We start from the raw sequence: 115,343 nt of genomic DNA on the forward strand, positions 1-115,343 counted from the left end.
AGTGTTTGACCTGTTACTGGTAAAATATTTACAGCTACAGCCATATTTATCATTGCTTGAAAAACTATTGGAACACCTACTCCTATTACCATTAGTGTTGCAAAAATTGTTGTTGCCTTCTTTGCTGTTATCAAAATTCTAAACAACAATAAAAAGTATATAAACACTACAATTACAGCACCAACCAAACCATACTCTTCTACAATTATAGCATAAATAAAATCTGATGATGACTGTGGTAAGAAATTCTTCTGAACGCTTTTTCCTGGACCTCTTCCAACCACACCTCCTGTGGCTATGGCAATTTTCGCCTTTTCAACCTGATAATCTTCTTTTCCATCAGATTTTGAAAAATTTTCTATCCTGCTTTGCCAAGTATTAACACGATTTGGCATTGCATCTGGAAATGCCTTTGCTACTAGTATAAAAAACAACAAAGCAAAAAGCCCCATACTTAGTATGTAGCCTATAAATTTTAATGGATACCCTCCAATATAACTTAACAACAAAATCATTGTAAAAACTATTGCTGTTGTTGAAAAGTTTGCTGGTAACACAAGCACTAAAACTACACCTACAGGCAACCATAGCTTTATTAAACTTTCTTTAAATACTATTACTTTTTCTTTATTTTTAGCCAAATACCTTGCCACATATACCATTAAAACTAAACCTGCCAAGGTAGATGTTTGAAAACCAATACCTACAAACGGAATTCGAATCCATCTACTTGCATTAGCGCCTCCAATAATTGTTCCCTGAGCCAAGGTTACTATCAGAAGTAACACCACTACAGGAAGCATTAGAATAGAACCTCCACTAAAATATCTATACGGTACTTTATGGACGCCATAAATTATTGCAAAACCTGTAATTAATAAAACGATATGCTTTACTAAGTGCCCTAAAGTAGAACCATTACCTACTACGTATACTAAGTTAGTACTTGCACTATAAATTGGCATAAATGAGAATATAGCCAACATAGCAACAATTGCCCATATAGCTCTATCCCCTTTAATATGTTGAAAGATGGTTTTCATCAATCAGTTTTAGTTTTATAAATTTTTAACCGCTTCTCTAAATTTATTCCCTCGATCCTCGTAACTATCAAACAAATCAAAACTTGCACATGCTGGCGACAACAAAACTGCATCACCCTTTTTTGCTATTTTATGAGACACCTTAACAGCCTCTTCAGCTCCTGCTGTTTCAACCATTACCTCTACAACATTTTGAAATGTTTCTATAATCTTTTGATTATCCAACCCTAAACATACGATTGCTTTTACCTTTTCTCTAACCAAAGGCATTAAATCTGTGTAATCATTTCCTTTATCTACCCCCCCTACAATCCACACTGTTGGAGCCTCCATACATTCTAATGCATAATAAACAGCATTTACGTTTGTAGCTTTACTATCGTTTATATACTGAACTCCATTAATTTTTTGCACATTTTCTAAACGATGCTCTACTCCTTCAAAATCAGATAAACTCTCTGCTATTGTATTTTTTCTAACTTGTAATAATCGAGCTGCCATTGATGCTGCCATTGCATTCTTAGTATTATGTTTTCCTTTTAATGCTAATTCAGAAACATTCATTAGTACTTCTTCTGTATTTAATTTCATTATTATCTTATCTTGTCTTAAAAAGGCTCCAAACTCTAATTCTTTTTCAATTGAAAAAGGAACTAATTTTGCCTTTACTTTATTATTTTTCAACCAATTTTGTATCGCTTTGTCATCTGCGTCATAAATCAAAAAATCTTTTTCTGTTTGATTTTTTGTAATGCGAAACTTTGACGCTATGTACTTTTCAAAATCATAATCATACCTATCTAAATGATCTGGTGATATGTTTGTTATAATTGCTATATGTGAATTAAACTCTTCAATCCCATCCAACTGAAAACTACTCAATTCTAACACATACTCTTTGTAATCTTGCTCAGCTATTTGCTTTGCAAAACTATCACCTATATTTCCACCTATACCAACATCTAGTCCTCCTTGTTTTAACAAGTGATGCGCTAACAACGTTGTAGTTGTTTTACCATTTGATCCTGTTATTCCTACTATAGTTGCATTTGTATATTTAGACGCAAACTCTATTTCAGAAATAACCTTTACACCTGCTACCATCAATTTTTGCACTAAGGCAACTTTTTCTGGTATACCAGGGCTTTTCATTACCAAATTAGCATTCAATATTTTACTTTTCGTATGCTGATTTTCCTCAAAATCTATAGCATTATGTAAAAGAACCTTTTTATACCTTTCTGCTATGCTTCCTTTATCTGAAACAAAAACATCAAAGCCTTTTTGCTTTCCTAAAATAGCTGTTCCTACACCGCTTTCTCCTCCTCCTAAAACAACCAACCTTTCCATTACTATCTCAGTTTTAGAGTTACTATCGTAAACACTGCTAATAAAATTCCTACAATCCAAAAACGTGTAACAATTTTACTTTCATGATAATTTGACTTCTGATAATGGTGATGTAAAGGCGACATTTTAAAAACACGCCTTCCTTCTCCAAACTTCTTTTTTGTATACTTAAACCAAGAAACCTGAATCATTACCGATAAATTTTCAACCACAAAAACTCCTGCTAATATTGGCAACAATAATTCTTTTCGAATTGCAATTGCTATTACCGCTATAATCCCTCCAATGGTTAAACTTCCTGTATCTCCCATAAATACCTGAGCTGGATACGTGTTATACCATAAAAATCCTATTAAAGCCCCTGCAAAAGCAAGTATAAACACTGCCATTTCTCCAGATTTAGGGATATACATTACATCTAAATAATCTGCAAAAATTATATTACCAGATACCCATGCAAAAATTGCCAAAGTAACCACCATAATTGCAGATGTTCCAGCTGCTAAACCATCAATCCCATCTGTTAAATTAGCGCCATTTGAAATTCCTGTTACGATAAAAACAACAACAAATATGAATACAATCCACCCATACTTCCTATAATCATCTCCTAGAAAACTTAGTGCTTTTGCATAATCTAACTCATTGTCTTTTAAAAATGGCACCGTAGTTTTAGTTGATTTATGCGCCTCTCCAAAAACCTTCTTCTTACCATCAACCTGAACTATTTGCTCTGAAGCCGGTAACTGCTCTTTTATTGTTACATCTTGGTGAAAATAAAGCATTGAACCTACAATAAGCCCAAGCCCAACTTGACCTAGCACTTTAAACTTACCTTTCAATCCAGCCTTATCTTTTTTAAACACCTTTATATAATCATCTGCAAAACCTATTAACCCCATCCAAACCGTTGTGATTAATAAAATGATGATATAAATATTTTCTAACCTTGCCAATAACAAGACCGGTATTAATGTTGCAAAAATGATAATAACACCTCCCATTGTTGGTGTACCTGCTTTTTGTACCTGCCCCTCTAAACCTAAATCTCTAACCGTTTCACCTACCTGTTGTCTTCTTAAATAATTAATGATTTTTTTTCCAAAAATCGTAGAAATTAATAATGACAAAATAAACGCTGTTGCTGAACGGAACGTAATGAATTGAAATACACTCGCCCCCGTTAGGTTAAATTCGCTTTCTAAATATTGAAATATATAATACAGCATTTATTTTAGTTTTTTAGTTGATTAAAACAATTAGTCACTTCTTCTAAATCATCAAAATGGTGTTTAACTCCATTTATTTCTTGATAATTTTCATGCCCTTTTCCTGCAATCAATATTATATCTCCAGCTTCTGCTAACTTACATGCTGTTTTTATAGCTTGTCTTCTATCTAAAATTGATAATGTTTTTTTATAGTTTTCTGCCGACACTCCCTCTTCCATTTCATCAATAATTACCTGCGCATCTTCTGTCCTAGGATTATCTGATGTAAAAATTGCTTGATCGCTTAATTGTGATGCTATAAGTGCCATTTTCGGACGCTTGGTTTTATCTCTATCTCCTCCGCAACCTACTACTGTGAATACTTTTTCGTTTCCTGTTCGAATATCATTTATCGTTTGCAATACATTTTTCAAAGCATCTGGTGTATGCGCATAATCAACTATAGCTGTTACTTTATCTTCAGATACCGTATACTCAAAACGCCCTCTTACACTCTCCAACTCACTCACTATTCTTAAAGTTTCAAACTTTTCAAAACCTAATAAATCTGCCACACCAAAAATCGCCGCTAGATTATAAGCATTAAATTCCCCTATCAATCTTGTCCAGATTTCAATTCCATTTATAGACAATAATGTTCCAGAAAAACGTTTTTCTAAAACTTTTACTTTATAATCTCCTAATGTTTTTAAAGCATATGATTTCTTATTTGCTTTTGTATTCTGAAGCATTATTTGACCGTTTTTATCATCAATATTCACCAAAGCGAATGCTGATTTTGGCAATGAGTCAAAAAACGACTTTTTCACATCTCTATATTCTGCAAAAGTCTCATGATAATCTAAATGGTCGTGAGATAGATTTGTAAAAACACCTCCTACAAAACTCAATCCTTCAGTTCTCTTTTGATGCACTCCATGCGAGCTAACCTCCATAAAACAGTACTCAACCCCTTCTTCAACCATTAATGACAGGTATTTGTTAATCATTAATGAATTTGGAGTTGTATGTGTTGCCTCGTACTCAACTTCATCAACCATTACTTTCACAGTTGAAAGCAAACCTACTTTATAACCCGCTTTTTTAAACAGCTTATACAATAATGTAGCAATGGTTGTTTTACCGTTAGTACCTGTAACTCCCACCAACTTCAAATCACCACTCGGATTACCATAAAAATTAGCTGACATTACTGCCAAAGCAACGCTAGAATCTACCACTTCTATATAGGTAACATCTTCCATCATATTAGCTGGAAGCTTTTCACAAATAATCGTATTTGCCCCCAACCCTAATGCCTTATCTATAAACTGATGCCCATCTACCATCACTCCTTTTTGAGCAACAAAAACATCATTTTTTTCAATTTGCCTACTATCAAATTGAATATCCTTCACCATCACATCTGTATTTCCATGCACTGCATTTACAGATACTTTATATAATATGTCTTTTAATCTCTTCAACTACGATAGTTTTAAATAAACTGTTCTTCCTTTTGACACTTTTATTCCTTTTTGTATCGACTGCTCTTTTACTTTACCCATTCCAGAAAACTTAACTTTAAGCCCCATATTTTCAAGTAACGCTATAGCATCCATACCACTCATACCCACAACCTTAGGCATGATTGTTTTATATTTTCTTAATTTCTGATAATACACCTGATATTCCTTATCAAGATTCAAGTTTGACATTTGATCAGACACTCTTTGATTATTAACAGGTGTTGTTGTATATATTTTTTGAGCAATCTCCTTAAAAACTGGAGCAGCCACTGTAGCTCCATAATACCCTTTTTCCTTTTTTGGACTATGCACAACCACTATACATGAATACTTAGGATTCTTTGCTGGAAAAAAACCTGCAAAAGACGCTACATATTTCTTATTCGAATAATGTCCATATACCGTTTTACCGTTTTTATCTTTATGCTTAGGAATCCATTTTTTTGCAGTCCCTGTTTTTCCTGCCATTGAAAAATTAGAAGAATACACATTTTTTGCAGTCCCTTTTTTCACCACATTCTCCATCACTTTTCTAACCTTATTCAAAGTTGTTTGCGACGCTATCCTCTCCTTTACAACCTCAGTTTCAAATCTTTCTTCCACCTTTCCTCCAACTCTTAATTCTTTTACAAAAAACGGTTTCACCATTTTACCATCATTTGCTACCGCATTATAAAAAGCTAGTGTTTGCAAAGGTGTTAAAGACACTCCATAACCCCAAGCCATCCACTCTAATGATATTGGACTCCATCTTTTTTCTGACGGATTTGGAATATACGGTTTTCCTTCTCCTAAAATTTTAACTCCCGTCATTTGATCTAATCCAAACGACTTAATTTTCTTGATAAATTTCTTAGGATTTCTATCATAATGCTTTTGAATTGTTTTTACAATCCCAACATTTGATGACACTTCAAATACACGCGCTAAAGAAACCCTTCCAAAACCTCCTCTTTTACTATCCTCTACCTTTCTATTATTTATAAAAATCTTTCCTTTTTCACAATCCACAACATTAGATGTATCCGCTAACTTATCTTCAAGAACCGCCATTAAACTCGCTAACTTGAATGTTGAACCTGGCTCATGACTCTCCCACACAGCATAGTTTCTTTTTTCGTAATATCTACCTTTCGATGTTCTTCCTAAGTTAGAAATTGCTTTTATCTCACCTGTTTCAACCTCCATAACCACAGCACATCCATGATCTGCCTCAAAATACTCTAACTGCTTAAGCAATGCATGATGTGTTATATCTTGAATATTTACATCTATTGTGGTAATTACATCACTTCCATCTACTGGCTCTTTTTCATTTACATCATTTACCGGCTTCCATTGCCCTTTTGCAATTTTCTTTTTTAAACGCCAACCATTCTCACCCTGCATATAATCTGCAAAAGCCCCTTCAATACCAGCACCTCCTCTATGGTTATCGTAACCTATTGTTCTTTCTGCAATCTTACCTATAGGATGTACACGAACCGTTTTTTGCTCAGCTATAAAACCACCTCTATAAACCCCCAGCTTAAAAATTGGGAAGCTTTTCATTTTCGTATAATCATTATACCCAACATCTCTTGCAATTAACAAATAGCGATTTTTTCTATTCTTAGCTTCTCGTAGCTTTTCCTGATAATAATCCGCCGATTTACCCAACAATCCTGACAACGATTCTGCAAGAGCTCGAATATTTTTCTCAAACACCTCTGAATCTACCGTAACCACATCCATTCGAATAGTATATCTCGACATTGAAGTTGCCAAAAGATTTCCATCCGCTGCATACACATTACCCCTGTTTGCAAAAATCGTATCGTTTTTTACTGTCTTTTCTAGCGCTAACTTCTTATACTTAGCACCATCAACATATTGAAGATTAAAGATTCTAAACAGGATAACAATAAAAAAAAGCGTCATTAAAATCGCAACCACATAGAGCTTATTTAATATACCTTTCTTTACTACCATTTTTATCCTATTCTACTTTAGTTGTTACTTTTATTTTTTGAGGAGGTGTCTTCGCTGGAGACAACCCATTTACTTTTACTTTATCACGAATACTACTCTCTAACTTCATCCGCATCAACCTTGTATTCGTATCTATATCTTCCGCTCGCAACTCTCTTTTTTGCTTATTCAATTCTGCTATTCGAACCACCTTAGCATCTATACTATGCGAACTAGATATCATTATTAACAATAGAATCACTACAAATATTAATATTCGCCAATTATCAAAGGAACTCTCATCCGTCAAGAACCGTCCTTTCAGCACACCATAAATACCTTCCTTAACTTTCGACATTATTTTAATGTTGCAATCCTTAACTTAGCACTTCTTGCTCTATTATTCTCTTTTATCTCTTCTTGAGTAGGCACTATCATTTTACCTACTTTTTTCAGCGGCACATTAATATTCCCATAAAAATCCTTCTCTGGTTCTCCACTAAACAACCCCGTCCTTATAAAACGCTTCACCAACCTATCTTCTAAAGAATGATATGAAATAACACTCAATCTACCCTCTTCATTTAGCAAACCTGGAATCTGCTCCAAAAACTCCTTCAACACATCCAACTCCTGATTCACTTCAATCCTAACCGCTTGAAATATCTGAGCCAAAATCTTATGCTCTTTTGCTTTTGGTAAAAAAGCTCGCAACACCTCTCTCAACTGAAAACTAGTCTCTATCCTCTCTTCTTCTCTAGCCTCTACAATTGTTTTAGCCAACACTCTAGCATTCCTCAACTCTCCATACAAGAAAAGCACATCCGCTAATTTATCTTCCTCGTATTTATTAATGATTTTTTTCGCAGACAATTCAGACTTCTGATCCATCCTCATATCCAAATCTGCATCAAATCGTGTAGAAAATCCTCTTTCTGCTTCATCAAACTGATGAGACGAAACACCTAAATCTGCCAAAACACCATCTACTTTTCTCACACCGTAAAAACGCAAAAACCTAGAAATAAAACGAAAATTCTCTCCAATTAAAACAAAACGCTCATCATCTATTTTATTTCGTTGCGCATCCGGATCTTGATCAAATGCAAACAACCTCCCGTTCTCACCTAACCTACTCAATATCTCCCTAGAGTGACCCCCACCTCCAAACGTCACATCAACATACACTCCATCTTCTTTTACATCAAGCGCATCAACACTTTCTTTCAACAAAACCGGATTATGATAATTCATCTACATCTATATTTCCCATCACCTCTTCTGCTAAATCAGCAAAATCAACAACAGCTTCATCAATAACTTTTTCGTACTTACCTTTATCCCAAATCTCAATAATATTAACCGCAGATGAAAGCACCACCTGCTTCTCTATTCCCGCAAATTGACATAAATCTTTTGGAATTAAAACTCTACCAGAAGCATCCATTTCTACAACCTTCACACCAGCAGTAAACCTTCTAATAAAATCATTATTCTTCTTTACAAAACGATTTAATTTATTAATCTTTTGCATCACCATGTTCCATTCTTGCATTGGATACAACTCCAAACAAGACTGAAAAACAGACCTCTTAACCACAAAACCCTCTTGTAACACAGAAGATAACTGCTTTTTAAAAGCTGACGAAACCATCAACCTTCCCTTAACATCTACCTTACACTCATATGTCCCAATTAGATTTATCACGCCCAGAAACCATAGTTTGCACCAAAAATAAAAAATAATTACCACTTTTTACCACTTTTTACCACTTTGTTGATAAGTTTTACCCTTTTTGTTAAAAAACTGATTATTAGAGCATTTAGTTTTATAATTGATACTGAAATAATAAAAATGAGAATATCCCAAAAAAGAACTACATTTGCGGTTGAGTCAAATCTTAGATACAATGACTGAATTTTTAAAGAAAGAAGGTAAATTTACATACGCGGAAGCGGGAGAAGGAAACCCTATCATTATACTACACGGTTTAATGGGAGCGTTGAGTAATTTTGACTCAACGTTTAACTACCTTTCTCAAAAAGGATATAAAATATTCATCCCTGAATTACCTTTATACACTTTACCTCTACTCAAAACCAATGTAAAAAATCTTGCTAAATTTTTACATGATTTTATAGAATACAAAAATCTTAAAGATGTAACACTTTTAGGAAATTCTTTAGGTGGACATATTGCTTTATACTACACAAAACACTATAGTTCTGATATTAAGTCATTAGTTCTAACTGGTAGTTCTGGTTTATATGAAAACTCTATGGGAAGTAACTATCCTAGAAGAGGCGACAAGGAATTTGTTCGCAGAAAAATAGAAGAAGTTTTTTACGATCCAGCTATAGCTACTGATGATTTATTTGATCAAGTTTATGAAGTAATCAACGACCGAAATACTCTTGTTAGAACATTAGCTATTGCTAAAAGTGCTGTAAGACACAATATGGCTAAAGACTTACCTAACATGGAACAGCCTACTTGTTTAATTTGGGGTAAACAGGACTCTGTTACTCCTCCTGAAGTTGCTGAAGATTTCCACAGACTTTTACCAAATTCAGATTTATTTTGGATTGATAAATGTGGGCACGCTGCTATGATGGAGACTCCTGATGAATTTAATAAAATATTAGAAGCTTGGCTTTCTAATCAAAATATATAATAGCTTTTAATAAGCTAAATCTATATTTATGAAAATAAAATCTGCTGAATTTGTAATGAGTAACAGTAATGTTACTAAGGCTCCGAAAGACAGAATACCGGAATATGCTTTTATCGGTAGGTCTAACGTTGGTAAATCTTCGTTAATCAATATGTTAATGGAGCGAAAAGATTTAGCAAAAACCTCTGGAAAACCAGGAAAAACACAACTTATAAATCATTTTAAAATTAATAATGAATGGTTTTTAGTGGATTTACCTGGTTATGGATATGCTCAAGTTTCTAAAAAGAAAAGGACTATTTTTCAATATTTTATTGAAAATTACTTCAAAGAAAGAGAGCAATTAGTTTGCACTTTTGTTTTAGTTGACAGTCGACACGATCCTCAAAAAATAGATTTAGAGTTCATGGAATTTTTAGGAAAAAACCGTATTCCTTTCTGTATTGTTTTCACCAAAGCAGATAAATTAGGAAGCTCTAAATTAAACAAACAGATAACTGCCTACAAAAAGAAATTACTTCAATTTTGGGAAGAACTCCCTATGTCTTTTGTTACTTCCTCTTCAACTGGATTTGGTAGAGATGAATTCCTTAATTTTATTGACGGAGTTAATCAGGATGTAGCCGAAAACTTTAAATAAACCATTTTTATTTATTGCTTATAATTTCAGAAAATGTATTCTACCAAAAATAATCTGCAAGTTTTACATGAAGATAATCACATTATTATAGTAAACAAACGTGCTGGAGATATTGTTCAAGGAGATAAAACTGGAGACAAACCCTTATCGGATGTTGTTAAAGAATACATTAAAATAAAATACAATAAACCTGGAGCTGTTTTTTTAGGTACTGTTCATAGACTCGACAGACCTACTTCTGGTATTGTTATATATGCTAGAACATCAAAAGCATTAGAACGTTTAAACAAAATGCTTAGGGAGAAAACAATACAGAAAACGTATTGGGCTGTTGTTAAAAATCAACCTAAAAAAACAACAGACACTCTAGTTAATTTCTTAAAGAAAAACCCTAAAAACAACAAATCTACCGCTTACTCTAAAGAAATCGACGGAAGTAAAAAAGCCATTTTACATTATCAAGTTTTAAAAAAACTAGATAATTATTCTTTACTAGAAATTGATTTGGAAACTGGTCGTCACCATCAAATTCGAGTACAATTATCTAACATTGGCTCTACTATAAAAGGAGATTTAAAATACGGAGCTAAAAGAAGCAATAAAGACGGAAGCATTCATCTTCACGCAAGAAAAATTAAATTTACTCACCCTGTAAGCAAAGAATTAATTAAAGTAATTGCCCCAACTCCCTCAAATCCTATTTGGGATGCTTGTTTGTAATTTGTATCTTTAGGGAAATTTCAACCATGAAAGCCCTTAAGTTTTTATCAATTTTAATACTCCCTATCACCGTATACGTTTCTTTTACAAATAACGGTTGGTTAACCATATTACCTTTGATTACCTTTTTTGGTTTTGTACCATTATTAGAACTTCTATTTAAACCAGACAAAGAAAACTTCGAAAAAGAGCAAGAAAAAATTGAGAAAGAAAATAGATTATATACCTACATTTTATATTTAACCATCCCTATACAATTAATCTTTTTAGTTTGGTTTTTTTATATAATTCAAGAACCAGAATTAACGACATTAGAATACATTGGCAAAATTTCTGCCATGGGTCTTATGTGTGGAGTTATTGGCTTAAATGTTGGACATGAATTAGGTCACAGAAATAATAGATTTGATGAATTTTTAGGTGAGATTTTGTTATTAACTTCATTAAATACTCACTTTTTACCTTATCATAATGCAGGGCATCATTTAAATGTTGCCACTCCTAAAGATGCTGCTACCGCAAGAAAAAATGAAATTTTATATTCTTTTTGGATTCGCTCACATTTCCAAAGTTATTATCAAGCCTGGGAAGCAGAAAACAAACGAATGAAAAACTTAAATAGAAATTGGTTTCATCATCAAAACAGAATGCTTGTTTATACATTTTGTAACATCATTTTAATCTTTAGCATTTTCTTTTTTTTCAATCTTAATGTTCTTTTAAGTTTTTTAGCTGCTGCTGTTTTTGGTATTTTATTACTAGAAACTGTCAACTATATTGAACATTACGGATTATTGAGAAAGAAAAATGAAAAGGGTAGATATGAACGTGTAAAAAGAACACACTCATGGAATTCTGACCATGTAATTGGAAAGATTATGTTATTTAATTTATCTCGTCATTCAGACCATCATTATAACGGAAGTAAACATTATCAAATATTAAAATCATTACCTGAAAGTCCTCAAATGCCGACAGGATACCCTGGCATGATGCTAGTAGCACTCTTTCCTCCTTTATGGTTTAAATTAATGAACAAAAAACTACAAGAAATTTAACTTTATGAATATTAAAGACCTCGTTCAGTCACAAAAAAAATATTTTTCTCAACAACACACTAAGGATATCTCTTTTAGAAAAGATGCTTTAAAAAGGCTTCAAAAAGAAATTATTAAAAGAGAAGACGACATTATAAAAGCTCTTCATGATGATTTTAAAAAATCTGAATACGAAGCAGTAATGACCGAAACTTCCATAGTGTTGGCTGAATTAAAAATGGCTATTAAAAATATTCATTCTTGGAGCAAACCTAAAAGAGTTTTACCTTCTTTATTGAATTTTCCATCATCAGCAAAAATTTACAAAGAACCTTATGGAATTGTTTTAATTATTGCTCCTTGGAACTACCCATATCAACTAGCTTTTGCTCCTTTATTGGGTGCTATCGCAGCTGGAAACACCGTAGTTTTAAAACCTTCAGAACTCACTCCTCATGTAAGTAAAATTACCAAAGAAATAGTAGAAGCTGTTTTTGACAAAAATCATGTAGCTGTAATTGAAGGTGGTGTGGATGTTGCTCAAGAATTGTTAGCGCAACGATGGGACTATATTTTCTTTACAGGAAGTGTACCTGTGGGAAGAATAGTAGCAAAAGCTGCTGCTGAGCACATTACTCCTGTTACTTTAGAACTTGGAGGAAAAAGTCCATGTATTGTTGACGAAACTGCTAATATAAAGCTAGCTGCTAAACGATTGGTTTGGGGTAAATTTTTAAATGGCGGACAAACTTGCATTGCCCCAGATTATTTACTAATTCACAAAGCGGTTAAAGATAAATTCACTACTCACTTTAAAGAGGAGTTAATAAAAGCTTATGGCGAAAATCCTCAGAAGTCTGAGGACTACCCAAGAATTGTAAACACCAGAAACTTTGACCGTTTAGCTCTAATGCTTGATAATGAAAATTTTATTATTGGTGGACAAACCAATAGAGAAGATAGATATATTGCTCCAACCATTATTGATGAACCGAGCTTAGACAGTGAGGTGATGAAAGGTGAAATTTTCGGACCTATTTTTCCATTAATCTCTTATGAAAACGAAGAAGATATAGCCAAAATTTTAGCTAATTACGACAAACCTTTAGCCTTATACGTGTTTACAACTCGTACTCGTTTTGCAAAAAAAATAATAGCAACTTATTCTTTTGGAGGTGGTACTATAAACGATACGACTATTCATTTTGCAAATCATAGGTTACCTTTTGGTGGTGTAGGTGAAAGTGGAATTGGAGGATATCATGGAAAACAAACTTTTGACACTTTTTCTCACAACAAAGGAGTTGTTACAAGAGGAAACTGGTTAGACATACCTACTAGATATGCACCTTACAAAGGAAAGTTAAAACAGCTAAAATCACTAATGAAGTTTGGGTAGAATTCAATTCAGATTTAAGTATTTAGTTTTATTTGGATTTTTTCTTATTCTTCAATGCGATAAAAAAGAAATCACCGAACAAAAAGATTGGAATAAAATATCCAACTCTAAGAAATGGAGTAACTATATTTTATTTATCCAAGATTACCCCCAATCTAAAAAAGCTGAGGAAGCTATAAATAAATCTATCTCATTATTTGATGCTGGAGGCTGCTATAGATTCAATTTAAGTTTTGATTCATATTCAAAGAATCATTTATTCAGCCAAGACTCCATTATAAACTATGATTCTATAAAAAATATAGCTTTAAACTACCTTGTTAATGGTATCTCAAAAGAAAATAAAAACTTATTAGAAATTAAAATCCCTAACACAAATCAACATTACTTAATTTCAAAAGGAATGTTTGAATTAAAATTACCCAAGAGCATTTCCAATCCTTATTTTCAAAAAACCATAATCGAACTAACCAAAGCAATTAAAGAATACAAAGAATATTTAGCCAAAGAATGGTTTAATAAGCCATATAAACACTTAACTAAAAAAGAAAAAAAATTATTAAATGAAAATGATTTCCCTAGATTAATATTTTGGAAACACTCAAAACTACCCCCTATTCAACCTGCTAAAAAAGACTCAACATCATATGAACCTTAAAAATGAAAAAACAGTATCTGAAGCTATTAGCTATAGACGCTCTGTAAGAGTATATGACCCTGAAAAAACTATCGACAGTGCTATCGTAAAAAAATGCTTACAACAAGCTAGCTTAGCACCAACAAGTAGCAACATGCAATTGTGGGAATTTTATCATATTACCTCTAAAGAAACAATTGCTAAAATTGCTCCTTTATGTTTTAATCAAAATGCTGCAAAAACTGCACAGCAATTAGTTGTTTTTGTAGTTCGCAAGGATTTATGGCGAAAACGAGCCAAAGCAAACTTATCTTTTATGGATAAAACTTTTGGTAAAAACAATCCAAAATCTGAACAAAGCAGTAGAGAAAAAGTAGCTCGTAACTATTATGGTAAAATTATACCTTTTGCTTACGCTGACTTTATGGGGATTTTAGGTTTCTTTAAATATTTAATGATTTTAATTACTGGATTGTTCCGACCAATATATCGAGAAGTCCGCAATAGCGACATGCGCATTGTTGCTCATAAAACTTGTGGGTTAGCAGCTCAAACCTTTATGCTTTCTATGGCAGCTGAAAATTACGATACCTGCCCTATGGAAGGCTCAGACACTTGGAGAGTTAAAAAATTATTAAACATACCAAGTAGTGCAGAAATCAATATGATTGTTTCATGCGGTATTCGAAAACCTGAAGGTGTTTATGGCGAACGTTTTAGAATTCCTTTTAACGAAATTTATAAAGAAATATAACATGAAAAAGCTATTATTTTTTCTTGTACTTATTATATCAACTACAATAAGTTGTAAACAAAAGAAAACTTCTAAAAAAACTACTGAATTTTCCATTACCAATAATGGTATCAACAACATTAACTTACAAGAATGTATTACGATAGACAATCTACAAACTACCTTTCCTTCTTACACTATTATTTCTAAAGTTGGTCAACAAGACGGACCTGATTATCGTTATTTTGAAGTCTCAAAAGATAATACTATTCTTAATTTCATTATGAATGAGCAAAAAACTTGTATTATTAATGAAATTAATGCTCAAACGAATTTAGAAGACATGTATGGAGTAAAAGTTGGAATGACTTATGAAGAAGTAAAGAAATTACGACCTAACATTTCTCATAAAACAGATTTTCATTTTCATACCATTTTATCTGAACCTAACTCAAATTTACAATACGAAATATCTGGAACTTACAATGGTCCAGACAAACAAGATTTTATTTATGAAGAGGTAAAAAAATGGAAAGTAGTACAATTTATAATTAGAGAACATTAACTTGTTGGGGAGCGAAAAACCTACCAATTAAACTTAATAAAACCACTCATACCCCTATGTATATTCTTCCTATAATTCTTCTCTTAGCTTTAGTTTACACTACTTACAACAAAACAAACCATATAAAACTTCGAAATAATTCAAAAAAAATAAAAGCAACTATATTTGAATATAGAAAAGAAAAAAGGCCTTTTAGAAATGATTTCACCTTATTAAATTACCCATACGTAAAAATTGATTTAGATAACAACGAATACATAATACAGAAATTAAGCTATGCCGACAATCACTCATCTCCCTTTATGATAGGAGAACAAGTTTATGTCTTTTGGCATGAAGATAAATTATTATACTGGAATGCTTATGATAGAGGAATCTATAAATACCTCCCTAAAGAATTACTTTCTTGGAATGAAGACTAATTTATTTTCACTTTTTTCAATCTCTTTTTGATTTATTTTCATTTTCACAAACTCTCCATCTACATACTTTTGAGCCTGATCTTTATAATATGGACTAAATACATTTCCTGATTGACCTGTTGGCACTATAGCTATACTATTTTCAACATCAGAAAAATCAATTACTCTACGAGTTGATGGTCCTGCTGTAATTTTATAATACCCTGTACTATCCAATTTAAAAATCTGATTATTAATCACCTCATTACCCCCAATAGTTTCAAACGGACCTACATTAAAAAATTTACGCAAAGCTCCTCCAGCTTTTCCTATTGCATGCTCATACTCTACACTAATTACTCTTTTCCACATCCAGTTATCTACATTCTCTCCCAATTGATTTTGTAAAAACTCAACTGCATCTACAAAAGCCTTTGTAATGATTTCTTCTCGAGTTTCAACTTTATCTTTGGTTAATATATTATCCCACCATACAGACTCTTTTCTTTTAGATTGCTGAGCCAATACCTGATCTTGTAATTGAGTATCTATAAATAACTGAAAACTTCCTCCCAATTCATCCTTATAAGTTTCTTTTAAAAACGCATACAAGAATCTATTGTAAATTGTAGCCCCAACACTTTCTTTAGGGTAATCACCTTTCCACTTTTTTAAAACTGAATAAGCTTTTTTTGCTGATGGAGATAATGATTCTTTATCTACTCCTTCTAATAAACTTTTAGAGATATCAGCTACAGCTGGTGAAGTTACATCATAAATCATTTCAGCAACATCCTGTTTTGTAAAATCGTTTTTAGCCTCTAACAATCCTACTATCCTTTTAGCTCTATCTTCTGGCTGATAATATCCTGGGTACAATTTACCTCTTACTGAATCTGGTTGATTATTTGCCGAATACACATAATTCCAAGTTGGATTCACTGCTTGTGGATTCTCTTTAAAATCTAAATATTCTTGAATTTCATCTTTACCAGAAGCTCCATTTAGATACATTCTTGACGATAGACTATCTCTTAACTGATATAATTTTGCAGAAGCAAACCAACCCACGTTTCCTTTTGCATCTCCATACATTACATTTAGTCCTGGTGCGTGAATATAAGATGCTCCTTTCTTAAAACCTTCTATTGATTTTGCATGAGACATTAAATAAGATGCCTCCAACACTTGATTAGGCAATTGAGTATAAATCCAATTCATCGCCACTGGTTTATCATCTTTAACATGTTCTATTAAGCCATTCATAACAGGACCATGTTTACTTACTTTTACCTGATAAGTTGTATCTGTTCCTCCTTTTACCTTAATTGTTTTATCTACTAATTTATATTTTTGATATCCTTCAGATGTTTTATATTCATTAGCATTTTCTGGATTATTTTCTTCAACATAAAAATTCAAATCGTCATTTGCTAACATGGTTAATCCGTAAGCATATTCTTTATTATGACCTAACAAAGGAAATGGCATTAAAGCCAAATTAAATCCATAAATTTCATAGTCAGGAGTTTTTAAATGACTCTGATACCACACTGATGGCTGTGAAAATGCAATATGAGGGTCGTTTGCAAAAATTACTTTTCCATTCTTTGTTTTCTGTGGAGCTATTACCCATGAATTACTTCCTATAAAAGGAGAAACAGGTAGTTTTTCCATAATTTCCTGAACAGCAACTGATAACTCTGCTCGAATCTTTTCTTTATTATTTGATTTATTAATTGTTAAATTCTCTTGATATGAATTCATCAACTCATTAATATAAGCCTCTCCCAGCTTTTCTTTTACTTCGGTTAACAGAGGATCAGTTTTATGTGCAATTGCAAAACTAAAAGCCATATAACCAAACACATTATACACATCCTTTATGGTATATTTTTCTTTATCTACTCCAACTAAATAATATTCTAAGGGAGTAGTTCCTTCTTCTATAAATTGATTAACTCCTTTTAAATAAGCTTCAGTCATTTTATAAGCTTCAGAGTTCTTATCTAAATTTTGAATTGTTTTATTCGCAGCCTCTTCAATTCCTAAACCTGAAAAAAACTTATCTACTCTTACTAAATCTTTACCAAAAAGCTCTGCTAATCTTCCTGCTGCAATTCTTCTTATCAATTCCATTTGCCATAATCTATCTTGTGCATGCACATAGCCAAGAGCTGTATAAGCATCTTTTTGATGTTCTGCATTAATATGTGGAACACCAACTTCGTCGTAATACACAGTAACATTATTTGAAATATCAGCTAATTCGAGCTCTCCACTATACTTTGGATGTAATGTTTTGGTAAATAACCACACTCCTACGATTAATAAAACAACTAGAATAACTACAATTTTTAGACCTCTTTTTAATAACTTCATTTAAGACTGATTTTCTTCAAAGATAACAGAAATTTAATTCGTATTTTTGATGTTCTAAAAATTCATTTTTCAGATGAAAAAAATACAAATGGTTGACTTACAAAGTCAATATCAAAACATAAAAGATGTTGTAGATGCATCTATTCAAGAAGTTTTAAATTCATCAGCATATATTAACGGTCCTTACGTTAAAGAATTTCAAGCTGATTTAGAAAAATATCTAGGAGTAAAACATGTAATTCCATGTGCAAATGGTACTGATGCTTTGCAAATTGCCATGATGGGATTAGGTTTAGAGCAAGGAGATGAAGTTATTACAGCTGATTTTACCTTTGCTGCTACTGTAGAAGTTATTGGTTTATTAAAGTTAACTCCAGTTTTAGTTGATGTAGAACCAGATACTTTCAACATGGATATCGAAGCTTTAAAAAAAGCTATCACTCCTAAAACTAAAGCAATTGTACCTGTACATTTATTTGGTCAATGTGCTAACATGGAAGCTGTTTTAGCTGTTGCTAAAGAACACAACCTATTTGTTATTGAAGATAACGCACAAGCTATTGGTGCTGATTACACTTTCTCTGACGGAACCAAGAAAAAAGCAGGAACTATGGGGAATGTAGGAACTACTTCTTTCTTCCCTTCTAAAAATTTAGGTTGCTACGGTGACGGAGGAGCAATTTTTACTAATGATGATGAATTAGCACACACCTTAAGAGGAATGGTAAATCATGGAATGTACAAACGTTATTACCATGATGTAATAGGAGTAAATTCTCGTTTAGATTCTGTACAAGCCGCTGTTTTAAAAGCAAAATTACCTTTACTAGATTCTTATTGCGACGCTCGTAGAAAAGCTGCAATGTATTATACTGAAGCATTTGCTACTAATGCCAATATTATTACTCCTGCAATTAGTGTTTTCTCAACTCATGTTTTTCATCAATATACTTTAAGAATTACAAACGGGAAACGAGATGAATTACATCAACATTTGTTAGAGAATAATATTCCAAATGCGATTTATTACCCAGTTCCGTTACATGCTCAAAAAGCATATCAGGACGATCGTTATAATGAAGATGATTTTACAATTACAAATCAATTAATAGACGAGGTAATTTCCCTACCAATGCACACTGAATTAAGTGAGGAACAATTGTCATTTATTACTAAAACTGTAAATGAATTTGTGGGGTAACACATGCTCGCTATGAATCAGAAAATAAAAACACTTAAAATAATACATTTAGTCTTAGTAGCTGGAGTAACGTTTGCGTATTTTTTAATTGGAGATTTTAAAAACATCTTAAATCTTGAAATAGATGACTCCTCTTTAATTTATTCATTTATTCCAGCACTAGCTTATGTTTCAAGTAATTTTATTTTTAGAAATATTCTCAATAAAATAAAAGAAGACACTTCTGATGATGAAAAATTTGCAATCTTTCAAAGTGCTTCCGTAGTTAAATGGATTATACTAGAAGCTGCGTGTTTTCTAATTTTATTTTTAAAACCAGATTTTCTTTTATTTGGAGTAATTCTTTTATTTTATTTATTACTTCTAGCCCCCAAGGAAGATAAAATATTCAATCTTTTAAAGATTAAAAATCCCAATTTTGAAAAATAGCTCATTATGAAAAAAATATTAGTTACAGGAGGCTTAGGTTTTATAGGTTCACATACTGTAGTTGAATTACAAAATGAAGGTTTTGATGTAGTAATTATTGACGATTTATCCAACTCTAAAATTGAAGTTTTAGATAATATTACTTCTATTACAGGTACAAAACCAGATTTTCATCAATTAGATTTACGAATAAAAGCAGATGTAAAAAAGTTTTTTGACCATAATACCATTGATGGTGTTATTCATTTTGCTGCTTTTAAAGCTGTTGGTGAAAGTGTAAATAAACCATTAGATTATTATGAAAATAATATTGGGAGCTTAGTTTATTTATTGCAAGAAATGCGTGATCGAAATATTGATAATTTTATTTTTAGTTCCTCATGTATGGCTTATGGTACTCCTGAAAAACTTCCTATTACAGAGAGTACTCCTTCTAACAAAGCTGCTTCTACTTATGCTAATACTAAGCAAATTGGAGAAGAAATTTTAGAAGAAAGTTGTAATGCCTATGGTATGAATGCTATTACACTTAGATATTTTAACCCTATAGGTGCACATGCAAGTGCTAAAATTGGCGAACTTCCTAATGGTGTACCTCAAAACTTAATACCTTTTATAACACAAACTGTTGCTGGTATTCGTGAACAGTTATCTGTTTTTGGAAACGATTATCCTACTGAGGACGGAACTGCTATTAGAGATTATATTCATGTTGTAGATTTAGCTAAAGCCCATATTATTGCTTTGCAACGTTTATTAAATAAGAAGAATAAGAAAAACTTTGAACTATTTAATATAGGAACTGGTACGGGAAGCTCTGTTATGCAAATAATTAATGCTTTTGAAAAGGCCACCAACAAAAAATTAAACTACAAAATAGTAGATAGAAGACCTGGTGATATCAAAGCTATTTATGCTGATACTACATTTGCTAACGAAGAATTAAACTGGAAAACAGAAAAAACACTTGAAGAAGCTTTACTTTCCGCTTGGAAGTGGCAAGAAAATCAATAAATTTTATTTAGAAAATGAAGCATCAACTTAAAAAATATATGAATAGGTATGCTTCATTTTCTGATAAAGAAGTAGATCTTTTTTTTACTTATTTGGAAGTCAATACTTATAGTAAAAAAGATGTTCTATTAAATGTTAATCAAGTTTGTAAACATCATTATTTTATTATTGAAGGCTTACTGAGAGCCCATTATATTAATGAAAAAGGCAATGATAAAACAATACAATTTGCTATTGAAAATTGGTGGATTACCAATTTAGAAAGCTACGTAAGAGAAACTCCTTCTACTTTTATAATTGATGCTTTAGAAAAGTCAATTATTCTCTCAATAAGTAAAGAAAACTTAGAAAAAGCCTTTGTTCAAATTCCAAAATTAGAACGTCTTTTTAGAAAAATTGCAGAAAACACATTGATTGCTATACAACGTAAAAACGAATATTACTTAAACCTAAGTAGTAAAGAACGATTTATTACGCTACTTGAAAGCATTCCTGATTTCTTGCAAAGAGTTCCCATGTACATGATTGCTTCCTATTTAGATATGACTCCAGAATATTTAAGTGAAATAAGAAAAAGTATTTCTTAAGATATCTTAAGTAGATTCGGTTTTTCGACTCCTAATTTTGTAATACACTTAAAAATAAAATTATGGAACGAATCTCTTACAACGAAGTACCTAAAGGAATGTTTGACGTATTAATGTCTGTTGAAAACTATGTAAACAATGCTCCTATCGATTTACAACTTTTAGAATTAATCCGCTACAGAGCAGCTATTTTAAACGGTTGTTCTTATTGTGTAGACATGCACTCTAAAGAATTAAAACATATTGGAGAAACCGATGTTAGATTGCATGCCGTTAGTATTTGGAACAGCACACCTTATTTTTCTGAAAAAGAACAATCAATACTCGCTTTTACAGATGCTATAACACACACAAGCTACGATCCTATACCTGAAGAACTCTTTCAAAACTTAACTAAATATTTTACGAAAGAAGAAATAGCTTACTTAACATTGGCAATTGCTCAAATTAATAGCTGGACTCGCTTAATGAAGTCGTTTAAATTTACTCCTGGAAATTACAAAGTAAGTCAAAATGAAAAATAAATATCTGAAGTTATTTTTACGGCTATCCATAGCATTTGGTTTTTTATCGGCTGTTGCTGATCGTTTTGGACTTTACTCTAAAGAAATTTCTACTTGGGGAAACTGGGACTCTTTTGTTGATTTTACTCATTTAATAACCCCTTGGTTTCCAAAAATTATAATTCCTAGCATAGCTATTATAGCTACAATTTTAGAAATTGTTTTCGCTATTTGCTTAGTATTAGGTTATAAAACTCAATTAACAGCTAAACTTAGTGGAGTGTTACTTTTAATTTTTGGTTTAAGTATGACTTTTTCTTTAGGCATAAAACCTCCTTTAGATTATTCTGTTTTTGGTATTTCAGCTGCTGCCTTTGCCTTGAGTAACTTTAATGAACCTTATTTAGAAATTGACACTCTTATTCCCAATAAAAATGATGCATAAAAAAAGCCGCTTTATAAGCGGCTTTTTAAATTTTTTTAAGCTTCAAAGCTAGCTCCACTAGCTGAAACACTTCTATCTATTTTTCTCATTAATCCTTGTAAAACTTTACCTGGACCAACCTCAACAAATTCAGTGCCTCCATCAGCAATCATAGCCTGTATACATTGTGTCCATTTTACTGGCGCTGTTAATTGTGCTATTAAATTTTCTTTAATCTCTTCTGGATTAGTAACTGCTTTTGCTGGTACATTTTGATATACAGGGCAAGTTGGCTCATTAAAAGTAGTTTCTTGAATTGCAGCTGCTAATTCCTCACGTGCAGGCTCCATCATTGGTGAATGGAATGCTCCTCCTACTGGTAATACCAATGCTCTTCTTGCTCCTTTTTCTGTTAAAACCTCACAAGCTTTTTCTACAGCTTCAACTTCTCCAGAAATTACTAACTGACCTGGGCAATTGTAATTTGCAGCAACAACTACTCCGTCAATTTCAGCACAAGCATCCTCTACTACTTTGTCTTCTAACCCTAAAACAGCTGCCATAGTTGATGGTTGTATCTCACATGCTTTTTGCATTGCCATAGCTCTTTTAGAAACTAATGTTAATCCATCTTCAAATGACAACACTCCATTAGCTACTAAAGCAGATAATTCTCCTAAAGAGTGTCCTGCTACCATTTCAGGTTTAAAATCGTCGCCTAATACTTTTGCTAAAATTACTGAATGTAAAAATATCGCTGGTTGTGTTACTTTAGTTTGCTTTAACTCTTCTGCAGTTCCTTCAAACATTATATCTGTAATACTAAATCCTAGTATTTCATTTGCTTTTTCAAATAGTTCTTGAGCTAGTGGAGATTTTTCATATAAATCTAATCCCATCCCAGTAAACTGTGCTCCTTGACCTGGAAAAATATATGCTTTCATCTTTTATTTTCTGTTTTTGTTAATTGAATGGTGTAATTACTATATCAATTTCACCTAATTAGGTTGTTGTTTGTTTTATGCTGCAAACATACACATTTTTAAAATCATTATTAATTAGTAACTTCGTTCTATGACTACACAACAGAAAAACCAAGCTCAGCTAATATATCTTATTTTAGCCGCTTTATTTATTGCTTCGTTAGTAACCTCTAATCTTATTTTCCAAAAGTTTTTTTACTGGTACCCATTTGATATGGAAATTTTTGGAGTAAAACTTTTTGAAATATCTGTTGGATTACTTCCATACCCTATTACTTTTTTAATTACCGATGTGTTATCTGAAATCTATGGTAAAAAAAAGGCAAACCAAGTAGTAATTGCTGGTATTTTTGCTTCTTTGTTTTCGTTAGGAATTATATATTTAGGTAAATATGCTCCTGCTACGGAATGGTCTCCAGTAAATAATAGTACATTTGATTTAGTTTTTGGAGCAACTCCTTTAGCTGTTTTAGCTTCAATGCTTGCCTACTTATTTGCCCAATTTATTGATATTAGAATTTATCATTTTTGGAAAAACTTTACCAAAGGGAAACATTTATGGCTACGTAATAACTTTTCTACGTTTGCATCACAGTTTATAGATACTCTTACTGTACTTTTACTATTATGCTCTTTTGAAATCATTGCTTGGGATAAATTTGGAGGTCTTTTAATTAGTGGTGTTATTTTTAAAATTATGATTGCAGCTATAGATACTCCAATACTTTATATACTAGTTTATGCTTTTCGAAAAAAATTCAACTTAAAAGTTGGTGAAGAAATTACCAATATCTAATTTCGACTCATGAAGAATTCTAATTCTCTTTGGCAAATTGCTATCCAAAAATTTAAGCAAAGTAAAACAGGAATGTTTAGTTTTTGGTTTATTATTCTTTGCGGTTTTACTGCAGTTTTTTGCTATGTTTTAGCACCAGACAATAGTAATTCTGCTAATCAGATGCATTTAGAAATTCATTCAAAACCTCCTGGGTTTTCTGTTCAAATGTTAAGTATTCCTTCTGAAAAGGAAAACAGTCAATCTTGGTTTTCCATTTTTATGAATGGGAAACAAAATTCGAACACTGAAGTCCCTATCAAATCTTACTCTGTACAAAACAACCTTCTAGAAGTTGTAAAATACTCTGATAACTTAACTAAAACATATCCTCTTTCTTTATTCAATAATACTCCTGAAGAATATATTGAACAAAAAACATTTTGGTTTGGTACCGATAAATATGGTCGTGCTTTGTTAAGCAGATTATTAATAGGTGCTAGGATTTCTTTCTTCATTGGTTTTATAGCTGTTTTTATTTCTCTTTTAATTGGAATTCCAATTGGTGCTATTGCTGGATATTTTGGTGGAAAAATAGATGATTTTATTATGTGGGTTATCAATATTACTTGGTCTATCCCTACTCTTTTATTGGTAATTGCAATCACATTAGCCTTAGGAAAAGGTTTTTGGCAAGTGTTTATCGCAGTAGGTTTAACTATGTGGGTGGAAGTAGCTCGTGTGGTTCGTGGACAAGTAATTACCACTAAACAACAACAATATGTTGAAGCAGCTAAGGCTTTAGGTTTTTCTGATTTTAGAATTATTTTTAAACATATTTTACCTAATATTTTAGCTCCTATTATTGTTATATCTGCAGCTAATTTTGCTGCTGCCATTTTAATTGAAAGCGGTTTAAGTTTCTTAGGTATCGGTGCGCAACCTCCAACTCCTTCTTGGGGTGCTATGATTAAAAATCATTATAACTACATTATTCTTGGTAAGCCTTTTCTAGCTATAATTCCTGGATTAGCAATTATGAGTTTGGTAATGGCTTTTATGCTTATTGGCAATACACTCCGCGATGCTTTAGATGTTAAATCTTAACAGCTGATACTTTAATTTTGTACTTTCGTTTTTCAAAAAAAATTACAAATGAGTTTTAGTGTACAATTTAAAACACGATGGGCAGATTTTGATGCCAACATACACATGCGTCATACCGCATATAATGATTATGCTGCGGAAGTAAGATTGCGTTTTTTTAAAGAGCACAATATTACCATTCAAGATTTTTCTAAGGAAAATACTGGCCCTATTTTATTTGAAGAAAACACCAAGTTTTTGCGTGAAATACATATGGGTACTGATATTACTGTTAACTTAAAAGTTATTGGTTTATCTAGTAAAGGTGAGCGTTGGAAAATTCAACATGAAGTTTTTAATGAAGAAGGTAAGCTTTCTGCTATTATTACTGTTTATGGTGCTTGGTTAGACTTAGTAAAAAGAAAATTAACTGAACCACCTGTTAAGTTTCAAACTATTTTTAATGAAGTTGAAAAAACTGAAGATTTTAAAGAAATTGTATTAAAAAGTTAGATGAGTACTTCAAGAAAAATAAAACTTATTGTTTCTATAGCTGTTTTTATCATTGCTTATTGGTTAAAACAAAAAGAAACTCCTACTCACACCTCAACTGAAGAGACTACCAAATCGAGTAACACAAGTTTTAATTTTCTACCAACTTCAACAACGGGAGCCATTATTAAGCATAATGGTTATCAATTATCATACAACGAGCAACATGAGCAAGCAGAATGGGTTGCTTATTCTTTAGACAAAAAAGATATTGTTTATAATAACTTTAAGCGTCCATTTTTTATTGATGATCCTAAAGTAAGAACAAAATCGGCTAGTTGGAGAAATTATAAAAACTCTGGATATGACAAAGGTCATCTTTGTCCAGCTGCAGATAAGCGTTATTCTAAAGAAGCACATGATGAAACTTTTTATACTTCTAATGTAAGTCCTCAAAAACACGATTTTAATGCTGGGATTTGGAATAAATTAGAACAAAAAACTCGTTATTGGGCTAAGAAGTACGAGCATTTATATGTGGTTACTGGTGGTATTTTAAAACCTAATTTAAAAACCATAGGTAAAGACAAAGTGAGTGTTCCTAATGAATTTTATAAAATAATCTTAGACTATACTCAACCAGAAATTAAAGCCATTGCTTTTTTATTACCTCATCAAGAAAGTAAATTACCTTTATATAATTTTGTTGTTTCTATTGATGAAATTGAGCGAAAAACTAATATTGATTTTTTCCCTGAGTTACCCGATGATATAGAAACAAAATTAGAAGCAAATAGTAATTATAAGGCTTGGAGTTTTAGATAATCCAAGCCTTATTTTATGATACAAAATAGCTATCTGGTAAACTTCGAGTAAAATCTGCCAAATTTTTCATCGCTATATAATGGTTTTTCTTTTCGGGAATTATATTCACATAATTAAAATTCTGATGCCTCCAAAAAGCTGTTGCCGCTGCTCCATAAACTGTAAATGCCTTCAATGCTTTTTTCTCTTGGTCTAACAGTTTTATTTTACTTTCATACCCTTCCAATAAACTCTTCATTTTTTTTGAATTCAATTCTTCACCTTCTGCACAGGTACCAATAATCATCATACCAATATCAAACACTCTATAATAATAACTAGCTTCTTCAAAATCCATAATAGTAGCTTTTTTTCCATCCTTGCTTATAATAATGTTATTAAAAAAGATATCACTATGAATCAGTGCTTTTGGCAAATCAGTATTAATGTAACTTTCTATATACTCTTGAATTTCTTTTAACCATTTATAAAAGGTAGATTCTGGTGCATATACTTTAACTTCATCAAATCGTTCGATTCCATAACTAACGGTTTCTGATAAATATTCTGGTGTTTTTACTTGGTGTAATGTTGCCAATTCTTTTCCCAAATAAATTAAAATATCTTCTGACAAATCTTCAACAATATCTCCTTCCAAATATGCTTTAAGTATAATTGGTTTATTATTCCAAACTGGCACAAAGCTGTTACTTACTGTTTTAATTATTTTAGATGTTGAAAAATTATTTTTATTCAGATGCACTAATAAATTAGCTAGTTCTGTTGCTTGCTCTAATGATTTTTGTTCGCAAATTGTTAGCACATAATTATTGATAGCTGTTTTTACCAAATAATTAGTATTCTCTGAACCACCACTTAACACATTATACGATTCTACTTCATTAATTCCATAATAGTTTAAAATGGCTTGTAAATCTTTATCCTTTAAAACTGTATACTGCGCCATATTATGCTCCTTTAGTTAAATCCCAATTTGTTTCCATTGCATGCATCAACGCTTCCTCTAAATGATCGTAATCACATAAATACACCTTTTCACAACGCTTTTTAGCTATTTCTATACTCTGATGAGTTGCTTGCGTAGGTAGCTCTTTTGTAATTAAAGCTTTCTTTATTGTTTCTGGGAACTTAGCAGGATGTGCTGTAGCTAAGCAAATTAATTTTTCCTTTCCTAACTGCTGTTTTAACACATCTGTTGCTTGTAGAGAAACCGCTCCATGAGGATCTAATAAGTAGTTTTCACTTGTATAAATTTCATTTATTAAAGTAAGCGTTTCTACATCGGTTGCACTATTTGATAAAAATCCTTTTTTATAAGTTTCAAAAGTTTCTTCATCAAACTTTAAGTTGCCTGTTTCTTTAAAAGAATCCATCCAATTTTTTATTTTTTCAGCATCCTTATCAATACTAAAATATAAGTACCTCCAAAAGTTAAACGGAATTAAAATATCTATTGCCGATGAAGCTGTTTCATGGATTGCTTCTTTTGTAAATTCTCCTTTTGAAAAAATACGATCTAAACAAGCATTTTTGTTATTTGCTGCAACTAAGTATTTAATTGGAAGTCCCATTTTTCTTGCTAAACTTCCTGCACATAAATTTCCAAATCCTCCAGAAGGCACCGACATATTTACTTTTTCTCCTACTTCATCCACCACTTGTAAATAGCCATAAAAATAATGTACCGTTTGCATCATTACTCGTCCCCAGTTAATTGAATTCACACTCGATAAATTCAATTTTTCTTTAAAAGTCTTATTGGCATAAAACTTACTAATAACAGCATCCAAATCATCTCCTCCATCGGGGCAATTTGCTACTCCTACTGGATGTATATTTGCATGTTGTAAAGTTGTCATTTGACGCTCTTGCTCTTCTGTAATTAATCCCTTTGGATATAATACCCAAGCGTCTATATTTGATTTTCCTGCTGCAAAATACGCTGTAGCTGGCCCTGTATCACCCGTAGTGGCTACAATTACTGAAAGATGTTCTTTTCTTCTTTCTAAGAAAAAATTAACCAAGTTTACTAAGAATGCTAAACCTACATCTTTAAATGAAATTGTAGGTCCATAAAACAATTCCATTATAAAGGTATCCTTTCTAGTTTTTAATGGATACAAAGGAATTATTTCTTCTTTTTCAAAAGGCGCATAAGCTGTTTTAAGTATGTCTTTTAATTCTTCTTCTGATACTATTGACCTATCTATAAACAAGGATAATATTTCAAATGCTAAATCTACATAACCTAAACCTTTCCACTCTTTTAATTGATCTAAGGTAATCTCAGGTAATTCTTCTGGCACATACAATCCTCCATCTACTGCAAAACCATCTAATATTGCTGTTTCAAAATCTACTGACTCTCCTCCTCCTTTGTTACTAATAAATTTCAACATCTTTTATTCTTTTATATAGTTTGTATAAACCGCTTTGGTAATCATAATATCTTGCACTGCTACCCCAGTTAAATCTACCACCGTTATTTGTTCATCATTTAAACGTTGTAATGCTGGGTCTTGAATAGCTGTTCCTAATTCTATCACTGAACTTTCAGTTATAGCTCCGTCTTTAACTGCTCTATATATTTCTCCTCTACTTTTACTTTGTGGAATACTGTCTGCAATTACTATAGAAGCTTTTTTTAATAATTCACTTTCTAACTCTTGTTTATGCTCTGTATCTGAACCTACAGCTGTAATATGCGTTCCTTGTTGAATATCTTCTGCCTTTAATAAAGCTATTTCTGAAGGAGTTGTAGTTACTATTAAATTACTATTTTTAGCTACTTCTGATGGATTTTCGGCTATATTTATATCAAAGTCAGCTCCAAGCTCTTTTACAAATTTCGCTACATTTTCCTTATTACGTCCCCAAAGCCAAACCTTAGTACAAGGTGTGTGTGTTTGTAAATACTGTAACTGTAATTTTGCCTGTATTCCTGTTCCTATAATTCCTACTGCTTTTATATTCTTAGGTGCAAAATATTTAGCTGCTAAAGCTCCTGCAGCAGCTGTTCGTATATCGGTTAAATAGCCTTCATCTAGCAAAACTCCTTTAGGAACTCCTGTCTTTTGATCAAATAACAACATTAATCCCTGACTTGATGGTAGTCCTATCTTAGGATTATCATAAAAACCAGAGGCTATTTTAATAACATAATAGTCATCATTTTTTATATATCCGTATTTGATGTGTGCATCTCCTTTGGGTTCTTCAAACAATAATTCTCCAACTGGTGGTACTACTGTATTTCCATTACTATATTGTACAAACCCCTCTTCCATAGCAGAAACTACATCTATATCTGCTACTATTTTTTTTATTTCTTCAAGATTAATAACAATCGCCATATGCTTCGTTTATTTCTTTTAGTAATTGTTTATTTATTTTTTTTCCTGTTAATACCAACACCACATTTTTATATTCTTTTGAAATATCTTCTTTTAATAACGCTGCAACTGGTACAGCTGATGTTGGTTCAACAATTATATTATGGTGTTTATATAAAAACGCTACTGCTTTTTTTATCTCTTCTTCTGTTACTAGTTTAACCTCCTCTAAATGCTTTTTACAAATATCATAGGTTATTGCATTTGCTTCTATTCCCCCTGCTGCTGCATCTGCGATGGTATTTAATGTACTCGGTTCTACGATATGATTATATTTTATAGAATCATACATTTCAGAAGCATTTTCAGGTTGACAACCTATTACTTTTACTTTTTCATTTTCTGAAAAATAAGAAGCTATCCCCGATATTAACCCTCCGCCTCCAATTGGTACTAATACTGCATTAACTTCTGGTAGTTCTTCCGCTATTTCAACCGCAATGGTTCCTTGTCCTTTTATGATTTCAACATCATTGTATGGATGGATTAAAACTCCTTCAATATCCTTTGCATATTGAGTTGCTTTATTTTCTGTTTCTACACTCGTATCTCCATACAATACTTTGTCCAATTTATATTTAGACAAGCTCTTAAGTTTTTCTGAAGCAACATTTTTAGGTAAAAATAGCTTAGCTTTAAAATCAAATTTCTCTGAGGCTAATCCAAAAGCTGCTGCATGATTCCCTGTTGATGCCGCTACAAAAGTTTTATCAAATTCTTCTGAACTTAAACTCTTTACTTTATTTAAAACTCCTCGTATTTTGAAAGAACTGGTGAGTTGTAAATACTCTTTTTTTAAGTATACATTTACTCCTGAAATTTCACTTAATTTTTCCGAATACTCTAGAGGTGTTTTATAAATATCGTTTTTAATATTTTCATAAACAAGCTCTATATCTGTTTTAGAAATCACTTTTCTTAGTATCTATATTTAGTTAGGAAAATTAGTATCTACACTTTCAATAAACTGTTCTATTAACGCAACCACATTGGTATAAAACACTGGATTTGTATTTTTAAAATCGTCAGTAGGTTTATGATAGTCTGGGTGATCTTCTTCACTAAAAGTTATGTTTGGAATTCCTTTTTCATGAAATGGCCCATTATCTGATGAATACATCCAGTAATCTTTTGTTTTATCGTTTGGATCATCGTGACCGTAAGAAACTTTTAACGGACTTGTTTTTGCTATTTTTTCTACCACAGGTTTAAATTGTGGATATGGATACGTTCCTACTACATAAATTTCATTATTAGGATTACGACTTATCATATCAAAGTTGATATCTAACTTTATATTAGCTAGTGGTACTGGTGGGTTTTCTACAAAATACTTTGATCCGTGTAAGCCTAATTCTTCTGCATCAAAAGCTGAAAATATAATTGAATGTTCTGGTTTGTTTTTAGTAAAATACTTTGCCAAAACCAATAAGGCTGCTGTTCCTGACGCATTATCATCAGCTCCATTAAATATTACACCATCTACAATTCCCATATGATCATAATGCGCTCCAATGACAATATATTTATCAGGATTTGTTTTTCCTTTTATATACCCTACTATATTGGTTGCTGGTCGTTTCTTTTTTGTCTTTTCATCAACAAAATCAAATGGGACTTTATAACTATCGTTAAATTTTTCTAAGCCTAATGTTTTGAAGTAATTGATTATTAACTCCTGTGCTTTTTGATTTTTTCCTGTACCTCTTCCAGCAAACCCTTCTGATGATAATGTTTTTTGCAAACTCAACAGTTCAGATAAATCATTCGTTAATACTTTATACTTTTTAATTTCATCAGGTTTCATCCAATGAATACTCTCAGCAGGTGCTGCTTGTAGTGTATACCAATAAAAGTCTGTTGGTATATCCATTTCCTTGTAGTAGTCTAAATATTTTTTATGAGAAGGATCTTCTTTAGGATACTTATCTCCTCCTTTACTTCCATCAGACCAAGAGTGCACTCCTAGTTTAGCACTTGGATGTGCATTTCTTTTAGTTCCTGCTAAAAACATATCTGTTCCACCTGATGCCACCATGCTATTTTCTGGTAAATATGTATTTATCTTTCGTTTTCTAATTTCTTGAGATGCTACTAAATTTACCTCATCATCTATTGATCCACCTACATCTTCCATTGCAATTGTTGTTACTTGTGGATTCTTATCTAGTACATTTTTGATATCTTCTAAGGTATTTCCATAAATAATCCCTTTCATATACAAAGTATCCTTTGTTTTCTGACCTTCTTTAAAATAGAATTCTGCTACACTCTCATCTGAAAGTTTAAGTAATAGCTTTTGTCCAAAAGTTGACCCGAATATTAATTGAGGAAAAAAATAAAGAAGTCCAATTCCTATTATTAAAACCGTTAATAAACCAATAAATAGTTTTTTCAATTTTCTCATATATTATGTTTTTAAAAATTGGTGTAAAAAAAATCTCCGTACACCAATTAGTTATTACTAATTAAGGTATACGGAGATTTCCGTAAGAAATAAAACTTATCTTCCCAATGTCTTCCTTAAGATAGAAAATAAGCTTGCAATAATTATATTGCTATTAATTCTTCTGATTACAAATTTAAAGAATTTTGGTCAAATTTCAAAAAAAACTGAAAATCAACAAAATAACAAACTCATTAGGCTAGCACTTCAAGTACTAAGAGTTCTTTTTCATAATCTTCTATAAAAGTATCTATTTGACTTTTTTCAATTCCTGGTGTACAAATAATATGTGCGATAGTATCTTCTGATGCTAATTGATATTTTTCACATAAACCTTTTGATGGCTTATCTAAGACTACCGTTAAAGCATCATTGTTTCTCCAAGCATTTACACCAATTTCTTTCAACCTCATTTCAGTATAAGCTGCTAACTTTTGCGACTCCCTTGTACGTTTTATTAATCCTTCTTTACCATGTTTCTTTATAAACGACCATAAAAACAATGGTGTTAATCCATTTCTAGACCCTGTAATTGTAGTATCTAAGGTTCCTACATAGGATACTGAATTTACAATACGGTTTCTGTGTTTTCTTTTTGCTAAAACGATTCCACATGGTATTGGGCCTCCAATAAACTTATGTCCCGAAATAGAAATACTATCAATTCCTTCAGCAAAATCAAACTTTGGTTTTGGATCTACAAATGGCGCTATACAACCTAAAAATGCTGCATCGCAGTGTATATAGTAATCTTTGATTGCATACTTTTTAATTAACTTTTTCACCCTATCCAAATCATCAACAGCCTCGGTCATTGTAGTTCCTATATTTAAAAAGAAAACTGCAGGTCTGTCTCTATTAAGGATTAAAAGGCTTTCTAAATCTTCATAATCCATTTCTCCGTTAGACTGACTTCTTACTACAATACTTTTTAAATTCAATAAATGTAAATTCTTTTTTACACTATAATGCGTAGACTCACTATAATACACTATAGGATTATTAAAGCTCTCTCTTGCTAAATACAAACCATAAAGATTTCCTTCAGTTCCTCCATTTGTAATGTAGCCCCAAGTTTCTTTGGTATTGGTTGATAATATATCAGCAAAAAAAGAAATAACTTCTCTCTCCACATCTTTAGTGTCTATTGACAAGGTAGATGGTGACTCTGGATCTCCCACATTATTAATACATAAATTTAAAAAGGGAGCAAATTCTTTATAATCAAAATCTTTTGCTAAAGGATACCCTAAAAACCTCGATGAACTTTCACTAATTCTATTATAAATCTCTTCTATTCTTTCCATTTCTATTATATGTATAAAATTCTTTTTCAAAGTTACATGAAAGAATAAATTACCAAAAATAAGTTTTAAAATAACGAAATTATACTATTTTTACGCTTTAAAAAGAATTTTATTCTTTCAAACAAACACTTAACTGATGAAAACAGGAAAAAATACCGTGCACACGCTAGATCATATCGACTTAAAACTGATTAATGAGCTGCAAACCGACAGTAAACAGTCCATAAAACAGCTAGCTGCTAAAGTAAACTTGTCAATTACACCTACGCATGAACGTATTAAACGTATGGAATCTAATAAGGTTATTGATAAATATGTAGCTATTGTTAAGCCTGAAACTTTAGGAAAAAGTTTAATTGTGTATTGCCAAGTTACCTTAGTTAAGCATCAGGAGGTATTTTTTAAAGAATTTGAAAACTATGTTGCTGATATTGATGAGATAGTTGAAGTATCTTACATTGCTGGGGCTTATGATTTTTTATTAAAAATTATTTTAAACGACATGAGTCATTATCAAGATTTTGTAATGAAGAAAATTTCTCAATTAGAAATTATTTCTAACATCCAAAGTTCTTTTATTATCAAGCAAACGAAAAATACTACTAAGATTAGTGTTCATCCATAAAACAAAAAGCCCTGCTCTATTACTAGAGCAGGCACTTTTCCTTAATCCCCTAAAAAAATCAATCTTTTGTTCCGATTGATACTACAAATAAACTCCTAATAAATTACTTTAGTATACTTTAAGCATAGAAAAAACTTATTTTGAAATAATCAAAAATTACTCGCTGTAGAACACAACTTATTTACAGAAGTTTATAGTTATTTCATAGAATTTTAAACTGTTTACAAGAATTATTATTCTAAACAAAAGTTAGTATAAAAGGTACCAAAAACGGTACTATAATCGTAAGTATTACACCACTAAACACCGCTATAATTGCCCACTCTTTACCAGTTGTTTCTGAAATAATAGGCAAACAAGTATCCATAGAAGTGGCTCCACCAGCTGTGATGGCTCCCAGCTTTCCAAAATACTTTACAAAAAATGCTGCAGCTAAAAGTGTTATGATTTCTCTGGAAATATTAGAAAGTAAGGCTATTACTCCCAAGGTTTCTCCACTTATTTCAGTTATAAAAATGGATGATAAACTATAGTATCCAAATCCAGCACCTACTGCCATTGCTTCTACCATGTTTATATCTTCAATAAAGAAAGAAATGATTGCTGCTCCTAATAACGATCCTACAATAACACAAAGTGGTACTAATATGATTTTAATTTTTGTTTCTCGTATAACTTTAAAGGCTTTGGTATCTGAACCTATTCCGATTCCTACAAAAAACATTAATGCATATAGGGTATATAGCGTAAAGTCGTTATTGATTAAAAAATCGGGCAAGAATTTATACAATGCTAGCAATAAACCTATTACAAACATTAAAAGAATGGTAAGACTATTTTTCATTTTTAGCGACAAAAAATAATTTATACGTGAAATATGCCAATAGCAAACTTCCAAACATTGCTCCTAAAGTAATAAGGAGCGCTTGTAACCCTATACTTCCCATATTAGACACAATGGTTTTATTCAACCCAACTCCTATTCCCAGCAAGAATAATAACAAGTAAATTACCATACTGGTTGCTCTTTCTGAAAATCGGATGATTTTTGATTGATTTCTAAACACATATCCTAAAACAATACCTAGTGTCATTACTAATAATACTGGTAGCATATTCTATTAATCTTATTTAAAGTGTTGATATAAATAATTGAATTCTGTGTTGGCTCCTCCACACACAATAACTAAAATGTTGTTACTTTCAGCTAACAATTCAGGGTGGAAATACGGAACAGATATCGCAGCTCCACAAGCAGGTTCTACCAATACGCTTTTTTCATTTAAAAAATCAAAGGAAGCTTTGAGCGCTGTTGCATCTGATACTTTTACTGGTTTTATTGTAAATTCTTTAGCTAACTCTAAAGCTTTGGTTGTTATTTTTTTGGCTCCTAAACTTGTGGCTATGGTTTTAATTTCTTTTAGCTCTACAATTTTATTCGCCTGATAACTTTCATAAAAAGATGCTGCTCCTGTGGTTTCTGTAGTAATAACTTGTGTATTGGTCCATCCGTTTTTTTTCATGCCTTCTAATACTCCGCACAACAATCCTCCACCACCTACTGAAACAATAACCGTATCTGGTTGTTCCATTTGTTGGGCACATTCATCTATAATACTAGCGTGTCCTTTCCATAACAATGGATCGTCGAAAGGCGATACATATACCGCGTCTTCTTGCGCTGCTGACTTCAAAGCATACTGATGTGCTTCGTCCCAAACATTGCCATGCACCTCAACTTTAGCACCTAAATCTTTGATTTTATCAATCATAAATTTAGTGGTTGTACTAGGCACTACTACTTTTACACTTACTCCTAACTGTTTTCCAACATAGGCTAATGAATAACCCGCGTTTCCTCCTGAAGAAGACACAAATTTTGTTTTTCCTTCCCCAATATGATGCCTGCATAATTCTTCCATTCCTCTAATTTTAAAAGAATTGGTTGGCTGATAACAATCCATCTTATAAAAGACATTCTTGGGCTGCTCATTAAAAAGCTTATGCGATTGGTATATTGGAGTTTCTAAATAAAATTTGTGTCTCATTGTTTATTAGTTGTTTCTAACTTTATATTTCTTAATTTCTTCCTCGGTCATGTTGTGAATACTACTTGCTGGCGCAGCTTTAAGTGTATACCAGTAGAACTCTGTTGGAATATTAATTTTTGTGTAATAGTCTAAATATTTTTGATGTGCTTCATCGCTCTTAGGTAAATCGGTAGCAGCGGTAGCTCCACCACCCCACGAATGTACTCCAATTTTAGCTCCTTTTGCTATGGTTCTTTTTCTACCTGCTAAAAAGAAATCTGTTCCACCTGATGCAATCATGCTTTTAGAATTTAATCTAGTGTTTAATCCAAATTTATGTACATATAAACTTGCACGCAAATTAGCTACATCGTCAATAGAACCTGGTACACTTAACATTTCTATTGTTTTTACTTCTGGATGTTGGAAAATTAATTCTAAAACAGCCGCTGGTGTACTACTACTTATTGTTCCATTCATATAAGCTACATCTCCTTTTACTTCAAACTTAGCTGTTGACGCTCCTGATTCTAACCCTTTAAAGATTTCTTTTTCAGTTAACTTTCCATCTTCATTACTATCCCAAGCTACAACTTCTTCCTGTACTTCAGCTGGTGCATTTTTAATTACTACATATGCTTTTCCTCCCGAGAATTGTTGTAAAATTTCTTTTGCTTGTTGTTTCAATGCTGCCTCTCCTGGAAAGATGGCTTTTTCAAAGTTAAAATTATTCATTTCTTCTTTACTTACCGATCTACTTCCATCTGTATCCATCATTTGTAAAAACTGCACCATTTCTTCTGGAGCTTCGTTCATTTCTATAATGTTGTTCTTGTTTTTATCAACATCCTTAAAAATATCGTCGCTTTCTTTTTGTTGCTCTGTATGATAACTAGCCACAATCTCTGCAATATCGTCTGTAGCTATTTTACCTTTTTCTTTTTGCATTAACAACAGTACGTCCAAAGCTTCATACGGATTGATAACTCCATCTCTGTTGGCATCTAAAATTGCCATGTCAGACACTTTGTTTCCTGCTCCTTCTTTTACTCTTTTGTAATGCAACGTAATCAACTGTCCATCTATTTTTGTTTTCAGTGTCATTTTATTGCTTTTAAAAGACAATACTTTAAATACACTCTTCTTCCCGTCTGTTGTTATACTAACTTCTTTTTGGTTGTTAGACATTTTCCAGTTTCCCTTTTTTTGTTCTGCACCAACTACTCCTGTAAAAGCTCCTTTTGCTGCATAAACCTGAAATACTTCAGATGTTTGAAAAGCATCTTGTGGTTTTAATTTAGAACCGTCTACTTCTAAAGATTTTAATTTCCATTTTCCAATAATAGCCTTCGAAAGGTCTTGGGCTAAAACATTTCCTACTACTAAAAAGGCTACTAATGCCAGTATGTTTTTTTTCATTTTATTCTTGTTTAAATTTATTTTACTGTTCATAATCTTTTCCTGTTTTTTATATCTCCTTGTTTTTTTGCCATAAAAAAACTCCGTATACCAACCACATTTATGTGATTAAGGTATACGGAGTTTTCCGTAGGTTATTTACTTTACTTCCCAATTTCTTCCTTAATGTTAGAAATAAAGCAAGTAACTGCATTTACATACAGTTACTTTTTGTATGTCAGATAACAAGTTAACAAAGGTAACTTATTTATCTTCTAATCAACTTTAACAAACTATAAAGTCTTCATATTATTTTCAAAATAAAAAGACACTCTACTCCAAGATGAAACACAACTATTTTGTAGAGCGTCCTATAAAGTCAATCAAATAATGTCTATTTAATTTTCTCTAAAATCCCCCTTTTTCAAACTTCCCCTCTATCAAAGGTTGCTTGAAAACTTGATGCAAAGTTGAGTTGAATTTTTAGAATTCCCAGTAAAAACGGGGCTAAAGTTGTCCGGATTTTAGAATTCTGTACAAAATTACGTAAATCGGGACTCCTTATATTTAATCGGAGTCATCTGAGTACTGTTTTTAAATGCTGTATAAAACGAGGTTCTACTTTTAAATCCAGATTCGTGTGCTATGGCTTCAATAGTAAAATTATTTCCCAAATTATTTTTCAATAATTTCTTGGCATATTCTACTCTGTAGTTATTAATAAACTGATTAAAATTAGATCCCAAATTCGAATTGATTGTAGCCGATAATTTTCTTGGGTGCACTCCAATTTTTTCAGCAACATCAATAATGGTTAAATCGACATGTTTGAAAAGTTCAAACTCTTCAACCGCTGCACGCAATTTATCAATTATTTCTTTGGTCTCCGTATTATTTTCCTGAGGCAATTCTTTTCGTACATCTTTTTCAGTACATAATTCTGAAGTATTGGTATTGGTTTCTTCTGGAATTAACAATTTTACTTCGTGCTGCATAATTCCTTTAAACGATGCCCAAAAAATAAGACACATGTTAATGATAAGGAATGCCGTATCTAACAAACTAATTGCCGATTCTTGAAAAATAACCACCAATATTAATGCTACAAATGACGACATAAAATAAAGGAGTATGGTAAGTGAGAAATATTTAATCCAGATAATCCCTTTATATTCTGTAGTTGAATATTGATTTTTAATTTTCTTGGTGTGAACAGTTATGAGTTTAAAAGTTCTCACCATGATTACAATACTATAAACAATTCCTCCTAAGTAATATATCAATCCGAATATAGGTGATTCAAATACTTGAACAATAAGAGACAAATCGAAAAGTAATAACCCTGTAAAAAAGAGAAATGCGACAATTCCTGGTATTAACACATTGTATTTTTTCTTTTCAGGTACAATGGAAATGTCTTGCACATACAAATAAAACACGGGAAACAACAACCACAAAAAATCAAACGGTAGGTATTCTAGCTTTGGATAATACTTTATAAGATTTAGTTCTATGACAATTTCATTGATAGTACTCAAACCGAAAAGAATCATAAAAACACCTAAGAAAAACGTGTTTCGCTGTTCTTTTTGATGCAAAGCAATTAGTAGAATACCAAACGATACGCCTAATATTAACAACACAATATTTATGGTTGATTGTAATGAATACGTTATTTCCATATTGAATAAAACACAGTGTTCACCATTAAGTTACGAAACATTTTACAGAAAACCTGTCCCGTTTAAATAAAAATTTCAGAAGTAAACATGTAACATTCAGTAATTGATTATGTCTAATAGAAAATCGTGGCCGCGAAAAATTGTACTAATCTTTAACCCCAACTAATCAAATAAATGAATCAACCCTTAAAAAAAATCTTACATTTCCCTATTACCAAAATCCTTTTAGGAATAAGTAGTTGTTTAGCAGTTTTAATTCTTGTACAAAACTTTATTTCTAAGCCTATTTTCCAAACACTAATTGCTACCAAACAAATCTCGGACACATTTGTTAACTATACTTCAATCGCTGTTTTATTAGCTACCTATTATTTTCTATTTAAGTTTTTAGAGCAACGAAACATTACAGAAATAACCATTAGAAACCATACAAAAGAGCTCTTTGGAGGCTTTATACTTGGCTTTGGAATTCTTTCTTTAGTTATACTAATTTTATATGCATTAGGCTATTACCAAATAACAAACTTTAACGGATATTCTTATTTCTTAGCACCTCTTTCTTCTTTGGTTATTAGTGCCTTACTTGAAGAAATAATGTTTAGAGCTATTTTATACCGAATATTAGAAAACTGGTTAGGAACCTATATTGCCTTGGCTATTATCTCGGTATCCTTTGAACTACCTCATATTTTTAATGACAACGTTACCTTTTTATCGATAGTACTGGGACTTATTTTCGGATTTGCACATGGTATTATGTATACTTATACCAAAAGAATTTGGCTACCCTTTGCATTCCATTTAGCATGGAACTTTGCACAACCTTTTTACGGTTCTAACCTATCGGGTATTGAAGATGTTGGAAATATTTTTAGTTCAACATTTAACGGACCAAAATTATTAACGGGTAGTATTTATGGTTTAGAAGATTCTATACTTTCTATCGTCCTATTATCTATAGTATCTATTGTATTCTTATACGCTAGTATACAACAAGGAAAAATAGTACCACCTTCTTTTAAAAAACAACTTAAACAACAAGGATAGGTATACCGCCTATCCTTTATTCAACATTTACAGTTTGTAATGCAAGTGTAACATTTTGACCACTTTAATCGTCGTAAGGTGAAAATCCCTACAACTAACCTTAAACTGTAAAAAATGAACAAAGCTACTCTCCTTGTTTTCGCATTTCTAATCTGCTTATCGTGTAAAAAGAATGAGCAAAAAGCATCCTTAAAAAAAGAACCACAAACCGTAAATCCGATTTCAGAAATAGACAGCCTTCTACGCAGCTATGAGAAAAACGGAACTTTTATGGGAAGCATAGCCCTGTCTGAAAAAGGTAAAACTATCTATTCAAAAACTATTGGATTTAGCAACATAGAAGCAAATACAAAAGCCGATGAAAACACCAAGTATCGTATTGGTTCTATTTCAAAAACATATACAGCAGCATTGGTATTGAAAGCTGTTGAAGAAGGTAAAATTACTTTAGATGAAACCATAGACAAATACACTCCTAGCATTAAAAACTCATCAAAAATTACCATTGCTCATTTATTGCAGCACAGAAGTGGTATACATAACTTTACAAAAGATAAAAGCTTTTTTGAATATAGAACGGAGTATAAATCGCCTGAAGAAATGTTAGCCCTGATTGCTACTTACGACAGTGATTTTGAACCCAACACTAAAGGCGACTATAGCAACTCTAACTACTTTTTATTAGCTTATATTCTTGAAAAGGTGTACAACGAAACCTACAACGAACTTTTACAAGAAAAAATATGTACGCCTTTAGGTTTAAAAAATACTTATGAGCGAAAAAAAATAGACAGTAGTAAGAACGAAGCACATTCGTATTCTTTTGCCGAAGGGAAAACAAAGTTTCCAGAAACCAACTTATCAATAACCTTAGGAAGCGGTTCTATAGTTTCTACCGCTAAAGAGGTAAACCAATTTATAACCGCTTTGCTTACAAGCAAATTACTTTCTGATAAAAGTATAGCCCTTATGAAAACCATTAAAGACAATTATGGAATGGGGTTATACCGATATAAAATAACCGATAGGCATGGACTTGGACACCGTGGGCATATTGATGAATTTAGAGCTACCGCTATTTATTTTCCGAAAGAACAAGTAACGCTTACTGCAATTACCAATGGATCTAGCATTGATATTAACGATTTATTTTTAGCCATTTTAAAACGTTATTTTAAAGATGCTCCTGTTGAGATTTCGGAAACTGAGCTTGAAAAATTTGCAGGGACTTATGTATACGAAAAAGATGCAACGGACAAAGCAGTGTTTGTAAGAGACCACACTACTTTGGTTCATATTATAAAAGGTGAATTTAAATCTCCGCTTGTATACAAAGGCAATAACCGATTTGTTATGGAACAAATGTATGCGGAGTCTATTTCGTTTATATTTTCTGCAGATGGAAGTGAGCTAAGCTTTGTTCAAGGTGATTTTAAGGGCAAATACACCAAAGAGTAAACACGTTATTTAGCTCATTATTAACAAAGAACAATTAAAATTTATTGTACTATTGTTAAGCCTTGCATACTTAACTATATATCGATGAAGCTTAAAATTGTTCTTTGTTTCCTACTATTTCAAACTGTTTTTTATTCGCTAACTGCCCAAGAGGCTACTCCTAATGTGGTTGGCAACAAACAAGTGATTTCTTCGAAGGTTTTAAACCAAGATCGAGAAATTTCGATATACCTGCCTGCTGATTATAAAAAAACTGCTTATCCTGTACTGTATATTGTAGACGGACAACGGTATTTTTTAAATGGCGTTCTGTACCAGAACACGTTACAATGGCAAGACAAAACACCTCCATTTATTGTGGTGGGCATACATACACAGCAGAGAAAACGGAGAAAATTGTTATATCCAGACGCTCAAAAGTTTATACTGTTTTTAACGGATGAATTGATTCCGTTTGTTGAAAAAAATTACAATGCTGCTCCCAAACGTTTCTACTTTGGCTGGGAAATGGCAGGAGGTTTGGCACTTGAACTCCTAGCACAACCCAAAAATATATTTACTGCTTTCTTTATAGCTAGCCCCACCCATATAACTAAAGCCAGACTAAGCTCTTTGAGAAAAAAGTTAGTTACACAGGGCAATACTACCGAGTATATCTATGTTTCTTTAAGCCCTTCTGAACATTGGGCAACGGAATCCGTTAATCAGTTTAAAAGCTTGTTAAGTAGCACTGTTTTACCAAAAACCACTTGGAAATTCGATTCCTTACCAAGCGAAAACCATCACTCTACTCCAACCTTAACCCTTCATAAAGGTTTAAACCATTACTTTAGCGATTATCCTTACCTACGTTTTAATACTTTAAACGATTTTAACCAATATGGTGGATTGGCTAAACTTAAAGCGCATTATGCCAAAAGAGGCGATAAATACAATACCTCTAAAGAGATTCATAAAAGCACCAAACACTTTTTGTTATTGCAAGCCATGAAAGAAAACAATTACCCTGCTTTTGCTTTGTTTATGAAAGAGTTTGGCAACTACTACCAAACCAAAACTAGGGATTTGTGGTTTAACAGGTATGCTCAGTTTTATTTACAATACCAAAAAACAAATAAGGCTATAAAAGTTTTAACCGTTGGACTCCGCAAGTTTAAAAAATCGGCAATACTGTTACGAAGTTTGGGCGATGCCTATATACAACAAGGTAACAAAGCTAAAGCCAAGGTATTTTATACAAGGGCTTTTGAAACTGCCATACAAAATGAGGATAAGAATATTGAAGCCTATAGATTGAAGTTGGAGGGGATATAGTTTTGTTATCATAGACTTGTAATTAGTAATACAAGTTATAGCTAATCTATAAAAACTACTTTTTTAAACTATATAATGGTTACATTTGGTGTTTATGATTTTCTTTTATCAAACTGAATATAAGTCATATATAAAAAAGAAAAAGTAACTATAGACTGATTAAACTCAAAGCAAAATGAACCACTCAAAAATTTTAATTTTCAAACTTCTTATTTTACTAGTTTTAACTGGATGTTCTTCAAAAGCAAAACCCAAAGTAAAAAATGATTTGACAAAACATGAGCTTAGCGGTAATGTAAAATCTGCTGATGTTTTTTTCTATCATGTTGCTAAAAGATCTAAGGGTATTACTAAAACCAGAGGAGGTAAAACAGATGCTTATTTATTTAATAACTCAGGTAATTTATTAGAATCTAAAAGCTTTCATGGTAATGAGTATAAGGAAATAACCGACTTTGCTAAACTTAATAATGTTGGCAATGCTCTTGATGTAGAAAAAGACAAAGATTTTAATTTAAGACTAAAATGCGTGTTTAGCTACAATGAAAAAGACAAACTAAAAGAAGAAATTAGATATAATCCAGAAGGTGTTAAAACAACTAACATTGTTTATGAATATGGAGATAAAGGTGAGCGTACAAAAGTAATATACTATGACGGTGCTAATGGTACAATTAGAGGAGAAACTAACAATACATATAACGATAAAAATGAACTGATAAGTTCAGTTAGTTATGGGCAAAAATACACCTTTGAGTATGATAACAATGGGAATAAAATCCAAACTAATTGCATTACAGCGAAAAAAAAGTATACCTATAAATACGATAGTGATAATAACGTTATAGAAGAAGTAAAATACGATTTGAACAAAAACAATACAATGCTTTTTAAAACTACCTTCTCTTATAATAGCAATGGACTTTTAATAAAAAAGGCTGACACTAATCCTTCAGGTGATAATTATGAAAACAATTATATATACGATGATAACGATAATTTAATTGAACATACTACAACTTTTACTTGGAGAAAGCCTACTAAATATATTTTTGAAAACGACAAAAATGGTAACTGGGTTAAAAAGTATAAATACGAAGGAAACGAGTGTTTATACCTATGGGAACGTAACATAGAATACTACAACTAGCTCTTAGTTAGCTTACACAATAACAAAACCTTAATTCTTTATGAGTTAAGGTTTTTTGTTGCTTTACAAATACTTTAACTCCTACTCTTTAGAGTTTGTAGTCATAAAAACTCTACAGAACTATCAGCGAGCTTCGCTGATGCTATTGAAACTCTGCAGAACCTTCAGCGAGCTTCGCTGATGCTCTTGAAACTCTGCGAAACCTTCAGCGGGCTTCGTTGGTGCTCTTGAAACTCTACGAAACCTTCAGCGAGCTTCGCTGGTGCTCTTGAAATCCTGCGAAACCATCAGCGAGCTTCGCTGACACTCTTGAAACTCTGCAGAACCATTAACGGATTTCTCTAAAAAACAACAAATTTTTTATTTACAGCCTCAAACTATAGACACTAAATAGATATTTAATAAAAAAATTATTATATTTAAGAGTATATTTTTTTCATTATTTTAATATATCTAATTATTATAGAACGACATTAAGAATTCATTTTCATTCTCAAATATATTAACTCGTTTAACAAAATTAATTACTAGTCGACTATAACTATTGTTCTCTAAAATCTGTAAATCTTCTATTATTATATTATAACAAACTTGTCCATTAAATAAACTTAATCTAATTCTTGTATTATTTTGATATTGTTGAAAAAATATATTATGAGACTTTTCCTTAGAATCTATAATATTATTCTTTCTACCAACGAACCTTTTTAGTTCAGACTTTCCAACTTTCACAAATTTTTTGGCGCTTTCTAAACTAACATTGTTTTTTGAATCTGGAAAATAATAAATTAAACAGTTAAGCATTATTTTAACCATTGCTTGTTCTTTTTTTAAAGAATTAAAATTAAATCCAGCATATATAATATTATCATCATTAATTTCATTACTAAAACTTTTTAATTTAACAGGTTTAGACGTAAAAATTAAAAATTGTTCAACGAATTTTATTGATTCTTCTAGAGATTTTGCCCTTAATCTAAGGTTATTCTGATTATCTAAAAATATTCGTGGTTTTAAATATTTGGACAATTCATGACTGTCTAATAATTCAAAGATGATTATATCTTTTAGTTTTTCATATGATTCTGTTTTTTCGAAAGAGACTCTATTATCAGAGACTTTAAATTGAATATAAGATGTTAAACTACTACTTCTGTCAGGAAACTTTAATACAAGTTTTAAACAATTTTGTTTCCATTTTTTAATTTTATTAGCAAAAACGTCTACATCTTCTTGAGAAGAGCCCTCTATATAGAATTTTGAATTTATCTCAATTATTTGAGGCTTAAGAGAAATCTCAAATTTATTACTTTGATTTACCTCATAGACTATTTTATTGTCTTGATTAAAAGAAAATAGTATAGGAGCTTTAAAATAGGCTTGTTTATTCTGTTCTTTCTGTTTTGTAAGTCCTTCTACACTTCTCATCAATGCAGGTACTCCTTTTTGATATAACTCTCTTTCTAATCTTGAAAAATCATTATTACATTTAATACACACACATGACATAAACAATTTTTGCCCTCCTAAACCATCTGGAAATACATGTTCAGTATCTTTCAAATAACTACGCAAACAATAAAAGCATTTTTTCTTCATTCATTTTTAATTTAGAAGTGATATTAAATAAGAAATACTTTTTAATTGTTTGTTATGCATTATCAGTATCTAGTCTAGTAAAACTTAAGAAGTTCAAAACATTGACTAATAATAGTCATTATTAATAATCTAAATTTAATTAATCATACAACTGTACTCTTAATTTTTTTTAATTACTTTTAAACAGAAGGTTTATTTTAATTCTTGTTTATTTTTTTCAAATTGTAATTTGTCTTTTTCTAAAAGCTTAATAACTTCATCTATGTAACCAGCTTGATCTAACCCAGATAATTCTATCTTATCAGCTATTATATTATTGAAAACATCAACATTTAACATATTATAATTCTTTTCTATTCTAGAACTGAGAAGTTTATTTTGAGGATCATCAAGTTTATATAATCCTTTAGAGTTTTCTAACATCACTCTTCTAAAAGTTTCTGAATTTAAATCTAGTAATAGAATTTCTTCATAAGACGCATTCTTAATATATTCAAAATGTTCTTCAACTTTATCTTTTAAATCTTGTAATTTATCATCAACAACTTCTAATAATGCAGAAACTTTATATAAATCTCTGTTAATAACCTTGGGAATATTCTCTTCACGTTTATAAAATAAAGAGTGAGATGTTTCAGCCCAAATATGCTCAGAAAGAGTCCTGATTTGTACTTCTATTTTTTTATTCACATGGCTTTCCCAATCAGGAGTCTTTGCCCAATCCTCTTTTATTTTTAAAATCAAATGAATTGAATTATATCCAAATTTATCAGGACTTTGATTATTTCTGTTCGGATTATTCAATAACTCAAATTCAGTTGTTAAAATTTCTACTACTTTATCTTTAAACTCGGGATATAACAATACAATTCTTATACCTACTAAGTCATTCAACTCTGTAACTGTTTTTTTAATTTTAAATCTTTCAGATAATAATTTTTCATTAATTGAATCAAATTTCTTATACCTTCCATAAATACCAAATACAGTAGGAATCTTTTTTCTTACTAATATTTTCTCAACTATACGCTTAAACTCATTGAGAAAGTCTTTATAATCATCAATTATTTCTTCATACTCTTTTTCTAATTCCATGGGGGCACTGGTTTGTTTAATATTACAAAAATTGGTGTATAGCTAATATACTTAAAAAGACCATTATGCCTATTTGTTTTATTAAGTTTTCTATTACCACGTGCTCCCACTAGTCTATAACTAGTGGTAACTAGCAGAGATTATTTTATATATTACTTAAAAAAAGCCTCTGAATAATATACTACTCAAAGGCCTTTTAATCCATAGATTTTGTCTTAGAATCTGTACAAGGCTGATATTGCTGTAACAAATTGGTGCTTGTTTCCTGTTTGAATAATTGGGCTATCTACAACATCTGAAATAAATACATTGTAACGGAATGCCATACCTAACATCCATTTTTTATTCAATAAATAGAAAACACTTGAAGATACTCCAACATCTTTAAAACCAGACTCCAATTTATAACTTGGTAAATTAGCTGCTAAACTACTTGTTTGAGACACTCCAAAATAAGTATTTAAATAGTTGGAGGTGGCAAAAGAACTGTTTATTGCAACTCTTGAAATTAACTTCTTTTTTCTATAGTTAAACCCTACTTCTATATTCGCCAAACCACCATCATTTGCTCCAGTAATATCGTGCGTATAGCTTGCTTTAATATCTACCTTTTTAAAGTTATACTTAGCAAACAATCCTGCTCCAATGGCAAAGTCTATTTCGGGGAGCAGCGCTATTTTAGTATTAGACACGGAGTTATTTCTGTTTATTTTTGAGGCAATCATAGGACCAAAATTCCACTTTCTATTTGCCAACACATTGTATTCTGCATTTAGCCCATACACTCTTATATATCGACCATTTATCCAGTTAGCAGAAAAACTTATAAAAGGCAATACACGGTAATCTTTCGCTCCTTCGTACTCAGGAAACAAAGCAACACTGGCTCCTAAACTATAAAACACTTTTTTAGTAACTGGGGGTTTTTGTTGCTTTTGAGCTTGTAGGTTATTGGTATAAAGACTGCTTATTCCAATAATAAAAATTAAAAAAAATCTCGTCATAAATAGTTATTGTTATAATTAGGCAACAAAACTATTGGCTCTGACACTTTCAATTCTGAAACTAATTTCAGTATTGAAATTCTTTTTTAAAATGTATGTTTTAGATATTTCTTATCAACTTCCAACAATTGGGAAACGTCTATTCCAACTATTGTTATCAATGTTATCTAACATAAAATCGCATAATTGGTTTAAACTAACTTTCATTCCAACAACATTATTTGCATCGACTTTAAGGTCACCTTCAATATCTTTGACCATAGGAGGTCTAATATTTACAAAATTTATAGTTGAATTGTAAAGAATTTCCAATTCACCATCTTTAACATTAATCAATTGTTTTGCCATCATTTTTAGCATCAATCTTATAATTTTTCTTGAAAAAGATAACTTCTCACCAGGATATTTAATTCCTGCACCAGCAATACTAATCAGTTTTTCAACTCCTTCTGCCGGCATGGTTTCAGTTATAAATTTTAATGATTTGTGATATTTAGTTTCATCAACATCCTTTGATTTAGCTTTTATTGGAGGACCTATGGTAGAAAGGATAGCAACCGACCCTTCCATAGCTTCTTTAAGCTTTGAATGATCGAAATAATTTCCCTCTATTATTTCAACTCCTGAATCTAACCATCCTAAATTCTCTATTGAACGAACCAAAATTTTTACTTTATATCCTCTTTTAGTAGCTCGCTCGACAAGTCTTTTTCCAACCATTCCAGTAGCTCCAAAAATTGTTATTTGATTTTTCATTTTATATTTTATTCATTAACGATTCAAAAGTATTACATTTGGTATATAAAAGATAGTAACTTCTTATAATATACAAGTATACTTTTGTATACCTAGATAAATAAAACAAACATTATGAACCAGTTAGATGACACATCAGGAATAAAGAAATGCCCTAAAGAATTTGTTTTAGCTGTTAATGATACGCTAAATGTTTTAAGTGGAAAATGGAAATTATCTATTATAGCTTCAATGCTATGTGGGAATCATAGGTATAAGGATATAAAAACGAATATTGAAAAGATTACTCCAAGAATGTTGTCAAAAGAATTAAAAGAATTAGAGTTAAATGGGATTATCACAAGAAATGTCTCTGACTCAACTCCAGTTCGAATAGAATATCAAATGACTGAATCTGGTAAAAAAATCATAACTGTCTTAGACGCTATGGTTAATTGGGGTATAGCACATAGAGAATCTGTTTTAAAAGCAAGCTAGTTTTAACTATAAAGTTCTTTGTAATTATATTTTTTTAAGCCTCTGCTAGTTTTTTGTAAAAAATAAATTAGGATTAACCTCTATATTTGTTTTTATATCACTAATTGGCAATAATTTTAAAAATGATTTTGATAAAAAGATTATTTTTTCTGGTCTTGTTTTTTCAATTCCAAAATATTCTTTCTCAAGTAAAAGAGATAACCAAACCAGAAGAAGTAAGTAACGGATATACTCCTTCTTACTATAAAACTTTAAATTTAAGCTCTAAAATATCTGATTATAAAAGATTATACATTTATGAGTACTCTCATGAAGCTTCTAATATAAATTTAAAAAGAGTTCAATTAAATTTAAAAACAAATAAAAAAGTAGATAGTTCTTCTATTATAATTAAAGCTACAGGAGATATTAAAACTTATAATGAAGATTTCACCTCTTTCCAAAAAACAAATAGTTTATTGACTATTAATAAATACTTAAACTACGTAGTTTATAAAAAGAAAAAAAAGCTAGGAATTATTTTAACTGATCATATCATACCTGCGAAATACGATAGCATTGGAAAACCATTTCTTGTTAAAGGAATGAAACCAATGATTTTAGTAGGTATTAAGAAAAATAATAAAATGAAATTGGGAATCATTAATTCTGATGGAAAATCAGTTCTTCCCATAAAATACGATGAAATAATAATTCCTTTTGATCCTGACTTAAAAGATATAAAAAACACAAAAAGCCAAAATCTTTGGGTGAATGTTAACAGTACTGATTTTTTAAAAAAGAAAGTAATTGGTAATTATGATGGCTTCTACCAAAACCAAAAAATTATAGTAAAGCAAAACGATAAGTATGGTTTATTTAATGCAGATTGTAGTAAAGTTTTAAACTGTGAGTATGATAAAATAACTGTAAATAATAATTTAGATTTTTATCTTTTGGAGAAAAACAAAAAATTTGGTTTTGTTATGTTAAGAAGAAGAGATGCTGAAAAAAATGAAATTACTCGTCAAAATGAACCAGGTATTTTAGCTAACTCTATATCTAAAATAATGCAAACAAAAGATTTAATTCTAGAGCCTAAACTTGATTTTAAAGTATTGAGAGAATATAAGCTAACCCGCTCTTATTTTTCATTTGTTATAGGAGGACAAAAAATTAGAGTAAATGAATCTGAAATATTAAAATTATTGTCAAAACCACCTAAACTACATTAAAAAAACAGCTCTCTTTAACTACAAATTTCTTTATAATTATTTTTTTGAAAACTGTATTTTTGGAAATTGTATAACCATATCGATTGCTTCCTTTAAAAGGTTATATAATACATATAAAAATTAGGCTAAGAAATGAAAAAGATTACGTTATTTACATTACTTTCTTTTATAATATTGAGCTGTAAAGCTCAACTAAAGATTGAAAACAATACAAAAAAAATAAAACAGGCACAGACTGAAATCACTCCCGATCTTAAATATTTTTTATCAGATTGTTTAGTAAATAAAGACTGCAACGAATGTGTAAATGAATTAGTTTCTAAAGCCAAAAATGAATATCAAAAATATCTGATTGGTGGAGCCTTATACAATATTGATTCTAAAGTATCGTATGAGCTACATAAATCGGCTTATGACAAATATCCTAATGAATTAAACTTCAATTTGGAATATGCAATTGAAAGCCATCGAATTGGAGATTATAAAACTGCTATTAAACATTACGAAATTTATAACCAGACAAAAGAAACAGATTATAGAGTTCATGTTTGGTTAAGTGAATGCTATTTAAATTTAGATAATTATTCAAAAGCAATTGAACACTGGAAAAAAGCAAATCATTCCAAAAACCATACAGGAATTGACAAGGCTATCTATATTATACACGGACAAGTTGACCAAATTAAAAAGCGTTCAGATTTAATATCTAAAATCAAATCTAAAGATTCTAAAAGCGCGTACGAATTAATATTCCTTGATATGAATTGGGAGTTAGATTGGTGGAATATTAACATCCAAGAATCTTTTTTAACAAAAGACCTAAACACAATTAAAAATTCTTTCGGTTCAAACAGTAAAGAATATTTACAATTATCTGCTTATAACAAAATCAAACATCTATCTAAAAATTCAAGTTCTAAAGACGCTATCAAAACAGCACTACTAGATTCTAAATTGATTTTAGACAATTACCCAATGCCTACTAATGGAAAAATAGCTTCTGATTTATTAAGAATTTCATTTATAAATAGATTACTAGATCAAAAAGAGTTTTTTGAAAAGAGAGGAAAAGAAATGATTGAATTAGCCGATACATACAAAGATGAAGAGCTTCTTAACATTTATGCATACCTAGAATCAGTTGTAACCGGACACGTTTCTGAACAAACAGATAAAAAAGGATGGAATGAATACAAAAGTGAAAAATTTGCAATAAGCTATTTTATCGGATTGGCAAACAAAAACAAATATGATAATCCTGATTTAGAAAAAGCTCTGATGGACTTCCCTAATTCTTCAAAAATTCATTGGGTAAAACTCAACTGTGCAAAAATTGAAGGAAAGAATATAAAAACCGATTTAATAGAGGTTATGAAAAAAGAATTCAAAACTTTAGGTTCTAGTCAGGCTAAATACTCTTACGCTCTAAAAAACTATTTTTATCTGCTAGAGAACGAAATTTAACTAGTACTAACTGAAAGATTTGTGCTTATTCATAAAGCTCCCATTCCTCTAGTCTTGACTTGTTCTGATTAACGTTGGTTTTAGCTAAACAAATTTCTTTATAATTATATTTTTAGAAAACTGTATTTTTGGAAATTGTATAACCATATACAAAGAAGCTAGAAAAATAAAATACACTATGAACATTGAACTTTTTAGGGAGTTAGATTTAGACAACCCACAATCGGAAATTATAACTGTTGATATCGATGAAAACTCATCTATTGGTGAACTTTTAACTGAGGTACACAACATAACGAAAATCCCAACTTATACAGAACTTGAATGGGACGGTAAAGTTGAAAAAATAGCGTGCAGGTATTATTTTAAATTTGATTCAGACTTTGGAGGCTTTAGTTATGTTGAGGATTTAGAACAAAAGATTAGTGATTTTCCTAAAAAAGGATCAAACAATGAACTTTGCATATTAATAGATGGAAAAGTTGGACTTGCTAACTAGATACAAATTCAATCAAAACCTAGCATACGAGGATATTGTTTCGGAATTAAGAAGAGGTGATAAAATAATTCTGTTAGAAGACTTCCCTTTATCTGACTCACAGTTTCAGTCGTTTATTAACCACATAGGAACTTCTATTTTTGAAAATAAAAATAACGACAGGAAAGATATTTATGATGTAAAAATAGCCAAACAAAATAACTTTTTTAGATCCATAGCTAACTCCAACTTATCTTTCCCACTACACACTGATTGTGCTGATTTTGATTCAATTCCAAATTGTATTGGGTTATTATGTGTAGAACCTGCCGCTCATAAACAAGGAACTAATACCTTTATGTTTTTAGAAGATTTATTGAAACAATTATCTGAAAAACAGGTTCAAGAACTTGTAGAGAAAAAGTGGGATTTCAGAAATCAATCTAGAAGCATTTTAACTATGGAGTCTGGTACATATAAGCTATGTTACGACAGAATTACTATTGAATCATTTTCCAAAACAACAGACACAGAAAAAGAGCAATTGAATAAGTTAGACTCCCTATTTAAAGAAAACGTATTTGAATTAAAACTAAAAAAAGGAGAACTCGTTTTATTTAGAAATGACTTAATGTTACACGGACGAACTGAAATTGATATAAACTCAAACAGGCTGGTTAAAAGAATCAGATTTGACGTTAATTAAAAATAGTCTTCCACAAGTACGTTAGTCCCCACTACTCTCTATTTATAAAACTGTAACATTTAAAAACTCCCATAGTCTTTTGACTATAAATTAGTTAAAATAAGATGTTATGAAGAAAATTACTACACTCATACTTTTCGTATTTATTTTATTAGGATGTAGTACTCCTAAAAAACAAAAACCTCAACCTTTTTTAAAACACAGTAAAACTATAGATTCTTTAATGCAATTTAGCTTTGATAGAGGAATCTTTAACGGAAACGTATTGGTTACTAAAAACGACTCCGTAGTGTATCAAAAATCGTTCGGATATACCGATGCCTCTGGACAAACCAAACTAACCAAAGAATCTCTTTTTAGCCCGGGTTCTATTGCAAAGGAGTTTGTAGCGGTATCTATTATGATGTTGGTTGAAAAAGGAACTTTAAGCTTAGATGATAAACTTTCTGATTTCGATTTAGGACTCCCAAATTGGTCTAAAAAAATTACCCTTAAACACTTACTCAACTACACTAGTGGTATTCCTCAAATTGATTACGAAAACGTAAAGAATGAAAATGATATTCTAGAAGATTTACAAACCTTACCTAATTTAATGTACAAGCCAGGCACGGACTTTTTATACAATAACAACAGTATTTTTATTCAAAAAAAGATTATTGAACAAGTTAGCAAAAAAACTTTTCAAGAGTTTGTAAAAGAACATATTATTACTCCTTTAAAAATGAAAAGTGCTGCTTTTGATCTTGATTATGATTACCCAAATAGAACTAGGAGTTTTAATGTGCATAAGGAAAATACAAACGAAGTTTCTCCAACTAAAGGTTGGATATGGTTATCGACTGACGACTTAAACACTTGGGTTACTGCATTACGCAGCAATAAGTTGATTTCTATGAAATCGTTAAAATCACTTCTTAAAAATCAGTATTTTGAAAATCAGAAATCAGTTTTAGGCTCAACCGATAAAGAGTTTAGTTTACATATGCATGGAGGTCAATACTATCAATTTGAAGCTGCTTTTATTGGTGAATTCAAAAATAACCTCAACGTTATTTTAATGTCTAACAATAAAAACCAATCCTTTGAAATAATTTATTCTGTATATAACATTATGAAAGACAAAGCTTTTAGCTTACCTAAAAAATCAATTTACAGAGAAATAAGAAAAAAATGTGCTGAAGATATTGACGAAGGAATTAAATATTATCATGCTTTAAAAGAAAGGAACTATGATTTATATAGTTTTGAAAACCCAAACGAATTAAATAGCCTTGGATATGATTTAATTGCACAAAAAAAAGTGACTCAAAGTATAAAAATATTCAAACTAGCACTTTCAGAATTTCCAACTAATGCAAACTTATATGATAGCCTAGGAGAAGCCTATTATATCAACAAAGAATATGCGTTGGCCATATTAAACTATAAGAAGTCCTTAGAATTAAATCCAGAGAATATTAATGCTGAAAAGATGATTCGAAAAATGAATAACATTCAAGAAAAATAAGCACTTGAAATCTTTAACTAAACTATATAAAACCAAAAAACCTTAATTCTTTCGAATTAAGGTTTTTTTTGAAAGTCAGTACGGGCGGAGAGACTCGAACTCTCACACCTCACGGCACTAGAATTTAAGTTTAACATCTATACACTAACTAAATACACCTATTTAATAAAATTACGAAATAGGGCACAAAAATTGCTACACACTTTTTTATGAAAGCTATTTTAATTTTAATATCATTTTTCTTTTTTGCAAACTCAAGTGTATCTCACCAAGACACCATATTAAAGGTTGATAAAAAAGGAAACATTATTGGGTTACCTAATAAATTTAACCATTCAAAATTCGATTTAGAAAAAGGTTATCTAAAAATTAACAATAAAGAAGTTATTTTTCCTAATTGTATAAAACACTATTTTGATATCCTTGAAAAACCAAAGTTTACCTTATTAGCTTCTTGGTATCATTCAAAAGATATTATGCCTTTTTATCTCAACTTTGACCTCTCTCAAGAAAATAAGGATTATGGATATAATATTTTAATCAACTTAGAAACTCTTGAGCTTATATCTATAAACATCTCTTTAAAACAAGAAAACACTTATTATACCCATGAAATAAAATTAGACAAGAATTGTCTAGATGATTATAAAAAAGAACTTAAAAAATTAAAGCAATGAAATTTTTAAAAACCCTCATCATACTTTTAACATTTGCAGCTTGTTCAAAAAACAAATCAAATTCAAAAGTTATGAGTAATTCACCATATAAAATTGATACTGTAAAATATTCATACAGCGGTTTTAATCACGGTTCCAGACTTGGTTTATTAAGTAACGGTTCCTTTATTAAGAAAAATTTCGTTTTTGGTTGTACTGGTGGAGGATTTATAAAAATAGTCTTTGGAATATATCAAATTGATAGCACTAATTTAAAGTTAATCCCTAAAAAGGTAAAATATACTCAACTTCCCATTGATTTTGAATCAAAGCCCAAAACTATCAAAGTTAATTATGGGGTTGATTCGCTTAAGATTAAAACAAAATATCAAATTGTAACTTGGGGAAACAAAAAATATCTTCTTTCTGATTTTCTTGATTCTGATTTCAGTCTAGAAAAAGAAAATGACTACATTAGGTTTGCTTATTATGTTAACAATGGTTTAGAGCCTAATTCAAACGGTATATATCTGGTTACTGAAATAAAAGACTCTATTAAAATACCTTTTGATTTAGAACAAATACCTGAAAAATGGCGAAGTTATTTTTTAAGAGAACCTATTTCTACAAAAATCACCAAAATTAAAAAAATACCTAATCCATATAATGATGGAAGTGTTGATTATTGGTTTATAGAATTAAATAAAGGAACTAGAGATGGAATGAATAATAAGTTATCACTAACAACTAAGGACGATGATTTTCTTATTGAGATAGACTCAGTCCTAACTAATAGAAGTTTTGGAAGTGCTCCAATCTACGGTTTAACATCTAAAAAGATTCCTGTAGGAACTGAATTAAGAACAAAATGGAAATAAATATATTTTACTACTCGCTCCCGCTAGTCTCTGACTAGTGGTTAACAGTCATTATTTTCTAACTAAACTGTAAAAAACAAAAAACCTTAACTCGTAAGAATTAAGGTTTTTCTTTGAAACTCAGTACGGGCGGAGAGACTCGAACTCTCACACCTCACGGCACTAGATCCTAAGTCTAGCGTGTCTACCAATTCCACCACGCCCGCATACTTTGAATTTGTGGGTGCAAATATAAACAATACTTCTAAACTACAAAGAACATGCACAATATTTTTATTATTTTTGATGCTTACTAATTTACAACACATGCAAAACGTTAAAGAATATATTGCTCAACATAAAGATAGATTTATCAATGAGCTAATCGAATTATTAAAAATACCTTCGGTAAGTGCAGACCCTGCCTATAACCAAGATGTATTAAATACAGCTGATGCTGTGAAAGATAGCTTAGAAAAAGCTGGATGTGATAACGTAGAAATATGTGAAACTCCTGGTTACCCTATTGTTTATGGAGAAAAAATTATAGATCCAAACTTACCAACTGTTTTAGTGTACGGACATTACGATGTACAACCTGCAGACCCTATTGAATTATGGGACTCTCCTGCTTTTGAACCTGTAATTAAAAAAACAGACATTCATCCTGATGGTGCTATTTTTGCACGTGGTGCTTGCGACGACAAAGGACAAATGTACATGCATGTAAAAGCATTAGAATACATGACCTCTACTGGAAATTTACCTTGTAACGTAAAGTTTATGATTGAAGGTGAAGAAGAAGTTGGTTCTGAAAGTTTAGCTTGGTTTGTGCCTAGAAATAAAGAGAAATTAGCGAACGATGTTATTTTAATTTCTGATACAGGAATGATTGCTAACGATATTCCATCAATCACTACTGGTTTACGTGGTTTAAGTTATGTCGAAGTTGAAGTTACAGGTCCTAACCGTGACTTACATTCTGGTTTGTATGGAGGTGCTGTAGCAAACCCAATAAACATTTTAACGAATATGATTGCTTCTTTACATGATGAGAACAACCATATTACCATTCCTGGTTTTTACGATAAAGTAGAAGAGTTATCGAGAGAAGAGCGTGATGAAATGGCAAAAGCTCCTTTTTCTTTACAAGAATACAAAGATGCCTTAGATATTGACGATGTACACGGTGAAGCTGGTTACACAACCAACGAACGTAACTCTATTCGTCCTACTTTAGATGTAAATGGAATTTGGGGTGGTTATACTGGTGAAGGTGCCAAAACTGTAATCGCTTCTAAAGCTTATGCTAAAATTTCTATGCGTTTAGTTCCTGGGCAAGATTGGGAAGAAATTACTGAATTGTTTAAGAAACACTTTGAAAGCATTGCTCCAAAATCGGTAAAAGTAGTTGTTACTCCTCACCACGGTGGACAAGGATATGTAACTCCTATAGACAATATTGGCTATCAAGCTGCTAGTAAAGCGTATCAAGAAACATTTGGCGTAACTCCAATTCCACAACGTAGCGGAGGAAGTATTCCTATTGTAGCTTTATTTGAACAAGAATTAAAAAGTAAAACCATTTTAATGGGATTCGGATTAAACTCTGATGCGATTCACTCTCCAAACGAACATTTTGGTGTTTGGAACTACTTAAAAGGAATTGAAACCATTCCTTATTTTTATCAATACTTTACAGAGTTATCTAAATAAATTAAAAATCCCACATACTAATATGTGGGATTTTTCTTTTGATACTATCTCGTTGCTCTCTTATAAGCTTCTTTTGCTAATTCTAAAGCTTTCTCTGCTTCTTTAACTCGCTTTTTCTTTGCTTTCGTAGGGTCTTCGTTATTTACAATGTATTTTAAGTTTTCTACTATTTTTTCAATCTTGTTTTGAAACTTTCTGGAAGTCAAATCTCTATCTACAAAAATTCTGACACCTCCTTCTGAAACTTTACATTTAAATGCTTCCTCATCATTTTTTTCAATTTTCCAAAAAGTTAAATTATTGGTGTTGGTAAACTTCATTCCATCAAGATTGTCTTGCAAGTATCTCGATACATTATTTGTTAGTTTATCTCTATAAGAGGCTCTAAATTTAAACGTTGAATTGGTTTTCTTTACAGAAATAGAACTTGAACCACTATCATGATTACTTGATGAATTTGTGTAAGTAGTACTCTGTGTTACACTATACGTTGTTGATGTTGATGGCGGTGTAGGTGGCGTTGGTGGTGTTTGAGCACTTAATGTAAATGCTGTTAAGAAAATTGCTGTGATTGTTACTGTTACTAAAGTTTTCATATGTATTTGTTTTTAAAATTAAACCTTGTTTTTAGTCAATAAAATGACTGTCTCTATAATTTTGAGTTATAGAAATTCTATTATTTTAATATGTAATTGTGTTTATTTTTCTTGAGAAGCTATCTTAAATTCTAGTCCTACTCCTCTTATGCCTTCAATTTTTATATTCGCATCATCTTTAAAGTATTTCCGTAGTCTGCTTATAAAAACATCCATACTTCTCCCTGAGAAAAAATCGTCAGTATTCCATACTGCATTCAATATTTCGTCTCTTTTCAATAATTGATTTTTATGAGTAAACAAAAACTGAATTAATTCGGCTTCTTTTTCAGTTAGTCTTTGTGTATTGCCCTGTAATTTTAATGTTAGCTTTTGTGGATTAAAATCGTAATTCCCAATTTTAAAACTATCTGTTATTATTACATTGGTATTGCTTTGTTGACTCCTTTTTATAATATTTTGTAACCTGAGAATAAGTTCGTCCGCTTCAAAAGGCTTAATGATATAATCGTCTGCACCTAGTTTCAATCCTTTAATTTTATCCTCCTTTTGGTTACGTGCCGTTAAAAAGATAAATGGAACTTCAGGATACTTTTCTATTATCTTTTCTGCCAGTGAAAAACCGTCTAACTTAGGCATCATCACATCAAAAACACAAATATCAAATGTTTCATCCATAGCTATATGCAATGCCTCTTCTCCATTCTTTGCCCAAGTAACATTGAAATTATGCAACGTTAAATACTGCTTTAAAATATTTCCAAAATCGATATCATCTTCAGCTAATAATACTTTTTTCATCTTACATAGGAATTTTAATTGTTATGACTGTGCCTTTTTCTAGTTCGCTATCTAATTGGATAGTTCCTTGATGTGCCTTTACAATTTGCTTTACATAATACAGTCCTAAACCTAAACCTTTTACATTATGTATGGTTGTATTGTTTACTCTATAAAATTTATCAAATATTTTTTTGTGATCCTTTTTCGCAATCCCAATACCATTATCTTTTATTATTAATACACCATGGTTGTTTTCTTTTTTCAGGCTAATATCTATTGTATCTCCTCCATATTTAACGGCATTGTCTAATAAATTTAAAATGGCTGTATTAAAATGAAAAATATCTAAATTTAAATTTATCTCAGGTTCAGAACATTCAAACGAGATAGATACTTCCTCCTTTTGAATTTTATAATCATCAATCATGTTTTTTAAATGATATTGAAGAACTACATTTTCCTTATGCAGATTGATTTGTTCAAATCCCAACGAATTATTTACCACTTGATCTATTAAATTTTGCAATCGAACACGCTGCCTATTAATTGTACTAATCACCGATTGAAACATTTCTTTATTATCCGCTATATTTTTCTGTTGCAATGTTTTTGTTGCAATACTTAAAGTAGCTAAAGGTGTCTTTAATTCGTGTGTAATATTATTTACAAAATCGGTTTTAATATCAGCATTCTTTTTCTGTTTTATCAAGCTATACAATGCATAAGTAAACAACCCAATTACTGCTATTATTGACAAAAAGCTTAGCAAAAGCACCCAAAACATACGTTTAAAAATTTCACTCTTCCAATTTATAATATCTATATAGCTTCTGGTTTTTATTTTAAAACCAATATTATTTTTTTCACTGCCTTCATTAACCGTTTTACTCACAGTTTCCCAGTCACTTTTATTATAAAAGAAACGTGTTTTTGGATTTAGCTCTTTACCATATAATAAAACCGATTCATTATTTAGTATTGTATCATTCACTTTCCCTAATAAAATAACCGTTGTTATTTCTTTTTGAAAATCTACAGGAAATAATAATTTCTTTGTTCTTATTTTCTCTTCAAAGTAAGCTACAAACTGTTTATTTATACTATCTCTATGAAAAGAAAACCTTTCAAGCAATTCTCCTTTTGTAATTTTCCCTTCCTTATAGCTTTGAGCATTTTTTTTTAGTTTTACTAAATATCGGGTATCCCAATCTGGGCTATCATCAGTTTCTATAAATGCTAAGTCCTTTTTTACTTCATTAAAAAACAAGTCACGCTGCAACGTAAAAGTGTTTTTTATTAATGAATATTGTATTGTAGATAAGGTTACAATAGCTATTATTGATACAATTATTAATATATTTATTCTTCCTTTCATTACTCCAAAAATAGTGTAAACTTCTTGTAAAAATGCATGTTTATAGACCGTTAACCTTGCATTAACCGTTAACAGAAACCTTATTAACATAAATGAGCTATAAAGTCTCATTATTTATTATTGAATAAAGCTGCTTAGAACAATATCTATTACTTAAATAAAAATAAAATTATGTTAAAAGCCTCACAATGTGAGGCTTTTTTGTAACATTCTTTTCAAACTATCGTTCTTATTGTATAAGCTTATATTCATGATCAAAGATTTTTTCCTCTTATGCTCTGGTGTGGATCAGAATTTAATTAATGATTGCTCCAACGGAGAACAAAACAAGTACGCTGGTATTGGCGCTACAGTTTTTTTTACTGCTCTTATGGCTACCATAGCTTGTAGCTATGCCTTATATACTGTTTTTGACAACTTATATTCATCAATCTTTTTTGGATTCTTATGGGGATTATTAATTTTTAATTTAGACCGCTTCATAGTTTCTACTATAAAAAAGAGAGACTCTAAACGTCAAGAAATTCTACAAGTAATTCCTCGCTTATTGTTAGCACTCATCATTGCTATGGTTATTTCTAAACCTCTAGAGCTAAAAATATTTGAAAAGGAAATTAATCAAGTTTTGTTAACTGAAAAAAACCAAATGACTTTAGACAACAAAACTCAAATAGCACAACAGTTTACTCCTGAGATTAACAAAATAAAAGAAGACATAGAAGCTTTAAAAACTGAAATTATAGAAAAACAAAAAGAAACTGATACTTTGTATGAAACCTATATAGCAGAAGCTGAAGGAAGAAAAGGCACTAAACTTCTAGGAAAAGGTCCTGTTTATAAAGAAAAAAGAGAAAAACATGATGCTTCTTTAGCTGAACTAAACGAATTGAAAAAAGCAAATTCTGAAAAGATTAGCCAAAAAGAAAATGCTATTACCGATTTACTTGAAAAACAGAAATTAATGGAAACACAAACACAACCTATTATTTCTAGTTTTGATGGTTTAATGGCAAGGATAAATGCTTTAAACAAATTACCTTGGCTACCTTCTTTCTTTATTTTCCTATTATTTCTTGCCATAGAAACTGCTCCTATATTTTCAAAGTTAATAAGCCCAAAAGGAGAATACGATTTTAAATTAGAAAATCAAGAATCGCTTGTAAGAACATGGATTCAGCAACAAGTGCATCAAAGGGAAGCTATTTTACAAACCGATGTTGACCTTAACAATAAAATTTATTCTGATTTAAAAACAGAAGAGGAAATTTATAGTTACAAACAGAAAATAGCTCGTAATTTATTAAAACTACAAGCAGATTCTTTTTATAAAAACCAACAAGAGATTTTATAAAACGATTAATTAAGTTTTTAATGCTTTTTTTCTACCTTTGTTTTCGCTAATCAAAAAAAAATTGCATGAAAAAAATAGGTTACGTTATCGTAATGATAATGTTATTGCTATGTACTAGCCTCTTCTCTCAGAACGCACAACTCTCTTCCTTACTTATCCCTATTGAGTTAAAAGAAAATGCTAATGCTGTAATTAGACATAACGAAATTACAGTAAATGTTTTGGCTGTTGATGAAATGATAGTCAAAGAAAAAAGAATAGTTACCGTTTTTAATAAATATGGAAAAACACATGTAGATGCCTATAAAAACTATAATGAAGACACTAAGATATCTAAGCTAACAGCGATTATTTATGATAACTTAGGAAATAAGATTAAGAAATACTCTAAAAATGACTTCCAAGATGTTAGTGCCATTGATGGAGGAACTTTATACTCTGATTCAAGAGTAAAGTTTTTAGAATACACACCTACATCCTATCCTTATACCGTAGTTTTTGAATCTGAATACAAAAACTCCTCAACAGGTTTTATACCAAGATGGTTTCCTATTGAAAGTTATAATTTGGCTATTGAAAAGAACATTTATCAATTAAATAATCCTAAAAATATTCCCTTTAGGAAAAGAGAAAAAAATTTTGATGGGTACTCTATTGAAAATACCTCAAGTGAGTTTAATTTAAAATATACGTTAACTAACCAAAAACCTATAAAGTACGAAAGGTATACCGTTAATTTTGACGATTTTTCACCTAACCTTTCCGTTTCATTCAATCAATTTAGTTTAAAAGGCATAACTGGTAAAGCTGAAAACTGGAAAGAATTTGGTAGCTGGATGTACAATAAATTAATAGTAAACAGAAATCAGTTATCCCCAGCTACAATAGAAAAAGTGAAAAGCTTAGTTAAAGGTGTAGATTCTCCTATTGAAAAAGCAAAAATCATTTATGATTATGTTCAAAACAAAACTAGATATATAAGTGTACAAGTAGATATTGGAGGCTGGGAACCAATTGCTGCAAATAAAGTTGATGAAGTAAGCTATGGAGATTGTAAAGGTTTAACAAACTATACAAAAGCTCTTTTAGATGTTGTAGGCGTTAAATCATATCATACAATTGTATATGCTCAAAAATATAAAAATATAGATAAGGATTTCACAGCTCTTCAAGGAAATCATATGATATTAAATATCCCTAATGAAGGAAATGATATATGGTTAGAATGTACAAGTCAAACAAATCCTTTTGGATTTTTAGGTGATTTTACTGATGATAGAGATGTTTTAGTAGTTACTCCTCAAGGTGGAATTATTAAAAGAACTCCTGCCTATATTAACGAAAACAATCTACAAACGATTAAGGCCAATATCAATTTGTTAGATAACGGAAACATAAATGCTTCTGTAACAAGAAAATCTTATGGTACTCAGTATAGCGACAAATACAGTATTGAGAATTATCCTCATAAAAAACTAAAAAAATACTACACTTCTAATGTATGGGATTATAACAACAATTTAGAAATTGAAAGTATAAAACATACAAATGATAAAGACAAAATTGAATTTACAGAAAAAGTAAATATTAAAATTGAAAAATTCGCAACCCTAAGAGATAGCAGTTATTTATTTAAACTTAATGTATTCAATAGAATTACTGGGGTGCCAAAAAAATACAGAAAAAGACAAAGACCTTTAAACATAGAAAGAGGGTTTACCGATAAAGATGAATTTATATTTAAGATTCCTAAAGGCTACTCTATTATAAATTTACCTGACAATAAAAGTATTGATAATAAGTTTGGAACCTACAAATTAACATTAGAAAAAATTGATGAAACTTCTTTTAAATATATCAGAGAGTTTTCTCTTAAAAAAGGAATCCATCCAAAAGAAGATTATAAAGCCTATAGAAAGTTTAGAAAAAAAGTTACTAAACTCGACAACTTAAGAACTGAATTAATAAAAAAATAAAACGCTATGAAAAAATTATTATTCATCCTAGCATTAATGCTATCGCTAAAAACAACAGCTCAAAAAGTACAATTTGGAAAAGTCTCCAAAGAAGAATTAGAGGAAAAACTTTATCCTAGCGATTCTACTATTGACGCCACATATCTTTATAAAAAAAGAAGAACTTATTTTTCTTATAATATTAATACGGGGTTTAAAGTAATAACGGAATACCATGAACGAATAAAAATATACACTAAAGAAGGTTTTGATTATGCAAATAAGAAAATAAACTATTACCACCCAATTACTGGCGATAAAGAATCTATAAATCATATTAAAGCCTATACCTTTAATTTAGAGAATGGTAAAATTGAAAAACATAAACTTTTAAAGAAAAATATTTTTGAAGAGAGATTAAACAAATATAGAAAACAAAAAAAGATTGCCTTTCCAAACATAAAAAAAGGATCTGTAATTGAATTAAAATATACTTTAACTTCACCTCATTGGGATATTAGAACAGTAAATTTTCAATATAAAATACCTATAAAAAAGTTAGATATTAATGTAGTAATACCTGAATATTTTATTTTCAATAAAATATCAAAAGGTTATTATAGTGTTCCTTTAGTTGAATCACAAAAAAATGGGCAAATTAGCCTCGGTGTTAACAATAAAGTAAGTCATAATTCTACAGAATATTCTTTTAAACAAAAAAATGTTCCTGCCATTAATGATAATGAACCTTTTTCTGGGTACATTGATAACTATAGGGGGGGAATAAAGTTTGAATTATCTGGAACAAGATTCCCTAATTCTTTCTATAAAAACTACACCACTACTTGGAAAGATGTATGTAAAACAATTTACAAATCTTCAAGTTTTGGTAAAGAGCTAGAAAAGAAAAATTATTACAAAGATGAATTAACAAACCTTATCAAAACTTCGAAAAATGATTTTGAAAAGGCTTCTTTAATATTCAATTTTATAAAATCAAAAATAAAATGGAATAAATATCAAAGTAAATATACTGATCTTGGTGTTAAAAAGGCTTATAAAGATGGAGTTGGAAATTCAGCAGAAATAAACCTTATACTTACATCCATGCTACGACAAGCTGGTTTAGATGCTAATCCAGTTTTAGTAAGCACTAAAAGTAACGGAGTTCCTCTATTTCCTACTAGAGAAGGGTTTAATTATGTAATTTCAAAAGTTAACTTTCCAAATGAAAAATATATACTTTTAGATGCTACAGAAAAATATTCTCATGCCAATATCCTACCATCTAGAACACTAAACTGGTATGGAAAAGAAATTTTTAAAGATGGGGTTTCCAAAGATGTAAATTTAATTCCTTCACTACATACTAAAAACAGCAATATTTTATATGTCAAAATTGGCGAAACTGGCTCAATTGAAGGAATGTATAGAAAAGCTTTAACAGGTCATTTAGCAATGTTTTATCGTCAAAAAAACAATTTAAAAAAAGATGAAAGTCAAATAAATAGTTTAGAAGAAAAATATAACATCGAAATTGATGAATTTAAAGTGCTAAATAAAAAAGCTTTAAATAAACCAATTTCTCAATCTATAAAATTCACTGGTGATAGTTATATAGAAGAAATAAATAATAAATTATATTTTTCACCATTATTCTTTTTAGCGATGACAGAAAACCCGTTTAAAACAGAAGAAAGAAACTTTCCTGTTGATTACGGAATGCCTTGGTTAGATAGCTTTACAATATCTATTACAATACCTGAAGGATATACTATAGAATCTCATCCTAAAGAATTAGCTATTGGTCTACCTGATAACCTTGGAGTTTTTAAATATAAAATCTCAATTTTAGGAAATAAGGTAAAACTTTCTTCAATAACACAAATAAACTCTAACATAATTTCACCTCAATATTATAGCTCTTTAAAATTATTTTACAAACAATTAGTTGAGAAGCAAACTGAAAAAATTGTGCTAGTTAAAAAAGCAAAATCTTAAATAAAAAAACGAACGATTAGTTAATCGTTCGTTTTTTTTATAATAATGATATTATATTAGAACTTTTAACTTCTCCTATAGTAAATGTACTATGAGTACTACCAATATGTTTTAACGCAGTAAGTTTATTTACCATAAACTCGCGATATTCATCCATGTCCTTGACATAAATTTTTAAAATATAGTCATAATCACCACTTACATGAAAACACTCAGCTACTTCATCTAATTTATTAATTTCTCTTTCAAAAGCAGCAATATACTCCTTCGCATGTTTTTCTAATTTAATATGACAAAAAACCAAGAAAGACTTCCCTACTTTATTTTTATTAATTAAAGCTACATATTGAGTAATTATCTCACTTCTTTCCAGCTTTTTAATTCGTTCATATACTGCCGTTACCGACAACCCTAACTCTAATGAAAGTTGTTTAGTAGTTTGCTTACTATCTTTTTGAAGTAATTCTAAAAGCTTTTTATCAATTTGATCTAATTTCATCTGAAAAATTTACGTTTTTTAAACTTATCAATTTTAAAAAACCATTATAAAAACTAAATATCCAACAAAATAAAGAATAAAAAACTACAAACATCAATTTTAATTGATTATTAATCAAAAAAATAAGTCTTTTATAGTCCTATAAACAACTAAACATTTATACAATGGACTTTAAACCAGCAAACAATATTCAAGATTTACAATATTTTGGAGAATTTGGAGGAGTAAATCCTTCTATTTCTGATTCTTCAACCTATACTTTCATAAAAGCAAAAACAATGTTTGATACTTTTGAAGGAAATACAGATGGTTGCTACTTATACTCACGTCATACTTCTCCTTCTAACTTATATTTAGGTGAAGCGTTAGCGGCAATGGAAGGAACAGAAACTGCAAATGTAGCTGGTTCAGGAATGGGAGCTATAACAGCAACTATTTTACAAATTTGTGGAGCTGGAGATCATATTGTTTCAAGTAGAACTATATATGGTGGTACTTATGCTTTTTTAAAGAACTTTACACCTAGAATGAATATTGAAACATCTTTTGTTGATATTACAAAACTAGATGTAATAGAAGCTGCTATTAACAGCAATACAAAAATGATTTATTGCGAATCTGTTAGCAACCCTTTACTAGAAGTAGCAGATATTAAAGCTTTGGTTGCTTTGGCTAAAAAATACAATTTAAAACTTGTTGTTGATAATACTTTCTCTCCGTTATCTATTTCACCAGCACAACTTGGAGCAGATATTGTTATTCATAGTTTGACTAAATTTATCAATGGTTCATCTGATACAATGGGAGGAGTTGTTTGCGCTAGTGCTGATTTTATCAACGCTCAAAAAAGTGTTATCGATGGTGCAAGCATGTTATTAGGTTCTTCTATGGATTCTTTGCGTTCGTCGTCAATTTTAAAGAATATGAGAACGTTACATATTCGAATGAAACAACACAGTAAGAATGCAGCTTTTTTAGCTGAGAAATTCGAAGCTCTTGGTATCAAAACCGTATACCCTGGTTTAAAATCACATCCATCTCATGAAGTTTACAAATCAATGATGAATAATGAATATGGTTTTGGAGGCATGTTAACTATTGATGCTGGTTCTTTAGATAAAGCGAATGCTTTAATGGAATTAATGCAAGAAAAAAACTTAGGATATTTAGCAGTAAGTTTAGGGTTTTATAAAACTTTATTTTCAGCTCCTGGAACATCAACTTCTTCAGAAATCCCAGAGGAAGAGCAAGCTGAAATGGGACTAACCGACGGTTTAATTCGTTTTTCTATTGGATTAGATAATGATATTGAGCGTACTTTTGAAATGATGAAAGACTGTATGCTAGAAATAGGTGTTTTAAAAGAAGAAGCCTTAGCATAAGGCCTAACTAAATTCTAAAAAAATGGCAAACAGAATGGTTTAACATCTGTTTGCCATCTTTTATTTACCATAAAAACGCTTGGTAAATTCTTTTAAATCATCTTTTGACGGTGGTTTTCCAGAGAACGGCACCATATCCCATCTATTGTTTTCTTTCATCAATTCAAATCTAAACATAGATGTTTCTGCATTATTGGGATTCAACAAAGGATATCTTAAATCTAAATATTGAATATTTTTAGATGAATCCATGGGTACTAAATTATAATAACCATTACTAAACCAGGTTAAGACTTTAATATCTTTATGATTCACATCTAATAAATCTCGATTCTTAGAGATTGTTAAAATAGTATCTAATTCTGATTTCTTATCTAATAAAGAATAAAAACCAACTTTATAATCGTTTTCAGTTTCAGCAATTCCATACCACAAAACATTATTCATAATAGTAGGTTGCGTAGAAAATCTACTATAAGAAATATCGGCTTTATCAAACGATTTTTTAAATACAGAATCCATATAAATCTTATTTCCAATAGTAAACATCATATAGGCTGAACTTATATAAATTCCAGCTTTAAGCCAAACTCTTCTTCTTGTTCGTTTTCTATTATAAAACATAGCCACAATTAAACACAATAAAAAAGGAAGTGTGTATAAAGGATCTACAACAGAGATATTATTAAATGCAACTCTATAATCGGAAAAAGGTAAAAACAACTGAGTACCGTAAGGTGTAAAACTATCTAATAAAGGATGCGTAAAAATGGATAGGAAAAATAACCAAATCCAGTTTTTTAACGTAGTAGTTCCTTCACGTTTTCCTTTATCGTATAGTTTAAAAGTTATCCATCCAAATAGAAAAGAACCCAAAATGGAAAATAAAATCGAATGCATAAATCCACGATGAAAAGCCATTGCATCTATTTCATTTCCATACAACCATCCGCCAATAAACACATCTAAATCTGGTATTGTACCTCCTATTGCACCAAACAATAATGCTTTATTTCCTATCTTTTTTCCTAGTGCTATTTCTCCACAAGCAGCACCTAAAACAATTTGAGTTAATGAATCCATAGATAACAAATGTACTAAACTGATTCTACTTGTATAATTCTATACAAAATCGTAACATTACAAACCGAAAAAAACCACACAATGCAAGACGATAAAAACTTATCCGAAATCGATATCGAAGGTCAAAAAATTATAGCTAATAAAGAACTAAGTATATGGGAAGCTTTAATTCCTGTAATAGCATTAATAGGAATGCTCGCTTACAATGTTTTTGTTTTTGGTGATAATGCTTTAAGTGGAAGTAATCAATTTATTTTAATACTTGGTGGTGCAACTGCTGCTATTGTTGGATTTAAAAACAAAGTTTCATACAAAGTTATGATTGATGAAGTTGCAGAAAACATTAAATCTACAGCTGGAGCTATTTTAATACTGCTTATGGTAGGAGCATTAGCAGGAACTTGGCTTATTAGTGGAATAATTCCTTCAATGATTTATTATGGATTGCAAATTTTAAACCCTACAATATTTTTAGCTGCTTGTTTAATTATTTGTGCAGTAATTTCTATAGCTACAGGTAGTTCTTGGACAACTGCTGCAACTGTAGGTATTGCCTTAATTGGTATTGGTGAGGCCTTAGGAATTTCTTTAGGAATGACTGCTGGTGCTGTTTTATCTGGCGCTTATTTTGGCGATAAGATGTCTCCAATGTCAGATACAACAAATTTAGCTCCTGCAATGGCTGGTACGGATTTATTTACTCATATCAAGTACATGGCTTATACTACTGTACCAACTATTATTGTTACCTTAATCTTCTTTATCATTTTAGGGTTTACACAAAATACTACAGGAACTGCAGATACTCAACAAATGCTTAGTGATATAAACAAAGCTTTTAATATTAACCCATTTTTATTTTTAGTACCTATAGCAGTTGTTATTTTAATTATGAAAAAAACACCTCCTTTAATTGCTTTATTAGCAGGAACATTATTAGGTGGAGTTTTTGCGTTAATTTTCCAACCTCAAGTTGTTGCTCAAGTTGCTGGTGTTAAAAGTTTAGATTTTAACTCAGCTTATAAAGGGGTAATGAATGCTATTACAGTAAAAACATCAGTAGCTACTGACAATGAAGTTTTAAAAGACTTATTTACAGCTGGAGGTATGGAAAAAATGCTGGGAACTATATGGTTAATTCTTTGCGCCATGATTTTTGGTGGTGTAATGGATGCTATTGGGGCACTAGCTAAAATTAGTAGTTTCTTATTAAATTTATTTGATTCTGTTTTTGGGTTATTTGCAAGTACAGTAGCAACATGTATTGGTTTAAACTTTACTGCTTCAGATCAATACTTAGCTTTAGTGGTACCAGGTAAAATGTATGCAAAAGCTTATCAAGATAAAGGGCTTGCTCCAGAAAACTTAAGTAGAACCTTAGAAGATTCAGGAACTGTAACTTCTGTTTTAATTCCATGGAATACTTGTGGTGCATATCATTCAGGAGTATTGGGAGTTCCAGTAATAGACTACGCTTTTTATGCCGTTTTTAACTGGTTAAGTCCGTTTATGACATTATTATTTGCTGCGTTTAGAATAAAGATTAGAGAAATAATCAAAAAATAATACCAAGCCTCACTATAATGTGGGGCTTCTTTTTTATGATAGAAAAAGCTAATATTAAAGATGCTGAATTATTAACTAGTATTGCTCTAACTTCAAAAGCATACTGGGGTTATTCAAAAGAACTTATTAATAGTTGGAAAGATGATTTAACTGTTAGCCCTAAAATGATTGAGGAAATGATGGTTTATAAATTCATTTCTAATCAAAAAACTATTGGATTTTATATTTTAAATCAGCCTCAAAACAATACGATAGAATTAGAATTTTTATTCGTACATCCAGATGCTATTGGTCAAAAAGTTGGGAAACAATTACTGTCACATGCCATTGAAAAATCTAATAATTTGAATATTGAAACGATGACATTGTTAGCTGACCCCAATGCACAACCTTTTTATGAAAGTCAAGGTTTTATTTCAACAGAAAAAAAAGAAAGTTCTATTCCGAATCGGTTTTTACCGCTAATGAAGTTAAATTTAAAATAACAGAAACTAATAAAAGAACCCAAGGGCTCCCATGCAACAAAACATCAAACCAATCTTTAAACTGCATTGCATGTTCGCCAGAAAACGCATTGCCTCCTGCTATCCATTTTAATTTACCAACAATATGAGGCGGTTTAAAAGGTGCTAAACCTAAAGTTAAACTAGCAATTAAAAATAGTTTCCAATTTTGTTTTAACTTTTGCTTCATCTCATCTATATAAACCAGTTCCAAACAACTCCAAAACGTATTACAAAATCTCTATACGGATAATTAGGAGCTGATAAATAATCTTTCTTTAAGAAAAAAGAACTTATGTTATCTGCTTTAAAATATATACGGGTTCTACGTACTCTTCCATTAAAAAATAAGTCGACTGTTGGATAACCAATCTCCGTAGTATTCTGTAGAGTAAACTCGGCCAATAACGGATTATATGCGTTTGCTTTGTACTTTGTAAAATAGTTAAAAGTTGCCCCTATTTGCACCAATAAAGGATTTCCTTTAAACCAATGATCTGTATAATACAATGTATTTCTTGTTACAAATTCTGGAACTCTAAAAACATCGCTCCCACTCGCCACCTTTTGATACATAAAAGTATTATCTAAGGCAAACTTACCTAACTTAAACTCTTTTGATACTTTCGCTTTCAAATAATTTATATTTCCTGAAAATTGTTTTGGCAAATTATTTTCATCAAAATATGTATAATTATCAATATTAGTAATATCTAAAGAAGCATTTCCCCATTTAGATTCTATAACACCTCCCAGTGTTCGGGTTCCTATTGATCCAAAATTATTTTCCCAATTATACGCATCATAATTACTTTGATGCAATAAAAAGTTAAAATTAGGCAACTTATTACTAATTCCTAACTTAGCCTTTATAGTAAACAAACTATCCTTTTTATATAGAGCTTCAGCTCTGATATTATTTCCTGATAACCTACCACTTCCAGGTGTTATGTTCGCTGAAGCATTTATATAGAAGTTTTTTATTTTCCCATTCCAATCTGCACCAAACGAAACAGCATCTCCTTTTAACTTATTTTTAGTTATTCCTACTAAATTATTCTGTAAATTATTATAACCATAACTATAGGTAGTATAATCAGTTTTAACTCTAAATTTACCTAATACGTATTTAGAATTAAAATCTAAAAACACTTGATTATTATAAAGTAAAAAATCAGTTTTATTATTTATAACTCCAGTAATCCCACTATTACCAAAAAATGCAGTTGTTGGTGTATTTTGATTAAATCGATAAAATTTAGATTCTCGTGTAAATGAATGCCCTATTTTTAAATTTGAAAAATCTTTGGTACTTATACTATCTTTAGACGATAACACTTTAAAAGTATGCTCAAAATATATTCGTTTACCTTCAAAAGTATTCTCAGCATCACTTAAATTAACATCCAACCTTCCTCTATTACCACTAAAATTAGGGTCGTTATTCAAGAAAGAAATTAAAGCTGCATCTGTTAATCCTCCACTTTCTTGATTAAAAAAGTCTTGATTAACTATTTGTCCTCTTATAGCGTATTGATTCTTTGGACTTTCATATCTAAAACTTAATCTAAAATTACCCGAACTAGCCAAAGACCTTCTATATGCTCCTAAAGAACGAAGACCTTTATATGCAACCCCCACGTTAAATCTCTTTGAAAAATTTGCTGTGAATAATGCATCCAAGACCTGCCCCTGCTCTAATCCTGTTCTATACATAATTTCAGTAGTAGGTGTTGGAACATGATAATAATTTACATCTTCAATTTTAAAGTAATTAAATTGTTTAGCTTTAAATCCAATATCTGGAAATTGAGAAATATTATCAAAATCATAAGCCAAATTATTAAATGTTTGTCCTTGGTTATGAAACTCTAATAACTCAAAATTATCTTTTCTTAAGAAATTAAACTTATAATGTTTTTTTATCGTAAGTGTAGTATCAACAATAGTAGTATCATTTTTAAATGATATAATTTTATAGTCTGTATATTTTGTTTTCCCACTAAGCTTGACATTTATTTCATTAGTAGGTAATGAATCAGTGTTTTGATTAAGTCCTCCCGTTGTTCTTCCAAATCCCCCGCTAATAGTTCTAACTTGTGAAAAAAGTCCTTGTACACAAATCAAATAAAAAAATATTAAAAAAATTTTCTTCATAAGCACAAAAGTAAAATAATTAAACGACAAAAATTGTGAATAATTTCTTTGAAAACTGTTAATTTGTAGTATGTTGAATTTGAATTATAGTGGAGTTACTCTAGAAGCAGGAACAGATGAGGCTGGTAGAGGTTGCTTATCGGGACCTGTTGTTGCGGCAGCTGTTATTTTACCTGAAGATTTTCAACACAATCTTTTAAACGATTCTAAGCAACTTTCAGAAAAAAAACGACAAGAACTTCGTCCTTATATAGAAGAACATGCCTTGGCTTATGCTGTATCTTTTATTCATCATGAAGAAGTAGATGAATTAAATGTACTTCAAGCTTCTATTACGGGTATGCATAGATCACTTGAGCAACTTTCTACTCAACCTGAATTTATCATAATTGATGGTAATAAGTTTAAACCCTACAAAGAAGTACCATATCAAACTATTGTAAAAGGTGATGCTAAATTTATGAGTATTGCAGCAGCTTCTGTTTTAGCAAAAACTTATAGAGATGAATTCATGGAAAAAATTCATCAAGAATTCCCTCAATATAATTGGAAAAAAAACAAAGGTTATCCGACTAAAGAACATAGAAATGCAATTAGAGAACATGGTCCAACTCCTTATCACCGTAAATCATTCAAATTGTTACCCGAACAACTTAAATTAAAACTTTAGTTTTTCTATTTTTGTGTTCCAATTTTTTAGAAGATGATCAAAAGAACACGTGCAGAAATTAACAAATGTATTATTCATAAAGTTGCTAATAAGTACAATAGCGGACAAAATGCTTTATCAGAAAGTTTAGTTCGATTTGATGAAGAAAGTTATGAGTTATTAATGCCTTTTTTATTAAAGAATTTTGGAAATGTTACGCAAAGTTATCGTTTTAGCCATCATGCTGATGTTCGATTAAACGAATTAAATAAATATTCTTCTGATATTTTTGAAGATGATAGCAACGAAGTATTTATAGAAAATTCTAAGAACATAGTAAACCATTTATACGAACAGTCTAATTCTGCAAATATTAAAACAGGTGATGTAATTGTTGCCTATTTTGAAGGTATCGAATACAAAGATGTTTTAACAGAAGCTGTTGGTATTTTTAAAATTGAAAGTAAAGTAGATTTTTTCCAAACTTATTTAGACGATGAAAGTTTTGACGTTGTAGTTCAAAAAGGAATTTCTACTAAAAAACTTGATAAAGGTTGTTTAATTTTAAACTCTTCTGATACGGAAGGAACCGTTGTTTTATCAGTCGATAATAACAATTACGACGCTCAATATTGGATTAAGAATTTCTTAAGTGTAAAATATGCTGATGATCGTAATTTACACACTCAGAATTATTTAGAAATGTGTAAAGAGTTTTCTGAAGAAGTGATAAAACCAGAATTTGGAAAACAAGAGCAAAGTAATTTCCTAGCGAATACTGTTGATTATTTTAAAGAACACGAAAGTGTAGATTATCATGGTTTTAAAGATGAAATTTTTGAAGAAGACAAACATAAAGATATGTTTGAAGACTACAAAAAACATTTTGAAAAACTAAATGATGTATTAATACGTAATAATTTTGATGTATCAGATGCTGTATTAAAAAAGGAAAAAAGTAAATTTAAAACAGAAATAAAACTAGACACAAACATTCAAATCAAAATTGATGTTGATGCTCCTGATGCTTCTTCAGAATATTTAGAACAAGGATATGATGAAGATAAAAAAATGAAGTTTTATAAAGTATACTACAATACTGAGAAATAAATATCATTCTTAACAAAAACTAAAAAGGTCAAAACATTTAAGTTTTGACCTTTTTATATTTTACGACTAACAAAATTCTATTTAGCTTTATTTTGTTTTTTGCTTTCTGCTAATCCTATTCTTTTTCAGTCATTTTTTTAACGTAATCTGTTACAATTACAATTTGGGTAGCTCCTACCTTACCCTCAATATATTTAGCGTTTTCACGATCTAAAGAAATTCTACGTACTGCTGTTCCTTGTTTTGCAATCATACTAGATCCTTTCACTTTTAAATCCTTAATTAAAACCACAGAATCTCCTGCTTGTAAAATAGCGCCATTAGCATCTCTATGAATTATCTTTTCACTTTCATCCAAATGATCACCACTTTCTTTAGCAAAACGTAAATCATCATCCTCTAAATACAACATATCTAATAAATCCTGTGGCCATCCTTCATTACGAAGTCTAGATAGCATTCGCCAAGCAACAATTTTCACTGCTCTAAATTCACTCCACATAGAATCATTTAAACAACGCCAATGATTCACATCTGTTTTCTCAATATCATTTATTTGCTCAATACAAGTAGCACATGCTAATAAACTTCCATCTACTCCACCTGTAGACACCGGAGGTACTTCATAAATTGATAAATTATCTTTTGCAGCACATAATTCGCATTGCTTTCCACTTCTTTCTTCTAACTCCTTTAATAAACTCATTTTATACTCTAAATTAAGGTGTGTAAAAGTACATTTTTATTTTATCTTTATCAGATGCATTTAGAAAGTAAAAGACTTATTATTCGCGAAGCTAAAGTAAGCGATGCCCCTTTTTATTTTGAGCTTTTTAACGATCCAGACTGGATTCAATTTATAAGCGATAAAAATTTAAAAACAGTTGAGGAAACTGAAATCTATTTGAAAGAAACTCTTTTTAAGAACTCAAAATTAGATGGTTTAGGTTTCTTCACCGTAATTATAAAAGACACTAATAAGCCTATTGGCACCTCAACTGCTTTACAGCGAGAAAAATTAAAATTTATTGATATTGGCTATGCCTTTTTACCTAAAGCCAGAGGAAAGGGATACGCTACAGAAGCAACTCAACTATTCATGGAGTATGTTAAAAATAAGTTTCAACAAGAAAAAGTATACGCATTTACAATGCCGCATAATGAAGCTTCACAAAAACTATTAAAACGATTAGGTTTTAAATATATTGGATTAAAAAAAGTGTTCGATAATTGTGAAGACAAAGTATTTGAATATACTTTTTAAAAGTATATTATTTTTTAATTGTTCATTTTTTTATTTCTTTAAAAAAATACTCATATTTGCCATAGATTTTTTCCCCATAAAAGATAACCTTTATAAAACCTTACTTATATGAAAATCAATTTATCAAGAGAAAAATCTACTCGTTTTAGCAAAAAGAAATTAAAGAAGTTTCTTATTCTACCTTTATTTCATAGTGGATCTATGTTTTGGCTAGAGAGTGTGATTATCAAGAAAAACTTTAACGGCATCTCTTATCAAATCACTGATGTTCAAAGATTAAAAAACATTTAATCTTTCAATTCAAAAATTCCCCTTTTTTTGTCTTATTAAAAAGTCCCCTTTTTTTTATAAAAACTTCACTCTAGAAATTTTACTCTAAATACAAATCAATCAATCCCTCAGGGGTAGCAACTTCAATAATTTTATTCTCTTTATCTACCTTTTTGATAAACTCATCAATCATAGGAATAAAAATTTCATCACCATTATCACCTTCGATTTCAAACAAAGGCTGAGCCGAAGAATCGTTAATACTAGCAATAAATCCCACCTCTCCATGAGAAGCATCTATCACTTTAAAACCAATAACTTCGTGATAATAAAATTTATTCCCAGAAAGTTTTGGCAATAAATCTAATGGTAAATATATATCAGAACGCATAATAGCGTCTGCATCTTGCTCAGAATCTACGTCTTCAAATTTGACGCGAAACATAGTATTCTTACTTAAAGAAGATTTTTCAATAAAAAAAGGAACCAGATTATTGCCTAAATCGACAAAAACTGATTCCAAATTTCTATAAAGATCGGGTTCGTCTGTATCTAATTTGATTACAACTTCTCCCTTAAAACTATGTTTTTTAACGATTTTGCCAAGATAAAAGCAATCCTTTTTTTGCAGCATCGTCTATACAGTTTTATTCTTCGCTATCAGCACCACCTTCAGTAGCAGCATCTTCACTATCTACAACAGGAGCTTTAGCAGCAATACGAGCTTCGTTTACAGCTTTTTCAGCTTCTAACGCTTTAGCTTTAGCATCTGCTTGAGCTTTTGCTAAACCATCAGCTTTTCCAGCTACTTTTCCAGCTTTCTCCTCTAACCAAGCGTTGAATTTAGCTTCAGCTTGCTCTTCAGTTAAAGCACCTTTACGTACTCCACCAGCTAAGTGATTCTTTAATAAAGCACCTTTATAAGATAAAATTGCTCTAGCAGTATCAGTTGGTTGAGCACCATTTTGTAACCATTTTACAGCACCATCAACATCTAAATCAATAGTTGCAGGGTTAGTGTTTGGATTGTAAGTTCCGATTTTTTCTAAGAAACGTCCGTCTCTTTTAGCTCTTGAATCAGCAGCTACTACCCAATAAAATGGTTTTCCTTTTTTACCGTGTCTTTGTAATCTAATTTTTACAGGCATAATTTTAATTTTTAAGGTACGCGACCTTGATTATTAATAAATCTTACCATCTCGTGATAAGTGGGCGCAAAAATATGACTTTTTTTTCATTAAAAAGAAAAAAACAAATATTATTACAACAAAAAAGAGCTTGAAAAACAAGCTCTTAAGAAAAAATAAGTTTCGGAGACATTTTTATAGCACTCTAACGCTAACAGCGTTTAATCCTTTTCTTCCTTCTTTAAGTTCAAACTCTACAGTATCACCTTCTCTAATCTCATCGATTAATCCTGATACATGTACAAAATGTTCTTTGTTTGATCCTGTTTCTGTAATAAACCCAAAGCCTTTAGATTCATTGAAGAACTTTACTGTTCCTTCTTTCATTGTAAAAAATATTATATTAAATACTAAAGATACCTTTATTAATTGATTATCAAACACTTTTTATTAGCTATTTTAAAAACTTAACACCTAGATAACATTAAAAATAAGCACCATGCAGTATTTCAACATTTTACCTTTTATTAAATTTTATCGTTAATAACTTCTAAAGGTTACACCATAAATTCTTCGTATTTTTACACACTGTTTTTTTACAAAGAACACTTCATTAAATTAAGCTGATAGATGTATTTAATTTTCGATACAGAAACTACTGGATTACCTAAGAGTTGGAATGCTCCAATAACCGATACCGACAACTGGCCTAGAGCCATACAAATCGCATGGCAATTACATGACGAATTGGGGAATGTAATAGAGCATAATGATTTCCTTATACAACCAGAAGGATTCAACATTCCTTATGATGCAGAGCGTATTCATGGTATTTCTACCGATTTGGCTCTTGAACAAGGAATTTCTTTAGACGAAGGTTTAAGATTGTTTAATGAAGCACTTAGCAAAACAAAATTTGTTGTAGGTCAAAATGTTGGGTTCGATGTCAATATCATGGGATGTGAATTTCATCGTTTAGGTATTGAAAATAACTTAACAGAACTTCCTGTTTTAGATACCTGTACCGAACACACAGCACAATTATGTCAAATTCCTGGTGGACGAGGTGGTAAGTTTAAATTACCAACACTTACCGAATTACACAATCATTTATTCGGAACTGGATTTGGTGAAGCGCATAATGCAACTGCCGATGTGGAGGCAACTACGCGTTGTTTCTTAGAGTTAATACGTTTACGTCAGTATACAGAAGAACAATTAGATGTTCCTGCTGATTATTTCCAACGTTACTCGGAAGCTAACCCAATGCCAATTCAGGTTATTGGTTTAAAACACTTAAACCTTAAAAAGGAAAGTGAAAAAATACGTAAGCGTAAAGAAGCAGAAAATGGTGAAGTAACTACTGTTTCTACTTCTGAAGGTTTAGCAGCGCTTAAAGATGTACAATTTGCTCACTTACATAATCACACACAGTATTCGGTATTACAATCGACTATTCAGATTGGAAATATTGTAAAGGCAGCTGGAGAAGATAACATGTCTGCCGTAGCGATGACCGATACTGGTAATATGATGGCAGCTTTCCATTTTGTGCAAGCAGTCTTTGGTCATAACAAAGCGGTAGAAGCAGCCAATCAAGAAGCTATTGAAAAAGGAGAAGAACCTACACAAAAACCATTAAAACCTATTGTAGGTTGTGAGTTTTTTGTCTGTTCAGACCATACAAACAAAAGTCAAAAAGACAACGGATACCAAGTAGTTTTATTAGCTAAAAATAAAAAAGGATATCATAACATTGCAAAGATGTCTTCTATTGCCTTTGTTGATGGATTCTACTATGTACCTCGTATCGACAAAGAAGTTATCAAACAATACAAAGAAGATGTTATTGTTTTAACAGGGAACCTTTATGGTGAAGTACCTAGTAAAATATTAAATGTAGGAGAAACACAAGCTGAAGAAGCTTTACTATGGTGGAAAGAACAATTTGGCGATGACTTATATATTGAGTTAATGCGACATGGACAAGAAGATGAAAAGGTAGTAAATAAAACGCTTTTAGAATTTTCTAAAAAGCACGATATAAAAGTAGTTGCTTCTAACAATACCTTTTATTTAGGTAAGGAAGATGCTAATGCACACGATATTTTATTATGTGTAAAAGATGGTGAAAAACAGGCAACTCCAAAAGGTAGAGGAAGAGGATATCGTTACGGATTACCAAACGACGAATATTACTTCAAGTCTACGGAAGAAATGAAAACTTTGTTTGCAGATCTTCCCGAAGCAATTATTAACATTCAAGAAATTGTAGACAAAGTAGAGCCTTTTACCTTAGCCAGAGACGTATTATTACCTGCCTTTGATATTCCTGAAGAATTTACAGATGCTAAAGACAATGAAGATGGAGGAAAACGAGGTGAGAACAACTTTTTACGTCACTTAACTTACGAAGGAGCCAAAAAACGTTATGGTGAAATTACTGAACTCATTAGAGAACGTTTAGACTTTGAGTTAGAAGTAATTGAAAAAACAGGATATCCTGGTTACTTCCTTATTGTAGAGGACTTTATTAGAGAGGCAAGAAATATAGGAGTTTCCGTAGGACCTGGTCGTGGTTCGGCAGCAGGATCGGTGGTAGCTTACTGTTTATGGATTACCAATATTGACCCTATTAAATACGACTTACTTTTTGAGCGTTTCTTAAATCCTGAGCGTGTATCCATGCCCGATATCGATATCGATTTTGATGATGAAGGAAGAAGCCGTGTAATGGATTATGTAATTGATAAGTACGGTGCCAATCAGGTAGCACAAATTATTACGTACGGTACCATGGCTGCAAAGTCTTCTATACGTGACACTGCTCGTGTACTAGACTTACCATTATTTGAGGCCGATAGAATTGCCAAGTTAATCCCGGGAATGAAACTTAAAAAAATCTTCTCTCTTGACGAGAAAGGATTGAAAGAAAAACTTCGTTCTGAGGAAATTGAAATGGTTAACGAATTAAAATCTATTGCTAACGGTAATGGATTAGAAGCTGAAACCATTAATAAAGCACGAATCTTAGAAGGTTCTGTTCGTAATACGGGAATTCATGCCTGTGGGGTAATTATTACTCCAGACGATATTACCAAGTTCGTACCTGTATCGTTGGCTAAAGATTCCGACATGTACGTTACGCAGTTTGACAACTCGGTTGTGGAAAGTGCGGGACTACTAAAAATGGATTTCTTGGGGTTAAAAACACTAACCCTTATTAAAGACACTGTAAAAATTGTAAAAGCACGTCATGGTGTGGAGCTCGATCCAGAGAACTTCCCTATTGATGACGAAGAAACATATGCATTATTCCAACGTGGAGAAACGGTAGGGATATTCCAATACGAATCTCCTGGGATGCAAAAATACATGCGAGAACTAAAACCAACAGTTTTTGCAGATTTAATTGCCATGAACGCCCTGTATCGTCCAGGACCGTTAGAATATATTCCTTCGTTTATTCGAAGAAAACATGGTGATGAAGAAATTACTTACGATTTACCAGCACTAGAAGAATACTTAGCTGAAACCTATGGTATTACAGTATATCAGGAGCAAGTAATGCTACTTTCACAGAAGTTAGCAGACTTTACCAAAGGTGAGGCCGATGTACTTCGTAAGGCAATGGGTAAAAAACAAATTGCGGTACTAGCGAAAATGAAGCCTAAGTTTGTGAAACAAGCAATGGCGAATGGACATGACGAAAAGGCCTTAGAGAAGATTTGGAAAGACTGGGAAGCCTTTGCATCCTATGCCTTCAATAAGTCGCACTCTACCTGTTATGCTTGGATTGCTTACCAAACCGCTTATTTAAAAGCGCATTATCCTGCCGAATATATGGCTGCAGTATTATCAAATAACATGAACGATATTAAAACCGTATCCTTCTTTATGGAAGAATGTAAACGTATGGGACTTGAAGTATTAGGGCCAGACGTTAACGAATCCTTTTCTAAATTCTCTGTAAACAAAGAAGGAGCTGTTCGTTTTGGAATGGCAGCGATTAAAGGTGTGGGTGCATCTGCCGTAAAAGCTATTATTGACGAACGTACAGAAAATGGAAACTTTACTTCTGTATTCGATGTGGCAAAACGTGTAGATTTACGTGTAGCTAACAAAAAAGCTTTTGAAGGTTTAATTTTAGCAGGTGGATTTGATTCTTTCACCCAAACCCATAGAGCACAGTATTTTGTAGAAGACGAAAAGAGCCAGAAGTTTATAGAAAAAGCCTTGCGCTTTGGTAATAAATATCAAGAGAATTTAAATTCATCACAGGTGTCTTTATTTGGTGAAGCTTCAGATGTAGATTTACCTGAACCTATTATCCCTGAATGTGATACTTGGGGAACCATGGAGCTATTAGCTAGAGAAAAGGAAGTAGTAGGAATGTATATTTCTGCCCATCCTCTTGATGACTTTAAAAACGAAATGAAATTTTGTAACGCTTCTCTTTCACATTTTAAAGACATTGCTAGATATGAAGGTATGGGACTTTCTTTTGCTGGAATTGTAACCGATGTTCAGCATCGAGTTTCAAAAGCTGGTAAAGGCTGGGCTGCTTTTACTATGGAAGATTATAATGATAGTTTCGAATTTAGAATTTTTGGTGAAGATTATCTAAAGTTTAAACACTTCTTAGTTCCGAATTCTTTCTTATACGTAAAATCAACTATTAAACCTGGTTGGGTAAACAAAGAAGGTGTCAAAGGTGACCCTAGAGTTGGCTTTAACGAATTCTTATTACTGCACGACATTATGGATAAAATGTGTAAAAAGGTAACTATTAAAATGCCTTTACACGAAGTAAAAGAAGAGAAAATTAAAGACTTACAGCATCTGTTTGCCATCAACAGAGGTTCGCAAAGTTTACATTTTACTATTTGGGATGCCGAAGAAAAAATTGAACTGAATTTACCTAGTAGAACCACGAAGATTAAAATTTCTAGTGAGTTCCTCAAAACACTAGACGAACAGCATATTAATTACAAGCTAAATTAAATGCTTCAAGAGTATCAAAATAGTATAGCCTTATTAACCAACGTGGTTGATAAGGCTTTATATATACAATTGGTACAGCAACTAAATAAAGATTTTGAACTTGTTAGTTTAGATATTACTTTCAACACCCAAAACAGTCCTGTTGAACTAAAAAACAAACTTCAAGAAACTGTAAAAGACTTACTCTTAAACAATACCGATGACTATTACAACCTACTCTACCGTATTGATGTTTCGGAAACTACTTTAAAAAGTATTAATACCTCAACTATTGAGGACTATACAGAAGCTGTTACTTTTTTGATTTTAAAAAGGATTTGGCTAAAGGTATATTACAAAAACAAGTTTTCTAGCTAGGCTTTTAATTATTTTTGATTACAATACTATTCATTTTCTACAAACAGAGGTTCTTAAAGTTTACATTTAACCACTTGATATACTAAAAACTATACTAAATCCACCAAGTAAGAACGCTAAAACATCTTGTTAAATTTTAAAACTTCAGATAAACAACGTGATGATTACAAGTTGAATTAATATCTTTGCGCCCTTAATTTAAAATTGCTTTACTTATGAAAAGAAATATTCATTTACTATGGATACTACTTATTGGCACTTTATTTTCTAGCTGTCAATATGAACTAGCTGAAGACTTTTATAACAACATTGAATTACAAGAACCTACAGTTAGCCTCAGTTTAATTAACTTTACTGAAGGAGAAACACTTACAACTCCTAGAAACATAAACTACAGCTATAATGCCCCATTAAAAAACTCTTTATATGAAATGAAATTTTATATTAATGGGTCATTAATACATACCACAAGTAAATCTAGTGGTTCATTCTTGTTAGATATCCAAAAATTAAATAACGGAGAGCATAATTTAAATATTGAATATTACTTTAAGACAGGTTCTGGGAGCTTAGCCGAAATTAGTGGAGAGGAAGCTTTTTTAAAAAAAGAAAAATTTAATTTCCTCGTGGACAAAGCTCCTAAAATCCTTGAAATTGATAAAATTGAACACAAAGAAGGTTCAATTTTTATATATTTCAAACCCTATTTTTTAATAAACGAAATAGGAAAATCTATAACTGCTACACTTAATGTAGAAGAAGTCAAAAACACATCATCATTTTATAGGAATATCATTTTAACTAAAGAAGTTTTAGAAAAAGGAATTTATAAAGACATAAAAGCCTCCAATTTAAATCTAAAGTACAAAACTAAAATTGAAAATAACTTTCAAAGTGTCGATTCAGAAGTAAAAGAAATCAATATTCCTAATACATTTAAATTTAATGCTAATTTTATAAAAGGAAATAAATTAAAATTAACTTGGACTAAGTATCCACTTTACAATAATGTTCCTTTTTTTAACTTTACATACCTTAGTGCTTCGTACAACTTTTATGATGGTGAAAAAAACCTAACAACTATTGGTGGAGAAAAAATAATAGATAATCCTAACGTGGCTTTTGGAAAAGCTTTTGATTACAGGTTACATTTTCCAAATGCAGGTATTTCTCCTATTGATGATTTTATTTATTCTGGAAAATATTTTTTTAACACCCCTATACACACAGGTTCACCATCTACATTTCCTGATACTGTAAAAAAAATCCTTTATGATAAATCTACAGATAAAATTTATCTTTTAAAAATTGAACAAGACAATTACTACCCAATAGAAGACGAGGTCTATATTCAACAATACAACTCTACAAATCTTAATCTAGAACGTTCGGTCTTAATTTCAAAAACTAAAGGATCTCAAGGAGATTTAATATTAAATTCTGAAGGAGACTTAATATTAGATTTAAATGAAAAATCTTTAGTTATAAATACAAATTCTCTTTCCGTAAAAAAACAATTTAATGGAGAGGACTATAACACTATAACTCAAGCTTCATTAGTTAGATATAGAAATAACATAGTTATTATTGAATCGCTAGACGACTCATGGGGAAAAATTCACTTTCACAACTCAGATACAAAAAAATTATTCTATTCTACAGATGCAGATAATCAATTTAGCTTATCAAATTCTGCAAAGTATTTCTCAAAAAGACATTCTATTTATATTCGTAAAGGAGACACATATGTAGAATTTTTCGATACAGGATTATTAAATTTTAAAATTGTATTTAATGAAAATAAAAACGAAATGTATGTTCCAATTTCTGGAGGGGAGTTCTTTATTTTGGACGCAAACACTAAACAAAAAAGAACTATAAAAAATCTACCTCAAATTTATAATGTAAAATACGACCCCATATATAATACTCTTTTACTAAAGAAAACATATAATAACTCTATAGATGACTTATATTTTTTCAATATGGACACTCAAGAATTAAAATCAATAAAAACAATTAGAGAAGCTGATTACTACCTACTTAATAATAATTTAATATCTAAAAGAGGTTTCTATTTAAAAAATGATTTCTAATGAAAAAGATAATTACACTTATTACTTTAATTCTTTCTTTGAATTTATTCTCACAAAAAGGAAAAATCTTTATAGAAACAAACTATAATACATTTTCACATTCAAGCTTATCTAACTTTCAAAAAGAGCTTGCCAATGATATTAATCCTCAAATACCCATAGCTATAACCGATGATTTCTCTAGTCACGTTGGTTTTACTCTTGGATATGAAATAACAGATATTAAAACTTCTATTTTTGTAAGTTATAACTCTACTGGAGGTAAAATATCGTATTCAGATTTTTCTGGGGTAATTAGACTCGAGCAACCTCTAAGTGCTTTTACCCTAGGTGGAATGTATCACTTAAATTTAAGTGATAAGTTTAAAATAGGCTTTAAAGGGTTTGCTATGTTTTCTAATTTAAAACTCGATAGCTATTCAAAAATCGGCTCAGTTGAAAACAAAAATTTGATCAAACTTAGCTCTATTGACATAGGAGTAGGTACATCGTTAATTTACGAATACCCTATTTCATTTTTTATTATCAGAGCTAATATTGGTTTTGACTTAACCCTTGGCAATCAATTAAATATTAATGGTATTCAAGACGCATATTTAATAAATAAATCAGGAAAACAAGTCACTACAGGGTGGACTGGTTTTAGAAGTGGATTAGGAATCGCTATTCCTATTAATTAGCCAATTTCTAAAATAACTTTACTTGTACCTTCTTTATAACAAGGACAGTCCATACAAAGGAGGTACAAGTAAAATAATTTCCTATTTTAAATATTTTGAATAGGAATAATCATAGTAACTTTCTAATACATTCATATTTCAAAAACTCTCTAAGTTACTATTAGTTATTTTGATTTAGATAAGTTATAAGTTACTCCTATAAAAAAGGCTCCTTTATAAACATCATTGTATCTTATTTCTAAATCATTTGCATTCACAAACATATTGTTATCATCTAAATTTCCTCTATCCAATACTTTTACATTGGTAAGTGAATACCCCAATGTAAACACCATTCTATTCTTTTCTGTAAACAAAAAGGATAGTCCTCCATAAAATCCTAAAGTACCATTAGAATTTACACTTAGTCCAGTTGAAAGTGCTGGTTGAAAACCATCTGAAATATTCTTATATACGTGAAGCATTCCTCCTAAAGCATGGGTTACTTTACTCGTTTCAGCTTTCTGTACTCCTTGTTTCCCCATATCTGTCTTATATGAAAAGTTCTCATCTCCTATAAAACTTAACAAATAACCAGAACTAAAATTCACCTTCCACTTATACCTTGTTTTAAGTTGAATAGACTCAAAAGAGTATACAACCTTTCCTTTCGAATTTTTTAATTTTGGTGTTAATGTTACTACATCATCTAACAACTGATACGAATCTGTATATACATCAAAACTTTCTTCTTTAATTTTTTTGTATAAACTCAATCCTTCTATTGCTTTGTCCTTAATCATTTTTTGAGTTTCTGGTTTTACCAAAGAGTCTCTTAATTTATCTACATAAGCCATTTCTTTTTCAAAATACTTTTTCCTTGCAACACTTACTTCAGCTTTCTCTACTTTAAAAACTGTTTTTTCATTACTTGCTTTTAGCTCGCCTTTTAAATTAAACTTCTCAGCTTTTAATGTTTTATTAATAAGGTCATAGTTAAACTTCATTTTGCTGTAGTTTTCCAATAACTTACCTAATGTGTTATCTACTTCGGTTAAATCATCTAGGCTATCTGTATTAAATGTTGAAGCATAATAAGACCCTACATTACTTTTTAACACCTTCAAGTCTCTAATAAAAATAGAATCTTTTAACTCTAAATTCAATCGATCTTTAAAAGACAAGTAGTTGTTTATTTTATAAAGATTAGCAATGAATTTTTGTTTATTTTTTAGAAAAATTTCTTTTGAACTTATTATTTCTTTTAAATCGTAGTTAGGATCTAATATGTTATCCATTAATTTTCTATCGATACCTAAGCCTTTTTTTTGCTTAGATTTATCACCTCCGTCCTTACTATCTTCTCCTTCTCCTACCTCTTCTTTTTCTTTAAAAACCTGAGGTATTTCAAAAACAGGAGTTTCTCCTTTTCCTTCAACTCCACCGCTAAGTTTAAACACATTAACATTGGTTATTTTAAACTTTACAGTATTTCCATATCTGTACTTTTTTTTAGGATATTTATTAAGGCCAAAAGGATCAATAATTATAATAGTATCTTCTTTTTGTGAATAAAGAGATAGCGTTAAAAAAAGTAATACAAAAAGTATAATTTTATTCATGACAATAGCTTTTAAGATTAGTTACTGTCAAAATTATATTGAAATACACCTTGTTTTAATACCTATGAGTAGGTATTATGCTATTGATATATTCTCTTATTTACTAGACTATACTTTGTTACGTTCCTTTATTTTCTTTTTCAGTTTTTTGTAAGAATATTTACGCTTCTTTTTTCTATCAGACCTGCCTTTTATAAAACCATAAACTTCATTTGATTCAGGAAAATACTCCAAATAATTTTCAGAACATCCGTCAATATGATAATCATCTTTTCCTTCATTTGGTAAATTATACGACGACTCTACTGTTTTATGCAATGAAAATATATAATACTTCCCTTTTTTAAATCCTGAAACACTTAATTTAAAATCATTACCATTACTTCCAAAAACTTCAACAATTTTTCGTTTCTCTCTTCCTTTAATTACTTCAATTATCTCCACTGTTATTGATTCATAAAAGTTTTGATTTTTTTCAAAAAGATAATCTTCAAACTCTGCCTTATCTTTCTGATTAATAGTTTTATTATCTTCAAAATGATAATACTTATCAAGCACTCTTACTTTTACAATAAGCTCGGAATATTTGGAAGCTTTTATAAAATTCCCTCCCCAATTACAGTCACTAGCATAACTAAAACTTGAGAAAAGTATAAGAAGGCTTACAAATATTTTTTTCATTACCAGATTCACGCTACTTATTCAACTCTTTTAACGCTCTTCCTGCTGCCGATTTCCCATTAACCATTGCTGTTTTCGTTAATTCAATCAGCTTGTTTCTTGCTGGCTTGTATTTATGAAACCCTATTGTAGCTATTGCTTTTTCTTGAATGTACATATCTTCATCTTCCAAAAAAGGATAAATATAAGACTCAATTTCATCTGCCTTTACCAGTGTCATGGCAGAATACGCTAGTTGTTGCCTTAGATCTTCTTTGTTTTCAGGAACCTCTTCCAATTCATTTAAAATCCCTTCAATAATCTCTCTTCTATTCTCTAAATCAATATCATTTCCTCTTTTCGGATAGTCAAAAACCTCAATATCCAATTCATCAAAATCATAAGCATCAGGGTTTTGATAAATGGTGTTTATCAAATTGGTAATACTCTTAAATCTAGGCGCAAGGTTCATTTCTTCATTAGCTAAGTAACAAACCATTCCTTTTAGTTTGCCACCAACATACAAACACCAATAGTTCGAATTATTATCGGTCATTATAGGAATCAGGTTATTATAAACCTCGTATTCCTCAAAGTATTCAAGCATACTTTCAAAATCGTTTTCTTCAATTAATTCAAATCCATCTCTAGAATTATAGTCCTGAAGCTTCCTTACATCATCTTTTTCGATTTCGTATTTTGATAAATATTCCATAGTTCTAATCAATCAGTATTATTACTAACTTTTTATTTGATTTACTAACACCTCTTTTTTATTAACAAAGCTGCACTCTATTTCTATTGAATCGAGAAAATTTTTAAGTGATTCTAATAACTTAGCATCAGCAGATTCAACAATAACCTTTCTATTGTCATAGTCATAATCTTCTACATTTCTAAGTTCAAACTCTATTTCGTTCTTACGAGTTAACTTGATAAACTTTACTATATCAGATTCGTTTAAATAATTCCTCCTATATACTCCTTCTTTTATTTTTTCTAAGCTAGGCTTGCTTTCAGGTTCAGAAATCTCATCCAAGTATTTAGAATAATCTCCTGTAATAAAATCAATTCCCCAAGCAGCATAATATTCTTTAGTATGTTTGTTATACACAATTGGTCCAGATCCAAAAACGCCTCCTCTTTCATCATCTGCTTCATAATCTTTATGCTTGTGAGTAATAAAAATATACTTACTCGTATCTAAAACCTTATCTATTTCACGTGGGGTTGTATAATTTTCTTTTAAAAGATCTAAAACCTTTTCTTTATCAATCTTCATTTAATTTTAATTGTATACAAGGTTATAACTAACCTCCATTCCACAGAATGATGGTTGTAGTCTTTGTTATCTATTCTTTTTTAATCTAAACTTTTTCCCTTCTTTGTAACCAATTGGAAGATTAGGACTTTTAATCCCAAACGGTCCTGTTCCTCCCGATTGATAATAATACTCTTCCTTATCATCCGAGTAACGTCCCGCGCATAGAAGTTTAAAGGTTGTTATTTTCCTATCTGATTTATGCACCGCAATATCTATCCAAACAGGAACTTTCCCTTTTCTATAAAGTAAGTCTCTAACCTCTTTATATGTTAATCCAGTTTCAACTCTTTCATTATCCTCTGGGTAAATATCAAATTGAGTCAATGCAGGATTATCATTAGACATATTTAAATAAACATCATATCTAAATTCTGGGATTAACTTGTTCTTTAAGAACTCTTGAGCAAACTTAAAAGAAATAAAACTTGCTCCATTAATTAATGTTGAAAATTCTTCTTTTGTCATTTAATAAAAACTTAATTACTTCATACAATCATCCATTTCAAATTAAAACACCACTTCACAATATTTAAACTATCAATGTTCCATCTTTATGTTGAAACAAAATATAGTCTTCTACCTGTCCTTTTTTATAGGCATTTCGTTTTCTTCCTACTTTTCGTGGTAATCGCTTGTCATTTTTAACAAAATTAATTTTAAAAACCTCTCCTTTATTACTCACTTCCATTTCAAAAGAGTCATGACTAATTGTATAATCTATAATTTTACCACCAGAAATGTACTCAGTTAAAAAGTTCCAAGTTTTATCATCTCCATAGTTTGAAACCCATGGTTTTGTTTTATTGTATAAATCAGGGTTGCACTCTACCACTCTGTTGTTTATCAATACATATTCCCCAGCATTCCATACAGCATAAGTCAAGTATTGATCATTACTAAGTAGCAATCCAAAAAAGCCAGCTCCTCCCATTCCATATGTTCCAAGGTGCGTACTAAAATCTATAATCTCTAAATCAATAAGACTTTCTTTCTCTGTTTGTTTGAATAATTTAGGTCTATTGAATATTAATTGTTCATCCTTTTTAATTTCTCCATACAACATATAAGCTTCCTCATCTCCTTCTGGCAATCCAATCTCAGTATATTCTAGCCAACCTAATTTTTTCCATTTAGGTAAGTCTTTCTTTTTCACAACCATTGAATATTGTTCAATATCTCCAATTTTCAGGTTTAAATAATCGTGCTCTTTCATTCAATTTAATTATGTGTAAAATCTGTTACAGATTACATTTATTCTTTTTCTATTTTCAGTTTAACTATAGCTATCAAAACCTTATTTCCTTTTACACGATATAGTTTTCTTATATCTAACCATTTGGAATTCTCTTTTATAAGAATCGTTTTATCATTCAGCTCAAGCCACAACTCAAACCCCACATGACTTTTACTGGTTGATGTAACACTAACTAAATATTGGTTTAGTTTTTCTGTTTCTTTAATTTGAACACTATTATTTAAAGATATTAAATGAATATTATTATCTGAAATTGAAGTATTTTCTACATCAGGAATGCTTATATACAGAACTTTGCTTTCATCAACTTTTAAATGTGGAAGCTCTTTGAAATCTGGATACCAGCTTTTAAGTATAACCTTTGGCTTTTTATTTAATCTTATGGTGTCCTGCCCATAGGAAAAAGAAGACACTAGTAACAAAGAAATAATTACCACTAATAAATTAACTCGACTCATTTTATCTTTTCTCGCAATTCTTTATACAAACAACTAAGGCGTTTATATAATTAAGTTTTAGTGGTAAATATAGCAATTTTAAGAAGTAAAGCTGTCACCATCAGTCAGAGACTAGCGGAAGCGGGGCACTAGCGGAATCAAGACAATTTTTGTTAAAATAATTCTAATAATTTCTTTCTTAGAATAATCAACTTCTATTTTATATCAATCCTCCTCCTTCACTTTTTACCCAATCTTTAATTATGTATTCCTCAAAATCATCTTCCTTAGCGTGTTCTAATACTATAATTTGAGGTTTAACTTTTGTATTTTTATATATTAGTTGAATTTCCTCATCTAAAACAGTAAATATGTTGATTACTTGTTTAATGTTTTCATCATATTCTTTTGCGTCTTCAGAGTCTAATTCACTTTTTTTAGCTGTTCTTGGAAAATATACTTGGCTTGGTTGATCGATCATTAAAAATGACGGAATTATAGATTCAGAATTTCTACAAGATAAATGCAAGAAAGATAAAAACAAAGAAAGATGACAGGCTAACCAATTTGCTCCACTTCCCATTTCATATAATCTTATTTTATCTGATTTATGTTTATGATAAAAACTAAAATCATCAATATTAAATTGAAAATCAATAGGTTTAAGTTCTTCTTCAAAATCTAGCTTGCTTGCAATTCTATCCATTTGTTCTTTTATGAATAGTTCCGTTTCTGCTTTGAATTGCTTGATGTTCTTATATTTTGAAATTCTTTTATTATACTCTTTTAATTGTTCTTTTAAAGCATTTAAATCACTATTAAACTTAGATAAATCGTTAGATTCTAAAAGATGTTTAATTGTCGTTTCTAACACACCCTTTTGGTGTATTATTAATTCTCTTTTCCCTTTTATTTTTTCTATATCAACATTTTCTTTTGTAAGTATTTTAATGTTATTGGATATTGATTTTATTTTGGTTGTTATAACTTTTCTATCTTTTCTAAACTTCTCTATTATCTGAGTACTGTCTTTTGAAAATGTATTTACTTTTGTAAGTTCTTCAATTAGTTTATTTTTCGATTCATTTAACTTATTGATATTTTCACTAATATACGAAACTGAATTATCACAAAGAGGGCAAGCTAGTTCATCAATTGAAGTATTATACTTTTGCTTAGCATTGGTTTGCTTTAGATGTTTTGCATAACCTAAACTATCTTCTGAATTTGATAGAAGACTAGAAATAGCATTTTCAATTTCATTTTTCTCAACATAGAGCACTTCTCTTTCATTTTCTAATTGAGCTAGTTTAGTAAATGATTTTGTCTGGTCTGTGAGTATTTTTGGCGGAATAGGTAGATTAAGACCTATCTTTTTTAATTCACGTAATGAAAGTCCTTCTTCTAGAGTAAGATCTAACATTGTATAGTAAATTTGTATTTGGTCTCTAATATTATCTATTTGATTTGACTTTTTTTCTTGAATACGAGCTAAAACTTTTTCTTCAGCTGTTATTTTTCTTTCAGTTTCTTTAATTAGTTTTACCAATTGATAATATTCACTATCTACTACACCTAATAATACAGGTAAGGCTTGAACAACTCTTTTACGCTTGGCTATTTCATCAAATCTATAGAATAGTGAATGTTTATTTGCAATTAAGTTTTGATGTTGGAAAAGAAAAGAAACAGTATCTCTAATCGATAATTTACCAAAATTCTCGTAATCTGATTCCAAATTCTTTAATGACAAACCAAGTATTTCTTCAAATTCAGTTTGAACATCATTTTTAATTGGTTTTAATGATATGTCATTAAAATAATCATACTTAATATCTTCAATTGTTTTATAATCAGTTTCAATATTTAGATAAGCACTTCTCATGTTTCCTGTTTTTGGTGCAGGGCGACCAACAACAATATAAAACTCATTTACCTTATATACGACTACAAATAATTCAGTGAAATCAGTTATTTTTCCAACAGGAACACTTGACCTTGATGAAAATAGACAATAATCAATTATTTCAATAAGTGCACTTTTTCCGGTCTTAGAATCTCCAGTTATGATATTTAAACCATCATTAAATGGTACAAATCGTTTACTTCCTGTATTGCTAAAAACAGCTATTTGTTTTATAGTTGTACTCATATTTCTGTAATTCTAAGTTTTTTAAATACTGATAAATATTGTTCTTTTCCTAAAATTATACCTAAGTTATATGATGATTTATATATTGGTCTTAGGTAAATATCTTTTTCGTTATTATAATGAATATCAGATTTTGGCGCTAAATATTTGTTTATTTCTAGATCCATTTCATTTGCTAGAATGATAATTGATGTATTTGTTATTTCTCGATAATCATTTATCTTTTGATTTAAAGAGCTTCTAAAAATGTCAAAATCTTTATTCTCAATAAATGGGTTGAATTTTGAGTTTTTATTTAAATGCTTTAATTTGTTTTGAACGTGCTTATTGTATATGAAAGGTAATACGAGATATACTAATTCTGTTTTTATGCATTTTGAGTTAACAGATTTAGCACCACTTAAAAAATGATGTAAAATCTTACTAGTATGAAATGGTGAAAATATTAACCTTTCTATATCACTTGCTTTCATCTTCTGATTCTAGATTAATGTTAATTGTTTTAATTTCCACATTATGTAATAAACGACCTTTAGGGTAATAAGGTCTTATGTTTCTAATTCCTTCTATTGTTGTTTTTGAAGAAATTTCACTAATACTATCATCAAAAAAGCGTCTTGATTTTTCATTAGTGTCACACTTATCAGTTAGTTGGTCTACGTGACTATCTTTAAGTTCAAGAATAATATCTTTAATATCATCATCATAATTATCGAGATTTTCAGACAAACTAGTTCTTGCTTCAATCATTTTAATTTGGCTTTCAGAAGCCTTTAAATAATTATTCATAGAGTTACCAATTTTTCGTTCATATTGGATGTTCTCTAAAATTTTTACAAAGTGGAAATTATCTTTTGTAGAAATGTCAGCAGTAGCCTTTGAAATTGGAAAATTCAAATCTTCAATTTGATATTGGTTTGCATAAGATTGAAAATTTTCTCTAAATGTATCAATATCAATTTCCCAAATATAAGTTTCGGAATGGATTAACTCTTTTGAAATATACCCAAGTAAGGAACACACAAATTGCTCTCTGTTCGTTTCTTTTATTATATTTTTAATTGCTGAATGATTGAGTAGTATATCTTTATAATATATTTTTGCTGATTTTTGATTATCTTTTATTTCAAATTTTTCAAGAATCTTCTCTAGTTTTTTTTTATCAAATGCGTTCACATTGTCGTAATATGATTTTATCGTGTCATTTGATTTTATTGCTATAATTTTTTTGAGTTTTTCAGATTTGTTTAAATCATTCCATTTTTCAAATATTGAATCTTTTTTTACTTCTGCCGTAGTGTGTAAAATGAATTTATCATAAAAACGAAACGTATCATATTCTGTCAATATATTAGATACCGTTTTCCAGAAGTCAATATGTGTGTCAATTAATTTTTTATCATCTTTAATCGAATGTTTAACTTCTGTTGATGTCTTTCCGTCTGAAACATCCCCCAAACATTCTAAATAAATTTTTATACCATCTTTTGCTTCAAAGCACTCTTTTAAAGCTACCATTTCTTGATATTTAAATCCTAATATTTTAGAAGAAGCATCAGATTTTGAACTCATATTTGTTTTCGATTTAGTAATTAAATCGCTATTACTTTTAATTAGTTTTAGCTGTAAATATAAAAAAGGCATAAATGAAAAAATTACGTAAACCCGTAAACAAAGTAAGGGTTTTCCTTATTTCTTCTCTTTTATCTACAATCCACAAACAGCATTTTTTCATTTTTTTCTTTCAGCGAAGCTCGCTGATGGCTTCGCACAATTTCAAGAGCATCAGCGAAGTTCGGGGAAGCTTTTGCAGAGTTTCAGAACCATCAGCGAAGCTCGGGGAAGCTTTTGCAGAGTTTCGAAAGCGTCAGCGAAGCTCGCTGATGGTTTCGCAAGCTTTTTATTCAATCAGCGAAGTCCGCTGATAATATCGTTGAGTTTTTATTCATCTTATTGAAAATCAATCTTTTATTTATCAAATATTTGACTTTTCTTTGTCCTAGCTATGACAACATTTATTGCTAGCACTCTCCACTCCCTATTTATTGAATTTAAAAATTTGTTATTATGACGACAGCTTATCTTACGCGCTATCGAAATGGAGAATATCTGCAATACATGAAAGACGTTCTCGTATTAGTAAACCTTCAAGATGTTGCTCTTTTAGAGTTAACCGAGCAACGAGATACCTTAAACTCTTTAACCAATCAAATAGACGAAGCTTTCCTACAAAGTTTAGGCAGCGCTTTAACCCAAGAAATTATTTTGCTCGACGAACGTAGAGACAAAGCCTTTATAGGGATTAAAACCTTGCTTAGTGGTTATACCTATCATTATGACACCACACAACAAGACCACGCTAAAAACATTCTACTTAGTATTGATATTTACGGTAAAGACATTACCCGAAAAAGCTATCAGGAAGAAACGGCTATTATTAATAGTTTAATCAACGATTTAGAAACTCAACCCGAGTTAATTGCCGCTATCAACGCAATAAACATTTCCGATTGGGTAAACGAATTAAAAACCTCCAACCAAGCCTTTGGTTCTAAGTACATTGAACGTGTAGGAGAAACTGCCGCCAATCCCATTACCAATATTACCGAGCTAAGAGCCACTACAAGTACTGCATACAGAACTTTAATTAGCCATATTCAAGCACACGATGTATTGGGTAACAATCCAAGTTATGCAACTCTTTTGGAAGAAATAGATGTTTTAACCAAACAATACAATTTGGTTTTAGATAATAGGAGCAGTAGTTCCCCTAACGGTGCCACGCCTGCGACGGACGGTGAGAGTAATTCTCAGAACAATCAACCCCTATAAGAAGAATGCCCTTCTTAAACAATGATTGTTACGCCATTGCGTTTGGAATGTTTGTAGAGTAGCCTGCTCCACATTAAAAAGGTTCTTTATAAAATATTGCTTCGTAATGGCGTTGTCTATTTTACCTAGACTATTAACGTTTCAAAAAAGCAGTAATCTCTGCTACTACTTCTTCTAATTCCTTAGATAACTCAGCACTATTCCAAGGATGTCTTACATTAAACACATGATCTGCTCCTTTTATAACAACCAGTTCATTTTTTGAATTCCACTCGTTAAGCTCTTTTGCTTCGCTTATTGAAATAGAAGTATCATGATCTCCATGAATAATTAAATGTGGAATTTCTAATTTTTCTTCAGCTGCTTTTATATTTAATCGTGCCTCGTTTTCTTTAAAGTCTGTATAAAACTGATAGTAATGTGGCATTTGCTGTTTGGTTCTTCCATTAACAACATACTTTACTCCTATTTCTTTCCACTCCTTTAAATTACCAACAGTAGCAGTACGCTTTCCAAAATCGCTAATACTCGCCAAAGTAATGAGTTTTTGAATTCGATTATCTTCTGAAGCTTTTATAATGGAAATACCTCCTCCTCTACTATGACCTATTAAATGAATATTGTTCGTATTGATATGAGTATTTCCTGAAAAATAAACTTCTACCCAATCTAACACATCGTGTAAGTCATCCAACTCTTTGGTATAATTATTATTTCCGAAAGCTTCTAAATCAGGAAAATCAATAGGGTTTTCAACGGTTCCTCCATTATGAGAAAAGTTGAATTTGACAAAGCAATATCCCGATTTCGCTATCGATTCTGCCATCAAATCCCAAGCTCCCCAATCTTTAAATCCTTTGTAGCCATGGCAAAAAACTACCACAGGTTGCTGCCTCATTTCTTTTGAAAAAAAGGCATCCATTAAAACCGGTTTCTTATCGGTTCTTTCTAAAACTATATTTTTTACAATTTCCATACAGTTCTAACAAACTAAGCGGTTAACTCTCTAAATAAGCTTTCAAGATTTTTGTTTTCGGTATTCAACCCTAGAATTTTTAATCCGTTTTCTTGGGCAAAATCAAATATTACTGGACGCATATCTTCAGTAGATTCAAAAGATAAAATCCAATTATTTTCTGTCGTATTTTTAAATGAAGTAATATTAGGTAATCGCTTTATAAACTGTTCTTCCAATTTATAATCAAAGGTTACTCTAATTACTTGCTCATTGCTGGTTTTTAGTTCAGAAATTGGTTTATCAATTACCAATTCACCTTTGTTTATTATCACCACACGGTCGCACATAGCTTCTACTTCCTGCATAATGTGTGTAGATAATAAAACCGTTTTGTCTTTTCCTAATTCTTTGATTAATTCGCGAATTTCTACCAACTGATTCGGATCCAATCCTGTAGTTGGTTCATCTAAAATCAACACTTCTGGATTGTGCAAAATAGCTGCTGCCAATCCAACTCTTTGACGGTATCCTTTAGATAATTGCCCTATTTTTTTATGTGCTTCTACTCCCAAACCTACTTGCTCAATTACTTCCGCTACTTTGGTTTTGGCTACTTGATGTATAGACGCTTGAAACTGTAAATACTCGCGTACATACATGTCTAAATATAAGGGATTGTGCTCTGGAAGGTATCCTATTTTCTTTTGCGCTTCTATAGGGTTTTGAATCACATCAATATCGCTTACCATTACAGTACCTTCTGTAGGTTGAATAAATCCTGTTAAAATTTTCATGGTAGTTGATTTCCCTGCCCCGTTAGGCCCTAAAAAACCAACAATATCTCCTTTTTTAGCTTCTAGGCTAATTCCGTTAACAGCTTTTTGTGTACCGTATGTTTTAGTTATAGATGTAAGTTGTATTGACATAAATTATTTTCTTACGTAAGAAACGAAACTATAATCGTATTTATTTTTATCGTCTGCTTTAAAATTTTCTCTCGAAACCTCTTCCCAAATCGTAGGGTCTATTGTTGGAAAGAAAACATCGGCTTCAAACTCATGGTGTACTAGGGTAATATCTAGTTTATCTACCAATCCTTTTTCTATGGCTTGTTGGTAAATTTGCGCACCTCCAATAATAAAGATATCAGAATCTTCTTTTGCCATCTCTAAAGCTTCTTCTATTGAATTGGCTATAAGACAACCGTCTTTAAAATAGTCGTTATTTCGGGTAATGATAACGGAAGTTCTATTAGGCAAAGGTTTTCCTATGCTTTCAAAAGTATTGCGTCCCATTAAAATATGGTGTCCCGATGTTACTTTTTTAAAGCGCTTTAAATCTGCTGGAAGATGCCATATTAAGTCATTATCTTTTCCTAAAGCATTGTTTTTTGCTATTGCAGCAATAATTGTAATCATAAATATAATTTAATGAGCCTTACATGCTCTTAGCCCATTCCTTAATATAACCGGTTAAATCTCTCTTGGTTGTAACAGCCTCGTCCGTTCTTACATTATCTATTAAAGTCTTTATTGCGACTAAAATTTCCTCATCATTAATTTCTGCTATTTTTTCGTACAGATCGTCCTTTAAAACATCAATATTTGTAGTCATTTTATTACTTTTTTGGTTCCTCTTACAAATTTACTAAAGAAACCTTTTAAAATAAAGTTAAATTACACGGCTACAACTCCTTTAATATGAGGATGTGGATCGTATCCAACTAGCTCAAAATCGTCAAAGGTAAAATCTTCTATATTGCTAATTTCTGGATTTATTTTCATGGTTGGCAACGGTCTTGGATCGCGCGATAATTGCAACTCCAATTGCTCCATATGATTGTTATATATATGAGCATCGCCAAAGGTGTGAATAAACTCCCCAGCTTCATATCCACATACTTGTGCTATCATCATGGTAAATAATGCATACGATGCTATGTTAAATGGTACTCCTAAAAAGATATCGGCACTTCGTTGATATAGTTGACACGATAACTTTCCGTCCGCTACATAAAACTGAAAAAATGCATGACACGGTGGTAATGCTGCCTTTCCGTTGGCTACATTTTCTGAAAACGATTTTGTTGTATCCGGTAATACCGAAGGATTCCATGCAGAAACTAACATTCTTCTACTATTCGGATTCTTTTTAAGCGACTCAATTACCTCTTTTAACTGATCTATTTCATCACTGTTCCAGTTACGCCATTGGTGTCCGTATACGGGTCCTAAATCACCATTTTCATCAGCCCACTCGTTCCAAATACGTACGCCGTTTTCTTGCAAATACTTAACATTGGTATCGCCTTTAATAAACCAAAGTAGTTCGTAAATAATCGATTTTAAATGTAACTTCTTAGTAGTTACCATCGGAAAGCCTTCACTTAAATCAAAACGCATTTGGTATCCAAACACACTTTTGGTTCCTGTTCCTGTTCTATCGCCTTTCTCATTTCCGTTTTCTAAAACGTGCTTTACTAAGTCTAAGTATTGTTGCATTATTCTCCCTTTAATTTGGGTATAAAAATAAAAAAGCATCGATAATAAATATCGATGCCTAAAAAATTGTTTTCAGGAAGTTATTAACTATGAACTTTTACTAAGCCCATACACACCTGTTTCCAAAACAGTAACCATAGTCGCAGAATTCATGTCCACCATTGAATCGTGTACAACACATGTTGCTACCTTTACAGTAGGTTCTTCCACCTCCGTTGATTTGAACTTGTTCTTTTTTTGACAATGCTTTAAAACCGTTTAGATTTTTTAAGTTTTTCATAATTTATGATTTAAGATTTCGGGTGATATAAATATATACAAAATTACAAAACACTAAAAGACAAGTTGTTAGTTTTTTTTTAAAACCTAAGTACATCAAAAATAGGTCAATAAAAAAGCTTCAATAATTACTATTGAAGCTTTTTTGTATTTTATATATCGTTATTTTTTATCCGATAATCATACCTGCAATGGTTGCCGACATTAACGAAGCAATAGTACCTCCGATTAATGCTTTCATTCCAAATTCCGATAAGGTTTTACGTTGTCCTGGTGCTAACGAACCAATTCCTCCAATTTGAATTCCAATCGAAGCAAAGTTGGCAAATCCACATAACATATACGTTGCCATAATAATTGACTTGTTGTATGTTAAATGTGTTGCGCTTGCTACATTTTTAAGTTCAGCTAACTGAATATATCCAACAAACTCACTCGCTGCTAACTTAATTCCTAATAACTGTCCCATTAAAGCCATATCTTCTTTTGCTACACCTATTAACCACATTAATGGTGCAAATACATATCCCAGAATTGCTTCTAATGAAAACTTAGCATACGATGTGTTTTCTGCCATCCAAGTATTTAAATTGGTAATGTCTCCTACCCATCCTAAGATTCCGTTAATCATTGCTATAAATGCAATAAATACTAATAACATTGCTGCTACGTTCATGGCTAAATTTAAACCTTCAGTAGTTCCGTTGGCAATCGCATCTAAAATGTTTGATCCAATTTTTTCTGAAGAAACTTGTACGTCTGTATTTACTTCCTCTGTTTGAGGGTATAAGATTTTAGAAATAATAATAGCTCCTGGCGCTGCCATTACTGAAGCTGCTAATAAATGCTTTGCATATAATAAACGTAAAGCTTCATCATCACCTCCTAAGAAACCAATATAAGCAGCTAATACCGCTCCTGCTACCGTTGCCATTCCTCCTATCATTACTAATAAGATTTCTGACTTATTCATTTTTTCTAAATATGCCTTAATTAACAAAGGTGCTTCTGTTTGTCCTAAGAAAATATTTCCTGCTACCGATAAACTCTCTGCTCCCGATATTTTTAATACTTTAGAAAGTAACCAAGCCAATCCTTTTACTACCTTTTGAATTAATCCTAAGTAAAATAATAAAGAAGTTAATGCCGAAAAGAAAATGATGGTTGGTAATACTTGGAATGCGAAAATGAATCCGAATGAACTCATATCCGATACTAAACCGCTAAATAAAAATTCACTACCTGCTCTTGTAAAATCTAATACACTTACAAATAAACTACCTACCCATTCAAAAGCTTTTTGAACAAATGGTATTTTTAATACTCCAATAGCAATTAATAATTGGAAAGCCAATCCTAAACCAACTGTTTTCCAATCGATGTTCTTTCTGTTTGAACTGAATAAAAAAGCAATAACTAATAAAGCAAGCATTCCTATAGCTCCTCTAAACAAACTATTCATTGAAAATCCTTGACTAGGAATAATAGCGCTTGTTGCTTTTTTCTCTTCAACTACTTTTTCTACAACCGCTACCTTCTCTGGTGTTGAAGTAAACTTATACAGTACGTTTTTTTCAGATAATGTTAACGCATCTTCTGTAAGTTCTACAACGTTATAGTAACGAACCGTGTCATTAGGTTGCTTGTAGTTAAAAATTAATAAGTTATTTTGATGAATATAGTTTCCTCCTGCTTGCAAACTATCTTTTGCTACTAATGAGTACTTAAAATCTCCTTTTGTTAAATGTAAAACATCAGAAGGATTTATTGTAACCACCGAGTTTCCATCGGTAGTAGTTATAGACGAAAAATTCCACTTTTTCTCTATGCTTTGCCCAAAAGTTACTATTGATGCACAAAGCATTATGAAAGTAAATAATTTCTTCATTTTATATATTTAATTTAAGAACGTTTGCTGATTTCATCGCGAATTTTCGCGGCCATTTCATAATCTTCGTTTGCTACAGCTTCGTTTAGTTGATCGTGTAGTTCCTGTAGTGATAAACTCGCGTATCGGTCTTTTGCAGCCGCTTCTTCCTCCTCTAATGAGAACTCTATTTCTTCAGACTCTAAGTCTTCTTCAATAATTAGTTCCTCATCCAATTTTAGATAAATACCTGCTTTATCTAAAATGTTTTCATAGGTGTAAATTGGTGCGTTAAAACGGACGGCTAATGCTATCGCATCGGATGTTCGTGTGTCAATTACTTCTTCTTCGCCATCTTTTTCACAGACTAAACTAGAATAAAACACACCATCAACCAGTTTATGTATAATAACCTGTTTGACCGCAATAGTAAACCTATCGGCAAATGTTTTAAATAAATCGTGTGTAAGTGGCCTTGGGGGACGAATTTCTTTTTCTAATGCTATCGCAATAGATTGTGCTTCGAATGCTCCTATAATAATAGGTAACGTTCTTGTTCCTTCCATTTCACTTAATACTAACGCATAAGCTCCACTTTGGGTTTGACTGTACGAAATTCCTTTAATAGTCAGCTTAATTAAACTCATTTATCAATTATCGTAATAACAAAAAAGCTGTCTAATTTTAGGCTCTTTGCTTAAAATTTAGACAGCCTTTTAAGAGGGCACAATTTACTAAAAATAATGAGTTCACCTCAAATTTAAGTAAAAAGAAAATTTACCCAATTATTTTATGCTTGTTTGAACGCTTTTAATTTCTCAATTAATTGTGGAACAACTTCAAAAGCATCACCAACAATACCGTAATCTGCAGCCTTAAAGAAAGGTGCTTCAGGATCGGTGTTGATTACTACTTTTACCTTAGAAGCATTTACCCCAGCTAAGTGCTGAATTGCTCCAGAAATACCAATAGCGATGTATAAATTTGAAGCTACTGGCTTACCAGTTTGTCCAACGTGCTCGCTGTGAGGACGCCATCCTAAATCTGAAACTGGCTTAGAACATGCAGTTGCAGCTCCTAAAACTCCAGCTAATTCTTCAACCATTCCCCAGTTTTCTGGTCCTTTTAATCCTCTACCTCCAGATACAACAACATCTGCGTCTGCAATTGTAACAGTACCTGATGCTTTGTTAATGCTTTCAGATTTTACTCCTAATTCTGGTAATGAAGCATCAAATGATTCAGCTGAACCACTTACTGCGTTTTCATGCGCTCCGTAAGAATTCTTTGCTACACCAATTACTCTTTTCTCTGTAGTAATCTCAGTATTGTTAAATCCTTTGTTTGAAAAAGCTTTTCTCTTTACAACAAATGGACTTGTGCTACTTGGTAAAGCAACTACGTTAGATGCTAATCCAGCCTCTAAAGCTACTGCTACTAATGGAGCAACTGTTAAACCATCAACACTAGAATCGATAACTACAGTACTTGCTCCTTGAGCTTCCGCTACTTGTTTAATGATTGATGCATATGCTTTTGCATTAAAAGAAGCTAAGTCGTTTTTTACTTCTACTACTTTTTCAGCACCGTATGCATATAATTCAGAAGCATCTCCTCCATTGATAGTTACTACTACCATGCTACTCCCTAACTGCTCCGCTACTTTTTTTCCGTATGAAACTACTTCAAAAGCAGTTTTTTTAAATTTTCCTTCCGATGAATCGGCAAAAACTAATACAGACATATTTTATATTTTTTATATCATTAATAAGAAAGAAAGACTAATTAATGCTTGCTTCTTATTCTTATTAATAATGAGTTTTTAAATTTTACTACTAAATTGCTTTTGCTTCGTTGTGTAATAAGTCGATTAATTCATCAACATTATCTACTAACTTCACTGCTCCTTTTTCTGCTGGTCTCTCAAACGTTTTCGTAGCTGAACTAGCAGCTGCTCCAGTTGGTTCCACTACAGATAATGGCTTTTTACGTGCCATCATAATTCCACGCATGTTAGGAATACGTAAATCTTTTTCCTCTACAATTCCTTTTTGTCCTGCAACAATCATTGGTAATGTTGAAGAAACTTTTTCTTCTCCACCATCAATTTCTCTATCTAAAGTAGCATTTGTTCCATCTACTTCAATACCAACACATCCGTTAACAAAGTTATAATCTAATAAAGCAGCTAACATTCCTGGTACCATTTGACCATTGTAATCTGCAGATTCTTTTCCTGCTAAAACTAAATCGTATCCTCCGTTTTTAACAACTTCAGCTAATTCTTTAGCTACCATAAAACCATCAGTTGGCTCAGCATTTACTCTAATTGCATCATCCGCTCCAATAGCTAATGCTTTACGTAAAGTAGGCTCCGTTGAAGCACCTCCAACATTAACTACAGTTACGCTTGCCCCCTGTTTTTCCTTAAACCACATTGCACGAGTTAAACTGAACTCATCGTAAGGATTAATTACAAACTGAACTCCATTCGTATCAAACTTTGTATCGTTCTCCGTGAAGTTAATTTTTGATGTAGTATCAGGTACGTGACTGATACAAACTAATATTTTCATATATTGCTGTTTTTAAGAAACTTAATTTTGAGTGACGAAGTTACGTCTTTTTTTTAATTTATTATGCACGCATAGTAAATTTTTTACTTCTATTTAATTCTCTAGAAATCACTGCAAATGTAGGTAATGATTTGTTTAAGTTAAAAAACTATTTTTTAGTTCTATTTTTACTATTTTTGCACTCTTGATAAACAACTACTTATAAAACGTATGAAAACAGTACAATTTAGAGAAGCTATTTGCGAAGCTATGAGTGAGGAAATGCGCAGAGATGAAAGCATTTACTTAATGGGTGAGGAAGTAGCTGAATATAATGGAGCTTATAAGGCTTCTAAAGGAATGTTAGATGAATTTGGTGATAAGAGAGTAATTGATACTCCAATTGCTGAATTAGGTTTCGGTGGTATTGCAGTTGGTTCAGCAATGAATGGAAATCGCCCAATCGTTGAGTACATGACCTTTAACTTCTCTTTAGTTGGTATCGATCAAATTATTAATAATGCAGCTAAGATTCGTCAAATGAGTGGTGGTCAATTCAATTGTCCTATCGTATTTAGAGGTCCTACTGCTTCTGCTGGTCAATTAGCAGCTACACACTCACAAGCTTTTGAGAGCTGGTATGCTAACTGTCCTGGATTAAAAGTAATTGTACCTTCTAACCCATATGATGCTAAAGGATTATTAAAAGCGGCTATCCGTGATGACGATCCAGTAATTTTTATGGAGTCTGAGCAAATGTATGGTGACAAGATGGAAATTCCAGAAGGAGAATATATTATCCCAATTGGTGTTGCTGACATTAAAAGAGAAGGAACAGATGTAACTGTAGTTTCTTTTGGGAAAATTATTAAAGAAGCTTACAAAGCTGCTGAAGAATTAGCGAAAGAAGGTATTTCTGTTGAAATTATCGACTTACGTACAGTTCGTCCAATGGATCATAACGCAATTTTAGAATCTGTTAAGAAAACAAATAGATTAGTAATTTTAGAAGAGGCTTGGCCATTTGGAAGTGTTTCTTCAGAAATTACTTTTAGAATACAAGATGAGGCATTTGATTATTTAGATGCTCCTATCAAAAGAATCACAACTGCTGATACACCAGCACCATATTCTCCAGTATTATTAGAGGAGTGGTTACCTAATGCTAAGGATGTTGTAAAAGCTGTTAAGGACGTTATGTACCTTAACAAATAAGAAAAGAAAAAAGAAATTGAAAAGAAATTAAAATCCTTTTGACCCATGTCAAAAGGATTTTATAGTAATAAAAAAAATGAGACTAAGACTTACAATACTATTAGTATTCATAACCAGCGTGTTATACTCTCAACTTACATTAAAAGGTAAAGTTGTTGATGAATTCAACAATCCACTACCTTTTGTAAATGTGGTTATGAAAAACACAATCTATGGAACCACCACAGATGACGATGGTAGATTCTTTTTAAAAACAAAAAAGTATAGAGGTACTGTAGAAGTCTCTTTTCTTGGGTTTCAAACACAAACATTTAGTGTAAGTGAAAAAACAAGGTTTTTAAATATTGTACTAAAAGAAGAAAGCAATCAACTAGATGAAGTTGTTGTAGTTACAAGACCAAAGAAAAGGCTGAAAAAGAAAGAAAATCCTGCTTACCGAATTTTACAAGAAATTTGGAAACGAAAAAGAAAGAATGGTTTAGATTTAGTTGATTACTATCAATTTAAAAAGCATAAAGCTATTGAAATTGGTATAAATAACTTAGATACCGCTTTTTTAAAGAGAATATTTAAAAAAGAATACAAACAAGCTATTCAAGAAGTAAAATATGATGATGATGGTGTAAACTATTACATTCCTATATTCTTAAACGAAGAAGTTTCTAATGTATATGGTAATAATATTACTAAAGAAGTTAGAAATGATATTGAAGCAGAAAAATCTGAAGGATTGGGTGCTCAAGGATTTGTTTTTGATAGAATGTCGAATACTTTTCAAAATATTGATGTATTTAAAAATAACATTACCTTACTACAAAGATCTTTTGTAAGTCCATTATCTACGGATGGTTTTGCTACATACGACTATGTGCTATACGATAGTATTACTCAAAACGATAAAAAACTTTACAACATTTACTTCTTCCCTATTAGAGAAGGTGATTTAGCTTTTGAAGGAAACTTTTGGGTAGCCGACAAAAACTTCTCTATCAAAAGAATAAAAATGAAAGTTCGTAAAGAAATTAACTTAAACTTTGTTAGAGGACTTTCATTTGATAAAGAATTCGAAGTTCAAAACGATTCTATTTATCTTCCTACCAAAAATGCTTATGATGGTGATTTTACTTTTATTGACAAAAGTGAAACTAATAAAGGTTTAACTATCAAAAAAACAATCACATTCAAAGATTATATCTTAGACAAACCTTTGGCTGAGAATTTTTATAAAGAAGAGATTGTAAAAATTAGACCAGATCAGTTTGAAAAAGACAGTACTTATTGGGCTTCAACAGATTCTCAAGAAACTAAATCGACATATCAACTTATAGAAAAAGTTAAACAGAAAAAACAAATTAAGAACCTAACGGGTGTTATTAATACTGTAGCCAGCGGGTATATAAACACAAAATTTGGTGTACAATTTGGACCTTTTTGGACTGCGTTTGCTAAAAACGAAATAGAAGGATTTAGAACTCGTATTGGTTTTAGGACATTTAAAACTAAAGACGATAGATTTAGATTGAACGGTCATGTCGCTTATGGTTTTAAAGACAAAAAATTTAAATACGGTGCCGAGGCTCGTTATCTTTTATCTTACAAACCTAGAATTGCTGGTGGTTTAGCTTACCAAGACGACATTGAACAATTAGGAAGTGTACTTTTTAATACAACTCAACTTTTAGGAAATAGTTTTGGTACCTCTGCCCTATTTACACGTGGTAACAACCGTTTTCTTTCAAGAGTTAAAAAAGTAGCTGTTAATGTTGATTTTCAAATTAAAACCAATCTTCATGTAGGTTTCAACTTAACAAGGTCTAATATTGTTTCTGCTGCTCCAAGTTTATTTTCTATTAATTATTTAGATGAAAATGGAGCTTTAAGAGATAGAGTTGTAGACGTTTCTTCAGATGTTTATGTTTCTTATACCCCTGGAAGATTTGTATATGGTTACGGTGTAGAAAGACGTTTTGGAAGAAACATTTACCCAAGGTTAATATTAAATTATAAAAAAGGACATAGCGGAATTTTAGATGGAACGCATAACTATCATAAGTTACAGTTTCAATATAACCAACCATTATTACTTGGGAAATTTGGAGTTTTAGACGCTACATTTGAAGCCGGTAAAACTTTTGGAACTGTTCCTTTGAGTTTATTAAACCCAATTCCCGCCAATCAATCTTTCTCATTGGTTAGAAATACATTCAGTTTGTTAAACTTTTATGATTTTGTAACAGACACCTATACAGCTACGCACTTAGAACATCACTTTAACGGATTCATTTTAAACAGAATTCCTTTAATCAAGAAATTAAAACTAAGAAGTTTGGTTACTTTTAGAGCCGCTTACGGAACCATATCAGACGCAAATAGAGCTATAAACCGATCAGACATTAGTTATAATACACCTGAAAAACTGTATTACGAATACGGATTTGGTATTGAAAATATTGGATATGGAAACCTTCGTTTCTTAAGAGTTGACGCTATTTGGAGGTCTGATTATGCTTTACCTGCAGGCTCTACAATTGCACCAACTCCAAAGTTTGCAATTCGTATAGGAATTAGACCTGGCTTATAATCATTCTTTTAACCATAAAATAACAGCAATTTACCCTTTAAAAACGGTAATTAATTAGTACTTTTGCTGTCCGATTTTAGAAACGAAGAAAAGCAAGATATATGACTGCAAAAGAAAGAAAGACAGTAGATGTTTTAATTGAAATTCCAAAAGGAAGTAGAAATAAATACGAATATGATTTTGATTTAGGGAAAATTCGCTTTGATAGAATGTTATTTTCATCAATGATGTACCCTGGAGATTACGGTTTCATTCCACAAACTTTAGCTTTAGATGGAGATCCGTTAGACGTATTAGTGTTAGGTGCTGAGCCAACTTTTCCTATGTGTGTAATGGAAGTTAAACCTATTGGTGTTTTTCACATGGCTGATGAAAAAGGTCCAGATGAGAAGATAGTTTGTGTACCTGTTTCTGATCCAATTTGGAATAACTACAATGATATTTCAGACTTAAATCCACACCGTCAAAAAGAAATCACTCACTTCTTCCAAGTTTATAAAGACTTAGAAAAAAAGAAAGTAGATATTGGTGATTGGGGTAATGCTGATGAGGCTTATGAAATCTTAGATAAGTGTCTTGAGCGCTACGAAAACAGCGAGCATAAAGCTAACGGAAACTTCACTATTTAAAAAAGTTTTCAATAAAAATTATAAAAAACCTCTCAGAAGCATCTGAGAGGTTTTTTGTTTAGTCGCTGATTTTGTTATATTTACAACACTTATAACTAATCAAATTACTAAACATGAAACAAAACATGATCTATTTGCCAATAGCCTTGGCAATTTTAGGGCTTATTTTTATGTACATAAAAATGGTCTGGGTAAAAAAACAAGATGCAGGAAATGACAAGATGAAATCCATTTCCAAAAGTATTAAAGAAGGAGCTCTTGCTTTTTTAGCCGCCGAATATCGACTACTACTAATTTTTGTAATTATTGCCTCCGCGGCCTTGTTCGGAATTTCTCAATTAGTCGATACCACAAGTATCATGATTGTTCCCGCTTTTATTATAGGAGCTATATTTTCTGCCTTAGCAGGAAACATTGGAATGCGTATTGCAACCGATGCCAATGCTAGAACCGCCGAAGCTGCCAAAACCAGTTTACCACAAGCTTTAAAAGTATCTTTTGGAGGTGGAACTGTAATGGGACTTGGTGTAGCAGGATTGGCTGTTTTAGGATTAAGTTTATTCTTTTTAATATTTATTGGACAATTTTTAACTACAGGAGGAAACTTTTACAATGAAATGACCATTGTTTTAGAAGCCTTAGCTGGTTTTTCTCTTGGAGCTGAGTCTATTGCTTTATTTGCACGTGTTGGTGGAGGTATTTATACCAAAGCTGCGGATGTTGGTGCTGATTTAGTAGGAAAAGTAGAAGCTGGTATTCCTGAAGATGATCCACGTAACCCTGCAACTATTGCAGATAACGTTGGTGATAATGTAGGTGATGTTGCCGGAATGGGTGCCGACTTATTTGGTTCGTATGTTGCTACCGTTTTAGCCGCCATGGTATTAGGTAATTATGTTATTAGAGACATGTCTACCTCAACTCCTTTTACTGATGAATTTAACAATATGGGACCTATACTATTGCCACTGGTAATAGCAGGTGTTGGTGTGGTAGCATCTATTATTGGAACTTTCTTAGTTGGAATTAAAGATAATACTGCAAAAGAAGCAGAAGTACAGAAAGCACTAGACACAGGAAACTGGGCTTCGATTTTAATCACCTTAGCTGCTAGTTTCTTTTTAATTAAATGGATGTTACCAGAAACAATGCAAATGAACTTCTTTGGAGAAGGTTTAAGAGACGTTTCGTCAATGAATGTATTCTGGGCTGCTTGTATAGGATTGGCTGTAGGAGCTTTAATTTCTATGGTTACTTCACACTACACTAGTTTAGGTAAAAAACCGGTGTTAGATATTGTACAAAATAGTGCTACCGGTGCTGGAACAAATATTATTGCTGGTTTAGCTGTAGGAATGAAATCTACTTTCTTATCGGTTATTTTATTTGCAGCTGCTATTTATGGTTCCTACTTCTTTGCTGGATTTTATGGTGTGGCTTTAGCTGCTTCTGCAATGATGGCGACTACTGCAATGCAATTAGCAATTGATGCATTTGGACCTATTGCCGATAATGCTGGTGGTGTTGCTGAAATGAGCGAATTAGAAGAACACGTACGTGAGCGTACTGATATATTAGATTCTGTTGGAAATACCACAGCAGCAGTTGGAAAAGGTTTTGCAATTGCTTCTGCTGCCTTAACTGCCTTAGCTTTATTTGCTGCTTATGTAACTTTTACTGGTATTGATGGAATTAATATTTTTAAAGCCGATGTATTAGCTATGTTGTTTGTTGGAGGAATGATTCCTGTAATATTCTCAGCATTAGCAATGCAATCAGTGGGAAAAGCTGCTATGGAAATGGTACATGAGGTACGTCGTCAGTTTAGAGAAATTCCAGGTATCATGGAAGGAACTGGAACTCCTGAATATGCTAAGTGTGTAGATATTTCTACAAAAGCAGCCTTAAAAGAAATGATTTTACCAGGATTAATTACCATTATTACACCAATTATTATTGGAGTTGTTTTTGGTGCTGAACCATTAGGTGGTTATATGGCTGGAGTTTGTGTATCTGGTGTAATGTGGGCTATTTTCCAAAACAATGCCGGAGGTGCTTGGGACAATGCTAAAAAATCGTTCGAAGCTGGTGTTGAAATTAACGGAGAAATGACGTATAAAGGTTCTGATGCACACAAAGCTGCAGTTACTGGAGATACAGTAGGTGATCCTTTTAAAGATACTTCTGGACCTTCTATGAATATTTTAATCAAGCTTACTTGTTTAGTTGGATTGGTAATTGCGCCTATTTTAGGTGGACATACTTCAGATTCTCATGCCACTAACGAAATTAAAAAAGAAATCAAAGTAGAAATGAAATCTACCGACGGTGAAACTGCCGTAGCTGTGGTTACCACATCAAAAACTGAAAATGGTGAAACAATTTCCGAAACAGAAACCATTGAAGGAACCGTAGAAGAAGTAAAACAAAAAGTAGAAGAAACCACTGATAAAAATGCTTCTGTAGAAGTTAAAAAAGTTATCAAAGAAGTAGAAGAAAAAACTGAAAAGAAAGAATAGTTTTTCACACTATATAAATAATAAAACCTCACAGTTATTTTACTGTGAGGTTTTTTTATAAATAATTTCTATTTTCTTATTTTTTAATCAATTCAAATACTTTATCTCCTAAACTAACAAATTCATTTTTATAATCTGTCTTTCTTTTATGTAGATGAATATCTCCGTTCTCTTTGAGATTTATTAAAAAACTAAATCCTTTACTATTATTATTTAATATATCCTCGTTAATGATAATTAAATCAGATTTATATGGCAAACCACAATAAACATCTGTTGAAAAATAAAATGTAAAATTCTCAAATTTATCAAATCCACTTGCAACACCACTCTTATGAATTTTAAAGTTGTTGCTAAGAATATTCCCAGAACTATCTTTTACAATATACTTCCCTACTAGCGTTTTTAATCTCGTGTAATGATAAATTGGATTAGGAAATGGATTATCAGCATCAAATCCTGATTCAACTCTTGTAAAACGAATTGACCTTTCTTTTTTTCCTTTTCCTTTTAACTTATAGAGCGTTAAACTATTTTTATTAACATCCCATTTTAAATGAGATATAGATTTAGTATCATAATAATCTGTTTTAATTATTTTATAATATCCTAAAGAGTCTTTTTGATTTAAATTTAATTTAAAACTCCCTTGTTCTCTTATAGTATCATTTCCTTGTAATATATAATCAGAAACCTCAGGGTAAATTAAGTGATCATGAAGTACAGAATACCCTATATTTAAAATTTCATTTTTCACTTCTTTAGTATTGATTCTCAAACCAACCGGACTCCCAAAATAAAAATCTCCTTTAGATTTAACTGCACTTTTTGTCTTTTCAAAAGAATTATAATAATCTTCTGCTATCCATACCCCTTCAAGTTTCTTTAAATCTCTCTTAATTTTCTGTCCAAAACAAAAAGTATTAAAACCTATTAGCAGCAACAGTATCTTTTTCATTTCTTTTTAAATTTAATAATTTATAATACCAAAACATTAGTAATGCAATATTATTGTTAACCTTAAAACATAAACCTCAACGCATCTCCCGTAGTTTTTTGAGCAAGTATATTAATCGCGTTTTCTGAGAGCTGTAATACACGAGGATAACCTCCTGTAACCTGACAATCTCGCATTAATACAATCAATTTCCCAGAAGGCGTTAATTGTATTGTACCTGGCAATACTCCTGAAGTTAACATCGAATCAAAATTGTTGGGAACAACCTCATTTAATCGATATCCCATACGACTATTATCTGATGAAATGGTAAATAGAGTTTCTTGAAGTAATTTTATTTGTTCAAAAGAAAGCATGTTAAATTCTGGACCTTTAAAACACGAAATATTTTCAGAAGTAAAATGTTTTGATTGTACTTTAACCGTAGCAAAACTTCTTTGCAATTGGTTTTTTATAGTTTTTATCGGTATAACAGCTTCTTTTTTTAATATAAAATCTGGCGTGATTCCTTTGTAAAAACTTCGGCTTTTAAGAAGTTTAGCTGTTTTTAACCCTCCCAAGACTCCTATATACGTTCGCACCCCATAGTTTCTTTTTCCAAAAGATAATATTGTTCCTTTTGTAACTCTTTGTACTGAGTTTAGTTTAATAGATACATCATTTAACTTAGGAGAAAAGTCAGCTCCTGTAATACAAATAAAAGTATCTGTTAAAAATTCTAGTTTACAACCTCCAAAAGTAACTTCTATAAGCGCTGCATCTTCGTTATTATGTAATAAATGATTAGCTAATTGTGCAGAATAAGCATCCATTACTCCAGAAACTGGCACTCCAATTTTCCGACATCCTTTTCTACCGCTATCTTGTATAGAACTATAAATTCCAGAAGCCAATACTTTAATCATCTAACAGTGTTTTTGTTAATTGATATTTTTCCTTTTGCTCTACTATCTTTTCGTATTCTGAGAGTATTATTGGCACAAACTGAATTTTGTCTCCTGACTTTGCAAAACATGGTGTTTCTTTTGTGATATCAAACAATGATATTGGAGTTTGCCCTATAATATTCCATCCTCCTGCACTCTCCTGCGGATAAATCCCTGTCTGACTTCCTCCTATTGCCACCGACCCTTTGGGTACTTTTAATCTTGGTGTGGCTTTTCTAGGAAAATGCAAACATTTTTCTAAACCTCCTAAATATAAAAAGCCTGGTAAGAAACCTATAAAATACACACTATACTGAGGAGCACTATGCTTTTGCACAAGCTCTTCTGGTGTTAACTGTAAGTTTTTTGCTAGTTCTTGTAAATCTATCCCAAACTGTGGCTCATAACATACTGGTATTTCCCATAAATAGTTTGACTCTTCTGCAATTACACTACTGTCTTCATATAATTCTTGTAGTGATGTTATTTCTTGTTTTTTAGGCTCTTCCTTATAAACAAGCATTAATGAATGATAGCCTATAATGCTATCTTCTATCAGTTCTGATTTCTCCGAACTTACAAGCTGCTCAAACCGTGTAATATCCCGAATAACTTCTTCTGATATTGCTGCAGTCCATTCTATTAAAATGGTTCGTTCTCCAAAAAACGTGTATGTTGGCTTTTTAAACAACGTTGATATTATTTTCTGTAAGCTTTGTATGAATATACTTCACTAATTCTACCGCATTTTCTGTATCTCCATGTACACAAATGGTATCGGCTAGTATTTCCTTAACTCCTGTAATTGTAGCTACTTTTTTATCTACAATCATCCTTTGTATATGCAAAAACACTGCTTCTCTATCAGTAATCATAGCATTCTCTTGACTTCTCGACACCAATGTTAAGTCTCCATTATAGTTTCTATCAGCAAAAGCTTCGTATTGTATTTGCAAATTATTTTTTAAAGCTTCTTCTGCTATTACTGAATTATACGGAACATATAAATATACTTCTGGACTTGTATTTTGTATTGCTTTTATAACCAATTGCGCCACTCCTCTACTCTTAGCTATTAAATTATACAAAGCACCATGTGGTTTTATATGGTGTAGTTTTTCTCCTTGTAACGCAGCTCTTTCTTTCAGTAAATTAATTTGACTTTCTATACTGTACTGAAGTTCTTTTTCTGAAATATCCAACACAACTCTTCCAAAGTTTTCTCTGTCTGGAAATGAAGGATGTGCTCCAATTTTCACTTTGTTATTTTTCGCCAGACTTATTACATGATCAATAATTTTTACACTACCAGCATGTGCTCCGCATGCTATATTACAGGAAGATATATAAGGCATCAAAGTTGCTTCGTTTCCAATGCCTTCGCCTACATCACAATTAATATCTATAGATAATTTAGAATACATTAAATACCTTTAAAATACTTTTTAGTCCTAAGAATATACTAATTCCTAAAATTAAAAACCCAATAATATTTTGAGTTTTTGTATTACTATATTTTCCTAGTAATGATTTTTTATTCATAATCCACAATAGAATTCCTGCTATAATTGGCAACAGCATTCCATTAGCTATTTGTGCAAACTTGATAATTTCAATTGGTTTTATTCCTATAGAAGAAAATACTACCCCTATCAATAAAATAAACATCCAAACTGCTCTAAACTTTTTAGACTTTAATCCTTCTTTCCATCCTAAACATCCTTTTGCTACATAGGCCGCCGCCAAAGGTGCTGTGATTGCCGATGTAATTCCAGCTGCAAACAATCCTAATGCTAAAAAGTATTTAGAAAAACTTCCGTATAATGGTTCTAATCCTTTAGCTAAATCGGCTGCATTATTTATTTCTGATGAATTGATAGCTGCTGCTGAAATTATAATTGCCATAGAAACCAATCCTCCCAACACAATAGAAACTATTGTATCTTTTTTTGCAAACGATAAATCTTCCGAAGTTTTCCATTTTTCCTTTACTAAAGAAGCATGTAAAAATAAGTTATATGGTACTACCGTAGTTCCTATTAGTCCTATTATGGTTAACAAACTTTTCTCTGGAAATTTAGGAATCAACATTCCTTTTATAATCTCTAAAAAATTTGGCTTTGTTACAATTGCTGTTATTAAAAAAGAAACACTCATTAAAATAACCAAAGTAACCAAAGCTCGTTCTAAAAACTTATAATTTCCTATGTATAAAAGAATAAAAGCAATGATTCCAATGATTAAACTCATTACATTTACCGTAAAACCACCAAAAGAAAACAACCAACTACCAAATACGGTTTCTAAACCTAAA

At 31.1% G+C, this 115,343-nt stretch carries 112 protein-coding genes and 1 tRNA gene (2 of these 113 only partly in view); 51 read left to right on the top strand and 62 right to left on the bottom strand.

Annotated features, from left to right (window positions below; genetic code table 11):
- The 8 genes in view from F7018_RS15485 to mraZ are tightly spaced (at most 15 nt apart) and all read right to left on the bottom strand, a layout consistent with a single transcriptional unit that may run on beyond the window.
- On the bottom strand, nucleotides 1–1,043 hold the 5' portion of the coding sequence (locus F7018_RS15485) for an FtsW/RodA/SpoVE family cell cycle protein (RefSeq protein WP_150901009.1). It extends 148 nt beyond the left edge of the window; only the first 1,043 of its 1,191 coding nucleotides appear in the window; its start codon is at nucleotides 1,041–1,043; its stop codon lies beyond the left edge, outside the window.
- A gap of 15 nt (nucleotides 1,044–1,058) precedes the next feature.
- Nucleotides 1,059–2,393 carry a UDP-N-acetylmuramoyl-L-alanine--D-glutamate ligase gene (murD, locus tag F7018_RS15490; RefSeq protein ID WP_150901010.1) on the bottom strand — a complete coding sequence of 445 codons (1,335 nt, stop codon included), beginning with the start codon at nucleotides 2,391–2,393 and terminating at the stop codon, nucleotides 1,059–1,061.
- A 2-nt stretch (nucleotides 2,394–2,395) separates the two neighbouring features.
- Nucleotides 2,396–3,622, bottom strand: a complete 1,227-nt coding sequence (gene mraY, locus F7018_RS15495) for a phospho-N-acetylmuramoyl-pentapeptide-transferase (RefSeq protein ID WP_150901011.1) — start codon at nucleotides 3,620–3,622, stop codon at nucleotides 2,396–2,398.
- Between the two features lie 5 nt (nucleotides 3,623–3,627).
- Nucleotides 3,628–5,091 (bottom strand): UDP-N-acetylmuramoyl-L-alanyl-D-glutamate--2,6-diaminopimelate ligase, encoded by a 1,464-nt coding sequence (locus F7018_RS15500; protein ID WP_150901012.1) that lies wholly within the window; start codon nucleotides 5,089–5,091, stop codon nucleotides 3,628–3,630.
- Complete coding sequence (locus F7018_RS15505) at nucleotides 5,092–7,104, bottom strand: penicillin-binding protein (RefSeq protein WP_246175218.1); 2,013 nt, start codon at nucleotides 7,102–7,104, stop codon at nucleotides 5,092–5,094.
- A gap of 7 nt (nucleotides 7,105–7,111) precedes the next feature.
- The gene (locus F7018_RS15510) at nucleotides 7,112–7,441 is read right to left on the bottom strand and encodes an FtsL-like putative cell division protein (RefSeq protein WP_150901013.1); all 330 of its coding nucleotides are present in this window, start codon (nucleotides 7,439–7,441) and stop codon (nucleotides 7,112–7,114) included.
- The gene (rsmH, locus tag F7018_RS15515) at nucleotides 7,441–8,337 is read right to left on the bottom strand and encodes a 16S rRNA (cytosine(1402)-N(4))-methyltransferase RsmH (RefSeq protein WP_150901014.1); all 897 of its coding nucleotides are present in this window, start codon (nucleotides 8,335–8,337) and stop codon (nucleotides 7,441–7,443) included. The genes F7018_RS15510 and rsmH overlap by 1 nt, the downstream gene beginning before the upstream one ends.
- On the bottom strand, nucleotides 8,324–8,791 hold the full coding sequence (mraZ, locus tag F7018_RS15520; protein ID WP_150901015.1) for a division/cell wall cluster transcriptional repressor MraZ: 468 nt from the start codon (nucleotides 8,789–8,791) through the stop codon (nucleotides 8,324–8,326). Before mraZ ends, rsmH begins: the two co-directional genes overlap by 14 nt.
- Nucleotides 8,792–8,993: 202 nt before the next feature.
- Between mraZ and F7018_RS15525 the strand changes: the two genes are divergently transcribed.
- The 9 genes from F7018_RS15525 to F7018_RS15565 are packed head-to-tail and all read left to right on the top strand — an operon-like array spanning nucleotide 8,994 to nucleotide 15,911.
- Nucleotides 8,994–9,758, top strand: coding sequence for an alpha/beta fold hydrolase (locus F7018_RS15525; protein ID WP_150901016.1), 765 nt, complete (start codon nucleotides 8,994–8,996; stop codon nucleotides 9,756–9,758).
- A 28-nt stretch (nucleotides 9,759–9,786) separates the two neighbouring features.
- Entirely contained in the window at nucleotides 9,787–10,398 is a 612-nt protein-coding gene (gene yihA / locus F7018_RS15530; RefSeq protein WP_150901017.1) for a ribosome biogenesis GTP-binding protein YihA/YsxC, read from the top strand.
- A gap of 33 nt (nucleotides 10,399–10,431) precedes the next feature.
- Entirely contained in the window at nucleotides 10,432–11,118 is a 687-nt protein-coding gene (locus F7018_RS15535) for an RluA family pseudouridine synthase (protein ID WP_150901018.1), read from the top strand.
- Nucleotides 11,119–11,144: 26 nt separating this feature from the next.
- On the top strand, nucleotides 11,145–12,176 hold the full coding sequence (locus F7018_RS15540; protein ID WP_150901019.1) for an alkane 1-monooxygenase: 1,032 nt from the start codon (nucleotides 11,145–11,147) through the stop codon (nucleotides 12,174–12,176).
- Between the two features lie 4 nt (nucleotides 12,177–12,180).
- The gene (locus tag F7018_RS15545) at nucleotides 12,181–13,554 is read left to right on the top strand and encodes an aldehyde dehydrogenase (RefSeq protein WP_150901020.1); all 1,374 of its coding nucleotides are present in this window, start codon (nucleotides 12,181–12,183) and stop codon (nucleotides 13,552–13,554) included.
- Nucleotides 13,547–14,212, top strand: a complete 666-nt coding sequence (locus F7018_RS15550; RefSeq protein WP_150901021.1) for a hypothetical protein — start codon at nucleotides 13,547–13,549, stop codon at nucleotides 14,210–14,212. The genes F7018_RS15545 and F7018_RS15550 overlap by 8 nt, the downstream gene beginning before the upstream one ends.
- Nucleotides 14,202–14,945 carry a nitroreductase family protein gene (locus tag F7018_RS15555; protein ID WP_150901022.1) on the top strand — a complete coding sequence of 248 codons (744 nt, stop codon included), beginning with the start codon at nucleotides 14,202–14,204 and terminating at the stop codon, nucleotides 14,943–14,945. Before F7018_RS15550 ends, F7018_RS15555 begins: the two co-directional genes overlap by 11 nt.
- 1 nt (nucleotide 14,946) lies before the next feature.
- Entirely contained in the window at nucleotides 14,947–15,489 is a 543-nt protein-coding gene (locus F7018_RS15560; RefSeq protein WP_175578755.1) for a DUF1131 family protein, read from the top strand.
- A 56-nt stretch (nucleotides 15,490–15,545) separates the two neighbouring features.
- Nucleotides 15,546–15,911, top strand: a complete 366-nt coding sequence (locus tag F7018_RS15565; protein ID WP_150901024.1) for a hypothetical protein — start codon at nucleotides 15,546–15,548, stop codon at nucleotides 15,909–15,911.
- Here the strand turns inward: F7018_RS15565 and F7018_RS15570 are convergent.
- Nucleotides 15,888–18,272 carry a penicillin acylase family protein gene (locus tag F7018_RS15570; protein ID WP_150901025.1) on the bottom strand — a complete coding sequence of 795 codons (2,385 nt, stop codon included), beginning with the start codon at nucleotides 18,270–18,272 and terminating at the stop codon, nucleotides 15,888–15,890. The two genes, F7018_RS15565 and F7018_RS15570, sit on opposite strands and share 24 nt — an antisense overlap.
- A gap of 73 nt (nucleotides 18,273–18,345) precedes the next feature.
- Between F7018_RS15570 and F7018_RS15575 the strand changes: the two genes are divergently transcribed.
- The 6 genes from F7018_RS15575 (at nucleotide 18,346) to F7018_RS15600 (ending at nucleotide 22,451) form a co-directional block, all read left to right on the top strand.
- Complete coding sequence (locus tag F7018_RS15575) at nucleotides 18,346–19,473, top strand: DegT/DnrJ/EryC1/StrS family aminotransferase (RefSeq protein WP_150901026.1); 1,128 nt, start codon at nucleotides 18,346–18,348, stop codon at nucleotides 19,471–19,473.
- Nucleotides 19,474–19,485: 12 nt separating this feature from the next.
- Entirely contained in the window at nucleotides 19,486–19,902 is a 417-nt protein-coding gene (locus F7018_RS15580) for an MFS transporter (RefSeq protein ID WP_150901027.1), read from the top strand.
- 6 nt (nucleotides 19,903–19,908) lie between these two features.
- Nucleotides 19,909–20,916: a UDP-glucose 4-epimerase GalE gene (gene galE, locus F7018_RS15585; RefSeq protein ID WP_150901028.1), complete on the top strand. Its 1,008-nt coding sequence runs from the start codon at nucleotides 19,909–19,911 to the stop codon at nucleotides 20,914–20,916.
- Between the two features lie 14 nt (nucleotides 20,917–20,930).
- Entirely contained in the window at nucleotides 20,931–21,503 is a 573-nt protein-coding gene (locus tag F7018_RS15590) for a Crp/Fnr family transcriptional regulator (RefSeq protein ID WP_150901029.1), read from the top strand.
- Between the two features lie 62 nt (nucleotides 21,504–21,565).
- A complete protein-coding gene (locus F7018_RS15595) occupies nucleotides 21,566–22,027 on the top strand; it encodes a carboxymuconolactone decarboxylase family protein (protein WP_150901030.1) in 462 nt (153 codons plus the stop codon).
- On the top strand, nucleotides 22,017–22,451 hold the full coding sequence (locus F7018_RS15600; protein WP_150901031.1) for a DoxX family protein: 435 nt from the start codon (nucleotides 22,017–22,019) through the stop codon (nucleotides 22,449–22,451). Before F7018_RS15595 ends, F7018_RS15600 begins: the two co-directional genes overlap by 11 nt.
- 35 nt (nucleotides 22,452–22,486) lie before the next feature.
- Here the strand turns inward: F7018_RS15600 and fabD are convergent, their stop codons facing one another.
- On the bottom strand, nucleotides 22,487–23,374 hold the full coding sequence (fabD, locus tag F7018_RS15605) for an ACP S-malonyltransferase (RefSeq protein WP_150901032.1): 888 nt from the start codon (nucleotides 23,372–23,374) through the stop codon (nucleotides 22,487–22,489).
- Nucleotides 23,375–23,504: 130 nt separating this feature from the next.
- Here fabD and F7018_RS15610 point away from each other — a divergent pair, with 130 nt between their 5' ends.
- From F7018_RS15610 to F7018_RS15625, 4 genes are read left to right on the top strand one after another with little or no spacing between them, the layout of a single operon-like run.
- Nucleotides 23,505–24,209: a queuosine precursor transporter gene (locus tag F7018_RS15610; protein WP_150901033.1), complete on the top strand. Its 705-nt coding sequence runs from the start codon at nucleotides 23,505–23,507 to the stop codon at nucleotides 24,207–24,209.
- 9 nt (nucleotides 24,210–24,218) lie between these two features.
- A complete protein-coding gene (locus F7018_RS15615; protein ID WP_150901034.1) occupies nucleotides 24,219–25,295 on the top strand; it encodes an ABC transporter permease in 1,077 nt (358 codons plus the stop codon).
- A 48-nt stretch (nucleotides 25,296–25,343) separates the two neighbouring features.
- Entirely contained in the window at nucleotides 25,344–25,787 is a 444-nt protein-coding gene (locus F7018_RS15620) for an acyl-CoA thioesterase (protein ID WP_150901035.1), read from the top strand.
- A complete protein-coding gene (locus F7018_RS15625) occupies nucleotides 25,788–26,591 on the top strand; it encodes a DNA/RNA non-specific endonuclease (protein WP_150901036.1) in 804 nt (267 codons plus the stop codon). It abuts the gene before it with no gap.
- A gap of 13 nt (nucleotides 26,592–26,604) precedes the next feature.
- On the opposite strand, the gene F7018_RS15630 is transcribed toward F7018_RS15625, so the two are convergent.
- From F7018_RS15630 to F7018_RS15655, 6 genes are all read right to left on the bottom strand, one after another.
- Nucleotides 26,605–27,537: a phosphotransferase gene (locus F7018_RS15630; RefSeq protein WP_150901037.1), complete on the bottom strand. Its 933-nt coding sequence runs from the start codon at nucleotides 27,535–27,537 to the stop codon at nucleotides 26,605–26,607.
- 1 nt (nucleotide 27,538) lies between these two features.
- The gene (gene thrC, locus F7018_RS15635) at nucleotides 27,539–28,990 is read right to left on the bottom strand and encodes a threonine synthase (protein WP_150901038.1); all 1,452 of its coding nucleotides are present in this window, start codon (nucleotides 28,988–28,990) and stop codon (nucleotides 27,539–27,541) included.
- Between the two features lie 3 nt (nucleotides 28,991–28,993).
- Nucleotides 28,994–29,944: a Rossmann-fold NAD(P)-binding domain-containing protein gene (locus tag F7018_RS15640; RefSeq protein WP_150901039.1), complete on the bottom strand. Its 951-nt coding sequence runs from the start codon at nucleotides 29,942–29,944 to the stop codon at nucleotides 28,994–28,996.
- Complete coding sequence (locus tag F7018_RS15645) at nucleotides 29,928–30,896, bottom strand: threonine ammonia-lyase (protein WP_175578756.1); 969 nt, start codon at nucleotides 30,894–30,896, stop codon at nucleotides 29,928–29,930. The genes F7018_RS15640 and F7018_RS15645 overlap by 17 nt, the downstream gene beginning before the upstream one ends.
- Nucleotides 30,897–30,914: 18 nt before the next feature.
- Nucleotides 30,915–32,390, bottom strand: coding sequence for a M28 family peptidase (locus F7018_RS15650; protein ID WP_150901041.1), 1,476 nt, complete (start codon nucleotides 32,388–32,390; stop codon nucleotides 30,915–30,917).
- Nucleotides 32,391–32,623: 233 nt separating this feature from the next.
- Nucleotides 32,624–33,736 (bottom strand): histidine decarboxylase, encoded by a 1,113-nt coding sequence (locus tag F7018_RS15655; protein ID WP_150901042.1) that lies wholly within the window; start codon nucleotides 33,734–33,736, stop codon nucleotides 32,624–32,626.
- A gap of 157 nt (nucleotides 33,737–33,893) precedes the next feature.
- On the opposite strand from F7018_RS15655, the gene F7018_RS15660 reads away from it, so the two are divergent.
- Nucleotides 33,894–34,361 carry an Lrp/AsnC family transcriptional regulator gene (locus tag F7018_RS15660; RefSeq protein ID WP_150901128.1) on the top strand — a complete coding sequence of 156 codons (468 nt, stop codon included), beginning with the start codon at nucleotides 33,894–33,896 and terminating at the stop codon, nucleotides 34,359–34,361.
- A 238-nt stretch (nucleotides 34,362–34,599) separates the two neighbouring features.
- Here the strand turns inward: F7018_RS15660 and F7018_RS15665 are convergent, their stop codons facing one another.
- From F7018_RS15665 to F7018_RS15685, 5 genes are all read right to left on the bottom strand, one after another.
- Nucleotides 34,600–35,205, bottom strand: coding sequence for a lysine exporter LysO family protein (locus tag F7018_RS15665; protein ID WP_150901043.1), 606 nt, complete (start codon nucleotides 35,203–35,205; stop codon nucleotides 34,600–34,602).
- Complete coding sequence (locus F7018_RS15670) at nucleotides 35,195–35,476, bottom strand: LysO family transporter (protein WP_150901044.1); 282 nt, start codon at nucleotides 35,474–35,476, stop codon at nucleotides 35,195–35,197. The genes F7018_RS15665 and F7018_RS15670 overlap by 11 nt, the downstream gene beginning before the upstream one ends.
- Before the next feature lie 12 nt (nucleotides 35,477–35,488).
- Nucleotides 35,489–36,409: a pyridoxal-phosphate dependent enzyme gene (locus F7018_RS15675; RefSeq protein ID WP_150901045.1), complete on the bottom strand. Its 921-nt coding sequence runs from the start codon at nucleotides 36,407–36,409 to the stop codon at nucleotides 35,489–35,491.
- 6 nt (nucleotides 36,410–36,415) lie between these two features.
- On the bottom strand, nucleotides 36,416–37,810 hold the full coding sequence (locus tag F7018_RS15680) for a hypothetical protein (protein ID WP_150901046.1): 1,395 nt from the start codon (nucleotides 37,808–37,810) through the stop codon (nucleotides 36,416–36,418).
- 521 nt (nucleotides 37,811–38,331) lie between these two features.
- Nucleotides 38,332–39,471, bottom strand: a complete 1,140-nt coding sequence (locus F7018_RS15685) for a helix-turn-helix domain-containing protein (protein WP_150901047.1) — start codon at nucleotides 39,469–39,471, stop codon at nucleotides 38,332–38,334.
- Between the two features lie 174 nt (nucleotides 39,472–39,645).
- Here F7018_RS15685 and F7018_RS15690 point away from each other — a divergent pair, with 174 nt between their 5' ends.
- From F7018_RS15690 to F7018_RS15705, 4 genes are all read left to right on the top strand, one after another.
- The gene (locus F7018_RS15690) at nucleotides 39,646–40,518 is read left to right on the top strand and encodes a CPBP family intramembrane glutamic endopeptidase (RefSeq protein ID WP_150901048.1); all 873 of its coding nucleotides are present in this window, start codon (nucleotides 39,646–39,648) and stop codon (nucleotides 40,516–40,518) included.
- A 114-nt stretch (nucleotides 40,519–40,632) separates the two neighbouring features.
- On the top strand, nucleotides 40,633–41,976 hold the full coding sequence (locus F7018_RS15695; RefSeq protein WP_150901049.1) for a serine hydrolase domain-containing protein: 1,344 nt from the start codon (nucleotides 40,633–40,635) through the stop codon (nucleotides 41,974–41,976).
- A gap of 84 nt (nucleotides 41,977–42,060) precedes the next feature.
- Nucleotides 42,061–43,290, top strand: a complete 1,230-nt coding sequence (locus F7018_RS15700) for an alpha/beta hydrolase-fold protein (RefSeq protein WP_150901050.1) — start codon at nucleotides 42,061–42,063, stop codon at nucleotides 43,288–43,290.
- Nucleotides 43,291–43,465: 175 nt separating this feature from the next.
- Nucleotides 43,466–44,440, top strand: a complete 975-nt coding sequence (locus tag F7018_RS15705; RefSeq protein WP_150901051.1) for a hypothetical protein — start codon at nucleotides 43,466–43,468, stop codon at nucleotides 44,438–44,440.
- A gap of 453 nt (nucleotides 44,441–44,893) precedes the next feature.
- Here F7018_RS15705 and F7018_RS15710 read toward each other — a convergent pair whose 3' ends face one another.
- From F7018_RS15710 to F7018_RS15725, 4 genes are all read right to left on the bottom strand, one after another.
- Entirely contained in the window at nucleotides 44,894–46,039 is a 1,146-nt protein-coding gene (locus F7018_RS15710) for an HNH endonuclease (RefSeq protein ID WP_150901052.1), read from the bottom strand.
- 192 nt (nucleotides 46,040–46,231) lie between these two features.
- A complete protein-coding gene (locus tag F7018_RS15715) occupies nucleotides 46,232–47,134 on the bottom strand; it encodes a GTP pyrophosphokinase (RefSeq protein ID WP_150901053.1) in 903 nt (300 codons plus the stop codon).
- A gap of 215 nt (nucleotides 47,135–47,349) precedes the next feature.
- A complete protein-coding gene (locus F7018_RS15720; protein ID WP_150901054.1) occupies nucleotides 47,350–48,138 on the bottom strand; it encodes a MipA/OmpV family protein in 789 nt (262 codons plus the stop codon).
- Between the two features lie 114 nt (nucleotides 48,139–48,252).
- Nucleotides 48,253–48,894, bottom strand: coding sequence for an NAD(P)-dependent oxidoreductase (locus F7018_RS15725; RefSeq protein WP_150901055.1), 642 nt, complete (start codon nucleotides 48,892–48,894; stop codon nucleotides 48,253–48,255).
- Nucleotides 48,895–49,008: 114 nt separating this feature from the next.
- On the opposite strand from F7018_RS15725, the gene F7018_RS15730 reads away from it, so the two are divergent.
- From F7018_RS15730 to F7018_RS15765, 8 genes are all read left to right on the top strand, one after another.
- Complete coding sequence (locus F7018_RS15730; protein ID WP_150901056.1) at nucleotides 49,009–49,371, top strand: winged helix-turn-helix transcriptional regulator; 363 nt, start codon at nucleotides 49,009–49,011, stop codon at nucleotides 49,369–49,371.
- A gap of 122 nt (nucleotides 49,372–49,493) precedes the next feature.
- Nucleotides 49,494–50,585: a WG repeat-containing protein gene (locus F7018_RS15735; RefSeq protein ID WP_150901057.1), complete on the top strand. Its 1,092-nt coding sequence runs from the start codon at nucleotides 49,494–49,496 to the stop codon at nucleotides 50,583–50,585.
- Nucleotides 50,586–50,717: 132 nt separating this feature from the next.
- The gene (locus F7018_RS15740; RefSeq protein ID WP_150901058.1) at nucleotides 50,718–52,049 is read left to right on the top strand and encodes a tetratricopeptide repeat protein; all 1,332 of its coding nucleotides are present in this window, start codon (nucleotides 50,718–50,720) and stop codon (nucleotides 52,047–52,049) included.
- Between the two features lie 178 nt (nucleotides 52,050–52,227).
- Entirely contained in the window at nucleotides 52,228–52,548 is a 321-nt protein-coding gene (locus F7018_RS15745) for a hypothetical protein (RefSeq protein ID WP_150901059.1), read from the top strand.
- Nucleotides 52,523–53,233, top strand: coding sequence for a TauD/TfdA family dioxygenase (locus F7018_RS15750; RefSeq protein WP_150901060.1), 711 nt, complete (start codon nucleotides 52,523–52,525; stop codon nucleotides 53,231–53,233). Before F7018_RS15745 ends, F7018_RS15750 begins: the two co-directional genes overlap by 26 nt.
- A gap of 109 nt (nucleotides 53,234–53,342) precedes the next feature.
- Nucleotides 53,343–54,743 carry a serine hydrolase gene (locus F7018_RS15755; RefSeq protein WP_150901061.1) on the top strand — a complete coding sequence of 467 codons (1,401 nt, stop codon included), beginning with the start codon at nucleotides 53,343–53,345 and terminating at the stop codon, nucleotides 54,741–54,743.
- Between the two features lie 209 nt (nucleotides 54,744–54,952).
- Nucleotides 54,953–55,420, top strand: coding sequence for a hypothetical protein (locus F7018_RS15760; RefSeq protein WP_150901062.1), 468 nt, complete (start codon nucleotides 54,953–54,955; stop codon nucleotides 55,418–55,420).
- Nucleotides 55,417–56,277, top strand: a complete 861-nt coding sequence (locus F7018_RS15765) for a hypothetical protein (RefSeq protein WP_150901063.1) — start codon at nucleotides 55,417–55,419, stop codon at nucleotides 56,275–56,277. The genes F7018_RS15760 and F7018_RS15765 overlap by 4 nt, the downstream gene beginning before the upstream one ends.
- A 124-nt stretch (nucleotides 56,278–56,401) precedes the next feature.
- Here F7018_RS15765 and F7018_RS15770 read toward each other — a convergent pair.
- Nucleotides 56,402–56,483 (bottom strand) — tRNA-Leu (locus tag F7018_RS15770).
- 100 nt (nucleotides 56,484–56,583) lie between these two features.
- On the opposite strand from F7018_RS15770, the gene F7018_RS15775 reads away from it, so the two are divergent.
- Nucleotides 56,584–57,972 carry a dipeptidase gene (locus F7018_RS15775; protein ID WP_150901064.1) on the top strand — a complete coding sequence of 463 codons (1,389 nt, stop codon included), beginning with the start codon at nucleotides 56,584–56,586 and terminating at the stop codon, nucleotides 57,970–57,972.
- Nucleotides 57,973–58,016: 44 nt separating this feature from the next.
- Here F7018_RS15775 and F7018_RS15780 read toward each other — a convergent pair whose 3' ends face one another.
- The 3 genes from F7018_RS15780 to F7018_RS15790 all read right to left on the bottom strand — a co-directional run bounded on the left by F7018_RS15780 (nucleotide 58,017) and on the right by F7018_RS15790 (nucleotide 60,726).
- A complete protein-coding gene (locus F7018_RS15780; protein WP_150901065.1) occupies nucleotides 58,017–58,568 on the bottom strand; it encodes a hypothetical protein in 552 nt (183 codons plus the stop codon).
- A 102-nt stretch (nucleotides 58,569–58,670) separates the two neighbouring features.
- Entirely contained in the window at nucleotides 58,671–59,369 is a 699-nt protein-coding gene (locus tag F7018_RS15785; RefSeq protein WP_150901066.1) for a response regulator transcription factor, read from the bottom strand.
- A gap of 1 nt (nucleotide 59,370) precedes the next feature.
- Complete coding sequence (locus F7018_RS15790) at nucleotides 59,371–60,726, bottom strand: sensor histidine kinase (protein ID WP_217701391.1); 1,356 nt, start codon at nucleotides 60,724–60,726, stop codon at nucleotides 59,371–59,373.
- 250 nt (nucleotides 60,727–60,976) lie between these two features.
- On the opposite strand from F7018_RS15790, the gene F7018_RS15795 reads away from it, so the two are divergent.
- From F7018_RS15795 to F7018_RS15805, 3 genes are all read left to right on the top strand, one after another.
- Nucleotides 60,977–62,077: a DUF4407 domain-containing protein gene (locus F7018_RS15795; protein WP_150901068.1), complete on the top strand. Its 1,101-nt coding sequence runs from the start codon at nucleotides 60,977–60,979 to the stop codon at nucleotides 62,075–62,077.
- Between the two features lie 65 nt (nucleotides 62,078–62,142).
- Nucleotides 62,143–64,053, top strand: a complete 1,911-nt coding sequence (locus F7018_RS15800) for a DUF3857 domain-containing protein (RefSeq protein WP_246175220.1) — start codon at nucleotides 62,143–62,145, stop codon at nucleotides 64,051–64,053.
- A gap of 6 nt (nucleotides 64,054–64,059) precedes the next feature.
- The gene (locus tag F7018_RS15805) at nucleotides 64,060–66,033 is read left to right on the top strand and encodes a DUF3857 domain-containing protein (protein WP_150901069.1); all 1,974 of its coding nucleotides are present in this window, start codon (nucleotides 64,060–64,062) and stop codon (nucleotides 66,031–66,033) included.
- 37 nt (nucleotides 66,034–66,070) lie between these two features.
- On the opposite strand, the gene F7018_RS15810 is transcribed toward F7018_RS15805, so the two are convergent.
- Nucleotides 66,071–66,532 (bottom strand): Lrp/AsnC family transcriptional regulator, encoded by a 462-nt coding sequence (locus tag F7018_RS15810; RefSeq protein WP_150901070.1) that lies wholly within the window; start codon nucleotides 66,530–66,532, stop codon nucleotides 66,071–66,073.
- 164 nt (nucleotides 66,533–66,696) lie between these two features.
- Here F7018_RS15810 and F7018_RS15815 point away from each other — a divergent pair, with 164 nt between their 5' ends.
- Nucleotides 66,697–67,914 carry an aminotransferase class I/II-fold pyridoxal phosphate-dependent enzyme gene (locus F7018_RS15815; RefSeq protein WP_150901071.1) on the top strand — a complete coding sequence of 406 codons (1,218 nt, stop codon included), beginning with the start codon at nucleotides 66,697–66,699 and terminating at the stop codon, nucleotides 67,912–67,914.
- A gap of 60 nt (nucleotides 67,915–67,974) precedes the next feature.
- Here F7018_RS15815 and F7018_RS15820 read toward each other — a convergent pair whose 3' ends face one another.
- Entirely contained in the window at nucleotides 67,975–68,997 is a 1,023-nt protein-coding gene (locus F7018_RS15820; protein ID WP_150901072.1) for a metal-dependent hydrolase, read from the bottom strand.
- Nucleotides 68,998–69,078: 81 nt separating this feature from the next.
- Between F7018_RS15820 and nhaC the strand changes: the two genes are divergently transcribed.
- Together nhaC and F7018_RS15830 are read left to right on the top strand one after the other, a co-directional pair.
- Nucleotides 69,079–70,563: a Na+/H+ antiporter NhaC gene (gene nhaC, locus F7018_RS15825; protein WP_150901073.1), complete on the top strand. Its 1,485-nt coding sequence runs from the start codon at nucleotides 69,079–69,081 to the stop codon at nucleotides 70,561–70,563.
- A 35-nt stretch (nucleotides 70,564–70,598) separates the two neighbouring features.
- Nucleotides 70,599–71,048: a GNAT family N-acetyltransferase gene (locus F7018_RS15830; protein WP_150901074.1), complete on the top strand. Its 450-nt coding sequence runs from the start codon at nucleotides 70,599–70,601 to the stop codon at nucleotides 71,046–71,048.
- Here the strand turns inward: F7018_RS15830 and F7018_RS15835 are convergent.
- Together F7018_RS15835 and F7018_RS15840 are read right to left on the bottom strand one after the other, a co-directional pair.
- Nucleotides 71,002–71,256, bottom strand: coding sequence for a hypothetical protein (locus tag F7018_RS15835; protein ID WP_150901075.1), 255 nt, complete (start codon nucleotides 71,254–71,256; stop codon nucleotides 71,002–71,004). The two genes, F7018_RS15830 and F7018_RS15835, sit on opposite strands and share 47 nt — an antisense overlap.
- 5 nt (nucleotides 71,257–71,261) lie before the next feature.
- The gene (locus tag F7018_RS15840; protein ID WP_150901076.1) at nucleotides 71,262–73,223 is read right to left on the bottom strand and encodes a putative porin; all 1,962 of its coding nucleotides are present in this window, start codon (nucleotides 73,221–73,223) and stop codon (nucleotides 71,262–71,264) included.
- Between the two features lie 70 nt (nucleotides 73,224–73,293).
- Here F7018_RS15840 and F7018_RS15845 point away from each other — a divergent pair, with 70 nt between their 5' ends.
- The gene (locus F7018_RS15845) at nucleotides 73,294–73,893 is read left to right on the top strand and encodes a ribonuclease HII (protein ID WP_150901077.1); all 600 of its coding nucleotides are present in this window, start codon (nucleotides 73,294–73,296) and stop codon (nucleotides 73,891–73,893) included.
- 33 nt (nucleotides 73,894–73,926) lie between these two features.
- Nucleotides 73,927–74,982: a nucleoid-associated protein gene (locus F7018_RS15850; RefSeq protein ID WP_150901078.1), complete on the top strand. Its 1,056-nt coding sequence runs from the start codon at nucleotides 73,927–73,929 to the stop codon at nucleotides 74,980–74,982.
- Nucleotides 74,983–75,097: 115 nt separating this feature from the next.
- On the opposite strand, the gene F7018_RS15855 is transcribed toward F7018_RS15850, so the two are convergent.
- Nucleotides 75,098–75,688: a PhnA domain-containing protein gene (locus tag F7018_RS15855; RefSeq protein ID WP_150901079.1), complete on the bottom strand. Its 591-nt coding sequence runs from the start codon at nucleotides 75,686–75,688 to the stop codon at nucleotides 75,098–75,100.
- A gap of 54 nt (nucleotides 75,689–75,742) precedes the next feature.
- Here F7018_RS15855 and F7018_RS15860 point away from each other — a divergent pair, with 54 nt between their 5' ends.
- A complete protein-coding gene (locus F7018_RS15860) occupies nucleotides 75,743–76,246 on the top strand; it encodes a GNAT family N-acetyltransferase (protein ID WP_150901080.1) in 504 nt (167 codons plus the stop codon).
- Between the two features lie 370 nt (nucleotides 76,247–76,616).
- Here the strand turns inward: F7018_RS15860 and rimM are convergent, their stop codons facing one another.
- The 3 genes from rimM to F7018_RS15875 all read right to left on the bottom strand — a co-directional run bounded on the left by rimM (nucleotide 76,617) and on the right by F7018_RS15875 (nucleotide 78,030).
- On the bottom strand, nucleotides 76,617–77,147 hold the full coding sequence (rimM, locus tag F7018_RS15865; RefSeq protein WP_150901130.1) for a ribosome maturation factor RimM: 531 nt from the start codon (nucleotides 77,145–77,147) through the stop codon (nucleotides 76,617–76,619).
- 16 nt (nucleotides 77,148–77,163) lie between these two features.
- Nucleotides 77,164–77,664, bottom strand: coding sequence for a 30S ribosomal protein S16 (locus F7018_RS15870; protein ID WP_150901081.1), 501 nt, complete (start codon nucleotides 77,662–77,664; stop codon nucleotides 77,164–77,166).
- A gap of 174 nt (nucleotides 77,665–77,838) precedes the next feature.
- Complete coding sequence (locus F7018_RS15875; protein ID WP_150901082.1) at nucleotides 77,839–78,030, bottom strand: cold-shock protein; 192 nt, start codon at nucleotides 78,028–78,030, stop codon at nucleotides 77,839–77,841.
- 243 nt (nucleotides 78,031–78,273) lie between these two features.
- Here F7018_RS15875 and dnaE point away from each other — a divergent pair, with 243 nt between their 5' ends.
- From dnaE to F7018_RS15895, 4 genes are all read left to right on the top strand, one after another.
- Complete coding sequence (gene dnaE / locus F7018_RS15880; RefSeq protein ID WP_150901083.1) at nucleotides 78,274–82,647, top strand: DNA polymerase III subunit alpha; 4,374 nt, start codon at nucleotides 78,274–78,276, stop codon at nucleotides 82,645–82,647.
- Nucleotides 82,648–83,004, top strand: coding sequence for a hypothetical protein (locus F7018_RS15885; protein WP_150901084.1), 357 nt, complete (start codon nucleotides 82,648–82,650; stop codon nucleotides 83,002–83,004). It abuts the gene before it with no gap.
- 215 nt (nucleotides 83,005–83,219) lie between these two features.
- Nucleotides 83,220–85,100, top strand: a complete 1,881-nt coding sequence (locus F7018_RS15890) for a hypothetical protein (protein WP_150901085.1) — start codon at nucleotides 83,220–83,222, stop codon at nucleotides 85,098–85,100.
- On the top strand, nucleotides 85,100–85,780 hold the full coding sequence (locus F7018_RS15895) for a hypothetical protein (RefSeq protein ID WP_150901086.1): 681 nt from the start codon (nucleotides 85,100–85,102) through the stop codon (nucleotides 85,778–85,780). Before F7018_RS15890 ends, F7018_RS15895 begins: the two co-directional genes overlap by 1 nt.
- 164 nt (nucleotides 85,781–85,944) lie before the next feature.
- Here F7018_RS15895 and F7018_RS15900 read toward each other — a convergent pair whose 3' ends face one another.
- The 10 genes from F7018_RS15900 to F7018_RS15945 all read right to left on the bottom strand — a co-directional run bounded on the left by F7018_RS15900 (nucleotide 85,945) and on the right by F7018_RS15945 (nucleotide 94,853).
- On the bottom strand, nucleotides 85,945–87,381 hold the full coding sequence (locus tag F7018_RS15900; protein WP_150901087.1) for a hypothetical protein: 1,437 nt from the start codon (nucleotides 87,379–87,381) through the stop codon (nucleotides 85,945–85,947).
- A gap of 108 nt (nucleotides 87,382–87,489) precedes the next feature.
- Entirely contained in the window at nucleotides 87,490–88,062 is a 573-nt protein-coding gene (locus F7018_RS15905) for a hypothetical protein (RefSeq protein WP_150901088.1), read from the bottom strand.
- A 13-nt stretch (nucleotides 88,063–88,075) separates the two neighbouring features.
- A complete protein-coding gene (locus tag F7018_RS15910; RefSeq protein ID WP_150901089.1) occupies nucleotides 88,076–88,756 on the bottom strand; it encodes a hypothetical protein in 681 nt (226 codons plus the stop codon).
- Nucleotides 88,757–88,780: 24 nt separating this feature from the next.
- Nucleotides 88,781–89,323: a hypothetical protein gene (locus tag F7018_RS15915; protein ID WP_150901090.1), complete on the bottom strand. Its 543-nt coding sequence runs from the start codon at nucleotides 89,321–89,323 to the stop codon at nucleotides 88,781–88,783.
- A gap of 66 nt (nucleotides 89,324–89,389) precedes the next feature.
- Nucleotides 89,390–89,830: a hypothetical protein gene (locus F7018_RS15920; RefSeq protein WP_150901091.1), complete on the bottom strand. Its 441-nt coding sequence runs from the start codon at nucleotides 89,828–89,830 to the stop codon at nucleotides 89,390–89,392.
- A 64-nt stretch (nucleotides 89,831–89,894) separates the two neighbouring features.
- Nucleotides 89,895–90,578, bottom strand: coding sequence for a hypothetical protein (locus F7018_RS15925; RefSeq protein WP_150901092.1), 684 nt, complete (start codon nucleotides 90,576–90,578; stop codon nucleotides 89,895–89,897).
- Nucleotides 90,579–90,616: 38 nt separating this feature from the next.
- Complete coding sequence (locus F7018_RS15930) at nucleotides 90,617–91,078, bottom strand: hypothetical protein (protein ID WP_150901093.1); 462 nt, start codon at nucleotides 91,076–91,078, stop codon at nucleotides 90,617–90,619.
- A gap of 199 nt (nucleotides 91,079–91,277) precedes the next feature.
- Complete coding sequence (locus F7018_RS15935) at nucleotides 91,278–93,209, bottom strand: DUF3732 domain-containing protein (RefSeq protein WP_150901094.1); 1,932 nt, start codon at nucleotides 93,207–93,209, stop codon at nucleotides 91,278–91,280.
- Nucleotides 93,206–93,682 carry a three component ABC system middle component gene (locus F7018_RS15940; protein WP_150901095.1) on the bottom strand — a complete coding sequence of 159 codons (477 nt, stop codon included), beginning with the start codon at nucleotides 93,680–93,682 and terminating at the stop codon, nucleotides 93,206–93,208. Before F7018_RS15940 ends, F7018_RS15935 begins: the two co-directional genes overlap by 4 nt.
- Nucleotides 93,669–94,853: a hypothetical protein gene (locus tag F7018_RS15945; protein WP_150901096.1), complete on the bottom strand. Its 1,185-nt coding sequence runs from the start codon at nucleotides 94,851–94,853 to the stop codon at nucleotides 93,669–93,671. The genes F7018_RS15940 and F7018_RS15945 overlap by 14 nt, the downstream gene beginning before the upstream one ends.
- Nucleotides 94,854–95,327: 474 nt before the next feature.
- Between F7018_RS15945 and F7018_RS15950 the strand changes: the two genes are divergently transcribed.
- Nucleotides 95,328–96,041, top strand: a complete 714-nt coding sequence (locus tag F7018_RS15950) for a DUF6261 family protein (protein WP_175578757.1) — start codon at nucleotides 95,328–95,330, stop codon at nucleotides 96,039–96,041.
- A 133-nt stretch (nucleotides 96,042–96,174) separates the two neighbouring features.
- Here the strand turns inward: F7018_RS15950 and F7018_RS15955 are convergent, their stop codons facing one another.
- The 10 genes from F7018_RS15955 to F7018_RS15995 all read right to left on the bottom strand — a co-directional run bounded on the left by F7018_RS15955 (nucleotide 96,175) and on the right by F7018_RS15995 (nucleotide 104,222).
- Nucleotides 96,175–97,017, bottom strand: coding sequence for an alpha/beta hydrolase family protein (locus F7018_RS15955; RefSeq protein WP_150901098.1), 843 nt, complete (start codon nucleotides 97,015–97,017; stop codon nucleotides 96,175–96,177).
- Between the two features lie 14 nt (nucleotides 97,018–97,031).
- Nucleotides 97,032–97,925: a gliding motility-associated ABC transporter ATP-binding subunit GldA gene (gene gldA, locus F7018_RS15960; protein WP_150901099.1), complete on the bottom strand. Its 894-nt coding sequence runs from the start codon at nucleotides 97,923–97,925 to the stop codon at nucleotides 97,032–97,034.
- A 3-nt stretch (nucleotides 97,926–97,928) separates the two neighbouring features.
- A complete protein-coding gene (locus F7018_RS15965) occupies nucleotides 97,929–98,417 on the bottom strand; it encodes a dihydrofolate reductase (RefSeq protein WP_150901100.1) in 489 nt (162 codons plus the stop codon).
- Between the two features lie 19 nt (nucleotides 98,418–98,436).
- On the bottom strand, nucleotides 98,437–98,613 hold the full coding sequence (locus F7018_RS18560) for a hypothetical protein (RefSeq protein ID WP_175578758.1): 177 nt from the start codon (nucleotides 98,611–98,613) through the stop codon (nucleotides 98,437–98,439).
- A 62-nt stretch (nucleotides 98,614–98,675) separates the two neighbouring features.
- On the bottom strand, nucleotides 98,676–99,500 hold the full coding sequence (locus tag F7018_RS15970; RefSeq protein ID WP_150901101.1) for a thymidylate synthase: 825 nt from the start codon (nucleotides 99,498–99,500) through the stop codon (nucleotides 98,676–98,678).
- A 100-nt stretch (nucleotides 99,501–99,600) separates the two neighbouring features.
- Nucleotides 99,601–99,780 carry a hypothetical protein gene (locus F7018_RS15975; protein WP_150901102.1) on the bottom strand — a complete coding sequence of 60 codons (180 nt, stop codon included), beginning with the start codon at nucleotides 99,778–99,780 and terminating at the stop codon, nucleotides 99,601–99,603.
- 168 nt (nucleotides 99,781–99,948) lie between these two features.
- Nucleotides 99,949–101,667 (bottom strand): NupC/NupG family nucleoside CNT transporter, encoded by a 1,719-nt coding sequence (locus tag F7018_RS15980; protein ID WP_150901103.1) that lies wholly within the window; start codon nucleotides 101,665–101,667, stop codon nucleotides 99,949–99,951.
- A 14-nt stretch (nucleotides 101,668–101,681) separates the two neighbouring features.
- Nucleotides 101,682–102,293 carry a bifunctional nuclease family protein gene (locus tag F7018_RS15985; protein ID WP_150901104.1) on the bottom strand — a complete coding sequence of 204 codons (612 nt, stop codon included), beginning with the start codon at nucleotides 102,291–102,293 and terminating at the stop codon, nucleotides 101,682–101,684.
- A gap of 143 nt (nucleotides 102,294–102,436) precedes the next feature.
- Nucleotides 102,437–103,390, bottom strand: a complete 954-nt coding sequence (locus F7018_RS15990) for an electron transfer flavoprotein subunit alpha/FixB family protein (protein ID WP_150901105.1) — start codon at nucleotides 103,388–103,390, stop codon at nucleotides 102,437–102,439.
- Nucleotides 103,391–103,481: 91 nt separating this feature from the next.
- Nucleotides 103,482–104,222 carry an electron transfer flavoprotein subunit beta/FixA family protein gene (locus tag F7018_RS15995; protein WP_150901106.1) on the bottom strand — a complete coding sequence of 247 codons (741 nt, stop codon included), beginning with the start codon at nucleotides 104,220–104,222 and terminating at the stop codon, nucleotides 103,482–103,484.
- A gap of 210 nt (nucleotides 104,223–104,432) precedes the next feature.
- Here F7018_RS15995 and F7018_RS16000 point away from each other — a divergent pair, with 210 nt between their 5' ends.
- From F7018_RS16000 to F7018_RS16015, 4 genes are all read left to right on the top strand, one after another.
- Nucleotides 104,433–105,416, top strand: coding sequence for a pyruvate dehydrogenase complex E1 component subunit beta (locus tag F7018_RS16000; RefSeq protein WP_150901107.1), 984 nt, complete (start codon nucleotides 104,433–104,435; stop codon nucleotides 105,414–105,416).
- 76 nt (nucleotides 105,417–105,492) lie between these two features.
- A complete protein-coding gene (locus F7018_RS16005; protein ID WP_150901108.1) occupies nucleotides 105,493–107,997 on the top strand; it encodes a DUF5686 family protein in 2,505 nt (834 codons plus the stop codon).
- A 101-nt stretch (nucleotides 107,998–108,098) separates the two neighbouring features.
- Complete coding sequence (locus F7018_RS16010) at nucleotides 108,099–108,626, top strand: inorganic diphosphatase (RefSeq protein ID WP_150901109.1); 528 nt, start codon at nucleotides 108,099–108,101, stop codon at nucleotides 108,624–108,626.
- Between the two features lie 113 nt (nucleotides 108,627–108,739).
- A complete protein-coding gene (locus tag F7018_RS16015) occupies nucleotides 108,740–111,145 on the top strand; it encodes a sodium-translocating pyrophosphatase (RefSeq protein WP_150901110.1) in 2,406 nt (801 codons plus the stop codon).
- A gap of 76 nt (nucleotides 111,146–111,221) precedes the next feature.
- Here F7018_RS16015 and F7018_RS16020 read toward each other — a convergent pair whose 3' ends face one another.
- From F7018_RS16020 to F7018_RS16040, 5 genes are all read right to left on the bottom strand, one after another.
- Nucleotides 111,222–112,103: a hypothetical protein gene (locus F7018_RS16020; RefSeq protein WP_150901111.1), complete on the bottom strand. Its 882-nt coding sequence runs from the start codon at nucleotides 112,101–112,103 to the stop codon at nucleotides 111,222–111,224.
- A gap of 62 nt (nucleotides 112,104–112,165) precedes the next feature.
- A complete protein-coding gene (locus F7018_RS16025) occupies nucleotides 112,166–113,008 on the bottom strand; it encodes a 5-oxoprolinase subunit C family protein (protein WP_150901112.1) in 843 nt (280 codons plus the stop codon).
- Nucleotides 113,001–113,720, bottom strand: a complete 720-nt coding sequence (pxpB, locus tag F7018_RS16030; protein WP_150901113.1) for a 5-oxoprolinase subunit PxpB — start codon at nucleotides 113,718–113,720, stop codon at nucleotides 113,001–113,003. The genes F7018_RS16025 and pxpB overlap by 8 nt, the downstream gene beginning before the upstream one ends.
- A complete protein-coding gene (pxpA, locus tag F7018_RS16035) occupies nucleotides 113,713–114,453 on the bottom strand; it encodes a 5-oxoprolinase subunit PxpA (protein WP_150901114.1) in 741 nt (246 codons plus the stop codon). The genes pxpB and pxpA overlap by 8 nt, the downstream gene beginning before the upstream one ends.
- On the bottom strand, nucleotides 114,443–115,343 hold the 3' portion of the coding sequence (locus F7018_RS16040) for an Nramp family divalent metal transporter (protein WP_150901115.1). It continues 326 nt past the right edge of the window; the window shows 901 of its 1,227 coding nt (coding positions 327–1,227); its start codon lies beyond the right edge, outside the window; the stop codon is at nucleotides 114,443–114,445. The genes pxpA and F7018_RS16040 overlap by 11 nt, the downstream gene beginning before the upstream one ends.

Origin of the sequence: Tenacibaculum aiptasiae, assembly GCF_008806755.1 — a bacterium.
In the GTDB taxonomy this organism is placed as follows: Bacteria; Bacteroidota; Bacteroidia; order Flavobacteriales; family Flavobacteriaceae; genus Polaribacter; species Polaribacter aiptasiae.

Coding starts and splice junctions, on each gene's coding strand:
- F7018_RS15775 (WP_150901064.1), top strand. CDS start 56,584: ATGCAAAACGTTAAAGAATATATTGCTCAACATAAAGATAGATTTATC.
- F7018_RS15575 (WP_150901026.1), top strand. CDS start 18,346: ATGAAAAAAATACAAATGGTTGACTTACAAAGTCAATATCAAAACATA.
- F7018_RS15640 (WP_150901039.1), bottom strand. CDS start 29,944: ATGGCGATTGTTATTAATCTTGAAGAAATAAAAAAAATAGTAGCAGAT.
- F7018_RS15730 (WP_150901056.1), top strand. CDS start 49,009: ATGAACCAGTTAGATGACACATCAGGAATAAAGAAATGCCCTAAAGAA.
- F7018_RS15810 (WP_150901070.1), bottom strand. CDS start 66,532: ATGAAATTAGATCAAATTGATAAAAAGCTTTTAGAATTACTTCAAAAA.
- F7018_RS16025 (WP_150901112.1), bottom strand. CDS start 113,008: ATGATTAAAGTATTGGCTTCTGGAATTTATAGTTCTATACAAGATAGC.
- F7018_RS15910 (WP_150901089.1), bottom strand. CDS start 88,756: ATGGAATATTTATCAAAATACGAAATCGAAAAAGATGATGTAAGGAAG.
- F7018_RS15780 (WP_150901065.1), bottom strand. CDS start 58,568: ATGAAAACTTTAGTAACAGTAACAATCACAGCAATTTTCTTAACAGCA.
- F7018_RS15895 (WP_150901086.1), top strand. CDS start 85,100: ATGAAAAAGATAATTACACTTATTACTTTAATTCTTTCTTTGAATTTA.
- F7018_RS15955 (WP_150901098.1), bottom strand. CDS start 97,017: ATGGAAATTGTAAAAAATATAGTTTTAGAAAGAACCGATAAGAAACCG.
- F7018_RS15595 (WP_150901030.1), top strand. CDS start 21,566: ATGGAACGAATCTCTTACAACGAAGTACCTAAAGGAATGTTTGACGTA.
- F7018_RS15720 (WP_150901054.1), bottom strand. CDS start 48,138: ATGACGAGATTTTTTTTAATTTTTATTATTGGAATAAGCAGTCTTTAT.
- F7018_RS15725 (WP_150901055.1), bottom strand. CDS start 48,894: ATGAAAAATCAAATAACAATTTTTGGAGCTACTGGAATGGTTGGAAAA.
- F7018_RS15985 (WP_150901104.1), bottom strand. CDS start 102,293: ATGAGTTTAATTAAGCTGACTATTAAAGGAATTTCGTACAGTCAAACC.
- F7018_RS15840 (WP_150901076.1), bottom strand. CDS start 73,223: ATGAAGAAAATTTTTTTAATATTTTTTTATTTGATTTGTGTACAAGGA.
- F7018_RS15615 (WP_150901034.1), top strand. CDS start 24,219: ATGAAGAATTCTAATTCTCTTTGGCAAATTGCTATCCAAAAATTTAAG.
- F7018_RS15760 (WP_150901062.1), top strand. CDS start 54,953: ATGAAAGCTATTTTAATTTTAATATCATTTTTCTTTTTTGCAAACTCA.
- F7018_RS16005 (WP_150901108.1), top strand. CDS start 105,493: ATGAGACTAAGACTTACAATACTATTAGTATTCATAACCAGCGTGTTA.
- F7018_RS15535 (WP_150901018.1), top strand. CDS start 10,432: ATGTATTCTACCAAAAATAATCTGCAAGTTTTACATGAAGATAATCAC.
- pxpA (WP_150901114.1), bottom strand. CDS start 114,453: ATGTATTCTAAATTATCTATAGATATTAATTGTGATGTAGGCGAAGGC.
- F7018_RS15700 (WP_150901050.1), top strand. CDS start 42,061: ATGAAGCTTAAAATTGTTCTTTGTTTCCTACTATTTCAAACTGTTTTT.
- thrC (WP_150901038.1), bottom strand. CDS start 28,990: ATGTTGAAATTTATTAGTAACAAAGGAGGAGGAGAGTCAGTAGATTTT.
- F7018_RS15835 (WP_150901075.1), bottom strand. CDS start 71,256: ATGAAGCAAAAGTTAAAACAAAATTGGAAACTATTTTTAATTGCTAGT.
- F7018_RS15885 (WP_150901084.1), top strand. CDS start 82,648: ATGCTTCAAGAGTATCAAAATAGTATAGCCTTATTAACCAACGTGGTT.
- F7018_RS15655 (WP_150901042.1), bottom strand. CDS start 33,736: ATGGAAAGAATAGAAGAGATTTATAATAGAATTAGTGAAAGTTCATCG.
- F7018_RS15630 (WP_150901037.1), bottom strand. CDS start 27,537: ATGGCGCAGTATACAGTTTTAAAGGATAAAGATTTACAAGCCATTTTA.
- F7018_RS15820 (WP_150901072.1), bottom strand. CDS start 68,997: ATGGATTCATTAACTCAAATTGTTTTAGGTGCTGCTTGTGGAGAAATA.
- F7018_RS15750 (WP_150901060.1), top strand. CDS start 52,523: ATGGAAAAGTTGGACTTGCTAACTAGATACAAATTCAATCAAAACCTA.
- F7018_RS15855 (WP_150901079.1), bottom strand. CDS start 75,688: ATGAGTTTATTAAAGGAGTTAGAAGAAAGAAGTGGAAAGCAATGCGAA.
- F7018_RS15905 (WP_150901088.1), bottom strand. CDS start 88,062: ATGAAAAAAATATTTGTAAGCCTTCTTATACTTTTCTCAAGTTTTAGT.
- F7018_RS15705 (WP_150901051.1), top strand. CDS start 43,466: ATGAACCACTCAAAAATTTTAATTTTCAAACTTCTTATTTTACTAGTT.
- F7018_RS15980 (WP_150901103.1), bottom strand. CDS start 101,667: ATGAAGAAATTATTTACTTTCATAATGCTTTGTGCATCAATAGTAACT.
- F7018_RS15565 (WP_150901024.1), top strand. CDS start 15,546: ATGTATATTCTTCCTATAATTCTTCTCTTAGCTTTAGTTTACACTACT.
- F7018_RS15670 (WP_150901044.1), bottom strand. CDS start 35,476: ATGCTACCAGTATTATTAGTAATGACACTAGGTATTGTTTTAGGATAT.
- murD (WP_150901010.1), bottom strand. CDS start 2,393: ATGGAAAGGTTGGTTGTTTTAGGAGGAGGAGAAAGCGGTGTAGGAACA.
- F7018_RS15925 (WP_150901092.1), bottom strand. CDS start 90,578: ATGAAAGAGCACGATTATTTAAACCTGAAAATTGGAGATATTGAACAA.
- F7018_RS15610 (WP_150901033.1), top strand. CDS start 23,505: ATGACTACACAACAGAAAAACCAAGCTCAGCTAATATATCTTATTTTA.
- F7018_RS15765 (WP_150901063.1), top strand. CDS start 55,417: ATGAAATTTTTAAAAACCCTCATCATACTTTTAACATTTGCAGCTTGT.
- F7018_RS15755 (WP_150901061.1), top strand. CDS start 53,343: ATGAAGAAAATTACTACACTCATACTTTTCGTATTTATTTTATTAGGA.
- F7018_RS15715 (WP_150901053.1), bottom strand. CDS start 47,134: ATGGAATTAGAAAAAGAGTATGAAGAAATAATTGATGATTATAAAGAC.
- F7018_RS15690 (WP_150901048.1), top strand. CDS start 39,646: ATGAATCAACCCTTAAAAAAAATCTTACATTTCCCTATTACCAAAATC.
- F7018_RS15900 (WP_150901087.1), bottom strand. CDS start 87,381: ATGAATAAAATTATACTTTTTGTATTACTTTTTTTAACGCTATCTCTT.
- F7018_RS15965 (WP_150901100.1), bottom strand. CDS start 98,417: ATGATTACAATTATTGCTGCAATAGCAAAAAACAATGCTTTAGGAAAA.
- mraY (WP_150901011.1), bottom strand. CDS start 3,622: ATGCTGTATTATATATTTCAATATTTAGAAAGCGAATTTAACCTAACG.
- F7018_RS15580 (WP_150901027.1), top strand. CDS start 19,486: ATGAATCAGAAAATAAAAACACTTAAAATAATACATTTAGTCTTAGTA.
- F7018_RS15795 (WP_150901068.1), top strand. CDS start 60,977: ATGATCAAAGATTTTTTCCTCTTATGCTCTGGTGTGGATCAGAATTTA.
- F7018_RS15680 (WP_150901046.1), bottom strand. CDS start 37,810: ATGAAAAAAAACATACTGGCATTAGTAGCCTTTTTAGTAGTAGGAAAT.
- F7018_RS16020 (WP_150901111.1), bottom strand. CDS start 112,103: ATGAAAAAGATACTGTTGCTGCTAATAGGTTTTAATACTTTTTGTTTT.
- F7018_RS16010 (WP_150901109.1), top strand. CDS start 108,099: ATGACTGCAAAAGAAAGAAAGACAGTAGATGTTTTAATTGAAATTCCA.
- F7018_RS15870 (WP_150901081.1), bottom strand. CDS start 77,664: ATGCCTGTAAAAATTAGATTACAAAGACACGGTAAAAAAGGAAAACCA.
- F7018_RS15945 (WP_150901096.1), bottom strand. CDS start 94,853: ATGCCTTTTTTATATTTACAGCTAAAACTAATTAAAAGTAATAGCGAT.
- F7018_RS15740 (WP_150901058.1), top strand. CDS start 50,718: ATGAAAAAGATTACGTTATTTACATTACTTTCTTTTATAATATTGAGC.
- F7018_RS15710 (WP_150901052.1), bottom strand. CDS start 46,039: ATGAAGAAAAAATGCTTTTATTGTTTGCGTAGTTATTTGAAAGATACT.
- F7018_RS16015 (WP_150901110.1), top strand. CDS start 108,740: ATGAAACAAAACATGATCTATTTGCCAATAGCCTTGGCAATTTTAGGG.
- F7018_RS15785 (WP_150901066.1), bottom strand. CDS start 59,369: ATGAAAAAAGTATTATTAGCTGAAGATGATATCGATTTTGGAAATATT.
- F7018_RS15790 (WP_217701391.1), bottom strand. CDS start 60,726: ATGAAAGGAAGAATAAATATATTAATAATTGTATCAATAATAGCTATT.
- nhaC (WP_150901073.1), top strand. CDS start 69,079: ATGCAAGACGATAAAAACTTATCCGAAATCGATATCGAAGGTCAAAAA.
- F7018_RS15625 (WP_150901036.1), top strand. CDS start 25,788: ATGAGTACTTCAAGAAAAATAAAACTTATTGTTTCTATAGCTGTTTTT.
- rsmH (WP_150901014.1), bottom strand. CDS start 8,337: ATGAATTATCATAATCCGGTTTTGTTGAAAGAAAGTGTTGATGCGCTT.
- F7018_RS15545 (WP_150901020.1), top strand. CDS start 12,181: ATGAATATTAAAGACCTCGTTCAGTCACAAAAAAAATATTTTTCTCAA.
- F7018_RS15510 (WP_150901013.1), bottom strand. CDS start 7,441: ATGTCGAAAGTTAAGGAAGGTATTTATGGTGTGCTGAAAGGACGGTTC.
- F7018_RS15735 (WP_150901057.1), top strand. CDS start 49,494: ATGATTTTGATAAAAAGATTATTTTTTCTGGTCTTGTTTTTTCAATTC.
- F7018_RS15600 (WP_150901031.1), top strand. CDS start 22,017: ATGAAAAATAAATATCTGAAGTTATTTTTACGGCTATCCATAGCATTT.
- F7018_RS15875 (WP_150901082.1), bottom strand. CDS start 78,030: ATGAAAGAAGGAACAGTAAAGTTCTTCAATGAATCTAAAGGCTTTGGG.
- fabD (WP_150901032.1), bottom strand. CDS start 23,374: ATGAAAGCATATATTTTTCCAGGTCAAGGAGCACAGTTTACTGGGATG.
- F7018_RS15540 (WP_150901019.1), top strand. CDS start 11,145: ATGAAAGCCCTTAAGTTTTTATCAATTTTAATACTCCCTATCACCGTA.
- F7018_RS15570 (WP_150901025.1), bottom strand. CDS start 18,272: ATGAAGTTATTAAAAAGAGGTCTAAAAATTGTAGTTATTCTAGTTGTT.
- F7018_RS15920 (WP_150901091.1), bottom strand. CDS start 89,830: ATGACAAAAGAAGAATTTTCAACATTAATTAATGGAGCAAGTTTTATT.
- F7018_RS15860 (WP_150901080.1), top strand. CDS start 75,743: ATGCATTTAGAAAGTAAAAGACTTATTATTCGCGAAGCTAAAGTAAGC.
- F7018_RS15650 (WP_150901041.1), bottom strand. CDS start 32,390: ATGAGAAAATTGAAAAAACTATTTATTGGTTTATTAACGGTTTTAATA.
- F7018_RS15620 (WP_150901035.1), top strand. CDS start 25,344: ATGAGTTTTAGTGTACAATTTAAAACACGATGGGCAGATTTTGATGCC.
- F7018_RS15950 (WP_175578757.1), top strand. CDS start 95,328: ATGAAAGACGTTCTCGTATTAGTAAACCTTCAAGATGTTGCTCTTTTA.
- F7018_RS15940 (WP_150901095.1), bottom strand. CDS start 93,682: ATGAAAGCAAGTGATATAGAAAGGTTAATATTTTCACCATTTCATACT.
- F7018_RS15850 (WP_150901078.1), top strand. CDS start 73,927: ATGATCAAAAGAACACGTGCAGAAATTAACAAATGTATTATTCATAAA.
- F7018_RS15665 (WP_150901043.1), bottom strand. CDS start 35,205: ATGAAAAATAGTCTTACCATTCTTTTAATGTTTGTAATAGGTTTATTG.
- F7018_RS15845 (WP_150901077.1), top strand. CDS start 73,294: ATGTTGAATTTGAATTATAGTGGAGTTACTCTAGAAGCAGGAACAGAT.
- dnaE (WP_150901083.1), top strand. CDS start 78,274: ATGTATTTAATTTTCGATACAGAAACTACTGGATTACCTAAGAGTTGG.
- F7018_RS15890 (WP_150901085.1), top strand. CDS start 83,220: ATGAAAAGAAATATTCATTTACTATGGATACTACTTATTGGCACTTTA.
- F7018_RS15990 (WP_150901105.1), bottom strand. CDS start 103,390: ATGTCTGTATTAGTTTTTGCCGATTCATCGGAAGGAAAATTTAAAAAA.
- F7018_RS15505 (WP_246175218.1), bottom strand. CDS start 7,104: ATGGTAGTAAAGAAAGGTATATTAAATAAGCTCTATGTGGTTGCGATT.
- F7018_RS15555 (WP_150901022.1), top strand. CDS start 14,202: ATGAACCTTAAAAATGAAAAAACAGTATCTGAAGCTATTAGCTATAGA.
- F7018_RS15805 (WP_150901069.1), top strand. CDS start 64,060: ATGAAAAAATTATTATTCATCCTAGCATTAATGCTATCGCTAAAAACA.
- F7018_RS16000 (WP_150901107.1), top strand. CDS start 104,433: ATGAAAACAGTACAATTTAGAGAAGCTATTTGCGAAGCTATGAGTGAG.
- F7018_RS15745 (WP_150901059.1), top strand. CDS start 52,228: ATGAACATTGAACTTTTTAGGGAGTTAGATTTAGACAACCCACAATCG.
- F7018_RS15915 (WP_150901090.1), bottom strand. CDS start 89,323: ATGAAGATTGATAAAGAAAAGGTTTTAGATCTTTTAAAAGAAAATTAT.
- F7018_RS15815 (WP_150901071.1), top strand. CDS start 66,697: ATGGACTTTAAACCAGCAAACAATATTCAAGATTTACAATATTTTGGA.
- F7018_RS15560 (WP_175578755.1), top strand. CDS start 14,947: ATGAAAAAGCTATTATTTTTTCTTGTACTTATTATATCAACTACAATA.
- F7018_RS15935 (WP_150901094.1), bottom strand. CDS start 93,209: ATGAGTACAACTATAAAACAAATAGCTGTTTTTAGCAATACAGGAAGT.
- F7018_RS15830 (WP_150901074.1), top strand. CDS start 70,599: ATGATAGAAAAAGCTAATATTAAAGATGCTGAATTATTAACTAGTATT.
- F7018_RS15995 (WP_150901106.1), bottom strand. CDS start 104,222: ATGAAAATATTAGTTTGTATCAGTCACGTACCTGATACTACATCAAAA.
- F7018_RS15970 (WP_150901101.1), bottom strand. CDS start 99,500: ATGCAACAATACTTAGACTTAGTAAAGCACGTTTTAGAAAACGGAAAT.
- F7018_RS15675 (WP_150901045.1), bottom strand. CDS start 36,409: ATGAGACACAAATTTTATTTAGAAACTCCAATATACCAATCGCATAAG.
- F7018_RS15685 (WP_150901047.1), bottom strand. CDS start 39,471: ATGGAAATAACGTATTCATTACAATCAACCATAAATATTGTGTTGTTA.
- F7018_RS15695 (WP_150901049.1), top strand. CDS start 40,633: ATGAACAAAGCTACTCTCCTTGTTTTCGCATTTCTAATCTGCTTATCG.
- F7018_RS15975 (WP_150901102.1), bottom strand. CDS start 99,780: ATGAAAAACTTAAAAAATCTAAACGGTTTTAAAGCATTGTCAAAAAAA.
- F7018_RS15525 (WP_150901016.1), top strand. CDS start 8,994: ATGACTGAATTTTTAAAGAAAGAAGGTAAATTTACATACGCGGAAGCG.
- F7018_RS15590 (WP_150901029.1), top strand. CDS start 20,931: ATGAAGCATCAACTTAAAAAATATATGAATAGGTATGCTTCATTTTCT.
- F7018_RS15800 (WP_246175220.1), top strand. CDS start 62,143: ATGAAAAAAATAGGTTACGTTATCGTAATGATAATGTTATTGCTATGT.
- F7018_RS18560 (WP_175578758.1), bottom strand. CDS start 98,613: ATGACTACAAATATTGATGTTTTAAAGGACGATCTGTACGAAAAAATA.
- yihA (WP_150901017.1), top strand. CDS start 9,787: ATGAAAATAAAATCTGCTGAATTTGTAATGAGTAACAGTAATGTTACT.
- gldA (WP_150901099.1), bottom strand. CDS start 97,925: ATGTCAATACAACTTACATCTATAACTAAAACATACGGTACACAAAAA.
- F7018_RS15930 (WP_150901093.1), bottom strand. CDS start 91,078: ATGAGTCGAGTTAATTTATTAGTGGTAATTATTTCTTTGTTACTAGTG.
- galE (WP_150901028.1), top strand. CDS start 19,909: ATGAAAAAAATATTAGTTACAGGAGGCTTAGGTTTTATAGGTTCACAT.